At 34.2% G+C, this 115,343-nt stretch carries 97 protein-coding genes and 1 other RNA gene (2 of these 98 only partly in view); 32 read left to right on the top strand and 66 right to left on the bottom strand.

What is annotated here, in order from left to right:
- On the bottom strand, window positions 1-180 hold the start of the coding sequence (locus KORDIASMS9_RS22220) for a DUF6588 family protein (RefSeq protein ID WP_114904959.1). Its footprint begins 867 nt before the window's first position; the window shows 180 of its 1,047 coding nt (coding positions 1-180); the start codon lies at window positions 178-180; the stop codon falls past the left edge of the window.
- 217 nt (window positions 181-397) lie between these two features.
- On the opposite strand from KORDIASMS9_RS22220, the gene KORDIASMS9_RS22225 reads away from it, so the two are divergent.
- Entirely contained in the window at window positions 398-1,135 is a 738-nt protein-coding gene (locus tag KORDIASMS9_RS22225) for a T9SS type A sorting domain-containing protein (RefSeq protein ID WP_114904960.1), read from the top strand.
- Between the two features lie 86 nt (window positions 1,136-1,221).
- On the opposite strand, the gene gyrB is transcribed toward KORDIASMS9_RS22225, so the two are convergent.
- Window positions 1,222-3,159 (bottom strand): DNA topoisomerase (ATP-hydrolyzing) subunit B, encoded by a 1,938-nt coding sequence (gyrB, locus tag KORDIASMS9_RS22230; RefSeq protein WP_114904961.1) that lies wholly within the window; start codon window positions 3,157-3,159, stop codon window positions 1,222-1,224.
- 374 nt (window positions 3,160-3,533) lie between these two features.
- Between gyrB and KORDIASMS9_RS22235 the strand changes: the two genes are divergently transcribed.
- Window positions 3,534-4,550: a T9SS type A sorting domain-containing protein gene (locus KORDIASMS9_RS22235; RefSeq protein ID WP_114904962.1), complete on the top strand. Its 1,017-nt coding sequence runs from the start codon at window positions 3,534-3,536 to the stop codon at window positions 4,548-4,550.
- 69 nt (window positions 4,551-4,619) lie between these two features.
- On the opposite strand, the gene KORDIASMS9_RS22240 is transcribed toward KORDIASMS9_RS22235, so the two are convergent.
- Together KORDIASMS9_RS22240 and KORDIASMS9_RS22245 are read right to left on the bottom strand one after the other, a co-directional pair.
- Window positions 4,620-5,258, bottom strand: a complete 639-nt coding sequence (locus KORDIASMS9_RS22240; protein WP_114904963.1) for a hypothetical protein — start codon at window positions 5,256-5,258, stop codon at window positions 4,620-4,622.
- 167 nt (window positions 5,259-5,425) lie between these two features.
- Window positions 5,426-6,445 carry a dipeptide epimerase gene (locus KORDIASMS9_RS22245; protein WP_114904964.1) on the bottom strand — a complete coding sequence of 340 codons (1,020 nt, stop codon included), beginning with the start codon at window positions 6,443-6,445 and terminating at the stop codon, window positions 5,426-5,428.
- A 43-nt stretch (window positions 6,446-6,488) separates the two neighbouring features.
- On the opposite strand from KORDIASMS9_RS22245, the gene KORDIASMS9_RS22250 reads away from it, so the two are divergent.
- Window positions 6,489-6,695 carry a hypothetical protein gene (locus KORDIASMS9_RS22250; protein WP_114904965.1) on the top strand — a complete coding sequence of 69 codons (207 nt, stop codon included), beginning with the start codon at window positions 6,489-6,491 and terminating at the stop codon, window positions 6,693-6,695.
- 235 nt (window positions 6,696-6,930) lie between these two features.
- On the opposite strand, the gene asnB is transcribed toward KORDIASMS9_RS22250, so the two are convergent.
- Window positions 6,931-8,595, bottom strand: a complete 1,665-nt coding sequence (gene asnB, locus KORDIASMS9_RS22255) for an asparagine synthase B (RefSeq protein ID WP_114904966.1) — start codon at window positions 8,593-8,595, stop codon at window positions 6,931-6,933.
- Window positions 8,596-9,006: 411 nt separating this feature from the next.
- Between asnB and KORDIASMS9_RS22260 the strand changes: the two genes are divergently transcribed.
- Window positions 9,007-10,020 carry a hypothetical protein gene (locus KORDIASMS9_RS22260; protein ID WP_114904967.1) on the top strand — a complete coding sequence of 338 codons (1,014 nt, stop codon included), beginning with the start codon at window positions 9,007-9,009 and terminating at the stop codon, window positions 10,018-10,020.
- Window positions 10,021-10,236: 216 nt separating this feature from the next.
- Entirely contained in the window at window positions 10,237-10,776 is a 540-nt protein-coding gene (locus KORDIASMS9_RS22265; protein WP_114904968.1) for a DUF2911 domain-containing protein, read from the top strand.
- A gap of 236 nt (window positions 10,777-11,012) precedes the next feature.
- Here KORDIASMS9_RS22265 and KORDIASMS9_RS22270 read toward each other — a convergent pair whose 3' ends face one another.
- The 3 genes from KORDIASMS9_RS22270 to KORDIASMS9_RS22280 all read right to left on the bottom strand — a co-directional run bounded on the left by KORDIASMS9_RS22270 (window position 11,013) and on the right by KORDIASMS9_RS22280 (window position 17,688).
- Window positions 11,013-12,638 carry an amidohydrolase gene (locus KORDIASMS9_RS22270; RefSeq protein WP_114904969.1) on the bottom strand — a complete coding sequence of 542 codons (1,626 nt, stop codon included), beginning with the start codon at window positions 12,636-12,638 and terminating at the stop codon, window positions 11,013-11,015.
- Between the two features lie 225 nt (window positions 12,639-12,863).
- The gene (locus KORDIASMS9_RS22275) at window positions 12,864-14,603 is read right to left on the bottom strand and encodes a TonB-dependent receptor (RefSeq protein ID WP_114905331.1); all 1,740 of its coding nucleotides are present in this window, start codon (window positions 14,601-14,603) and stop codon (window positions 12,864-12,866) included.
- 49 nt (window positions 14,604-14,652) lie between these two features.
- Window positions 14,653-17,688 carry a tetratricopeptide repeat protein gene (locus tag KORDIASMS9_RS22280; protein ID WP_114904970.1) on the bottom strand — a complete coding sequence of 1,012 codons (3,036 nt, stop codon included), beginning with the start codon at window positions 17,686-17,688 and terminating at the stop codon, window positions 14,653-14,655.
- Between the two features lie 340 nt (window positions 17,689-18,028).
- Between KORDIASMS9_RS22280 and KORDIASMS9_RS22285 the strand changes: the two genes are divergently transcribed.
- The 6 genes from KORDIASMS9_RS22285 (at window position 18,029) to KORDIASMS9_RS22305 (ending at window position 21,994) form a co-directional block, all read left to right on the top strand.
- The gene (locus tag KORDIASMS9_RS22285; protein WP_114904971.1) at window positions 18,029-18,301 is read left to right on the top strand and encodes a hypothetical protein; all 273 of its coding nucleotides are present in this window, start codon (window positions 18,029-18,031) and stop codon (window positions 18,299-18,301) included.
- Window positions 18,302-18,453: 152 nt separating this feature from the next.
- Window positions 18,454-18,621, top strand: a complete 168-nt coding sequence (locus KORDIASMS9_RS23570; RefSeq protein ID WP_162820117.1) for a hypothetical protein — start codon at window positions 18,454-18,456, stop codon at window positions 18,619-18,621.
- 125 nt (window positions 18,622-18,746) lie between these two features.
- Window positions 18,747-19,427: a cell division ATP-binding protein FtsE gene (locus KORDIASMS9_RS22290; RefSeq protein WP_114904972.1), complete on the top strand. Its 681-nt coding sequence runs from the start codon at window positions 18,747-18,749 to the stop codon at window positions 19,425-19,427.
- A complete protein-coding gene (locus KORDIASMS9_RS22295) occupies window positions 19,384-20,157 on the top strand; it encodes a class I SAM-dependent methyltransferase (RefSeq protein WP_240321102.1) in 774 nt (257 codons plus the stop codon). Before KORDIASMS9_RS22290 ends, KORDIASMS9_RS22295 begins: the two co-directional genes overlap by 44 nt.
- Window positions 20,157-21,053: a glycosyltransferase gene (locus KORDIASMS9_RS22300; protein ID WP_114904974.1), complete on the top strand. Its 897-nt coding sequence runs from the start codon at window positions 20,157-20,159 to the stop codon at window positions 21,051-21,053. Before KORDIASMS9_RS22295 ends, KORDIASMS9_RS22300 begins: the two co-directional genes overlap by 1 nt.
- Window positions 21,053-21,994: a glycosyltransferase family 2 protein gene (locus KORDIASMS9_RS22305; protein ID WP_114904975.1), complete on the top strand. Its 942-nt coding sequence runs from the start codon at window positions 21,053-21,055 to the stop codon at window positions 21,992-21,994. The genes KORDIASMS9_RS22300 and KORDIASMS9_RS22305 overlap by 1 nt, the downstream gene beginning before the upstream one ends.
- A 71-nt stretch (window positions 21,995-22,065) precedes the next feature.
- Here KORDIASMS9_RS22305 and KORDIASMS9_RS22310 read toward each other — a convergent pair whose 3' ends face one another.
- Both KORDIASMS9_RS22310 and KORDIASMS9_RS22315 read right to left on the bottom strand, forming a co-directional pair.
- The gene (locus KORDIASMS9_RS22310; protein WP_114904976.1) at window positions 22,066-22,491 is read right to left on the bottom strand and encodes an FdtA/QdtA family cupin domain-containing protein; all 426 of its coding nucleotides are present in this window, start codon (window positions 22,489-22,491) and stop codon (window positions 22,066-22,068) included.
- A 3-nt stretch (window positions 22,492-22,494) separates the two neighbouring features.
- Window positions 22,495-23,580, bottom strand: a complete 1,086-nt coding sequence (locus KORDIASMS9_RS22315; RefSeq protein WP_114904977.1) for a glycosyltransferase family 4 protein — start codon at window positions 23,578-23,580, stop codon at window positions 22,495-22,497.
- Window positions 23,581-23,618: 38 nt separating this feature from the next.
- Here KORDIASMS9_RS22315 and KORDIASMS9_RS22320 point away from each other — a divergent pair, with 38 nt between their 5' ends.
- Complete coding sequence (locus KORDIASMS9_RS22320) at window positions 23,619-24,779, top strand: glycosyltransferase (RefSeq protein WP_114904978.1); 1,161 nt, start codon at window positions 23,619-23,621, stop codon at window positions 24,777-24,779.
- 113 nt (window positions 24,780-24,892) lie between these two features.
- A complete protein-coding gene (locus KORDIASMS9_RS22325; RefSeq protein WP_114904979.1) occupies window positions 24,893-25,120 on the top strand; it encodes a hypothetical protein in 228 nt (75 codons plus the stop codon).
- A 151-nt stretch (window positions 25,121-25,271) separates the two neighbouring features.
- On the opposite strand, the gene KORDIASMS9_RS22330 is transcribed toward KORDIASMS9_RS22325, so the two are convergent.
- The 3 genes from KORDIASMS9_RS22330 to KORDIASMS9_RS22345 form a co-directional block, all read right to left on the bottom strand.
- Window positions 25,272-25,724 carry a tRNA (cytidine(34)-2'-O)-methyltransferase gene (locus tag KORDIASMS9_RS22330; protein ID WP_114904980.1) on the bottom strand — a complete coding sequence of 151 codons (453 nt, stop codon included), beginning with the start codon at window positions 25,722-25,724 and terminating at the stop codon, window positions 25,272-25,274.
- A gap of 195 nt (window positions 25,725-25,919) precedes the next feature.
- The gene (locus KORDIASMS9_RS22340) at window positions 25,920-26,144 is read right to left on the bottom strand and encodes a hypothetical protein (protein WP_114904982.1); all 225 of its coding nucleotides are present in this window, start codon (window positions 26,142-26,144) and stop codon (window positions 25,920-25,922) included.
- 97 nt (window positions 26,145-26,241) lie between these two features.
- Window positions 26,242-26,784, bottom strand: coding sequence for a CIA30 family protein (locus KORDIASMS9_RS22345; RefSeq protein WP_162820119.1), 543 nt, complete (start codon window positions 26,782-26,784; stop codon window positions 26,242-26,244).
- A 499-nt stretch (window positions 26,785-27,283) separates the two neighbouring features.
- Between KORDIASMS9_RS22345 and KORDIASMS9_RS22350 the strand changes: the two genes are divergently transcribed.
- A complete protein-coding gene (locus tag KORDIASMS9_RS22350) occupies window positions 27,284-27,787 on the top strand; it encodes a Dps family protein (protein ID WP_114904984.1) in 504 nt (167 codons plus the stop codon).
- Window positions 27,788-27,922: 135 nt separating this feature from the next.
- On the top strand, window positions 27,923-28,447 hold the full coding sequence (locus tag KORDIASMS9_RS22355) for a hypothetical protein (protein ID WP_114904985.1): 525 nt from the start codon (window positions 27,923-27,925) through the stop codon (window positions 28,445-28,447).
- 111 nt (window positions 28,448-28,558) lie between these two features.
- On the opposite strand, the gene KORDIASMS9_RS22360 is transcribed toward KORDIASMS9_RS22355, so the two are convergent.
- The 4 genes from KORDIASMS9_RS22360 to KORDIASMS9_RS22375 are packed head-to-tail and all read right to left on the bottom strand — an operon-like array spanning window position 28,559 to window position 32,800.
- Window positions 28,559-29,317, bottom strand: a complete 759-nt coding sequence (locus KORDIASMS9_RS22360) for a transferase (protein WP_240321103.1) — start codon at window positions 29,315-29,317, stop codon at window positions 28,559-28,561.
- Window positions 29,318-29,319: 2 nt separating this feature from the next.
- Entirely contained in the window at window positions 29,320-30,804 is a 1,485-nt protein-coding gene (locus tag KORDIASMS9_RS22365) for an oligosaccharide flippase family protein (protein ID WP_114904986.1), read from the bottom strand.
- A gap of 17 nt (window positions 30,805-30,821) precedes the next feature.
- Window positions 30,822-31,931, bottom strand: coding sequence for a DegT/DnrJ/EryC1/StrS aminotransferase family protein (locus tag KORDIASMS9_RS22370; protein WP_114904987.1), 1,110 nt, complete (start codon window positions 31,929-31,931; stop codon window positions 30,822-30,824).
- Complete coding sequence (locus KORDIASMS9_RS22375) at window positions 31,928-32,800, bottom strand: GNAT family N-acetyltransferase (protein WP_240321104.1); 873 nt, start codon at window positions 32,798-32,800, stop codon at window positions 31,928-31,930. The genes KORDIASMS9_RS22370 and KORDIASMS9_RS22375 overlap by 4 nt, the downstream gene beginning before the upstream one ends.
- A 353-nt stretch (window positions 32,801-33,153) precedes the next feature.
- On the opposite strand from KORDIASMS9_RS22375, the gene KORDIASMS9_RS22380 reads away from it, so the two are divergent.
- Window positions 33,154-33,384, top strand: a complete 231-nt coding sequence (locus tag KORDIASMS9_RS22380; protein ID WP_114904989.1) for a hypothetical protein — start codon at window positions 33,154-33,156, stop codon at window positions 33,382-33,384.
- Between the two features lie 3 nt (window positions 33,385-33,387).
- Here KORDIASMS9_RS22380 and KORDIASMS9_RS22385 read toward each other — a convergent pair whose 3' ends face one another.
- The 7 genes from KORDIASMS9_RS22385 to typA all read right to left on the bottom strand — a co-directional run bounded on the left by KORDIASMS9_RS22385 (window position 33,388) and on the right by typA (window position 39,412).
- On the bottom strand, window positions 33,388-33,687 hold the full coding sequence (locus KORDIASMS9_RS22385) for a type II toxin-antitoxin system RelE/ParE family toxin (RefSeq protein WP_114904990.1): 300 nt from the start codon (window positions 33,685-33,687) through the stop codon (window positions 33,388-33,390).
- Window positions 33,688-33,930 carry a type II toxin-antitoxin system ParD family antitoxin gene (locus KORDIASMS9_RS22390; protein WP_114904991.1) on the bottom strand — a complete coding sequence of 81 codons (243 nt, stop codon included), beginning with the start codon at window positions 33,928-33,930 and terminating at the stop codon, window positions 33,688-33,690.
- Window positions 33,931-34,089: 159 nt separating this feature from the next.
- On the bottom strand, window positions 34,090-35,568 hold the full coding sequence (locus tag KORDIASMS9_RS22395; RefSeq protein ID WP_240321105.1) for a sulfatase-like hydrolase/transferase: 1,479 nt from the start codon (window positions 35,566-35,568) through the stop codon (window positions 34,090-34,092).
- Window position 35,569: 1 nt separating this feature from the next.
- Window positions 35,570-36,949: a class I SAM-dependent methyltransferase gene (locus tag KORDIASMS9_RS22400; protein ID WP_114904992.1), complete on the bottom strand. Its 1,380-nt coding sequence runs from the start codon at window positions 36,947-36,949 to the stop codon at window positions 35,570-35,572.
- Window positions 36,939-37,148, bottom strand: coding sequence for a hypothetical protein (locus KORDIASMS9_RS22405; RefSeq protein WP_114904993.1), 210 nt, complete (start codon window positions 37,146-37,148; stop codon window positions 36,939-36,941). The genes KORDIASMS9_RS22400 and KORDIASMS9_RS22405 overlap by 11 nt, the downstream gene beginning before the upstream one ends.
- Before the next feature lie 84 nt (window positions 37,149-37,232).
- Window positions 37,233-37,475: a uroporphyrinogen decarboxylase gene (locus tag KORDIASMS9_RS22410; protein ID WP_114904994.1), complete on the bottom strand. Its 243-nt coding sequence runs from the start codon at window positions 37,473-37,475 to the stop codon at window positions 37,233-37,235.
- 137 nt (window positions 37,476-37,612) lie between these two features.
- On the bottom strand, window positions 37,613-39,412 hold the full coding sequence (gene typA, locus KORDIASMS9_RS22415) for a translational GTPase TypA (RefSeq protein WP_114904995.1): 1,800 nt from the start codon (window positions 39,410-39,412) through the stop codon (window positions 37,613-37,615).
- A gap of 322 nt (window positions 39,413-39,734) precedes the next feature.
- On the opposite strand from typA, the gene KORDIASMS9_RS22420 reads away from it, so the two are divergent.
- From KORDIASMS9_RS22420 to kdsA, 4 genes are read left to right on the top strand one after another with little or no spacing between them, the layout of a single operon-like run.
- The gene (locus KORDIASMS9_RS22420) at window positions 39,735-41,396 is read left to right on the top strand and encodes a DUF4836 family protein (RefSeq protein WP_114904996.1); all 1,662 of its coding nucleotides are present in this window, start codon (window positions 39,735-39,737) and stop codon (window positions 41,394-41,396) included.
- Window positions 41,397-41,424: 28 nt separating this feature from the next.
- Complete coding sequence (locus KORDIASMS9_RS22425; protein WP_114904997.1) at window positions 41,425-42,057, top strand: ATP-binding cassette domain-containing protein; 633 nt, start codon at window positions 41,425-41,427, stop codon at window positions 42,055-42,057.
- Between the two features lie 8 nt (window positions 42,058-42,065).
- Window positions 42,066-43,247 carry a hypothetical protein gene (locus KORDIASMS9_RS22430; protein ID WP_162820120.1) on the top strand — a complete coding sequence of 394 codons (1,182 nt, stop codon included), beginning with the start codon at window positions 42,066-42,068 and terminating at the stop codon, window positions 43,245-43,247.
- Between the two features lie 28 nt (window positions 43,248-43,275).
- On the top strand, window positions 43,276-44,094 hold the full coding sequence (gene kdsA, locus KORDIASMS9_RS22435; protein ID WP_114904999.1) for a 3-deoxy-8-phosphooctulonate synthase: 819 nt from the start codon (window positions 43,276-43,278) through the stop codon (window positions 44,092-44,094).
- Between the two features lie 55 nt (window positions 44,095-44,149).
- On the opposite strand, the gene KORDIASMS9_RS22440 is transcribed toward kdsA, so the two are convergent.
- The 7 genes from KORDIASMS9_RS22440 to KORDIASMS9_RS22470 form a co-directional block, all read right to left on the bottom strand.
- Window positions 44,150-44,518 (bottom strand): DUF1801 domain-containing protein, encoded by a 369-nt coding sequence (locus KORDIASMS9_RS22440; RefSeq protein WP_240321106.1) that lies wholly within the window; start codon window positions 44,516-44,518, stop codon window positions 44,150-44,152.
- 84 nt (window positions 44,519-44,602) lie between these two features.
- Window positions 44,603-44,899 (bottom strand): hypothetical protein, encoded by a 297-nt coding sequence (locus KORDIASMS9_RS22445; protein ID WP_162820121.1) that lies wholly within the window; start codon window positions 44,897-44,899, stop codon window positions 44,603-44,605.
- Window positions 44,900-45,000: 101 nt separating this feature from the next.
- The gene (locus KORDIASMS9_RS22450) at window positions 45,001-46,641 is read right to left on the bottom strand and encodes a helix-turn-helix domain-containing protein (protein ID WP_162820122.1); all 1,641 of its coding nucleotides are present in this window, start codon (window positions 46,639-46,641) and stop codon (window positions 45,001-45,003) included.
- 432 nt (window positions 46,642-47,073) lie between these two features.
- Complete coding sequence (locus KORDIASMS9_RS22455; protein WP_114905002.1) at window positions 47,074-47,268, bottom strand: hypothetical protein; 195 nt, start codon at window positions 47,266-47,268, stop codon at window positions 47,074-47,076.
- Window positions 47,269-47,377: 109 nt separating this feature from the next.
- The gene (locus KORDIASMS9_RS22460) at window positions 47,378-48,964 is read right to left on the bottom strand and encodes a helix-turn-helix domain-containing protein (RefSeq protein WP_162820123.1); all 1,587 of its coding nucleotides are present in this window, start codon (window positions 48,962-48,964) and stop codon (window positions 47,378-47,380) included.
- Window positions 48,965-49,350: 386 nt separating this feature from the next.
- A complete protein-coding gene (locus tag KORDIASMS9_RS22465) occupies window positions 49,351-50,634 on the bottom strand; it encodes an ATP-binding protein (RefSeq protein ID WP_114905004.1) in 1,284 nt (427 codons plus the stop codon).
- 27 nt (window positions 50,635-50,661) lie between these two features.
- A complete protein-coding gene (locus KORDIASMS9_RS22470; RefSeq protein WP_114905005.1) occupies window positions 50,662-51,957 on the bottom strand; it encodes an ATP-binding protein in 1,296 nt (431 codons plus the stop codon).
- Between the two features lie 249 nt (window positions 51,958-52,206).
- Between KORDIASMS9_RS22470 and KORDIASMS9_RS22475 the strand changes: the two genes are divergently transcribed.
- The 5 genes from KORDIASMS9_RS22475 to KORDIASMS9_RS22495 all read left to right on the top strand — a co-directional run bounded on the left by KORDIASMS9_RS22475 (window position 52,207) and on the right by KORDIASMS9_RS22495 (window position 55,963).
- Entirely contained in the window at window positions 52,207-52,845 is a 639-nt protein-coding gene (locus KORDIASMS9_RS22475) for a hypothetical protein (protein WP_114905006.1), read from the top strand.
- A gap of 2 nt (window positions 52,846-52,847) precedes the next feature.
- A complete protein-coding gene (locus KORDIASMS9_RS22480) occupies window positions 52,848-53,144 on the top strand; it encodes a transcriptional regulator (RefSeq protein WP_114905007.1) in 297 nt (98 codons plus the stop codon).
- A gap of 122 nt (window positions 53,145-53,266) precedes the next feature.
- Window positions 53,267-54,649: a cell envelope integrity protein CreD gene (gene creD, locus KORDIASMS9_RS22485; RefSeq protein ID WP_114905008.1), complete on the top strand. Its 1,383-nt coding sequence runs from the start codon at window positions 53,267-53,269 to the stop codon at window positions 54,647-54,649.
- A 302-nt stretch (window positions 54,650-54,951) separates the two neighbouring features.
- Window positions 54,952-55,263, top strand: coding sequence for a hypothetical protein (locus KORDIASMS9_RS22490; RefSeq protein WP_162820124.1), 312 nt, complete (start codon window positions 54,952-54,954; stop codon window positions 55,261-55,263).
- Between the two features lie 37 nt (window positions 55,264-55,300).
- A complete protein-coding gene (locus tag KORDIASMS9_RS22495) occupies window positions 55,301-55,963 on the top strand; it encodes a DUF1361 domain-containing protein (protein WP_162820125.1) in 663 nt (220 codons plus the stop codon).
- A gap of 96 nt (window positions 55,964-56,059) precedes the next feature.
- Here the strand turns inward: KORDIASMS9_RS22495 and KORDIASMS9_RS22500 are convergent, their stop codons facing one another.
- On the bottom strand, window positions 56,060-59,317 hold the full coding sequence (locus KORDIASMS9_RS22500; protein WP_114905011.1) for a Calx-beta domain-containing protein: 3,258 nt from the start codon (window positions 59,315-59,317) through the stop codon (window positions 56,060-56,062).
- 94 nt (window positions 59,318-59,411) lie between these two features.
- Window positions 59,412-60,617 carry an NAD(P)-dependent oxidoreductase gene (locus KORDIASMS9_RS22505; protein WP_114905012.1) on the bottom strand — a complete coding sequence of 402 codons (1,206 nt, stop codon included), beginning with the start codon at window positions 60,615-60,617 and terminating at the stop codon, window positions 59,412-59,414.
- A 517-nt stretch (window positions 60,618-61,134) separates the two neighbouring features.
- Between KORDIASMS9_RS22505 and ssrA the strand changes: the two genes are divergently transcribed.
- Window positions 61,135-61,531, top strand: a transfer-messenger RNA (tmRNA) gene (gene ssrA, locus KORDIASMS9_RS22510).
- Between the two features lie 99 nt (window positions 61,532-61,630).
- Here ssrA and KORDIASMS9_RS22515 read toward each other — a convergent pair.
- Entirely contained in the window at window positions 61,631-61,870 is a 240-nt protein-coding gene (locus KORDIASMS9_RS22515; RefSeq protein WP_114905013.1) for a hypothetical protein, read from the bottom strand.
- A 130-nt stretch (window positions 61,871-62,000) separates the two neighbouring features.
- On the opposite strand from KORDIASMS9_RS22515, the gene KORDIASMS9_RS22520 reads away from it, so the two are divergent.
- The 5 genes from KORDIASMS9_RS22520 to KORDIASMS9_RS22540 all read left to right on the top strand — a co-directional run bounded on the left by KORDIASMS9_RS22520 (window position 62,001) and on the right by KORDIASMS9_RS22540 (window position 64,305).
- Window positions 62,001-62,285, top strand: coding sequence for a helix-turn-helix domain-containing protein (locus KORDIASMS9_RS22520; protein WP_114905014.1), 285 nt, complete (start codon window positions 62,001-62,003; stop codon window positions 62,283-62,285).
- Between the two features lie 178 nt (window positions 62,286-62,463).
- Window positions 62,464-63,153 (top strand): hypothetical protein, encoded by a 690-nt coding sequence (locus KORDIASMS9_RS22525; protein WP_114905015.1) that lies wholly within the window; start codon window positions 62,464-62,466, stop codon window positions 63,151-63,153.
- Between the two features lie 44 nt (window positions 63,154-63,197).
- Window positions 63,198-63,410, top strand: a complete 213-nt coding sequence (locus KORDIASMS9_RS22530) for a hypothetical protein (protein ID WP_114905016.1) — start codon at window positions 63,198-63,200, stop codon at window positions 63,408-63,410.
- Window positions 63,407-63,922, top strand: a complete 516-nt coding sequence (locus KORDIASMS9_RS22535) for a hypothetical protein (protein WP_114905017.1) — start codon at window positions 63,407-63,409, stop codon at window positions 63,920-63,922. The genes KORDIASMS9_RS22530 and KORDIASMS9_RS22535 overlap by 4 nt, the downstream gene beginning before the upstream one ends.
- Window positions 63,886-64,305: a hypothetical protein gene (locus tag KORDIASMS9_RS22540; protein ID WP_114905018.1), complete on the top strand. Its 420-nt coding sequence runs from the start codon at window positions 63,886-63,888 to the stop codon at window positions 64,303-64,305. The genes KORDIASMS9_RS22535 and KORDIASMS9_RS22540 overlap by 37 nt, the downstream gene beginning before the upstream one ends.
- 9 nt (window positions 64,306-64,314) lie before the next feature.
- Here KORDIASMS9_RS22540 and KORDIASMS9_RS23575 read toward each other — a convergent pair whose 3' ends face one another.
- The 20 genes from KORDIASMS9_RS23575 to KORDIASMS9_RS22640 all read right to left on the bottom strand — a co-directional run bounded on the left by KORDIASMS9_RS23575 (window position 64,315) and on the right by KORDIASMS9_RS22640 (window position 84,677).
- Window positions 64,315-66,354, bottom strand: a complete 2,040-nt coding sequence (locus tag KORDIASMS9_RS23575; RefSeq protein WP_162820126.1) for an IS982 family transposase — start codon at window positions 66,352-66,354, stop codon at window positions 64,315-64,317.
- A gap of 104 nt (window positions 66,355-66,458) precedes the next feature.
- Window positions 66,459-67,295 carry a hypothetical protein gene (locus KORDIASMS9_RS22550; protein WP_114905019.1) on the bottom strand — a complete coding sequence of 279 codons (837 nt, stop codon included), beginning with the start codon at window positions 67,293-67,295 and terminating at the stop codon, window positions 66,459-66,461.
- A 75-nt stretch (window positions 67,296-67,370) separates the two neighbouring features.
- On the bottom strand, window positions 67,371-67,754 hold the full coding sequence (locus tag KORDIASMS9_RS22555; protein WP_114905020.1) for a hypothetical protein: 384 nt from the start codon (window positions 67,752-67,754) through the stop codon (window positions 67,371-67,373).
- Window positions 67,755-67,898: 144 nt separating this feature from the next.
- Window positions 67,899-68,960, bottom strand: a complete 1,062-nt coding sequence (locus tag KORDIASMS9_RS22560; RefSeq protein WP_114905021.1) for a hypothetical protein — start codon at window positions 68,958-68,960, stop codon at window positions 67,899-67,901.
- Window positions 68,961-69,161: 201 nt separating this feature from the next.
- Window positions 69,162-70,106: a hypothetical protein gene (locus KORDIASMS9_RS22565; RefSeq protein WP_162820127.1), complete on the bottom strand. Its 945-nt coding sequence runs from the start codon at window positions 70,104-70,106 to the stop codon at window positions 69,162-69,164.
- A gap of 37 nt (window positions 70,107-70,143) precedes the next feature.
- The gene (locus tag KORDIASMS9_RS22570; protein WP_114905023.1) at window positions 70,144-71,679 is read right to left on the bottom strand and encodes a Mov34/MPN/PAD-1 family protein; all 1,536 of its coding nucleotides are present in this window, start codon (window positions 71,677-71,679) and stop codon (window positions 70,144-70,146) included.
- Between the two features lie 2 nt (window positions 71,680-71,681).
- Entirely contained in the window at window positions 71,682-72,281 is a 600-nt protein-coding gene (locus KORDIASMS9_RS22575; protein ID WP_114905024.1) for a Mov34/MPN/PAD-1 family protein, read from the bottom strand.
- Window positions 72,282-72,293: 12 nt separating this feature from the next.
- Complete coding sequence (locus KORDIASMS9_RS22580) at window positions 72,294-72,839, bottom strand: hypothetical protein (RefSeq protein WP_114905025.1); 546 nt, start codon at window positions 72,837-72,839, stop codon at window positions 72,294-72,296.
- Between the two features lie 20 nt (window positions 72,840-72,859).
- Window positions 72,860-73,309 (bottom strand): hypothetical protein, encoded by a 450-nt coding sequence (locus KORDIASMS9_RS22585; RefSeq protein WP_162820128.1) that lies wholly within the window; start codon window positions 73,307-73,309, stop codon window positions 72,860-72,862.
- A gap of 196 nt (window positions 73,310-73,505) precedes the next feature.
- Window positions 73,506-73,988, bottom strand: a complete 483-nt coding sequence (locus KORDIASMS9_RS22590) for a ubiquitin-conjugating enzyme E2 (RefSeq protein ID WP_162820129.1) — start codon at window positions 73,986-73,988, stop codon at window positions 73,506-73,508.
- 47 nt (window positions 73,989-74,035) lie between these two features.
- Complete coding sequence (locus tag KORDIASMS9_RS22595; protein ID WP_114905028.1) at window positions 74,036-74,314, bottom strand: hypothetical protein; 279 nt, start codon at window positions 74,312-74,314, stop codon at window positions 74,036-74,038.
- 10 nt (window positions 74,315-74,324) lie between these two features.
- Entirely contained in the window at window positions 74,325-75,563 is a 1,239-nt protein-coding gene (locus tag KORDIASMS9_RS22600) for a ThiF family adenylyltransferase (protein WP_114905029.1), read from the bottom strand.
- Window positions 75,564-75,575: 12 nt separating this feature from the next.
- Window positions 75,576-75,845, bottom strand: a complete 270-nt coding sequence (locus KORDIASMS9_RS22605) for a hypothetical protein (RefSeq protein ID WP_114905030.1) — start codon at window positions 75,843-75,845, stop codon at window positions 75,576-75,578.
- Between the two features lie 40 nt (window positions 75,846-75,885).
- Window positions 75,886-76,620 carry a hypothetical protein gene (locus KORDIASMS9_RS22610; RefSeq protein ID WP_114905031.1) on the bottom strand — a complete coding sequence of 245 codons (735 nt, stop codon included), beginning with the start codon at window positions 76,618-76,620 and terminating at the stop codon, window positions 75,886-75,888.
- Window positions 76,621-76,622: 2 nt separating this feature from the next.
- Window positions 76,623-77,723 (bottom strand): toll/interleukin-1 receptor domain-containing protein, encoded by a 1,101-nt coding sequence (locus tag KORDIASMS9_RS22615; protein ID WP_114905032.1) that lies wholly within the window; start codon window positions 77,721-77,723, stop codon window positions 76,623-76,625.
- A gap of 114 nt (window positions 77,724-77,837) precedes the next feature.
- Complete coding sequence (locus KORDIASMS9_RS22620) at window positions 77,838-79,700, bottom strand: hypothetical protein (protein WP_114905033.1); 1,863 nt, start codon at window positions 79,698-79,700, stop codon at window positions 77,838-77,840.
- On the bottom strand, window positions 79,700-82,345 hold the full coding sequence (locus tag KORDIASMS9_RS22625) for a hypothetical protein (protein ID WP_114905034.1): 2,646 nt from the start codon (window positions 82,343-82,345) through the stop codon (window positions 79,700-79,702). Before KORDIASMS9_RS22625 ends, KORDIASMS9_RS22620 begins: the two co-directional genes overlap by 1 nt.
- A 3-nt stretch (window positions 82,346-82,348) precedes the next feature.
- Window positions 82,349-82,912, bottom strand: a complete 564-nt coding sequence (locus KORDIASMS9_RS22630; protein ID WP_114905035.1) for a toll/interleukin-1 receptor domain-containing protein — start codon at window positions 82,910-82,912, stop codon at window positions 82,349-82,351.
- A gap of 2 nt (window positions 82,913-82,914) precedes the next feature.
- Window positions 82,915-83,874 carry a caspase family protein gene (locus tag KORDIASMS9_RS22635; RefSeq protein WP_114905036.1) on the bottom strand — a complete coding sequence of 320 codons (960 nt, stop codon included), beginning with the start codon at window positions 83,872-83,874 and terminating at the stop codon, window positions 82,915-82,917.
- A gap of 20 nt (window positions 83,875-83,894) precedes the next feature.
- On the bottom strand, window positions 83,895-84,677 hold the full coding sequence (locus tag KORDIASMS9_RS22640) for a hypothetical protein (RefSeq protein ID WP_114905037.1): 783 nt from the start codon (window positions 84,675-84,677) through the stop codon (window positions 83,895-83,897).
- A 139-nt stretch (window positions 84,678-84,816) separates the two neighbouring features.
- On the opposite strand from KORDIASMS9_RS22640, the gene KORDIASMS9_RS22645 reads away from it, so the two are divergent.
- Entirely contained in the window at window positions 84,817-85,350 is a 534-nt protein-coding gene (locus tag KORDIASMS9_RS22645) for a TIR domain-containing protein (RefSeq protein ID WP_114905038.1), read from the top strand.
- Window positions 85,351-85,355: 5 nt separating this feature from the next.
- On the opposite strand, the gene KORDIASMS9_RS22650 is transcribed toward KORDIASMS9_RS22645, so the two are convergent.
- The 12 genes from KORDIASMS9_RS22650 to KORDIASMS9_RS22705 all read right to left on the bottom strand — a co-directional run.
- Entirely contained in the window at window positions 85,356-85,982 is a 627-nt protein-coding gene (locus KORDIASMS9_RS22650) for a response regulator transcription factor (RefSeq protein ID WP_114905039.1), read from the bottom strand.
- Between the two features lie 2 nt (window positions 85,983-85,984).
- On the bottom strand, window positions 85,985-88,096 hold the full coding sequence (locus KORDIASMS9_RS22655) for a sensor histidine kinase (protein WP_162820130.1): 2,112 nt from the start codon (window positions 88,094-88,096) through the stop codon (window positions 85,985-85,987).
- Between the two features lie 66 nt (window positions 88,097-88,162).
- Window positions 88,163-88,396, bottom strand: a complete 234-nt coding sequence (locus KORDIASMS9_RS22660) for a hypothetical protein (RefSeq protein WP_114905041.1) — start codon at window positions 88,394-88,396, stop codon at window positions 88,163-88,165.
- 426 nt (window positions 88,397-88,822) lie between these two features.
- A complete protein-coding gene (locus KORDIASMS9_RS22665; RefSeq protein ID WP_114905042.1) occupies window positions 88,823-89,467 on the bottom strand; it encodes a 4'-phosphopantetheinyl transferase superfamily protein in 645 nt (214 codons plus the stop codon).
- A 52-nt stretch (window positions 89,468-89,519) separates the two neighbouring features.
- Window positions 89,520-90,443, bottom strand: a complete 924-nt coding sequence (locus tag KORDIASMS9_RS22670) for an ornithine carbamoyltransferase (RefSeq protein WP_114905335.1) — start codon at window positions 90,441-90,443, stop codon at window positions 89,520-89,522.
- 169 nt (window positions 90,444-90,612) lie between these two features.
- Window positions 90,613-93,063, bottom strand: coding sequence for an outer membrane beta-barrel family protein (locus KORDIASMS9_RS22675; protein WP_114905043.1), 2,451 nt, complete (start codon window positions 93,061-93,063; stop codon window positions 90,613-90,615).
- A gap of 89 nt (window positions 93,064-93,152) precedes the next feature.
- The gene (locus tag KORDIASMS9_RS22680) at window positions 93,153-93,518 is read right to left on the bottom strand and encodes a hypothetical protein (protein ID WP_162820131.1); all 366 of its coding nucleotides are present in this window, start codon (window positions 93,516-93,518) and stop codon (window positions 93,153-93,155) included.
- A 74-nt stretch (window positions 93,519-93,592) separates the two neighbouring features.
- On the bottom strand, window positions 93,593-94,030 hold the full coding sequence (locus tag KORDIASMS9_RS22685) for a hypothetical protein (RefSeq protein ID WP_114905045.1): 438 nt from the start codon (window positions 94,028-94,030) through the stop codon (window positions 93,593-93,595).
- Window positions 94,017-94,577 (bottom strand): RNA polymerase sigma factor, encoded by a 561-nt coding sequence (locus KORDIASMS9_RS22690; RefSeq protein ID WP_114905046.1) that lies wholly within the window; start codon window positions 94,575-94,577, stop codon window positions 94,017-94,019. The genes KORDIASMS9_RS22685 and KORDIASMS9_RS22690 overlap by 14 nt, the downstream gene beginning before the upstream one ends.
- Window positions 94,578-94,934: 357 nt before the next feature.
- On the bottom strand, window positions 94,935-95,669 hold the full coding sequence (locus KORDIASMS9_RS22695) for a thioesterase II family protein (RefSeq protein WP_114905047.1): 735 nt from the start codon (window positions 95,667-95,669) through the stop codon (window positions 94,935-94,937).
- 35 nt (window positions 95,670-95,704) lie between these two features.
- Window positions 95,705-106,003, bottom strand: coding sequence for a non-ribosomal peptide synthetase (locus tag KORDIASMS9_RS22700; protein ID WP_114905048.1), 10,299 nt, complete (start codon window positions 106,001-106,003; stop codon window positions 95,705-95,707).
- On the bottom strand, window positions 106,000-115,343 hold the 3' portion of the coding sequence (locus KORDIASMS9_RS22705) for a non-ribosomal peptide synthetase (RefSeq protein WP_114905049.1). 5,035 nt of this gene lie beyond the right edge of the window; the window shows 9,344 of its 14,379 coding nt (coding positions 5,036-14,379); the start codon falls outside the window, past its right edge — the gene reads right to left on this strand; the stop codon is at window positions 106,000-106,002. The genes KORDIASMS9_RS22700 and KORDIASMS9_RS22705 overlap by 4 nt, the downstream gene beginning before the upstream one ends.

Here is a 115,343-nt window from a genome sequence, read left to right on the forward strand (position 1 = left end):
TGTTTTTGCAGTGGTATACCAACCGCCATTCATACTGAATAAAAGTCCTTCCATTAAGGGACTCATATAGTTTTCCGTAAGTTTATTAGCATCTTCGCCAGCTAATAAAAGACTTTCCAGTTCTTGGGCTTGTAATGCCGAAAAACACAATAATACTACTAAAGTAATTCTTTTTTTCATGATACGTGTAGGTTTTTTATTCCCCTAAAAATAATGAAATCATTGAAAAGTATACACAGGAAATTCACCCTATTTACTACCCTATAAAACAACACGTTCACTATCAGAAAGGTAAAGATGTTTATTTTCTTCAATTTTATAAATTTAAACAAATTTACGGTATATACCTTTCAATCCACGACTTGTTTTTTCGTACATTTATCTCAAAGATTACGACATGAAAAAAACTACACTACTTTTCTGTACCTTGCTATTTTGTACGTTTGGATTTGCGCAACAGGAATTACTCAATAATCAAAATAAGTGGATTTTACATTATATGGTTATTGACGGAAATACCATTAATGTGCCAAATTGGCCAGGTTTGCCTAGCACTAATCCAGGAATTCAATTTTACGGATCACAACCCAGCGACTATAATTTTGGTGCGGACGTAGCTGGTATTAATAGTGCTTTTGATTTAACAGGACCACTTGTCATAACTCCAACTTCATTTACCATTCAGCAACCAAGTGTAACGCTTGGAGGTTGCCTTCCAAATTGCGCTCTTGAAAATCAATATTTATATACAATTATCGTAGGAAACTTTGATCCTCAAAGAACGTTAGATTATGAAATTATTGACGAAGGCAATGGAAATATGAGTTTGATTATTGATACACCAGAAGGAAATAGAGCGGTACATGGGAACTATATTTTATCTGTAACGAAATTTAAGCAGAAAAAGATTGTGATGTATCCGAATCCTGTAAAGAAGAAGTTGCATTTTGATTTTAAAGGATTTTCTGTAGAAAAATTAAATGTACTGTCTTTAGTTGGAGCAACTGTTTTTGAAACAAGAGTTTCACATCAAGAAAGTACGGTGGATTTATCATTTTTAAAACCTGGCATGTATATTATGAAAACTACATTTAAAGACGGAGATTCTACGATTTCTCGTTTTATTAAGGAATGATCATTTTTAAAAATATCATTAACATATAATAAAAAATGCCTCTTCAATTAAAAAGAGGCATTTTTTATTTTTATGAAATGTATTCGTTATGCGTCAATATTAGCATATACTGCATTTTTCTCAATAAATTCTCTACGTGGTGGCACTTCGTCTCCCATAAGCATTGAGAATACACGATCGGCTTCTCCTCCATTATCAATAACAACTTTTCGCAACGTTCTAAATTGAGGATTCATGGTGGTGTCCCAAAGTTGTTCGGCATTCATTTCTCCCAAACCTTTGTATCGTTGAATGTTGGCGCCTTGACCGAATTCTTCTAAGATGACATCACGCTCTTGATCGTCCCAAGCATATCTACGTTTTGCTCCTTTTTTCACCAAATATAATGGTGGTGCAGCAATGTAAATATGTCCGTTTTCAATCAATTCTTTCATGTAACGGAAGAAGAATGTTAAGATTAACGTTGCAATATGCGATCCATCGACATCGGCATCACACATAATTACAACTTTATGATATCTTAGTTTTGAAAGGTTTAATGCTTTGCTATCTTCTTCGGTTCCGATAGTGACACCAAGTGCTGTAAAGATGTTTTTGATTTCTTCGTTTTCAAACACTTTGTGCTGCATCGCTTTTTCTACGTTCAATATTTTACCACGTAATGGCAAGATGGCTTGAAACATACGATCACGACCTTGCTTTGCCGTTCCACCTGCCGAATCTCCCTCGACAAGGAATACTTCACATTTTGCAGGATCTTGCTCGGAGCAATCACTTAGTTTCCCAGGCAAACCTCCAATACTCATCACCGTTTTACGCTGTACCATTTCACGCGCTTTTTGTGCTGCATGACGTGCTTGTGCTGCCAAGACCACTTTTTGCACAATGGTTTTAGCATCATCAGGATGTTCTTCTAAGTAATCCGTAAGCATTTCAGATACTGCTTGACTCACAGAAGCTGATACTTCACGGTTTCCTAGTTTTGTTTTGGTTTGTCCTTCAAATTGCGGCTCTTGAACTTTTACCGATATAATTGCGGTGAGTCCTTCACGGAAATCATCACCCGAAATATCAAACTTCAATTTGTCTAACATTCCTGATCCTTCCGCATATTTTTTCAGCGTATGCGTTAATCCTCTTCTAAATCCTGATAAGTGCGTTCCACCTTCGTGTGTATTGATATTGTTTACATACGAATGTAAGTTTTCAGAATACGACGTATTGTACGTCATTGCTACTTCTACAGGAATTCCATTTTTTTCACCTTCAAAGGCAATTACATCGGCAATAATTTGCTCACGATTTCCATCTAGGTATTTAATAAATTCTTTAAGTCCTTCATCAGAATGAAAAACTTCGCCCACATACTCACCTTTTTCATCTTTGTTACGCTTATCCGTCAAGGTAATTGTAATTCCTTTGTTTAGGTATGACAATTCGCGCATACGATTAGCAAGCGTTTCATAGTTGTACTCTAAGGTTTGTGTAAAAATAGAAGCATCTGGTCTAAACGTTACAATCGTACCATTTTTATCAGAATCACCAACGGCCTTTACAGGATACATTGGTTTTCCGCGTTCGTATTCTTGCTCCCACACTTTTCCTTCTCTAAAAACTGTGGCTTTTAAGTGATCGGATAATGCGTTTACACAACTTACACCAACTCCGTGTAATCCTCCAGAAACTTTATAAGAATCTTTATCGAATTTTCCTCCTGCACCAATTTTAGTCATGACAACTTCTAGTGCAGAAACGCCTTCTTTTTGGTGAATTCCTACTGGAATACCACGACCATTATCTTCCGTAGTGATAGAATTATCTTCATTAATGACAACACTAATCGTATCACAATGACCCGCTAACGCTTCATCAATAGAGTTATCCACTACTTCATATACCAAATGGTGCAAACCTCGTATACCGACATCTCCAATGTACATGGATGGACGCATACGTACGTGCTCCATTCCTTCCAGTGCCTGAATACTATCGGCTGAATATTGGTTTTTTGTTTCTTCGCTCATAAATATTCTCCTTAATTTTTATATTTTTAAACAGTGTTACTTGTTGTTTTTTATTTTGCTTGTAAACAACAAATATAAGATTTCAAAAATTCATTTTTACATACTTTTAAGCAGCTTTTAAAATAGTTATTAACATTTATCACTTTTACCTAAAATTCCTTAAAACGCTTTAAAATAGCCTTACACGCATTTTTACATTATTTTTTTACGTAAGTCTGATTGCTTTTTTACAGAATCGCTTAAAAGCCATCTATTGCCCTTTCATTTTGTGCTAAAAACAACGCGAAACCGCTTTTTCTGCTCGAAAGTCACTTTTACTAGCACTATTTTAGTAGCTTTACACGTATTAATACTATTCTACTAAATATTTATCAATGAAAACAAAATTACTCTTACTTGCATTATTTTTTAGTATTGCAGGATTTTCACAAACTATTGCATCCTTCAATACGGATCCAAATTCTGATTTTACGATTGTCAACCCTTCTATGACTTTTGACCAAACACCCACAGGCGCCAATATTTTTTGGGACTTTAATGGGTCAACTCCTACAGGAAACAACGTTGACACCTATGCAGCACCAACTGCGATGCAACTAACTACATATCCCGGCACTACGGATGTACAAAGTATTACTTTACAAGGTGGAACACCTGTAACTAGCACGTTCTTTTTGAGAGAAGACGGCACAGGAAATTATATTACAGGAGCTTCACAAGGAGATATTGTTTTAAATTATAGTACTACAAATGCCTTTGTAGGATTGTTTCCTTTAAGTTTTGGCGACACCAATTCTGGTACAGCCGCAGGAACATTTTCTTTTATGGGAACCAGCGGAACATTCACAGGAACGTTTACAGCTACCGTAGATGCGTATGGAACGTTAAGTATGGACGCTGTTCTTTGCTGTGGAGGATACACGGGAAATGTAACACGTTTACGCATAGACCAAACATTAAGTTTTAGCATTCCTCCTATTTTTAATAATATTGGAACTTTGACACAAACAACGTATTACTATTATGATAATAATGCTGATAATATTGCTTTTAGATATAACAATGTTGTGGTTGTCTCTGCTTTTCTAGGAGTGAATGAAACCACAGAGACTTTTGAACGTAATACTGAGATAACACTGTCTACCGATACGTTTGATGCTGAGCAGTTTCAGTTGTATCCTAATCCTGCGAAAGATTTTATAACCATTGATGCAACAACGAATCAAGCGATTAAAACCGTTTCTATTGTAGATGTACAAGGAAGAAATGTGTTTACTGCCAACGGAAATACTTCTAGAATTTCGGTAGCAAACTTGCAACAAGGAATGTATTTTGTAACGCTTACAACGGAAACAGGCGCGATTACTACAAAGAAATTTATCAAACAATAGTTTGAACTTACTTATATAATAAAAACGCTCAGAATTGCATTAATTTTGAGCGTTTTTTTAGTTTTCATGTCAAAAGATATAGGCTATTTTGGGCACTAGTGCCAAACCGCCAATATTTTCCCGCACCGCACCTTCTACTTTATAAGGTGCGTAATGCATACTGACACCAACTATAAATTGTGCATCGTCGTTAAAAGAATGTTTATATTCCAATCCAGGCGCAAATAGAATAGCGCCTACGGTTTCATATTTAGTCTCTCCTTCTTGGCCTGAGTAAAATGGATTTCTAGCATCCGTTGTAATCATAGATCCTCCAACACCCAATTTGATATCAAATTGTCCTTTGTCTGAAGTCGCGAGACTCTTTTTAAAGTTGACTAAAATATTAAACATCATGGTACTTTTTACTTGAATCGTATCAATGGTTCGTCTGTAAAGAAAATCATCTTTTTGATTGGGAATTACAAATTGCAACGAAAGTCCAATAGCTCTTTTTCGCCTTAAATTATAATCCACACTAAAATCAAAAAAAGGTGCGGTTCCAAAGTATTGGCTTAAATCTCCAAGTGGCATAAATACGCCGCCACCAAGACTGACATCAACTTTTTCAAGCGGATCATAGCTGTAAGAATCATTTGTGTCATCTTGGGAAAAGATGCATTGGGAACTAAAAAAATAGACGAGAATAAGTAACGTAATTTTTTTCATAAAAATGGTTTTAATGTTAATTCAAAAGTGTTGTAAACGTGCTATTTACTTTTTTTCAATCACAAAAAACATGCCTTTTTACAGGTTTTAAGAAAACGTTATGATTTGATATGCGTTAGTTATTTCTTTAGAAAAGTTCTGTACTGAAAGACCAAAATGACTTGTTTTTACAACAGTATTGCGCCCGATCCATTGCCAGTAGCGTAGCTAATTTCACCATAATTAAAACCAACGCCCGAAGCAATATCATTTTGCAATAACAATGCGCCGTCCGCATCAATATAGTCTAGTAAAGGTGCTAATTGTGTAAGATTGGAGATTCCTATGGAAGATTCGGTCATGCAACCTGCCATGATTTTTAACTGTTTTGCTTTCGCGATTTGTATCATTTGCAACGCTGGCGTCATGCCACCACATTTCATCAGTTTGATATTGATGCCGTGAAACACTTTTGCACAGGTAGAAACATCCGCTAGTTTTTGACAGCTTTCGTCTGCAATAATTGGCAACACACTTTCTTTTTTCAAGATTTCCATGCCTTTCCAATTGTCGGCTTGCAATGGTTGTTCTATGAATTCGACACCGAGTTGTTTGAGAATTTCTGCGTTTTTAAGGGTTTCTTCAACGGTCCAAGCGCAATTGGCATCAACTCTAAACACAGCATCGGTGACTTCACGGAGTTTTTGTATGATTTCCACATCGTTTTTGGTGCCTAATTTTATTTTATAGATAGGCCAAGGTGTTTGCTGAATTTTGGATTGCATGACAGGAATTTCGTCAATTCCAATCGTGTAATTTGTTTTAGGAAGTTTCAAATCGTGTTCGCTCCAAAAACGGCGCAATGGCTTTTGTTGTTGCTTCGCGTACAAATCCCAATAGGCACAATCAATCGCGCACAAGGCAAAATAATTGTCTTTCAATTTCGGTTCAAGTTGTTCCCAAAGTTGTGTTGGATGTGTATGTTCTTCTAAAGCTTCAAGTATCGCTGAGACACTTCTGGCGGAAGCCTGTATACTTTCAACAGTACTATTGTAATACGGATTCACAGTAGCTTCTCCGTAGCCTGTATACATTCCATCTGAAATAGCAACGACCACCGTTTTTTGCACCGTCACTGTATACCGTGAAATTGTAAACGGATCTTTCAACGGAAGTTCAAAATTGTGTATGGTCAGTTGGAGCTTCATATTTTAAAGATACATTTTCTTATCTTACCAAAAATTATTTTGTATGAGTAAAGTTGCTTATAAAAGATTAGCTATTTTTTGTGTAATCATTACCGCTTTTGGCGCAATTCCTGAAATTTCACGAATAATGACTTCAAATGCACCCGATATTGCACCACAAAGAACCTACTTAACTATTATGGTTGTGTCGATAACCTGTGGTATTTTGTATCTAGCATTCTATTTTTGGCGAAAAGGCACTAAAAAATAAAAGCGCCATACAGTTGTATATGACGCTTTTGTAGATATGTAATTGAAAAATGTGTGTCTCAGTTTGATACTTTTTGTCATTCCTACGAAGGCAGGAATCTATTTATTTTCCATAGCACTTCTCGATGCGAAATTTCTAGTAGAATTTCACTCGAAGTGACGTTTGAATTCTTGTTGTATTTTTAGATTTCATTTTTATAGATTCCCGCCTACGCGGGAATGATAAAAAGAACTAATTAATACGCTTCTTCATGCACATTTGCCACCGCTCTTCCAGAAGGATCGTTCATGTTTTTGAAAGATTCATCCCATTCCAAAGCGGTTACCGAACTACAGGCTACTGATGGTACCGAAGGCACTGTTAACGAAGCTGTTTCTGATGGAAAATGCTCCTCAAATATGCTGCGATAGTAATATTCTTCTTTTGCTCTTGGTGTTTGTACTGGGAAACGGAATTTTGCGTTTGCCAATTGCTCGTCCGAAACTTCGCTTTCTACTAATTCTTTTAAGGTATCAATCCAGTCGTAGCCTACGCCATCACTAAATTGTTCTTTTTGTCGCCATGCAACGCTTTCTGGTAAGTAGGATTCAAATGCTTTGCGCAATACCCACTTTTCCATACGTTCGCCGTTGATCATTTTGTCTTTTGGATTGATGCGCATGGCAACATCCATAAATTCTTTGTCTAAGAAAGGCACACGCCCTTCTATTCCCCAAGCTGCCAATGATTTGTTGGCACGTAAACAATCGTATTGGTATAATTTGTCTAGTTTACGAACGGTTTCTTTGTGTAATTCTTCCGCACTTGGCGCTTTGTGGAAGTATAAATAGCCTCCAAAAATTTCGTCAGCACCTTCGCCTGAGAGTACCATTTTGATTCCCATAGATTTGATGACTCTTGCCATTAAGTACATTGGCGTTGAAGCTCTTATCGTAGTAATATCGTAGGTTTCTAAGTGATAAATAACATCTTTTATTGCATCCAACCCTTCTTGAATGGTAAAGGTAATTTCGTGATGCACGGTTCCGATATGATCTGCCACTTTTCTAGCAGCAGCTAAATCTGGCGAACCTTTCAATCCGATAGAGAACGAATGCAATTGTGGCCACCAAGCTTCTGCTGTATCGTCTGATTCGATACGTTTTTGCGCATATTTTTTCGCTACGGCAGAAGTGATCGAAGAATCCAATCCGCCCGAAAGTAACACTCCGTAAGGTACATCAGACATTAATTGTCTGTGAATGGAAGCTTCTAAGGCTTCACGCAGTTCGTCAATGCTTGTTTGGTTTTCTTTGACAGCTTCATAGTCCATCCAATCGCGTTGGTACCATTGTTTTAATTCGCCGATTTTACTATCTAAATAGTATCCTGGAGGAAATACTTCAATTTTACTACATACACCTTCTAAAGCTTTCAATTCAGACGCTACATAGAATGTTCCGTGTTTATCCCAACCAATATATAAAGGAATGATTCCCATATGATCTCTTGCTACTAAATACGCATCTTGTTGTGCATCATACAATGCAAAACCAAAAATTCCGTTCAATTCATCTAAAAACGTACTTCCTTTTTCTTTGTATAAGGCAAGAATGACTTCACAATCGGATTGTGTTTGAAAGTTATACGAACCTTCAAACTGTTTGCGTAATTCTCTATGATTGTATATTTCTCCGTTCGCCGCCAAGATTAATTGTTTATCTTCACTGAACAAAGGTTGTTTTCCTGATACTGGATCGACAATTGCTAAACGTTCATGCGTTAGAATTGCATTTTCAGCACTGTAAATTCCACTCCAATCCGGTCCACGATGACGGATTTTTTTCGACATTTCTAAAAGTTGAGGTCTCAACGCTTCAGATTTTTGTTTAAGCTCAAAGGCACATACAATTCCACACATAATTTTTCTTTTTTTCAATTACAGTACAAATATTAGGTATAACTTTCAATTTAAAAACATAATAATCATTTATACTTACAATTTAAAACTATAAATATTACTTTTATTGTTAATTGAAATTATTTAACGCTAAAAGTACTTCCAAACTTTCAAACTATAAAAAAGGTATAAAAAAAGAAGCTATCTTAAACGGCAAGGTTTCAAAAAGTAAGATATATCTGATAATATATTCAGATAAACCAATCATCCATTGAGAAATACACTTCATAGATTGCTATTTTACGTCCAGCTATTCATGCCCTAGTTTTGTCTTGAAAATTTTACATAGTCTCATCAATATTAAACGAATAGCTATTCTATTTGACTATGAAAAACTTCATCATATACATATTAATTTAATACACATTACACATGGCAATTATTAGCAACTTTGAATTACTTTACAAACCTATAGCACCAGTAACTGGACCTTCTGCAGAAGTTGGAAGAGTCGTTGTACAAGGTTATTTTTTAGAAATCTCTAATCTTGAAAATAGAGATATTAAGCTCATATTAAGAACTCGGACTCCGGTTAGAGTCATTCCATCTAGCCCAAATACTGAATTTACGAACACAAATAATACGGTGGCTTTTGACATTACATCAGACAATGTATTTAGCACTACAATGACAAGCGCTGGTGAACAGATTGCTGGAAAACAATTAGGGCATTATGTGCCTTGTCTTTTTATTCCTGCTGGCCAAACAGCATCAGTGGCTATTTTACCTAATTTGGCAAACTTATTTATGTCTCCTACTGCTGATTTAGCTATTAGAGGATATACTGAGTTACTCCTAAGTTCTAACATAGATTCTTTTAGTCCATTGACATTCTCAGACCCAGAAACGGCTCGCATTTTAGTTTCTGCGGAACATAGAGGTACCTTTTTAGATCCACAGTTTGATCCTAGTTATAGTGGAACACAAACCAATTTAGATTTTGATCAATTGTCATATAGTCTAAATACAGCCAATGGAAAAGCATTGCAAGTGATTAATACACATGCACCGTGTAATGATCCGTTTCAAAACTTACTCACAAGTAATGCCCTAATTACGGGGATGCGATCATTAGCACCAACTACTTCAGAAACATCTTTGAGTACATTAAGTGATACTTTGTTTAAAGGTGCCAACAGCCCTAAAAGAAGTACTGGCGCTATGGTCGGTGCTACACCCGTAAGGTTTAAATACGCTGTTAAAGATGGCAAATATGTTGTAGACGAAGAAAGTGCTTTAACTGCGCTAAATTTAATTATGAAAAGAAAACGATTGACAAAGAAAGAAATAGATGCTGAAACTTTAGTTAAAAATATCAATAAAGCACTTAGCGGCGATAAGCGTGCTGACAAGTATGTTAATGAAATGCTTGATACGTTGATTTAAAATACTAATTAGTTTCCGATTCATATTTTAAAAGCGGGATTTCCTTAACGGATTTCCCGCTGTAGCATGTATTGATTTTTATCAAAAAAATACGGCTTTCCCTTACATATTTGCTTGTGAATCGTTTGTATGCTCTATAATTTTAACATCTTAATTGAAAGTTTAACAAAATCCTAAGAAGAAGTTTTACTACTTTTATCTCGAAATAATTGCACGATGAAAAAGCATTTTTTAGCCACAGGATTTTTAATCATTACTTTATTATTTAGTATAGATGCCACTGCACAAAAGTTCAGTGATGTTGATAAGAGTCCGCATGACATCAGTTATTTTAAAGCCAAACGAAATGCACCACCCATTATTAAAGTGGTGTATGGAAGACCACAAAAGAAAGGTCGTAGTATTTTTGGAAGCTTAGTTCCTTATGGAAAAGTTTGGCGTACTGGCGCTAATGAAGCCACAGAAGTTACTTTTTTTAAAGACGTAACATTAGGAGACCAAGAAATTAAAGCAGGAACGTACAGTTTGTTTACCATTCCCAATAAAAATTCTTGGACAATTATTATAAATTCAGACACCGACATTTGGGGATCTTATTATTACAATAAAGATAATGATGTAGCTCGCCTAGATGTTCCTGTCAATAAAATTGATGCTTTAGAGTATTTTTCTATTGCATTCACAAAGGAAACTGATGGTGCTCGCATGATACTAGCATGGGACAATATTAGTGCTGCGGTACCGTTTAGTTTTTAATTATTCTTTATTTATTGTTATTATTGGTTATTTGAAAACTCAGAATTCTTACGACTTCTGAGTTTTTGTTTTTTAGGATCTCTTGAGAGATCAGTAGTGAGTTATTAGTATTGAGATTAGGAAGTTGCAAGAACCGCTAAAGTTTCAAATTTTCGCGAGATTGCAAATCTCGCTAGAGCGAAACAAGTCTAAGAGGTAAATTTGAAACTTTAGCGGTTCATACGAGTCTGAGAAGCCTATTTCACTTTTTTTCCTGCAACAAACGTTTGCAATACATTGGTATTAAAAATGTCATTTTCTGGAATTTCCATGATGTTTTTATCTAGCACAATAAAATCTGCAAATTTTCCTGTTTCAATGCTCCCTTTTTCGTTTTCTTCAAAATTGCTATACGCTGCCCAAATGGTCATACCTTTGAGTGTTTCTTCGCGAGATAAAGCGTTTTCCATTTGATAACCACCTTCAGGATAGTGCTTTGAGTCTTTTCGCGCCACAGCGGCATAAAACGTCTTGAACGGACTTACATATTCTACTGGAAAGTCAGTTCCTAAGGCAAGTTTCCCAGATAAGTTTAAGAGTCTTTTGTACGCATACGCGCCTTTTTCGCGTGTTTCTCCCAAACGATCGCCAGCCCAGTACATATCACTGGTTGCATGTGTTGGCTGTACCGATGGAAAGATATTATCGTTTTTGAAAATGTCAAAATCAGCTTCATCAATGACTTGTGCATGTTCTATTTTCCAACGACGATTGCGTTGTCCTTCCAATGCTTTTGCATAAGTTTTTAATACTTGATAATTGGCTGAATCGCCAATGGCATGTGTGTTCATTTGGTAGTTGGTTTTCGCAATACGCTCCGCTAATTTTGAAAGTTCTGCGGGACTCGTCACCATGGCACCAAAATGATTTTCTTGATCTGAATAAGATTCTTTTAATGCTGCTCCCCGCGAACCTAACGCGCCATCACCATATACTTTGAACGAAGATACATTCAAGTAATCTGTTTTGTACGGTTCTTTGTCAATATAATATTCCACATTTTCCGGCGTATTGCTAATCATTGCGTACATGCGGATTTTGAGGGTTTCCGCTTTTTGTAAACTGTCAATAAGATTGATGACATCTTTACTTAAACCTGCATCGTTTACCGTTGTTAAACCATACGAGAAACATTCCTTTTGTGCGTCTTTTAATGCTTGAATTTGCTGCGCGCGATTGGGTTGTGGAATAATTTTATCTATTAAATCCATTGGATTGTCTACCAGAATTCCTGTGAGTTTTCCATCTTTGAGTTGTACTTCGCCGCCAGGAATTTTTGTTGCTGCTGTGATTCCTGCCATGTCCAACGCTTTCTGATTCACCAAATATGCATGTCCATCCACACGTGTGAGTGCAATAGGCGTGTCAGGGAATAGTTTGTCTAAACGATCTTTCGTTGGAAATTCTTTAACTTCCCAATCGTTTTGATCCCAACCACGCCCTGTAATGAACGGCACATTTTTTTCTTTTTGAAATTCGAAAATACGTTGAATGACTTCTTCATAACTTTCGGTTCCTACTAAGTCTACGCTTTGTTTGTCGGTTCCTAATCGGTAAAAGTGACAATGCGCATCAATGAATCCTGGAAAAACAGTTTTTCCGTTAACATCAATCGTTTTTTCAGCTTCGTATTTTGTTAAGATATCGCTTGTAGTTCCTACTTCAACAAATTTTCCATCTTTTACGGCAAACGCTTCTGCATCAGAAAAGTTTTTATCAACTGTGTAAACTTTCGCATTGATGACGATGGTATCAACTGTTTGTTTTTGTGAACAGGAAATAGCACAAATAATGAGTGTTAAGAGTAGAAGTTTTTTGGTCATTTGGTCTAATATTTTATCATGTAGTTTTCAAAGTACTTCTCGATACAATTTTCTTCATTTCATTGCGAAAATCACTCGAAGTGACGTTTGAGTCTATCATTTGAGTGATTAAAAATACAATTTTTTAAAATGGTTTTTCTTGTGGAAGAATTCATCTGAAGAAAATTCACAAAAAAAGCGTTTCAAGTGATGAAACGCTTTTCTTTATTTTATAAGTTTTCTTGTTTAGAAATCAAATTTATAAGTGGCTCCTGCCATAATTTGGAATTGCTGTACTGGAAAGTTTACCCAACGCTGATAGTCTTGATTGGCAATATTGTTTGCTTTTGCAAAAACCGATAAACGATCGTTGAAACGATAACCAAGATGCGCATTTACATCAATAAAACTATCTAATGTTACGGTAACTGGTGCTGTTTGTATTGCAAAACCTGTGATATCAAATTGATCTTTTCGTTCACCAATGAAGAAAATATTCGCGCCTGCAAACCAGTTTTCTGTGATTTGATAGTCTGCAAAGATAGACGCTTCAAGCTCTGGTAAGTTCCACGCTTCTTCTTGCTGATCGGTACTGTAATTGAAATATTCCGCCTTAGCGCCAAATTTAAAGTTACTCGTAATATCCACATTGATTTCACCAAATACCGAAAGTGTTGTTACATCGTCGTAGAGAACCGTAAAGGAATTTCCATAGGAATATCCATTGTCTGGTTGTGGATTGAGCGTATTGGCTCTAAAAAGTGGTTTGCCCTTTTCTGAAATATAGGACGCTCTGGCGTTGTAACTTACGTTAGAAGTTAGCTTTCCTTTGATTCCTAAGTATCCGTTGTATTGTTGATCTGTTGGAGCAATTCCCAACGTTGGAGACATGAAAAAGTTTTCTTGCACGAAGTCGTAATATGAATTTTGTTGTAAGTCACCTTCTATTCCCGCGTATGCAATGATATCATCGCCACTGAGACGATATTGCGCTGTAATTCTTGGATAGATAAAGATATCGTTTTCACTGTTTTCCAAATCCATTCCTACATAGATTCCTGCGCCAAAGTTGACCGTTAAATCGTCACGTAGAATGACCAAACTTGGAGAGATTCCTGCTTTTAAGATGCTGTAATCAATACTTCCTGTGCCCGCATAATTATTTTTAAATGTTCCGCCAACATAGTCAATATCAACCATCGCGTTGATGAGTTCGCCTGCGATTTCCACTTCAAATTCTGGTTGCAAGATCAATCGGTTTTCGCCTGAACTTGTAGCGTCAAACATTCTTCTACACATGATGTTTCCGCCGTTAAAGAACGAATCTTCCATATTTACATCCGCTCCCAAGTAGACATTGTGATAGGTTTGTTGTTCATTAATACCGCCAATTTCCGCTGGAGTTAATCCTACGTCTGGCAAACCATACCAATTGTAAATTTGGTGCTGATACCCTGCTTTTGCTTTCCATGATAAGTCTCTACTGCGATTGATATACGCCAAATCCAACTTCGTATCAAAGAAATTATTATCCAATACTACACCTTCAATATCTCCTTGCGACGAGTGATGGCGTAAAGAAATATCAAAAGTTTCATCTCTACTAATTGCCCTGCTTGTGTAAAAATCAAGTGCTGCCGTGTTGTAGTTTCCTAAACCGAGCGACACATACGTATTGTAGAGTTTTTCAGGTTTTGCTTTCTTTAAATTGGCTGCGCGTCCTTTGGCTGGCGTAAACGTAGACGCTACCGGAAAGGAAAAGATAGCATATTTTATTTCTTTCTTTTTTGCCGTTTCTTTATCATTCAACGAAGGTGTTTGTTTTATTTTGAACGCATCTGAAACTGACGGCGTATACGGTTTTACCACATTTACCACTTCCGTTCCGATGTTTTCTTTATCCTTGTCTTTGTCTTGCGCAGTTGCCAAATTTGCTATTAAAAATACCGCCAGAATACAAGTTGATTTTATGATATGATTTCGCATGTTGTGCTTGCTTTGTAAGTTTGTGTTTGATTTCAATATCGCGCTGCTTTTAGTTTCCATCTTCATCTTCTACGGGTGTCACTGACGAATTTCGCTTGGCTTCTGCCTTTTTAATTTTCGCCAATTCTGCTTCTGCTTTCGCGACTTCTTCTGGATATTTCTGGAAGTTTTTAATAACACTTTCCAAAATGTAGGTTGCTTGGAAAGAATCTTCTAACGCATACGAGTTTTTCGCCATCAAAATCAATCCCTTCGCGCCAAATTGTTTGTAACTCGAATAGTTTTTTACCAGTTTTTGAATGACCGCGTTGGAACCTTCATAATCTTTTTCTTTGTTTTTGAAATACGCTTCATAATACAAGGCTTCTGCGGCTAGTTTCCCTTTGGCAATTTTTTGTACTTCCGCATACGCTGCTTTTGCTTTGTCTTCGTCGTTTGTGGCAATGGCAGAGCGTGCAATGAACACATGTGCGTCACTTTTGATACGATCGTCAATTTTATCATTTGCCAATACTTTTGCTGCATAGGCAAAGGTTTCTGAATAGTTATCTTGCTCGTAGTTGATTTTCATTAAGTTCGATTGCGCATACGTCACATTCTGCGGGAAATCAGCACTTTCTTCCAAGCGTTTTAATACTGGAACGGCTTTCGTATAGTTGTCCGTTTCTAGCAATACTTGCGCCAATCGTGCCAAGGCTTGCTCCGTGTATTCGTTGCGTTCGCTTTGCAATACGTATTCGTAATGTGGAATGGTTTTTTGAGTTTCGCCTTTGCTGAAATAGGATTGCGCCAAGTAAAAGTTTGCTTTGACAGCGTTTAATCCGTTTGGAAACTGCTGTACGTATTTTTCAAATCCTTCAATGGCTTTGTCTGTGTTGTTTTGGATGAATTGCTTTTCCGCAGATTCATACGTCGCTTTGTCCAATTCGGCATCGGTTACGTCAACAAAATCGAGATTTTTTACCCAATTCGCATACACTTCTACTTGTCCTAATTCGATATAGATTAATTTCGCCGTCGCCACTGCTTGAATTGCTTCTTCCGTGTTTGGAAATTTTGCAACCACAGATCGGAATTTTGTCAATGCCACTTGGTTTTTTCCCGTGTTGTAGTTGATCAATCCTTGTTTTAACATCGTTTTTGGCACATACGAACTTTTTGGATACGCTTCCACCATTTTTGCATACATATTCAGTCCTTCCGTGGTTTTGTCCGAATTGATATACGTGTTTCCTAATTCATACATTGCATCATCTCGCAACGACGATTTTTTGTATTTCTTGATGAATGTGTCCAACGCACTAATTTTCGTATCTGTTTTTCCTGTAAAGCCATAACTGATTGCTTTTTGGAAATACGCATAGTCTTCGTCAATTCCTTTCATCGCAATGGCTTTGTCGTAGGCTTTGATGGCGTTTGTATAATCACTCGTTACGAAATAGCTATCTCCTAAACGCAAATAACTGTCATTGACGCGCGCTGTGTCGTCCGCATTGTTCGCAATGAAATTTTCAAAACTCGAAATAGCACTTGTGTATTCTTTTTGTTTGAAGTACGTGTACGCCAAGTTGTAATTGATGGTTTTTGCTTCTTCCGTATCCGTAATATTTGCGTTGGCAAACGATTTGAAACCTTCTAAAGCGATATCATAATTGTCTAATAAATAGTTTGTTTCCGCTTTCCAGAAAGTAGCTCTCGCGGTATATTCAGCAGATTCGTTTTCTTTGAGCGATTTGTCAAAAAATGTCAATGCGTCTTGATAATTGCTGTCGTTGAATAATTCAATAGCTCTGTAAAACGCTACTTTTTGATAGGTCGTTTTGTCACTGTATTTTTTGCTGGATTCCAACAGATTTAACGCCGCTTCATAATCTTTCGACGTAATGTATGAACTCACTAAAAGCTCTTCCAATTCTGCTTGGTGTTCGGTGTCAGGATATTTTTTTAGGTAACTTGTCAATACCGAAGGAACACTTTCGTAAGGATTCCCAATTTCATAACTCAATCGTGCATAATTTAGTCCGGCATCTTCTTGGATTTTCTTTTCAAAATCCATTTGTGACGCGTTACGAAACGCGTTCAACGCTTGTTGTTTCTTGTCTGTATTCAAGTAACATTCACCCAAATGGTAATATGCGTTTTGTGCTACAAAGTTGTTTCCATCTACAATTTTATTGAATTGTTTGATAGCGTTTTCGTACTCTTTTTGTTTGTAGTACGCGTAGCCTAATTGGTAGAAATCTGTGTTGTTCCAGCGTCCTTTTTTACCTTTATATGCTTTTAGATACGGAATTGCTTCTTCGTATTCTTTTAGATTGAAATGACTTTCCCCGATGATTTTATTAAGTTCTGAAATTTCTTTGCGATCGGCATTTGGCAATTCTTTCTTAGACAAGTCGATTGCCTTTTGAAAGTTCCCCAATTTAAAGTTCATGTCAGCTTTAAAGTACGACAGCTTTTCGTTGTATTCTTCATCTTGTGAAACACCATCGAAATATTCACTTGCTTCTTTGTAGTTATCTTCTTGGTACGCAATATAACCTGTGTAGTATTTTGCTTGTGAACCGTATTTTGGAGAATCTAATAGTTTTTGAAAGTATTCTTTGGATTTCCCGTACTTTTTAGAGGTAAAATACGCGTATCCTTTTTTAAAGTTGTATTCTTCTCGTTGCGCGTTGGTCAAGCCTTTATCGCCTGATTTGTCGTACCATTTTAAGGCTCGCGCGTATCTTCCATTCTCAAAATAATAATCGGCAACATCAATGTAGGCGGAATTTCTTTTGGTACTTGTCGGATAACTTTTTACAAAATCTTCCATCATCGTATCTGCGCCAAGTTGGTTCAAGCGCACTGCACAATTAGCAATATAGTAGACGCAATTGGCTTCCGTTTCGTAATCGGAAGTACCGCGTTTCACCTTGTCAAAAAGTGTTTGCGAAGCTTGATACTGTTTGCTATTATACAGATGTAAGGCTTCGTTATAGTCTTTTAAATCGTGTGTGTACACTTTGGTTTTTTGTGCGTATGAGAGTTGAAAACATACAAGCACCAAGCATAGAATGAATTGAAGATTTTTTTTGCTCATGAATCTTGTGGTTTTATGAGATTTGCAATGCTTTGCGTCGAATTTCTATTCCTTACAAACATAATGTAAATAAATAGGTTTCGCCAAATTTGAAAGGTTCAAAAATTCTTTTATTTAGTAAAGTAACGTTGCTTTTTTGGTATAAGTATATCATTTGTGTTTAAATAGTAATTTCTACCGCGTATTTAGCAGTTTCTTAACAATTTCATGCAAAATTTTTAAAGCATTATAAATAGATCTTTTTTTATTTACAACAATTCACGGAATTATCGGACAGCCTGTTTTAACGCGACCTAATTATCTATTACCTTTATTTTATGAATCTTAAAATCTAACTATTATGAAAAAACGCAATTTTAAAACCTTACAATTAAACAAAAATTCTATTTCCTTTCTAAACGCAAACGCTCTTAATGGTGGAGCTGTAAGAGGCTCAACGCTTCCTTCAAGCATTGATCAACCATGTCCAATATCTCAACATGATTTTTTTTGTGATTCTACGGGTCCTTTTCCTTCCGATGTAAACACTATGTGTATAGAAGTTTGCGCAGGTAATACACTAGATGATGGTTGTGGCTCTATAGGTGCTTGTCCAGATTCATATTGGTGCTAAATGAATTTTAGTATAAAAAATTGAAAAGTTCTGATTTTCAAGTGCATTTTATTAAATTATTCGTAATTATCACTCATAAGAAATGTGAAATTCATGTATTGTAAGATGGGTTTTGTATATTGATAAGAACTTTAATTAAAACTTAATAAATCATGAAGAAAAAAGGAATTAAACATTTAAAATTTAACAAAACTACGATTTCAACCATTAACAAAATTAAAGGTGGAACTGATTCCAAACCGTTATCAATTTGTCATTGTAAATCGTATGGACATTGTCCTCCAAAAGAGGCACCAGCGGATAACAGTCCAGTAAATTAATAATAATGTACAGCGAACTTCGGTTCGCTTTTTTTATGTCAAAACCGCTTTTATCACAATAAGTTTTCTGTATTGCGGTTTAATTGTTTACTTTGTGTAACCGATTTTAAAATCCCTTAGTATTCATGGAACAAATTCTCAGTCTTAGAAACGTTTCTATTTTTCAACGCGAAAATTTAATCCTTTCCGATGTCAATCTCACGATTCATAAAGGTGATTTTGTGTATTTGATTGGAAAAACAGGATCTGGAAAGAGTAGTTTCATGAAAACCTTGTATGGTGATTTGCCGTTGACAGAAGGTGAAGGAACTGTGGTCGATTTCAATCTAAACACTTTAAAAGAGAAAGATATTCCGTTTTTACGTAGAAAATTAGGCATTGTTTTTCAAGATTTTCAATTACTCCAAGATCGCACAGTTGCCGATAATTTATTGTTTGTACTGAAAGCCACTGGCTGGAAAGATAAAGACAAAATGCAAACAAAGATTGATGAGGTGTTGGATAAAGTTGGTATGAAAACGAAAAACTTCAAATTTCCGCATCAACTCTCTGGTGGAGAACAACAACGCATTGCTATTGCGCGTGCACTTTTGAACGATCCAGAATTGATCATTGCCGATGAACCTACTGGAAATCTCGATCCGCAAACCAGTGTGGAAGTCATGCAAGTATTACAAGAAATTAATCAAAACGGTCGTACCATTTTAATGGCAACGCACGATTATGCTTTGTTGTTAAAATATCCTTCAAAAACGCTCAAATGTGACGAAGGTAAAGTATTTGAAGTCGTTCAGAAAAATGTATAATTCGCTCAAAAAAACACTAAAAAAGCTACTTCCGAAGCGTTTTATTTTTAATAATGAACCTTTTTTTCGGTCTTTACACGGCATTTTGTATTTGGGAAACAAGCACCAATGCGGCGTTTGTAAAAAGAAATTACGAAGGTTTATCGAGTTGCCAAATAAGGATTTATTGTGTCCGTTCTGCGGAAGCTTGGCAAGAAATCGCCGTTTGTGGAACATTTTAACTACTGAAAACTATCTAAAAGGGCGTATCTTGCATTTTTCGCCTTCGCGGAATATCTACCGAAAACTCAAAAAACGGTCTGATATTACGTATGTAACTTCTGATTATGAAGATGAATTTATTGCCGACCATCAATTCGACATCACCCATATTGACCAAGAAAAAGCTACTTTTGATACCATTATTTGCTTTCACGTGTTGGAACACATTCCTGACGATCGTAAAGCAATAAAAGAATTGTACAGAGTTGCCAAACCGAATGCGAATGTACTAATTCAGACACCTTTTAAAGATGGGGAAATTTACGAAAACGATCAAATTATTACTCCTGAAGATCGATTGAAACATTTTGGACAGGAAGACCATGTACGTGTTTATTCTCCAGAAGGATTAAAAACACGCTTAAAACAAGCTGGTTTTACAGTAAAAAGCTTATATTTCACGCCTAAAAGTGATGACGCCTATTTTGGATATGCGTCTCCTGAAATTGTTTTAATTGCTACCAAATAATGTTGTCGATCCTCATTCCAACGTATGATTACGATATTTCTTCTTTAGTGGAAGAAATACACAGTCAAATCACAAAAACTGATTGTGCGTTTGAGATTTTATGCTTGGATGATCATTCGAACGACAAAGAAACCATTCACAACAATGAGCGCATCAATACGTTTTCGAACGCTTCCTACACCGTTTTGCCGGAGAATATTGGTCGCAGTCGCATTCGCAATTTACTCGCACAAAAGGCAACATTTGATTGGTTATTATTTTTAGATGCAGACGTACTTCCTGTCAATTCCAATTTTATTAAAAAGTATATTGAAGCTATTTCTGCTGAAAAAGAAGTGATTTATGGCGGAATTTTATACCAAGAAGAGAAACCAAAGCAAGAAAATGTATTGCGTTGGATTTACGGAAAAGAACGGGAAGCTTTGAGCGTGCAACAACGAGAAGAAGCCTTGTATTTACGGTTTTTAACCTTGAGTTTTTTGATTAAGAAAGATGTATTTCAACGTGTAAAATTTAACGAAGATATTCCGAATGCGCGTCATGAAGATACGCTGTTTGCCAACGATTTGAAACATGCAGAAGTGCATCTGACACATATTGAAAATCCTGTGTATCACTTGGGTTTGGACACGAGCAAGGAATTTATTCGAAAGTCTATGGAATCAGTAGAAGTGCTGATTTTATTTTTGAAAAACGGATTGATCAAACACAATGATATTTTGATCACCAAAGTCTTCGGACGTGTCAAAAAATTTGGAATTCATCATATTTTGTCGCTCTTTTATGGTTGGTTTGGAAATTATTTTGAGAAAAACTTGCTCTCTAATAATCCTTCTATGTTTATTTTTGACTTGTACAGATTAACGTATCTTTGTTATTTAGATAAGCGTCAATAATGCCACTTTTTTCCGTAATTATTCCATTGTACAACAAGCAAGCGTACATTCAGCAAACTGTTGAAAGCGTGTTGCAACAAACGTGTACAGATTTTGAGTTGCTAATTGTGAATGATGCTAGTACGGATGAAAGTGTTTCGGTGGTTTCTCAAATTTCGGATTCCAGAATTCAACTGATTGAAAACTCAGAAAACGTAGGACTTTCTGCGACGCGAAATCACGGGATTTCGAAAGCGAACGGTGAAATTATTGCCTTGTTGGATGCAGATGATGTTTGGCGTCCAAACTTTTTGAAAACCATTGAAAAACTCTACATTACTTTTCCAGAAGCTTCTTTGTATGGAACGGATTATGTGGAAACCTATACGTCGCATGAAGATTTGATTCCGAGAAAAAATATAGATCGTTCTTTGCAAGGAACTTCATTTTTGATTTCCGATTTCTTTAAAGCGAGTATGTTCCAACCTATTTTTTGCCAGAGTAGTTTGGCATTTAAAAAGGAGATTTGCACTGAATATGAAGTATTTGATTCGAACATTACCTTTGCAGAGGATATTGATTTTTATATACAATACAGCTCAAAACATCGTGTTGCGTATCATTTTGAAGCACTTGCCGAAGTCCGTTTTGAAGTGCCCGATCAAATGAGTAAAAACGCCATTATTACAAAGACTTTACCCGATTTGGATCGTTTTGAAATTTTAGCAAAAGATAACAATTCCCTCAAGAAATATTTGGATTTGTATCGCTATATTTTTGCTTCGCTCTACACCTTAGAAAACGCCATTCCACAACGAAACGCCATGTTGAAACATATTGATTATAACAATTTGACTTTTAAACAACGTTTCTTATTGAGAAGTCCACGATTTGTCATGGTATTGGTCAAAAAATTGAAAGGCTTTTTGTTGAAGTTGAATGTTCGGGTGACTTCTTTTTAGGTCTTGGGTCGTAAAAAAACTATTTTTTAATTCAAATTTTGGCAGCTAAGATTCAGCGTTTCACAAAAAACCTACTTTGAAAGTTTCACGTCTTCTTTAGTGATCACGTAATCTTGGTAATCGCGGATGTAGTCGGATTCGTTGAATTCGTCTGAAGCTAAAACTAAGCAAACCGCTCCAGAAGAAAAGTTTTCCAATTCGCGCCAAATTCCGTGTGGAATTAAGCAACCTTGATTGGGTTTGTTGAGTAAAATACGTCTTTTGGAAGTGCCATCTTTAAAAATAACTTCAAAACTTCCACTAAGGGCAATTAAGACTTCGTGTTGCTCTACATGTGCATGTCCACCGCGTTTTGCGCCACTAGGAATGTCGTACAAATAATATACACGTTTGCATTTAAAAGGGATCGTATCGCCTTCAATGACAGAAATATTTCCTCTAAAGTCTTCGATTTTGGGGATCGTTATGAGTTGAATATCAGCAACAGTTGTAGACATATTTTAGACGTTTATAAGTTGAACCCATTGCTGGATTACATTTTCTTCTGTGAATTTTGATATGGAATATACAGCATTTTGTTTACAATTCATATACAATTCCATATTTTCGATTAAAAGTAACATTGCTTCTTTCAAATTCGCAAAGTTTTGATCTTCAACGAGCAAACCGTTGGTTTTGTGTTGAATTATTTCACTTGGTCCCGATTTGCAATCAAAGGAAATGACAGGCGTTTTTTGCTGCAATGCTTCTAATAAAACCATCGGAAAACCTTCTACCCTACTCGACAATATTAAATATGTTGCATTTTGAATGTATTCCGTCACGTTTTCTACAAATCCGAGCAACTTTACATGCGCTTGCAAGTGTAATTTTGAGATTAAGTTTTCTAACGATTCTTTGTCGTTTCCATCGCCGCAAATGTAGAGTTTGATGTTTTTTTCTGCAAGTTTGGAAGCGTGATAGGTTTCAACCAAACGATCAAACTGTTTGATGTCGTTTTGCAAGCGTCCGACAGCAATAATGTAGTCGTCTTTTACTGGCGTTTTTTCATTCTGAGTCGATTCTACAGCAGTGATATAATTAGGAATGTGCAACAGGTTTTCAAAGTCGTACATGTGTCCTAATTTTAACTCAATCGCTTCTGAAACCGCCACAATTGCATGTGTTTTGTTGTAAATTTCTCTGAATAGTTTCCCTTTCGGGATGTGCCATTCAATGTGGTAACTGTGTACCATTAGGATCATTTTTTTGGCTTCAAAGATGAATTTGTGCAGCAAGTATTCCATCACAAATCTACTGCGTGCTCTAAAGTCAATATACATGTCTGCATTGCAGGTTTTGTACGCTTTTTTGAACGCGAAAAATTTCTGAATTTGCTTGATAATTTTTATGGAAGATTCGTTTTTACCCAAATTGTACAAGGTTCCCGCAAAATCATAGGTAATTTGATCTTTTAGAGAAATGATAGATACTTCAAAACCGTACTTTTGAAGCGATTTGGAAAAGTTTGCCGCCTGCTTTTCTGCGCCGCCGCCACTAAGACATTCGACAATTAAACAGATTTTCTTTTTAGAATTTTGCAGCATAAAGTTTTCCTACTATCTTTCACACAAATATACTGTTTATGCGCATATTATTGGTTGGAGAATACAGTAGATTTCACAATTCGCTTAAAGAAGGTCTACAAGAGTTACAGCACGATGTTACATTGATTGGGCGTGCTGATAACTTTAAAAATTATCCTATTGATATTTCGTTGGAAGCTACTTTTTTTCATAAAAAGATTCCGAATGCGTTTCGCCAATTGCTCTTTAAAGTATGTAAGATTGATATTGCTTTTTTAGAAATTACCTATCGTTTTTTTAAACATCGAAAGTCGTTTCAAAATTACGATGCCGTGCAATTAATTAATGAGTTTCCGTTTGCCACGATTCCGTTTGTAGAGCGAAAGTTGCTGAAATACATCTTTAAACATAATAAAAATGTGTATTTGTCTTCTTGTGGCGACGATTTTCATTATGTGAATTTTATTTTGAATGCCAATTTGCCGTATCACATGCTCACTGCATACGAAAACGATAAAAGTACTAAAAAGTGGTTTCAGTATTCGCTGCAATATTTATCGAAAGCGCACGAAAAGTTGCATCATTTTGTAATTGAAAACGTAAAAGGAATTATTCCTGCGAATTTTGATTATGAAATGGCCTACAGAAATCATCCAAAAGTGTTGCCGCTTGTTCCGTTTCCTATTAATGTAGATTTGTTACCGTATGAACCTTTACAATATGATGGAAAGGTGATTATCTTTCACGGTGTGAATCAGGTAAATTATTTGAAGAAAGGAAACAATTTGATTGAAAAAGCCTTACACATTGTGGAAGCAAGATATCCAAATCGTGTAGAAGTGAAAACGGTGTCCAATTTGCCGTATTCAGAATATATTGAAACCTATAACAGCGCGCATATTATTATGGATCAGTTGTATGGTTATGATCAAGGATATAATGCCTTGGAAGCGATGGCAAAAGGAAAAGTAGTGTTTTCTGGTGCTGAAAAAGATTTTTTAGCATATTATAAACTAGAGAAACCTGTATTGATGAATGCGACACCTAATGTAGATGATTTGGTGGAAAAACTAAGTCATTTAATTGAAAATCCTCAAGAAATGATAGCGATTGGTGAAAACGCACGCACTTTTGTAGAGGAGTTTCACGAGTATAAAAATGTTGCTGAACAGTATGTAGAGTGTTGGTTTTCATTGTCCGAGTTAGAAAATCGTGCTTAACTCGCGCTAAATGTTGCTTTTGTTGATGATTTATGAACCATCAACACGGTTTCTTTCAAGTGATCATTCGTATCGGTAGCTTTGTTTCATTATTAATTTAAAAATCAAATATAATGAAAAAGCGAAATTTTAAATTCTTACGATTAAATAAGAAACCTATTTCTAACTTGAATGCCTTAGAGGTTAAAGGAGGAAAAAATTCGTATGACACCACCTGTCCAATTAACGGCTATAATTTAGGATGTAATGAACCTGAGGAAGAAGCGCCAGATCTTTATACAAGTTATCTTCCAACAGAAGAAGGTGGTGGCGTACCAAGTGAATGTGGTAGAGATTATTAATAATGAGAAGGCTGTCTAAAAGATTTTAGATACGTCATTCTGGACTTGATCCAGAATCCCATTAAATTGATTTTCAACTGTTATGGGAAACCGAATCAAGTTCGGTTTGATGAAATCTGTACTTTTTAGAGAGCCTCTTCCTTTTTTTTGATTATTGAAGCCTACGAATGCCTTCATAGACTACAATACTGACTGCATTGGCTAAATTTAAGCTTCTAATGTGTTCGCTAAACATAGGAATGGTGTACAAATCTTCTTTGTGAGCATCCGTGATTGCTGCTGATAAACCAACAGATTCTTTTCCAAAAACTAAAAACAACTCATCTTCAAACGGAATTTCGGTATAGCTTTTTTGACTTTTACTGGTGAGATACACCATTTTTTTGTTTGTATTTTTCGTGTAGAATTCTTCTATATTTTCGTAAATATGAACATCTAAGTGTTGCCAATAATCAAGTCCTGCACGTTTCAGGCGCGCGTCGGTAATTTCAAAACCAAAGGGTTTTACTAAGTGCAAGTTGGAACCAGATGCCAAGCTTAAACGTCCTATATTTCCTGTATTTGTGTGAATTTCGGGTTCAACCAATACGATGTTGTATGCCATTGTATTTGATATGATTATTCTTCCTGTTTACCTATATATGTTACTCCTGTTGCTAATATACTCATACCACTTATGATTCCCATACCAATGGCACTCTCTGAATTCCCTATATACACACAAGAGATTCCAGTTATTAAAGATATCATTAAAAATAAAGCTCTGATTGAATTCATAAATTTTAAATTAGTAATATAATTAGTTTTCTTCTCTTCCAATATATGTGATAGCTATTGCTATAAAACACATTCCGCCTAGTAATCCAAAACCAATAGCGCCGCCATTTGCTCCAGAATGACTTGTAACCTCATGAATATTTATTGAACTATTGTTGTAATCTTTGATTTCTACACTTCCAAATTTAGCTGCTCCAATAACACTAAATATTGCAACAAAAATTAAAAATCCTCTAAAAGTTTTCATAAACTGTAATTATGTGATTGTTTTTGTGATTGGCTAAAATCAAAAATAATTGAGGGAAGTATTCAAATATAAATATTCTTCGTTATGAAGCAATATTTTATTCAAACTTTATATAATCAATTTCTATTTTAAAAGGTCCTGCTTTTTTCTCGTTAGAGATGAATCCGATGCGGAGAATGTTTGCCAATTCGTTTTGTGTAGGTTTCCCATCACGTTTGCGCCCAATATTGTACCGATCAAAATCGGTAAAGATGATTTCTTTGGTTACCCATTTCCAATCTGTTGTTGGCAAATTTACTTTATAATATGGAACGTACCAACGTCTGTCCATTTCTAGCGTAAATCCCATTGCGTATTGTTTGGAACGGTAATGAATGATTATTTTTTTATAGGAAGAAAGATCGCGTTTTTGATAATTACTTCGATACGAGGAAAAACCGCCGTTGTTTTCTAAAGAGATGTTTCCGCTAAACACTACACTGTCATCCGTAATTCGATAATCGCCTTCAGAAAGTCCGCCCATCACACCATCATTTGTAATCTTCCAACGTTCGTTGTCTTTGTATTTTCCAAAATCAACATTATCTTGTTGTGCATAGATGAATTGAGATAGCAGGAGAAAACAGATCGTTTTTAACATGTTCATTTCTTTTTTCCTTAAAGATACAAAGATTTGAAAAACAATCGAATTTCGTATGAAATCCTCCAAACTAATTTGTTAAAATTTGAAATGCAAAAAACACCAAAAGTCATTTTGAACTATGTTTTTAGTTTTTGAATTATTCACTGATTTTTCGTGTTTTTGATGGGTTTCATTCAATAAAATACCTTTTTTCACTTGTTTTTTGAATTATACTCAATAAAATTCGTTTTTCTAGCAAGTTTTAAATGTTAAAATTTTAACATAATTTCATTTTTATTAACATATTTTATGTTAATTTTTTCTTCTCAACGTTAAGTATTGTTAAATGACTTGACATATTTTGTTCAGCCCTTATATTGAAAGTGTGATTATTACAAATCGCAATTACAACACTAAAAAATTACTTCTTGAAAATTTCATTTTGGATCCTCCAAAGTTCAAGCTTTAGTGTTTATTTCAAAGTCAATTATTAATCTTTAAAAAAGAAAAAATTATTATGAATTATTTAAATATGAGTGATGAAAAATTAGTACCTGTAGTCGTAGAATTGAATACATTATTGGCTAATTACCACGTATACTATCAAAAATTAAGAAGTTTTCACTGGAATATTTTAGGAAAAAACTTTTTCGATTTACACGATAAATTTGAAGAACTGTACACAAACGCACAAACAAAAATCGACGAAATTGCAGAACGTGTGTTAACTTTAAAATATCACCCAATTAGTAAAATGAGTGATTATTTGGAAATTTCAGCCGTAAAAGAATCAAGTCCATTATTGACCGATACCGAAATGATTGAAATTTTAATCAACGACCATAAGATGATTTTAGCACAAATGAAAGTCGTGATTGATCATGCAAATGCAGCCGGAGATGAAGGAACACTCGATTTGATTGGAGCCTACATTAGAGAGTTGGAAAAAGCAAGTTGGATGTTAAACGCTTGGTCAAAGAAAACAAGTGCACAGTTGAACAATTCAATGGTAAAAGCCTAATCGCAATTTACTTCGACACAACTATAGACTTTTCTAAATACCAAGTCTTCTAATTACAGGTATTTACAGCTGTTGAAGATGTCATCGCAGCTTAGCAAGAGTATGACGTCATAAATAACAAAAAGAATAAAAGTTATGAAAAATTATATAAAAATTTTAGTACCCACAATAATATTATCAACCTCAATTGCATTTGCGCAAGACACTGTAAAAGCTTCAGAGATTGTACGAGAAAATGTAACCGAATATGAAATCGTAGAAAAAGCGATTGCAAGTGAAACCAGAATTTACGAAGAAACTATTGCAACGTATCCAGTAGCTTTTGACAGCGAAGACAAATACGATTTAAACCAGGAAAGATTGATTGTATCCCCAATTTTAGAGACAACCTTTAAATTAGATACAAATAAAGATTCCAACTTTGAAAGAGAAATTACCATCAATTATACAAAGCCAGACAATTTTAGATACGATTTTATGCTAACGCGCAACGGATTGAATGTATGGTGTACCGAAAAAGGAATGTCCGTAAAAGAGATTCACATGATTGATGCCTATAATAATAAGAAAAAGGTGAATAAATTGACAAAAAAAGGAATGTATAATATTATCATGTCCAACAATGATGTCTATGAAATTGAAGTGATTGACATGAAATAACATACAATCCAATCCCTGAAATAGCCTTTTCGCTATGCAAAAACCGTCTCAGTTTTGAGGTGGTTTTTTTGTGTTTCTATTTTAAAGTGCTATGCTTTGAATTTATTTCGATTAGAAATCAATCATCAGTGCGTTTTCAATCATGGCGCGTTCGCCTTCCCAATCTCTGGAAATATTACTTTTAATAACTTTGGCAGGAATACCTCCAATCATGGTATTTTCTGGTACATCCGAAAAATCTTTTTTCAGAACTGCATGTGAAGCAATTGTAGTAAAATTGGGCGTTTTGGTATCTTTGTAGACCGAAATCCGATTCCCAAAATAATTATAATTCCCTAGATGAATACTGCCTTTCATCTCGCTTTTTTCACCAGTTTCTGTGTTGATCATTGCATGAAAATTGGTATCAATGAGTTGCGATTCTGAACCGATGCGCGCATATTCGCCAAATTTTATTTCTTTAGAACATATAATTTTTCCGCGTGAACCTAACGAAGCCATATTCCCCATTTCGCAATACGCATCGTCCATAATGTTGAGAAAATAATCTTTCCCAAATTGACAATATCCTTTAAATGCCAAATGTCCGTCGAGCGTGATTTCTGCAATACGCATAGAGCGTTTGTTCATTTCATAATTCTGTCCAAAACCAATCATGCCACGTTTGATGGTTGCTGCATCAATTGTGACTTTTCCTTGCAAACTGTTGAATTTTACAGAACCGTAAAAAAACACGGGAAGCTTCCTCGCAATGTGCTTTGGAAACATCTTATAATTGAAATAAATCGTTTTGTACCAATTGACCGTTCGGGCAAACTTGAATCGCCTCCATTGCTTTCGTAACACCTTATATATTTTTTTCAATGGCATACTTATTTTTTTGAAAGCTTGTTTTTTATCAACTGTTTGATATTCATTTTTTGCTGCAATTGCGCGTATGTAAAGATATAAGAAAGTAGCATTATGACAATGATTCCGCCATATTTCAAATAAGTATTCTCTATAAACGTACACACAAACGCCAATCCGCTCAACAAAACACATATAAAAAACAACTTGTAAAATGCAGATTGAAATTGCAAACCGTAAAAGATTTTGGTAATGATCAACATGCTGATAAAGTGAATGATATAGTAAATCAACACACTGATTCCCAAACCTGTCAAACCGTAATAATAATAGCCCGCACAACTCATTCCCAACAGTAACAGATTGAAACAAATCGAAGTTTTGACAAATATTCTAGCGTCACCTTTCGCCAAAATAACATAACCAACTGACCAAGAAACCGCTTTAAACGCCATGCCCAAAACGCCCCAAGAAATCAATCCTAGAATGACTAAAAATTCTTTTGAGTATAATATTTTCACCACTAACGGCGCCGCCAGAAAAAACGTCGTAATAATCGGCGTGATCAATAAAATAGCAATCGTAGCCTGATTTCGAACGGCAATTTGCACTTTGCTATTGTCTGTATGAATGGAAGATAATCGCGGAAAATAATCCGTTCCCATTGCGTTGAAAACCATCCCAACATATCCATTGATGATTAAAAAACCTGCGGTGTAATAGCCAACTTCATCCAATCCGCCCAAATATCTAATGTAAATTTGCAATAAATACGTGGTCGTCAGCGTAATGATTCCCGTAATACTTAGCACCAAACCCAAATGAATCATGTCTTTTCCTCTGCTGTATGCTTCTTTCACACCTAAGGAAATGCGTTGAATATTAAGCGTATTTTCAAAATACCAGAAAAACAGAAAAACCACAACTGCGGTAATGATTATGGTAGGTACAATAGCTTCCAAACCATAAATATAGTATAGCGGAACGGAAACAATCAAACCGACCGTACTTCCTAAAACATTGGCAACTGCAAGTTTTTTGAGCGCTTGTGTTCCTTGCAAAATGGCGATTTTTCCATTGGTCAATTGCATGAAAAAAATCGCGATGGCAATCCAAATAAATTCAAACGTATACGCGGTATTCCCAAAGGTAAGTTTGCTCAATACTGCCGAAAAAATAATTGTAAAAATAGCCCCAATAATTGCTGTAATCATGATGAATTTTTGAAGAATACTCACCGTTTCTATCACCGCTTTTTCATCTTTGGTGTTGTGTACATGTGCCAATTCTTTGACGGCACTTGTGTCCAAACCCAACTTGGCAATTTCACTTACTACTTGAATTGTGCTGTTGAACAATCCGATAATGCCCATTCCGACACCACCTAATAAAATGGCAACAATTTTGACACGAACGATCGAAATCAGAATCTTAAATACCTGAACGCCGCCAAATAGCGAAGTTGCTTTTAAGATGTGCGTGTATGAAAATTGTTGTTTTTCCGTCATATATAGTTTGGAAATTGTCAGTGATTGCTGTACGAATTGAGTAATGAAATGATGGTGTTCACGTCAAATTCATCCATCACAGGACTTATCGGCAAACTCAAACATTCGTTGTGTATTTTCTCCGTGATCGGAAAATGTAAATGATTCCATTCTTTGTACGCTTCTTGTTTGTGTGGCGGAATTTCGTAATGAATCAACGTTCCGACTTCACTTTCTGCCAAATATTTTTGCAATTTAGATCTGTTTTCCGTTCGTATCACAAATTGATGAAATACATGCGAACCATCTCGCGGATGTGTTGGCAATCTAATTTCAGGATTGTCAATGCCCATGCAATAGCGCAATGCGACATCGCTGCGTTCTTCATTGTCCGCATCCAATTGACGTAATTTTATATTGAGAAAAGCGGCTTGAATTTCATCCAACCGATTGTTGACACCTTTGTATTGATTTACATATTTTGAAGATGTTCCATAATTGCGCAATTTTCGGATGATTTCTGCTAATTCCGCATCGTTTGTGGTCACAGCACCAGCTTCGCCCAACGCACCTAAGTTTTTGGTTGGATAGAAACTAAATCCTGCTGCATCACTCAAATTTCCTGCTTTTTTTCCTTCAGAATTTACAGCGCCGTGTGCTTGTGCAGCGTCTTCCATAATGAGCAGATTCTGTTTTTTGGCAATGTCTTGGATTGGACGCATATCTGTGAGTTGTCCATATAAATGCACGACTAAAATAGCGCGTGTTTTCCACGTGATAGCAGCTTCAACCGCAGCAGCATCAATGTTGAAAGTTTCCAGATTTGGTTCTACCAATACAGGTTTTAATCCAGCTTTGGTAATTCCCAGAATACTGGCAATATACGTATTGGCTGGCACAATAATTTCGTCACCTTCTTGCAGTTTTCCTTGAATTTTATACGCTTCTAAGATTAACGTGAGCGCGTCCAAACCATTACTGACACCAATACAATGTTGCGTTCCGCAATAGTTGGCAAACGATTTTTCAAACTGTGTTACATTATTGCCCAACACATAATATCCCGAATCGAGAAATTTCTTGAACGCTGCTCGAAATTCGATTTCAAAGCGCGCATTGATTTTATGTAGATCTAAAAATTTTATCATATAAAAATCGTATCAAGTTTGTGACTTTGTTTCACGTCAATTTCGTAAAAATCTTGCGTGATTGTGCGTGCACCAAAACCTTCTTTCCAATAATTTAGTCCAGTATTGATGTTTTTTCCTTGATTTTCGTTGGAAATACCGAAATCAAAGTACATTTTATCTGCAAAAACTTCATTAAGCAAAAACAGGTGTAAAAAGTCGAGACTTCCCAAATCGTTTTTGTCTTCGTTTCCAGAAATGTATTGTGAATGCGCAACATATTTTGTGTCGAAAATCGTTGTTCCTGCAACAATTGTATCCTCTTTATACACATTAAATTGCCGAATCTGTTTCGGAAAATTTGCTTTTAGTTGTTGAATTTCCACAAGTGAATGTACAGGTTTTGCGGCGTGTTTTTGTGCTAAATTCGGAATGAGTATTTCGTTCCAAAACGCTTCAAACGTATCAACTTCTTTGATGACCAAACCGTGTTTTTTAGCTCTTTTATTTCCTGCGATTCTGTCTCTTGAGATTTTAGGTCTGTGCTGCATGTTCACTACCGAAAGTGCATCTCTACGTGTTAATTTCGCTTCCAAAATAAATAACAAATATTGCAATTCGTTGGTTGGCAACGGACTGTACATAGTTGGCAACAATTTGAGATGTACTTTTTGAAAGTTGTTTTCTTTTGCATGTTCCAACAATATTTTGAAACATTCTGAAACATCGCGGAGTTTTAAGTCTTTGTTGAAAAGCAAACCGCCGTATGTCAAACCCTGATGTGAATGCAATACATTTTCAGCTTCATTTGCAGGAAACACAGCTACTAATTTCTCCTTTTTGTAGAGTAACAGTGAATGATCTTTGAAACGATCTTGATGATAGTCCATAAAATCGCGATAGCACAAAAATGTACTATTCTTTGCTTCCGAGACAAAGTTGTCCCACAGCAATTGGTTTTCACTTGTATATTTGGTTAGTGTATAAATTAGGTTTGGTTTAGAAAAAGTGAATTTACTAATTTTAACGTCAGTTTGGTAGTTGTAGTGTGGAAAAATGAATTTTTATCTTTTTTTGGTTTTTATTTAGATTCCTTTAGCTTTATTCATTCTAACGATAAAAATATATTCAGATCGAAAAAGAAGACACATATACTAGTTTCAGTTCCGCTATAAAATGGTGGGAAAGAAAGCGATTTATCTATAATATCATTACTATTTTAGGAGGATTATTAGTATTCTTCATGAGAAGTGATGTACCCAACGGAATTTCTCCTTATGAAAACTATAGCATCCTATTGTTTTGGTTATTCGGAGCCAATATTTTTTATACTTTTGGCTGGGCGTTAGAAGCTTTACTAAACTATTATTTCAAAGTTCCTTTTTGGAAGAATGACACACGACGTATATTTTTCGTTTTAGGCACGGTTTTTTCTTTCGTTTGGATGTTTTTATTGACAAGTCAAATACGTTAAAATTTAATCATTGATTCTGCGTTCCAAGTCCATGCGTTCGTGTAGAATTCTAACAATTTCAATGGTAGTTTCTGAAACTTGATGATAAAAAATAATGTGTTTCCCTACTTTGAATCCGATTAAATTCGCTTGTATGTTTTGATATGATTTTCCGATATTCGGTTTTTTGGCAATTTCTTTACAAGCCAATCGAATTCCTTGATAATAAATGTCTGCTTGACTTTCTGACCATTTTTGCACGGTATACTTCCAAATAGCGGTTAAATCATCAATAGCTGTTTGTCTAAAAATAATTTCAGCCATTTACTTTTTCTCCGTTTTAAGCTTAGCTAAATGCGCATCGAAGTCAAAATTTTCAACTAATGGACTGTTCATGCCTTCTTGAATTGCATGTCGCAATGCGATGACTTTATTTTCTTCGTTTTCTAACAATCGAAGTCCCGCTCTAATTACTTCGCTTTTATTTTTGTAACGTCCTTCTGAAACTTGCGATTGCACAAACTCATCAAAATAGGTTCCTAACAATATGGATGTATTTTTACTCATGACACATTTTTTATAAATATACCAATAATTGGTATATTTTACAAATTGATATTGATAGTAAGAGTATCCAACTTTTACGTTCAGCTAGTGAAAGTTCTTTGAAGACTGTTTATGAATTTGCTGAACAACAGGAATAAAAGTATATTAAAAATTGGTAAATTACCTCTCAACTTCCTCAAAAACTACCTTTCCGTCCGCGTCAATGTATTTGTACACACTTCCCAAAATTCCGTTGGTGATGATGGAATAACTTGCGTCCTCTTCCTTATTGTCAAGCAATGCTTCGTTGTCGCCCAAATAGGCAAAAACCGTTCGAAACAGATTGACAGGCGTTTTGAGTTGCGCATCATAACTTGGCGCTTGTTTGTTAGGCCATTTAATTGCTAATGCCGCAGAAAATCCTGAGTACACAAGTTTTTCGTCGGTTTGCTTTTGAAAGAATTGTTTGGTATAGTCAAATCCTACGTAACCACCATGATCTGCCGCAATGACAATCAAACTATTGGGATCGTTTTGTATGATAACTTCTGTGATTTCTTTAAGCCATTCGTTGGCTTTTTTCACTTGCGTGAGATAGTTCTCGCGTTCCGTTGCTGCTCCTTTGGAAGCAGATTTGAACGTAGAAATGTGTCCTGGCAAAATCTTTTCTATAAAGTAAAAACTACGCTTTCCTTGTTGCTTTTTGATGGTTTCCGCCAACGGTTGAATCATTTCTTTGCGCATGCCAAACGCGCCAATTCCAAACCACGGAACTTCGTCCATAGAGAAATTACAGTAATCATATTGAATTTCTGGGCGGTTCAATAATACATACGGATTTTCTATGAAGAGAAAGGTTTCGTACTCGTTGTTTTTTAGAGTTTCAATCACAGGGTTTTTCCCTGCAATGACTTCCCGTGCACCAAATAATTGTTCGCCTTTGTAATGCTGTTTCATGGAAAACATAGAACCATTTGACAATATCGTAGATGTGTAATTGCTACGAAAATCTTTGTACAATTTGAATCCGCTGTTTTGTAAATACGCTTCAAATTCACCATTTTGAAAGTTGTACGGATCTTTTCCCAATTCGGTAAAATTTACATAACCATCTGGCTGAATGACATAAATATTAGGAAATTGCGTGAATTTTGTTTGTACGACTTCTTCTGGAAAGCTTCGCCATTCATCAGCATCAAACATCGCTTTGTACAAGGTTGGAATCATTGTGGCAAATGCTACAAATGCCATGATGAATTGCAATACGATGATTTTTTTGTATTGTTTTCTGAGTCCAATCGCGAGCAACGCAGCAATGACGACTGTTAAAAGCATCATTTTTTTGTGTTGAAAGCTGTAAATTCTTCCCACAAAGTAGAATCCAAAAAACATGGCATTTAAAACTGGCAATACGTATTGTTGAAATTTATGGAGGAATTTGAGTCGCTTTGAAACTTCCCAAGAAACGCTAAAAATTACGACTGGAAATACAATATATACACAGAAAACGACTGCCAATTGAAACCATGAATTTACCAACATAAAGTTAGACGCAAATACGTACACAAACGCATATAAACCTGCTGCAATCGCAAAAATGATTGGATAGTCTTTGGTGTTTTCTACAAAGTATTCTATGTTTTTTTTAAGTTTTGACACGCTATTTTTTCTTAAATAGATAAAGTACACGTTCCGAATCTGCAATTTCTTTTTTAGCTACCAATTTGAAATGTTCGGAATAGGTTTTTTCAAAATTTTCTACATTGTAATGTCCAAATTGATCTTTGAATTCTGCTTTCGCATTGAGCAATCGTGTTGCATACGAATCGGCTCGTTTTGGGAATTCAATGATGAGGTTTTTGGAGAATGTTGCAAAGAAAGCAGCGGAGTTTTGAAACGGCACATTTCCTGTCAACGATATGTGATGAATTAATGCCAACGCTAAGGTTGCATCTGGCTGAAATGCTTTTACACGCTCTATAAACGACGAACGTTCTGTATTTTGAAAACCAATTGCCGCCGACGGATTTAGCAAATCAATCGTAAAAGGCAGCATGTTTTGTTCTTTGTTTTTTTTGACTGCATAGTGATTTTGATCTACGGCATTGTTGTCAATATCGCCCACCAACGCCAGCTCAATTTCAGTTTGTATTTCGCGCACAAATGTTCCGTCGTTTCCGCCGACATCAATGACCGTTTTGGCTTGTATTTCCTGCATCCAATCGTTAATAATAGATGATTTCTGCTGAAAAGCGGTATCCGAATAGTTTGTTTTTTGATAGTAATTTCCCCATTCTGATTGCGAGGAGAGCTTTAGTTTTTTGATGTAATTGTACAAACTGTCAATAATGTTGAACAAGCCTTTTTTGGATAACGAAGCTTGTTTCGTTGCTTTTACATCTTCTTCTTGATGCTTGTTTTCAAATTTTGCCAATAAGTGAATATTGGTATATAAAAATGGATTCAATTTTGTCTTTCCTGGCAATAAGGAAGCGATCATTTTTAGGGGAATTCCGTCAATGAAGTTCGACATCGTTTTGAGGAATTCGGCACCGTGATATTTTGCCACAACCAACGGCCCTAAAAAGTGCGTGATGAATTGTTTGTACGCGCGCCACGGTGTATTTTCTTGGTAAAAATCTAGCGAAAGCGTATCAATAAAAATAGCATTCCCTTTGTAAAAAGCGATATTGTACGCTGTTGCATCTTTTAATGAAAAGTTGTGTTGCAGTGCATATTTTTGCAGCTTTAACGTATGCAAAGCCGCTTCTTTATATTGCTGAAAACTCCACTCGTACGGATAGGTGATGAACGGAATTTGTGCAGGTTGAATACAAATATGATTTTCTGTATGTTCTGTTTCTGTATGCGGAATCAACAGTTTGTGCTGAAATGCTTTTTGAAAGAATTCGGAAGTTTGTAACGCTTCGTATTGCGGAAAATAACTTGGGAATATGATTCGTTTGATGCTATCGTTTTCAACATACACATATCCACTAGGATCGCGATACGATGAAGCATGCTGCGCATTAGTTGTCATCTTGCGATGATTTTTTGAGCGTTTCATCATTCACATCAATGTCGTCAAAAACCTCTTCTGAAGTGTCTTTTTGCAAGCCCAAAATAGTTCTGATTTTGTATTTGATACTTTTATAGAACAATAAAACTCCAGCAGCAACAGCAACAGCAGCTTGCGCAATCATGGCACCTAAGCCCGCATCAAAGTAAAGAAATTGCATAGTTTGAGATTTCAGTAAAGATATAAAAATTTACTTTTTGGCAATGATTATCTAACATAAATTCAATATTGGAAAACCTCGTAGCTATTCGACTTTTTTTCTAGTTAAATGATAGATATTGATTCCGAAAATTGCCAAATTGGTAATGATAATTGGCAAACCTACGCGCAATGTGGGCATTAAGTACCCGTATAATACAAAAAGCAAACAACCAATTCCGTTGATCTTTCGCAGGTTTTTTAAGTCTTTCATAGTGAAAGAAACCAATACGGCAAGTGACGCTAAATATCCTATAATTTCTGTTCCTGTGATTCCTAGTATGTCCATTTTTTGTTTTTTGTTGCATTTCGACTGCGCTCAATGTGGCAGGTTTTTGATTAAAAAGCTAAAATCAACAATCATACATCAAAAAAAGGTTTCACTGCGTACCAATGAAACCTTTTGTATGATATGAATTTTATATTTTAGATTGTTTTGTTACGCTTTCTTTCTACTTCCGTTAGGAATACTTTTCGTAAACGTAAGAAGTTTGGCGTTACTTCCACGTATTCGTCTTTTTGAATGTATTCCAATGCTTCTTCTAGTGAAAATTTGATGGCAGGAACAATTTTTGCTTTGTCATCGGCTCCTGATGAACGAACGTTTGATAGCTTTTTCGTTTTCGTAACATTTACTGTCATGTCGTCTCTACGAGAGTTTTCTCCAATTACTTGTCCTTCATAAATTTCTTCTCCTGGATCTACAAAGAATTTTCCTCTGTCTTGTAATTTATCGATAGAATATGGAATCGCCGTTCCTTTTTCCATAGATACTAATGAACCATTTTGACGTTCTGGAATTCCACCACGTAAGGGTTGGTATTCTTTGTATCTGTGTGCCATGATTGCTTCTCCAGCCGTAGCTGTTAATAATTGGTTACGCAATCCGATGATTCCTCTTGACGGAATTAAGAATTCGCATACCATACGATCTCCTTTAGCTTCCATACTGAGCATTTCCCCTTTACGAAGTGTCACCATTTCGATTGCCTTTCCAGATACATGTTCTGGTAAGTCGATGGTTAATTCTTCAATTGGCTCACATTTTACACCGTTTATTTCTTTGATGATTACTTGTGGTTGTCCAATTTGCAATTCGTATCCTTCTCTACGCATCGTTTCAATTAATACTGATAAGTGTAATACACCTCTACCAAATACGATAAATTTATCTGCGCTATCGGTTTCGTTTACACGTAAAGCTAAGTTTTTTTCTAGCTCTTTCATTAAACGATCTTTGATATGGCGTGAGGTTACAAATTTTCCATCTTTTCCAAAGAAAGGAGAATCGTTGATGGTAAACAACATACTCATTGTTGGCTCATCAATCGCAATAGTTTTTAAACCTTCCGGATTTTCCAAATCGGCAATCGTATCTCCAATTTCAAAACCTTCCAAACCGACAATCGCACAGATATCTCCAACTTGAACTTCCTGAGTTTTCTTTCTACCTAAACCTTCAAATGTAAATAATTCTTTGATTCTTGATTTTATAATACTTTTATCACGCTTTACTAAGGATACTTGCATGCCTTCTTTGAGTGTTCCACGTTGCAAACGTCCAATGGCGATTCGTCCTGTAAAAGAAGAATAATCTAACGACGTAATTAACATTTGCGTACTTCCTTCTTCAAATTCTGGTGATGGAATGTGTTCCATAACCATGTCTAATAATGGCTCAATAGAATCGGTTGGTTTTTGCCAATCGTCTGACATCCAGTTTTGTTTTGCAGAACCATATACTACTGGGAAATCTAACTGCCATTCTTCCGCACCTAATTCGAACATTAAGTCGAATACTTTTTCATACACTTCTTCTGGCGTACAGTTTTCCTTGTCTACTTTATTAACAACTACACAAGGTTTTAATCCTAAATCAATAGCTTTTTGCAGTACAAATCGTGTTTGCGGCATTGGACCTTCAAAGGCATCTACTAATAGTAATACACCATCTGCCATGTTTAATACACGCTCTACTTCTCCTCCAAAATCGGCGTGACCAGGCGTATCAATGATATTGATTTTAGTTCCTTTATAGTTGACAGAAACATTTTTAGAAGTAATGGTAATTCCACGTTCACGTTCTAAATCGTTGTTGTCAAGAATGAGATCCCCTGTGTTTTCATTTTCACGAAACAGTTGACAGTGATACATTATTTTATCTACCAAGGTTGTTTTTCCGTGGTCAACGTGCGCAATTATTGCAATATTTTTTATTGAAGCCATGTACTGCTGATTTTTAAGCGTGCAAATGTAGGGTTTATTTACTAGAGAAAAGAATTTTAGTGAGTTTTTAGATTAAATTCCTATGAATAAACATTTTAAGAAGTTTTTAAACGCTACAAATTATCCTATTTTTACAGTGTTTCTTTCAGAATTTACGCGTAAAGTTGTAACATTTTCATGCAGATGTCGTCTTAAATAAGGTAGCTAACGTAATTATCAATATTTTTATCGTTTTTTATTTTTAAAAATGCAGATATTGTTAAATTTGCACTCCTCCACCAAATTAATAACAAATTAGTAAACTTTAAAGACTTCATTCAATATGAAAAAAATTTTATTCCTGTTCGCAATTGCCTTTACGGTTATAAGTTGTGGAAACAAAAATACTGAATCAGCTTATATTCCAAAAGACGCTGTTGGAGTAATGTACATGAACTTAGGTTCATTGTCAGAAAAGAGTAAAGATGTTGATTTTAAAAATTTAAGCATCGTTAAAATGATGGAGGAAAATGCTCCTCAAGATTTTAAAAAGTTCATGGACGAGAACTTAACAAAAGAAAACTTAGAAGCAACGTTCCGCAATGACTTCATTTTAGGCTTCATGAAAATGGGGAACCGCATGTCGGGTTCAGGAGGATTGATTATTCCTATCCAAAGTGCAGCTGCTTTTGAAAAGATGATTGCGCCTGCAGTTGAAAAAATACCAAGTTCTGACAAACAAGAAAATGTTGGAAAAGGAGACGCATTTACCGTTTATGCCAATAAAGAAATGGCATTTGGTTACAATGAACAAACAGCATTGGTCGTTTTTTCATCTAACGGATTTGCAGGTCAAGAGTTGATTGACTTGACAAACCTAGAAGCTTCTGAAAATATTACTGCTACCGATTATTTTAAAGGTTTCTTTGATGCAGATCAAGATATGGGAATGCACATTACGTCTACACCTGTGGCAGATATGGCAAGTCCAATGGTATCTAGCATGTCTGGACTTAAAGTTGATTTAAAAAATAACAACTTTGTGTATCACACGACTTTTGAAGAAGATCGTTTGTATGCAAGTATGAAATTACTATTGAATGACGATTTAAAGTCGCTTATAGGATATGATTCGTGGATGGCTACTGGATACGATGCAAATTTATTGAATATGATGCCTAACAATCCTGCGGTTGCGATGAAAATGTCTATGGATCTTCCTGCGATGTACAAGCATGTTGAAAGCTTACAAGACAATAAAGTTTTACCAGAAATGATCAGAAAGCAATTAAAAATGTCTTTAGAAACTGCTAATAAGCAACTAGAAGGTATGACAGGAATGACTGTCCTTGACATTGCTGGTATTTTTGAAGGCACAATGATGGTTGCCCTTACAGAAGGCAAAACAGTAAAAGATAGCATCCGTACTTACAACTACGACGACGGCCCTGAGTTTAAAGTTTTTGAAAAGAAAATGCCATATATGTATGCAGCAGTTTCTATTAAAGATATGAAAAAATTTGAAGAGCTTGTAGGAATGGCAATGATGATGTCAAGACCACAAACAAAAGGGAAAAATTATTATCAAATGTCCGACGATGCTTTTGTATTGTTAAAAGGCAATGCATTATTTATCACCAATGATGAAAGTAAAGCAGATGAAGTATATAATAATGGAAAATTAGCTTCTAATCTTTCTGGATTTGAGCACAAGTCTAAATTAGACAATTCTATGTACATCTACTCTGCTTCTGGCGCAACAAGTATGTTTTCTGACATGATTACTGGTATGAATCCGTATGCGAGTATGTATGGAAACGACATGGGAGTTGATGACACGTATAAAATGATGTCAGAATATTTTGGAGATAGTCACATGATTATGAATGCTGATGGACTGGAAGCGTATACGTACATGAAAGGCGAAGGAAATTCACTAGAAAATATGATTGCCTATATCAATGCAATGACAGAACAATCTATGAAAATGATGGCACGTTTTTAAATAATAGAATCTTACAAGATTTACAAACGTGATTATAGATATACAATCAATACATCCAACTTACTTTACTCCAGCTTCCTCCGAAGTTTGGAGTAAAGTTTTTTATTTGGAAGCTGGCGGAAAGTACTTGGTAAAAGCAGCTTCAGGTAGTGGAAAGAGTTCTTTTTTTAATTTTTTATACGGTTTAAATAATAAGTTTACCGGAAGTATTCTTTTTGATAAAGAGGATATTTCTAGTTTTCCGGAAACAACATGGACACAGTTACGCCGTGAAAAAGTCTCCATCGTGTTTCAAGGATTGCGCTTGTTTCCTGAACTGACGGCTATGGAAAATGTGCAACTGAAAAATCAATTGACAAATCATAAAACGGAAACTGAAATTTTAGCCTACATGAAACGTTTACACGTAGATGAATTGGCCGATAAGAAAGCAGAAACTTTGTCGTACGGACAACAACAACGCGTTGCCATTGTGCGCGCACTTTGCCAACCGTTTGAATTGTTATTGCTCGATGAACCTTTTAGTCATATTGACGATGCGCAAATTGACAATGCTACAAAATTAATCATTGAAGAAATTACCCAACGAAAGGCAACTTTGCTCATTGCGAGTTTAGGAAATTCATACAATATTGACTACACAAAAACATTGCTCCTGTGATTAAAAACTTGTTACATAAACAAATTCACTTTTCGCAATTGCTGTTTTTTGCGTTGACGTCTAGTCTTGGATTGGGAATTTTACTCGTGGTTTTCCAACTGTTTTTGGATACACAACCACTTTTTAGTTCTTCTAATGATTTAATGGGCAATCAAAATGTAATTATCTCTAAAGCTTTGGGCATTGATAATGCATTTACAGATGAAGAAATCGAGGTTCTAAAACAGCAAAAATTCATTACAAAAGTAGGTGGTTTTACCAACGGAACGTACAGAGTTCGTGGAACGGTCTCTTTTGCAGGAATCAGTGGTATTACGACCGATATGTTTTTGGAAGCAATTCCGAATAGTTTTATTGATATTCAGGATGAGAATTGGAAATGGTCTCCGAGTTCGCGGGAAGTTCCGATCATCATTCCAAAAAATTATATTGATTTGTATAATTACGGTTTCGCGCCAAGCTCAGGATTGCCGCAAATTGATGAAAAGTTGATTCAACAAATTCCTATTGAACTGGATTTGATAGGTTCTGCTGGTAGAAAAAAATACAATGCCTATATTTTAGCGGCTTCTGAAAAGATAAATTCCATTATAGTACCGCAAACTTTTTTACAGCATACCAACCAATTGTTGAGTCCTGACAAGGAAATTAAAATTTCGCGGGCAATTTTGGAAGTAATTAATCCTTCTGATCCTACATTGCTGGAATTTTTAGCAAAAAATAAATACCAATATTTTAAAGCTGAGTTATTAAGTTCTCGCATTAGTTACTTTTTGCAACTCGTATTATCAATTGTATTTGGGATTGGAATTTTGATCACGTTTTTATCTATTACGTTGGTGATTACCAATATCAACTTACTCATTTTAAAGAACAAACAAACCATTTGTCAATTGCACTTTTTGGGCTTCTCTCAAAAACAAATTGCAGCTGTATATCTTACATTATCGTACAAAATTTTAGCAATTTCTATTTGTATTGCAGTAGCACTCACGTTGATTTGCAAGTTTGCTTTCATACCGTTTTTAAAGAATTTAAACGTGGAGTTTTCTGCGTTTTCATTAGTGTATGTGTGCATTGTTGCAATTGTTTTATTTGTTGTGCTTGCAATTTATTACACCAAACACACCAACAAAAAAATCAAGCAAATGACCGCGGTCAATACCAGCTTACTTACTACTGAAATTTAGTGTATCTTTGCACAAAATTTACAAATATATGCAACTTAGTTCTATACCAAAGATCAAACATACGACTTCCAATAATTTCTTTTTATTAGCAGGTCCCTGCGCTATTGAAAGTGAAGATATGGCATTGCGCATTGCGGAAAAAGTAGTCGCAATTACGGACAAATTAGAGATTCCGTATGTGTTTAAAGGAAGCTTTAAGAAAGCCAATCGCAGTCGTATTGATAGTTTTACTGGTATTGGAGATGAAAATGCCTTAGAAATCCTTAAAAAGGTTTCTGAAACCTTTGATGTGCCAACAGTTACTGACATTCACGAAGTTTCGGATGCTGCCAAAGCAGCACAGTATGTAGATGTGTTGCAAATTCCTGCATTTTTGGTGCGCCAAACCGATTTGGTGGTGGCGGCAGCGAAAACTGGAAAAGTAGTGAATTTGAAGAAAGGACAGTTTATGAGTCCTGAAAGTATGCAACACGCCGTAAAGAAAGTACACGATTCGGGAAATGAAAACGCTTGGATTACCGATCGCGGAACGATGTTTGGCTATCAAGACATGATTGTCGATTTTCGTGGCATTCCGACCATGAAACAATTTGCGCCAACTGTTTTGGATGTGACACACTCGTTACAACAACCCAATCAGTCCAGTGGTGTGACAGGTGGACGTCCTGAAATGATTGAAACCATTGCACGTGCTGGCGTAGTTAATAATGTTGATGGTTTGTTTATTGAAACTCATTTTGATCCTGCAAACGCTAAAAGTGATGGTGCTAACATGCTCCATTTAGATCATTTGGAAAATTTGTTGAGCAATTTGGTTAAGATTCGCAGAACGATTCAGGCTTTGTAGACTTCTTAGACTTGCTTAGGTTTTTAGATTTTTTAGATTCTTTTTTGTTGAAACTTCAATACAAACTAGCAGCTTCTTTTATGATATCAAAGAAAATTTTAGTGTTGATGTGTTTCACATCTTTATATCGAAGTGATGCCATTTGCTTTCTGTTTTTTGTCACCAAATGTGAAGGATGCATGGTAAGTTCGCCGCCTTTTACCAAACCAACATCTACAAATTTCTTTTTATGGCTCGCATTTAAGTAACAAAATGGTTTTCCTTTGTAATAGTAAAATGGAATCCTGTATTTGTATTTTAGTTCTGCGGTTGGCAACAAATGTTCAATTAATACTTGCAATTCTAGTAAGATAGATTTGTATGGTTCTGGTTGTTGTACTATGTAGGTTTCTGCGGGATTCACTTTTACTTTTAATGACTTCAAGATAAAACATATTTTACTCTTTCTACAAAAAAAAGAGTCTACAAACTGTAAACTCTCTTTTTATAACATCGTTTTCTTCAAATGTTAATAGCAGCCTCTTGTATCTAAACAATCTCGAAACGTACCGGTTCCGCAATAGTCAGTATTACCATTAGCAGTTGTTGTAGGTCGCGTACATTCGGTATTAGTACAAGATAAACAAGTTTGTTTGTTATCTTGTGTATGACACTCCAATTCAGTTGGACAAGCAATACTGGTTATAGTAATTGGTTCTGTATCTACATTTACAAGCGATCTACCGATGATGTTTTTCATGGCATTAAAGGATACAACAGTTGTTTTTTGAAATTTCAGTTTGGAGATAATTTGTTTTTTCTTCATAATCATTAGGGTTTCATAAGTTATGCTCAAATATAAATCCACAAATGTATTTTTAGTTAAAAAAGCATCTAGAAATTCATAAATCCCGAGTATAATTTTATTTATGTAATATTCTGATTTTCAAGGTTTTTTATATAGTATGAAGGATATAAACCTGTTTTATTTTTAAAAGCTCTTGAAAAGGACTCAGAACGATTAAAACCTATTTCTCTAGCAATAGAATCAATGGTATACGATCTAAATCGCTTATCTTCCTTCAATCTTCTGATCGCATAGTTCACTCGTAAATCGGTAATATAGGCTGTAAACGATTTTCCTTTGTGTGCATTCACTAATTTTGACAAATAGGAAGTGTTCGTCTTTAGTTTTTTAGCCACTTCATTCAAACTACTATTTTTACTTAAAAACTGTTCTTTATCTTCAAAGCTTTGTAATTTCTTGAGTAGTTTTATTTTGGTTTCATCAATAATTTCTACTTCTTTGGAAGCAAGTTCTGTCGAGATTTTCTTTTTAGAAATACTTTCTTTGGGAGCTTCTTTTTTGAATACTTCTTTTTGTACACCTACTTTACTTTTTTGTTTTTCTTCTTCTAAACTTTGTAAAAGTGCTATAAACTTTTGTTGATTGTCTTTTTCACGCTTTTTATAAAAATATATCAAACCAATTACTACAAAAAATCCCAAAAAGGCACTTATATATAATACGGTTCTAGTTTTTTCGGTTTTCTGTTCCGCTTTATTTAATTCTTCTTTTAACGATTGTAAGTCATATTTTTTAATAATGTCTACACTAATACTACCTTGTCGTTCATCATTTTTCTTATAGGCTTCATTCGCTTTTTCATAATATTTTATACTATTTTTTGTATTTCCTATTTCATTATATGATTTTGCCAACAATGCATACGTTTCTTCCAACTTTATAAAATCAAGTTTATTTTGTTGCATTAAAGTACCTGCTTTGAGCAAAATATGTATAGCTTTTTGAAACTTTTTTTCTTTGTAAAACACTTTCCCTTTTTCAAAATAAATAAGTGGAATTTCGGTAGTCACTGTTTTTATTTCTTGTGCAATAATTAAAGATTCATCCAAAAGTTCATGAGCTTTTGAATAATTTTCATAAAATCGCTCAATAGTTCCTAAAAAAGAAAGTCCATAAAACTCATATTCTTTATAGTTATTATCTCGACTAAGTTTGATTGTCTTCTCACAATATATTCTGGCTTTAGGATAATTTTCAACCTTTATGTACCCTTTGATCAAAGCAACATATACTTTTATTTTCAAATTAATTAATTCTCCTACTGTGCCATCATTAATAACAATTAGAATTTTATCAAGTAGTTCAATAGCACCAACATTATCATTCGTTTCAAGTTTTATCAATGCTAAATTCAATAAAATAGCCAACTCTCGCTTTACATTATTACTTGCTTTTGCTAATTCTAGTGCTTCTAGATTAAATTCCATTGATTCTTTATAATTTCCAAACTTGAAATAAAAATTTCCTCTATTGATTAAGGAAGATAGAATCAGATCATTATCCTTTAATTCAACTGCGATCTTGTATAATTTGTCAACATATAATAGTGATTTCTCAAAGTTCAATTGATTGTGATGCCAGTGCGCCAGTGCATAATTTCCCCAAAATTGTGTCAATAAATCTTCAGATTGAAGCATTTCATCTTTAATGTAGCGAAGACATACAGATGCTTTTTTTGGATGTTGTTTATATTTTTGCAAGAATACACCCGTAAACTCTTTAGGCGCTAACTTCCGCAACGAATCTTTAAATACTTCTGCATTAAATTGTGGAACGGTATCTTGAAATGTCGTCTGAGAAAATGAATAGTGTCCAAGACACATACCCATTATAAATAGTAAAAAAGCAATACGTTTTTGGGACAGCATGCGGGGGCGTTGTTTCGGTTTTAAAATGATTTATGGTAGGTAGATGATCAAAAATAGTGGTTTTCTTATAATTAAAATAGTATTTGAAATGCTAATTTTATAAAACAACAGTTATTTGACACAAACAAAAATGAGATCTTTCCCCTTTTGAAACAAATTCTACACTGAGTAGAAAGCTTTTAAACATAAAAAAACTCCCTAATTTTTTTTAGAGAGTTTTCATGAATGTATAGATGCTAAATAGCGAAGATCAGTTGTGTGTTATTAACAATCTCTTTCGCTTTGATTACTATTTCCTAATCCAGTTTTACAACTTATTCCAGGTAGTGTCTGAGGCTCTGTAGTAACTACACATAAAAAGTTAACAGATGGTATTAAATCATCTCCGCCAAGTACATTATTGAGATGAGATACACTTACTTTTTTCATCTCTAATTTGAGTTTTCTTTCTTTTTTCATAATGTTTGATTTTATAGTTTAATGTTGCATCAAATATACTCGAAAATAAAAACGAGCTGTAAAATTGCTAGTCGTTATTTATAAATAACGGGCAATTTAAAAACGCAACTTACTGTTTTTCAAGCTCTTTAATAAAGTATGAAGGATATAACCCTGTTTTTAATTTAAAGGCTTTCGAAAATGATTCAGAACGTTTAAAACCAATTTCTTGTGCAATAGCTCCAATGGTAAATGACCTAAATTTGCGATCAATCGACAATCTTTCAATAGCATATTCTACTCGTAAATCCGTAATGTATGCTGTAAATGATTTTTCTTTATGTGTATTGATAACCTTAGATAAATAGGTGGTGTTGGTTTGTATTTTTTTAGCCACTTCTACTAAAGTACTATCTTGACTTAAAAACAGTTCTTTTTCTTCAAACTCTTCCAAGTTCTTTAAAATCTTTTCCGTTTTTGCATCTATCGCTACCGCTTCTTTTTTATGTTTTTGTGTGTTTTCTGCTACTCTTTTAGGTGTAGCTACTATTTTTTTGTTCATTGCAACCTGTCCTTTTCGCAGTTTTTCCTGCTGACGCTTTTCTTCCAATTGAAGCATGACCGCATTAAAGCGTTTTTTGTTTTTTTGTTGTTGCTTTTTGTAGTAAAATATCAATCCTATAATTACGAAAACTAATACTGTAATACCCGTAATGTACAGAGACGTATTGCGCTTTGACGTTTTTTCTAACTCATCAATTTCTTTTTTTAATTCTTCATGACCAAATTTATTTATGATCTTTGCATTTAGTGCAATTCTTTTCTTATTACTTTCTGCATCTATTTGCCGTCCTTTTTGATAATATTTCATAGCATTTTCACTATTTCTCAACGCTGTATATGCTTGCGCTAGGTAATAGTACATTTCTTGTAAACTGAGAATTTGTAATGTAAAATGTTCCTTGTTTTTTTCCAGCTCAAGAAGTTCGTCCACTACTTTTTGAAACTTTTTTTCATCATAATACGACTTCGCCCTATATAGTTTTAGAAATGCTTCCATACTTTCTTTTCCGTTCACATTTACAATCACTTTTTCCGCTTCATCTAATAATTGATAACTCTTTTCAAATTCTTTATTATATCTGGCTATTTCTGCAAAAGCTGATAATAAATGTGCCTGCGAAATTGGGTCATTGATCGTTTTATTTTGTAAAATTCCTTCATTGCAATATACAGTAGCGGTTTTGTAGTCCTCTTTATGTATATAAGCTACACATAAGTTTACATAAAGATTGAGTTTATTTATACTGTTGGTTAATGTTGGATCTTTTGTTATTTTTTCTAAACTTTCTAACAACAGTTCAATGGCTCCATCTGTATCGTAGGCCTGTATTTTGACTAACGCTATGTTGGTCGATGTATAAACGATTCTTTTAGCATTTTTCTTTGCTTTTGCAATTTCATAAGCTTTGTAATATGCTTCTAATGCCAGTGTATTCTCTGCATGTTCATAATAAAAAACTCCTTCACGCAAATATCCTAAGTATAAAATACTATCATTTTGGATTTCTTTGGCTAGGGTTATTCCTTTCTTTACCAGCGCAATGGCTTCTTCATAATTTCCTTTTTTATTTTCCCAATTTGGAATGGTAATATACGCGCCAGCAGCTTCTTTTAAGTTACTAGAATTTAAATAACCCTTTATATGAGTTACCACTTTTTCTGTTTGAAGAGAATCTGAATCCCGTACTTGGCAATAAAGCTTTATGAGTTGATGAAAAGATTTATTTTGTAATGATTGCTCAAATACGTTGTTGTCTAACTGCTCAGAATCTGTGTTTTGAGAAAACACCAAAGAAGTAAAAAAACAAATGAATACACACAATATACGCATGCTCCAGTAGTTAAAACTAAATTTTAATAGCATATTTTATTCTGATTGTAATTATTGGGAATACTCAAAAATAAAAAAATTAATTGCATTAATTGACGTTTTGCTCTATAAATGTAGAACAAAAAAAATCATAAAACATCCTTAAAAAGACACATTTTTACCTTAAAAACTGCTTTTCAGCTACTTATTGCCATGATTTAGGTTCGAAACTAGTTATTTTTGGGAAGACTGAAAATAAAGGTCGCACCATTTCCTTCAGCGCTTTTTACATAAATTTTACCTTCGTTGCGTTCAACAATTTTTTTAACGAGTGCTAACCCAATTCCAATGGCTTCACCATCCATGTCGGATCGTAGTTTTTGAAACAACTCAAAGATTTTTGTGTGATACTTTTCTCCAATTCCCGGACCATTGTCTTTAATAAAAAACTTATGGCGCACTTTATTCACTTCATAATTGATGGAAATTTCAATCTTCTCCTTGTCATTATGTTTGATGGCATTTTGAAGCAAATTCCAAAATACTTGCTGCATTTGCGACTCGTTACACACAATTCTAGGTAGCTTTTTTTCCATGGTAATGGAGATGTTCTCAGAAGATATATTATTTATAATACGCTTCACCAATGTGTGTAAATTTACCTCTTTCATCGCTTGCTCATTATCTGCTTGAAGCGAATAGTTTAAAATACCTTCTACGAGCAAATCCATTTGCGTAACTTGCGTTTTTATTTGTTGCAAACTCTTCATGGCTGTAGCATTGAGTTGTTCGTCATCATCTTCTGAAAGCCAATCGGTCAAAGTATAAATATTGCGCAATGGACGTTTTAAATCATGAGAAACCACATAGGCAAACTCTTCCAAATCTTTATTTTTATCTAACAATTCTTTCGCACGAATTTCCAAATCTAACGTACGTTTTTTTACGGTATCTTCTAGGGATAAATTCATCACTTCCATCTTTTTACGGTAGCGGATAAATCCATTCATCATCCAAAAAGAACAGACAAAAATTGCCATTGTAGACAGTAAAATAGCACTTTCGGAAACCACATCTAAATCTGAAATAAATACCGCATACGCCAAATGAATTGTTTCTGTGGTACTATACACCAACACTAAAATTCGATTACTTAACAACAACACGGAACCAAAGATAAAAACATAGGTAACCAATAAAATATCTAGCGAAAAGTCATTTAAATACGCAGTATACGTGAGGTAATGTTGAAACGCCATCGTTGACCAAAATACAAACCAACCATAATGTTGTAAGATAAATTTTGATTTTAAGTTTACGGAAACACCAACCAATAAAAAAAGCAGTGCAAAAAATATATTTCCATAAAAAGGTAGTACAATTTCTGGATTGTAATATTTCATCAATTCCAAATAAGCATACGTACTTGGCGCACCCAAACATAGCGTAATACTGCTATTTCTGATTTCAAACGGCTCTAAAGCGCCTAAATTTTTGAATACGTTTTTTATCATGGTAAATGGTACACTACTTATAAAAAATCATGAGGTGATTTGTGATGGGATGGTAAAAATAAACGCGGTTCCTTTGCCTAATTCACTTTGAACCGTAATTGTGCCGCCATTGCGTTCAATAATTTTTTTAACCAAAGCCAAGCCAATTCCGATAGAATCTACTTCCGATTTGACTTCTAATTTTTGAAACAACTCAAAGATTTTCTTGTGATACTTTTCAGCAATTCCAGGACCATTATCTTGTATGGTAAATTGATGTCCCGCGGCTGTTTGTTGGTAGTTGATATGAATTTCCACCAAATCTTTGTCATTGTGTTTGATGGCATTTTGAATCAAATTCTGAAAAACCTGTAGCAATTGCGATTCGTTAAACGTAATTTTTGGTAATTTATTTTTTACAAGAATCTCTACGTTTTCGCTAGCATTTACCGTGATAATTCTGTTGACTAATGATTGCGCATTTACAGTACTTACGTTGCGTTCCTTGTCCATCTGCAAGGAATAATTCAAAATTCCTTCAACCAACAAATCCATTTGTGTGACTTGCTCTTTGATCAATCGTAAGCTTTGATTGGTTTCTTGGTTGAATTGATATTCGGTATCATCGGTAAGCCAATCGGTTAAGGTATAAATATTTCGCAACGGACGTTTTAAATCGTGTGAAACAACATAGGCAAACTCTTCCAAATCCTTATTTTTCCGGAGTAATTCTTTCGCTCTATTTTCCAAATCTTCTGTACGTTGTTCAATACGTGCTTCCAATTCGACATTGATCGCTTCTAGCTTTTTCCGGTAACGAATCAGTCCGTTCATCACCAAAAAAGAAAAGATAAAAATGGTACTCATAGAAATCAAAATAGCACTTTCAGAAACAGCATCTAAATCTGAATAATACACTCGATATGACAAATGCACCAACTGAGAAGCACTAAAAATAATGACCAACAAACGATTGCTCAACAATAAAACAGCTCCAAAAATAAATACATAGGTCACTAGCAGATAATCCAGTGAAAAGTTGTTCAACGCAGTTGTATACGTAAGATAATATTGAAAAATCATCAGACTTACAAACGTAATCCAGCCGTATGCTTCATCTAGGAATTTGTTTTTGAAATACGGAATAATTCCCACCAACACAAACCATACAGAAAATACAATTTCTCCACGATACGGAATTATAAGATCGGGATTGTAATACAGCATCAGCAATACATACATGTAAGTGCTTGGCCCAGCAAGTAGAAAGGTATTACTACTGTTTGTTATTTCAAAACGTTCAAGTCGCCCAATATCTTTGAGATATTTTAAAACTTTTGTCAACTAATTAAATTTAGGTTAAGTTTTTAAAGTTATGCAAATGATTTTAAATAATGATACTTCCACACAAAATATATTGGAATGTCATTTTTTTAAAGAAAAACCAACTATATTATTAAGAAAAATGAAGGTTTCAACTAAGTTGCAAATAAAAAATAGAAACACATTTCACTAAAAAAACGAAAGAAAGCTATTTTTCACTTGTACATTCCACAATTTTTATTTTACTTTGTATTTCAAAGTACTTTTAATATGACATCATCAGACTATCTAGAAGACATTAAAGAAATTAAGCAGCTTATGAATAAATCTTCTCGGTTTATTTCATTGAGTGGACTTTCAGGCATCATGGCAGGAATCTATGCGTTGATTGGTGCTTGGTTTGCACGCGTACAATTAAGAAGCGCCTACGAAATTAAAAGCGTTTCTAAATATGAAGAAATGTCGGTATTTGCAAATGGAATTACCTTCAAGTTAATGACAATTGCTGCCATTGTATTGTTTTTAGCCGTTGTCACGGGAATTTTCTTAACGCAACGAAAAGCACGGAAAAACGGTGAGAAAATTTTTGATAAAACAGCTTTAAAACTTTTGATTAACTTTTTGATTCCATTGGTTACTGGCGGACTTTTCGCATTGGTGTTATTGCAAGAAGGCATTGTGTATCTTGTAGCTCCAGCAACACTTATTTTTTACGGATTGGCTTGTGTCAATGCTAGTAAATATACACTTGGACATATAAAGTATTTAGGATATGCAACGATCATTTTAGGACTCATTGCTACACAATATGTCGGATATGGTTTGTATTTTTGGGCAATTGGTTTTGGCATTTTTCACATCATTTATGGCGGATTAATGTATATTCTAATTGAACGAACAGCAACATAATTGTGAGTATTATAAACAACATAAATAAAGCATTTGATCACCGAATTCGTTTGGGCATTATGTCCATTTTAATGGTGAACGAATACGCCGATTTTAAAATGCTGAAAGAATTGCTTTCTATCACAGACGGAAACTTGGCAAGTCATGCAAAAGCATTGGAAAAAGTGGAATATATTAAGGTGGAAAAACAATTTATCGGGCGAAAGCCAAATACACGATATAGCGCCACAAAGTTAGGAAAAATTGAATTTAAGAAACATATTGAAGCTTTGGAACAACTCATCCGCAAAAGCGAATAATTATAAGATATGAAACAACATATACACATTTCAAAAAATTACATTAGGCTTCACTCCTAATACTTAAAACTATTTTTTTATCTATTTACTTTGAATTTCAAAGTACTTTTAAATCTATTTAAATGAACATACATCAAACAGACACAAAACAAAAAAACGTATGGATTTGGTTTAAAACCTCCATTACTGCGAGACTCATATTGATGAGCGCATTGACGTTATTACTCATGATTCCGCTGACACTGATTCAAGATTTGATCCAAGAACGCAAAATCCGACAGCAAAGCGTAGTCAATGAATTGAATGCTAAATGGGGAAATGAAGTCCTTTTGTACGGTCCCATTTTGAAAGTTCCGTATAAAACGTATGAAGAATCTGTAAAATTCAACGAAATCACGCAGCAAACGGAAAAGTATCGAAAAACGATCATCCAACACGCCTATTTTTTTCCAAAAACGTTAGACATTAACACGGATGTACAAACCATTCCTAAGAAGCGAAATAACTTTGATACCACCGTGTTTACCGCAGCTATGAATACTTCGGGTAGCTTTGATATTCCTGATTTTTCTATGAAAGCAGTGGCGAAAGAAGATATTGTGTGGAACAAAGCAACACTTGTTATTAAAACGACAAATTTAAAAGGATTGAAAAGTGAAGTAAAACTTAATTTGAACGGAAATACCTATAATTTTGAAACGTTGCCAAATACCAAAACAAATCTAAATTCACTTGAAAGTTCTTATATCGCTTTGGACGATTTGCCTTCGGAAGCTTCACGTAGTTTCAATTTTAAGCTTTCCTATAATGGTAGCAGAAGCATTCGTTTTATTCCGATTGGAAAGGTAACCAATGTACAAATGACTTCCGATTGGCAGCATCCGAAACATACAGGAAGTTTTATCACGCAAAGCAAACGCACACTTGATGATGGTGGTTTTGAAGCCAATTGGAAACTATTGCACACCAATCGTTCGTTTTCGCAGCAATATTTTGTAGTCTTGCCCAACTTACTGAATTATGCTTTTGGCACCGATTTTATCATTCCCGTAGACGAATATCAACAAAGTGAACGTGCCGCCAAATATGGTTTTTTAGTCATCGGATTGACATTTTTGATCTTTTTCCTCATTCAAACGTTGAGTAAAATTTCTATTCATCCATTTCAATATTTAATGATCGGAATTGCGCTCGTTATGTTTTACACGTTGCTGATTTCCATTTCAGAACATAGTAGTTTCTTAAAAGCCTATTTAATTGCAGGAATTGCCGTCATCGTTATGATTACGCTGTATTCTAAATCCATCTTAAAAAACTTCAAATTTCCCATCTTTATTGGTGCATCGCTTACTGCTTTGTACAGCTTTATTTATGTGATTATTCAATTGGAAGATTATGCTTTGTTGGTAGGAAGCATTGGTTTGTTCCTCATTTTGGGAGTTGTCATGTATGTTTCTAGAAAAATCGATTGGCAATTTGATATGGAAAAGGCTGTGGTTGTGTAGGTTTTGGGTTTTGGGTTAAGTTCTATTTATACATTTCGTATCAAAACATAAACATTTTAAACTTCAATCTTGTTGTTCAAGTGTTTAACAAACTTCCTAATTCCATTTGTCCTCAGCAATAAGATTGTTGGTTACTATCACAAAACGTTGTCTACAACTGACAACTGACAAAACATAAACTTCAAATAAAACCTAGTTAGTTTGGTGAGAAAACGATTCCTGATTTTTTTGGAGTTGGAGGACTGAAAAGTTCAGGTTTCGTTTTCATAATCAAATTCAAGTTAAAGTTCAAATTCACACCTATGAATATTTCTTTTGTATATCAATTATTGAAAACTGCTAAAATTATGGCGATTCTCAGTTTTTTAGGCGGCACTTTTTTACTCATTGCGTATTTCTATCATGCAGGTTCAATGGCAATTTTACAAGTAGGAATCTATTATGCGTTGCTTGCTGTATTGATCAATTGCATTCTATTTTTCACACTTTTTATCGCACTTATGCATAGCAAAATTCAACGCAAAAAGATTTTGAAATCTTTAATTTTAATGATCATCAATGTTCCCATTGGTCTCTGCTATATTGGCGTCATTGTTTCGTATCATCTTCCATAATTCTATAACAACTATTTTTAAAACACATCATTTTCGTATGCATCTAAACATTTCAAAAACACATCGTTTTTTAGCCATTTTTAGCACATTCTGTATTGCTTTATTACTTGCTCGAATATTGATAAAAGGAAGTATGTTCTATGTGTTCTTAGTGTGGAATTTATTTTTGGCAATCATTCCATACGCTATTTCTTCTTGGTTATTGCACACCCGTTGGATACGCAAACACACATTTCCGTTGTGCATATTTTTGGGAATCTGGCTGTTATTTTTGCCTAATGCACCATATTTGATTACCGATTTGATGCACTTGCGATACGCAAAATCGTCCGTTATTTGGTTTGATGCTTTGCTCCTATTTGCCTTCGCGTTGAACGGATTGCTTTTGGGAATTTTCTCTTTGCAACATGTTTTTCAAGTTTTAATGGAACGATGGAATGTTAAAACGGCAAAACGCATCCTTTTTTGTGTTGTTTTTTTATGTGGATTTGGAATGTATTTGGGAAGATTTTTACGATGGAATTCTTGGGAATTGTTTAGCGATCCAATGCTGTTGGCTCAAGATTGTTTTCGAAGCATTTTGTACCCTGCATACCGAATGAAAACTTGGGGAATTACACTCGGTTTTGGTAGTTTTCTTTGGGTGTTATTGTTAGGCGTACAAACGTTTATTCCCATAAAAAAAGCAACAACTATTTAAAAATATTTTCAAAATTTCAGCTTACAAAGGTAAACTCTTGAATATCATTCTTTTTAAATAGCTGTTGCTATATTCTTGTTTTATATTTCAGTTATATTAACAACCTGAATCTACAATCAAATCAATTGTTCCTGTTGAAAAACAACCTGAGTTGGCGCCTTCTACACGATAAAATATAGTTTCAGAGCCTGAAATCGTATTTGTATAGCTATTGCCATTAATTGCATTCGTACCACTATCAGCATTACTTTGAGTTAAATAGTAAGTGACTATTAAGCCCGTTTGTGCTTGTGTAATGTCTGGTTCAAGTTGACTAGGACTAAATACAGCAAAACCATCTGCATTACCATCACATTCTGTAATAGTTAAATTTCCTGGAGCTATTGGGATATCAAACACGTTGCATTGTAGCGTAGATACTTGGAATGTTCCGCCACTACTTTCAATACGTACAAAGATAGTATCTCCATTCAAAGCTTGATATATGATTGGTAGGGCATTTATACCATTTTGTGCATCAGCAGCCGTTGAGTGATAACTTATAATTACCGAAAAATCTCCAGCAGCATAATAGGTATTCATGCTTGTTAAATCAAAAGTAGCAAAATCACTATTAGGATTCGCACAACCTTCAATAGTTCCTGTTGTTGGATAGTTTGCAGTATCATTGTCCAAAATGGTGACGACTGCTTGCGACTGTTGATTGCTCAGATTGTTTGAAAATGCATTTCCAGTGACGAAGAAAGTTTCGTTGCCTTCCACTTGGGCATCATCAATAATTGCTATTGAAACACTTCCAGAGAGTTGTCCTGCCGGAATCGTCAAGGTTTGTACCGAAGCGGTATAATCCAAACTTTCTGAGGCAGTTCCTCCAGAAGTAGATATGGATATGACGGTATCAACTCCAGATGGATTGTTTAAGGTGACGGGAACATTAGCCGTTCCATTATCTTCTGTAATATTAATGTCTTGTAACGTAAAAATTGTTCCTACATCATCATCGTTAATTGTAACTGTCGCAAAAAGATTTTGTCCAGGCGGATTTAATAAATTTCCTGAAGCGATAGTTCCTACAATATTGAACGATTCAGTTTGCTCTACATCGGAGTCATCCACAATAGGAACCGTGAAACTTGCCGATAGTTGTCCTGCCGGAATGGTCAATGTTTGTGTAGTAGCCGTGTAATCTAAGTTTTCTACAGCAGTTCCTCCTGAGGTAGAAACTCCAACAACAGTATCAACATCACTTGGTACATCGAGTGTTACTGGAATTGTTACACTTCCCGCATTTTCATCTACCGAAACATCATCAATACTTAAAGTGGCAACTGGTTGTAAATTTGGATCATTTGGATCGTTTGGATCACTTGTTCCGTTTGGCACTAAAGCTGTACTTGGATTATCTATTCCTGTAAGTTCTTCACAGTCCGTTAAGCCATCTCCATCAGAATCGACAAAACTCCAATATAAAAATACAGTTCCAATTGCAGTTTGACCAGAATTGTTATTAGTCGCCACTACATATATTTGTTGTGTATTGCTATTTAAATCAGCTATAGAAACTCCAAATGGTGAACTTAGTGGGCCGTTTTCTGCTAATGCATCCGCTTCGGTTAGATAGAAAGCATACGTATGCAAATCATTTCCATTTTCAGCAACGATGGCATCTAAATCAAATTCCACAGGATCGCAACCTACTCCGAGAGCTTCTACCGAAAATACAGCTACATCTTCTGCATCTAAGTAATCGGGAGTTCCATCGCCATCACTGTCTTCATTTGTCGGATCGTTATCGCCGTCGTAATCTTCATCGGCAGTATTTATACCATCTCCATCATCATCGGCATCTTGGTAATTCGGAACTCCGTCGTCATCTGTATCATCATTATCAAGGTCGTTATCACCGTTGACATCTTCAAACGTATCAAAAACGCCATCTCCGTCGGTATCTTCAAATCCTGTACAAGAACTTAGCGTTCCTAGATCGATCGTTTCTGTTCCATCAAGAGTTCCCGTAATGATACTGGTAATTTGATTGCTTGTTACATCCACACCTTTTAAAGAATAGTCAATATCATCACAATAAGAAATCGTGTAGTTGATGGTTCCATCTGTTACAGGAATGATTTCTGAATTTCCATCAATAAATAATTGAATGTATCCATCTGTTACATTATCACCATTACAGTTGACAAATGTTCCTGAGAGTGTTGAGGTATTTTGTCCGCCTGTTACCGTAATGACAACATCCGTGTCTGTGGTAAAAGGTCCAATGGTTGTGGTAAATGGTTCTCCAGGACATAATGGATTTGGAACGGTGATTGTGAGTTCTTCACCTTCTGGCACCAAACCGCATTCTTCACCAGCAGCATTCGTAAATCCGTACGTTCCTGTATTATTTAGTAGTGAAGAATACACATCTAATTCTGTGTATGATAATGGTCTTCCTGCTTCGTCTATGAGTTTTATACATAAATATACGGATGGATACGGATAGTCATAATTCCAAAAAGAAAAGTGACTTACTTCTCCAACATACATATTTCCTTGCAGTGTTGCTTCTCCTTCTTCCACCCAATATCCTAATTCTTCATCAAAATGCCACAACGGAATCGTTGCTGGTGGATTGACAGAGTTTGCAGGTACAGGCATGGTAATTTGTGAAGTACTTCCATCAGAGAGTTGTAACAATTCTCCCGTTGAACTCATAAGCTCTACAGCCAACATTCCATAAGTTTCTAAGGTTACTGCATCGCCACTTCCATCTTGTGCAAATAGCATTCCTGGCATCATTGCTGCCATGTTTTCATCTTCGGGACTTAAATGTTTTAGTACTACATCTACTTGTCCTGTATATGGCGAACCATCTTGGCGAGTGTAGTTTCCATTCAATGCTACTTCCGTACCATTGCTTAGATTGACCATCGCAGTTTCACCAGAAGTAACCGTTGCAATAATGTCTTCATTTAATAGCATGATTTCAATGCGGTTTACTTCCGTGATGGATGGCGCTAAGGCTCTAGAACCTTTCATGTATCCTGCTTTTTCAGCAGTGATGTATGCAAATTTTTCGAATACTTCTGAACTGGATGCTGAAAACATTCCAAATAAGTCGGTCGTGGTAACGGTTGTTCCAATTCGGATAGTGGCACCTTGAATGGGATTGTTTTCTTCGTCAACAATGCGTCCTAAAAAACGTGCGTTTACAGAAGTTCCAAAGTTTTCTTCAAAGTTAATTGGGATTACAGGTTGCTCTTCTTCAGCAACTTGTTGTGGTACTACATTGTCGTCATTTTCACAAGAGAATGTGCATAATAATAACATACAGCATAGGAATACTAGTGATTTTTTCATCGGCTTTTGTTTAGTTAATTCACTAATATAACAATTACCTCACATTTATTCCTACCCTAGGAACTATATTTCTTACTGATTTTGAATGTAATAGTTATTTTCCATCTACATAGTCTTGCAAATACGCATAGCGTTCTGTCAATTTTCCGTCAGCAGTTGTCATTTTAGCTCGAGCTAATACACCATCTTTGTCACCATTGTAGAATGCGGGAATGACATGTTGTAAGAACATCTCTCCAAAACCTTCACTGGCATCTTTTGGCAATTCGCAGGGTAAATTGTCTACTGCCATTACGGTAATAGCATTTTTAGCATTGAAAGCAACTTCTTTTTCGGTTTGCGGATCGTAGCCATAAAAAGGATCGGCAATGGTAGAAGGACGAATAGTGCTTGCTACAGGTCCGTCAATATCGCACGAAATATCGGCTACTAAATTGATGTTGAAATCTGGATGTTTGGCATCTTCTCGTGTGAATAGAAACGGCGCACCATCACCGTAGAAATGTCCTGCAATGAAGAAATCGGACACTTTTGCATACGGCATAAAGTTACTTTTGTAGCCTGTTGGATTTTTGTAAAATGCGAACTTATCGCCTACTTTTCCATCTTCGCGTACGTTGTATTCCATCACATCGATCATACAGTATACGGGCTCCGAAAATTCTGATGTTAAGTAAATAGCGTCTGAAACTTCTTTGATGCCTAAATGATCTAGTATTTCTTTGGCGCCATAAGCAACTTTTCCTGTTCCTGAGAGTAGAATTTTTATGTTGGGAATGGTGATTTTGTCCAATTCTTTTTTTACTTCATCTAAATCGGCAAGTGTTTCTACTTTTGGTAGATGGAACAATTTGTCGCGTAATCCTAACGCACGAAAACCGTTGTAGGCGCCCACTAAACCTGCATAGCGTCCGAAACCGATCAAACGTCCACCATTGTCTTTGGTGATCACTTCATGATCGTACATTTCAATGTTTTTTGCCAACATTGCCTGTAATAATTTACGATTGTACGGTTGTTTTTTAATCGTATGTGAAAAGAAAAAGTATTTTTTGTTGGGAATTAAATGATCGAGTGGCACTTCTTTTACGCCGATCATGACATCGCAATCTGACACATCATCAGTGACTTCAAATCCTTTTTCCGCATACGCGTTATCAGTAAACACACGAATATCAGAGCTTTCTACTTTGAAAGTGGCTTGTGGAAACTGCTCGTTGGCTTCGGCAAGTTTTTCGGGAGAGAATACTACGCGTCTGTCTGGCGGATTTTTACGTTCTTTGATGATGGCAAATTTCATGGGCTATTTTCTCTTTTAAATTTTTTTCGAAGATATTAGATTTTAAAAGTTTTTACAACTGATTTTTCATCTGATTGAAACTTTAGCTATTGTTAGCAGTTAGTATTATTTAAAATAAATTGATTACACACACCTTGAATACTTTAAAAAAGTGTTAACTACGGAAAAACCTTACTTTAAATTTAGATACAATTGGTATTTTTAGGTGTATTAATAAAAAAAAGTTATTATGTTAAAAAATCTTTTACGCTTACCGGAAGTAACACAATTAAAAAAAGAAGAACAACTTCGAATTAATGGTGGTATTGTTTGTAATTATGAATGTTGGGAAACCGTACCTTCGCCACCATGCATCTGTTTTAGATGGGAATAATTACTTTAAATGAGTGTCAGAATGGCATACTATTACTCAAAAAGTGTGTTTTGCATACTTTTTGATATATTGTATGTATGTTTTGAAAAGATTGTGTAATTTCGCAATCCTTTTCTATTTAAAGGAAAAGTTCTTAAACATATTGGGGTCGACTGGTTTTGACAGCGAGTCGAATTGGAGTGTAAGCACGTCGAGCGCTGAGAAATAGCTCGTAAATCTCATATTTCACACTTTTTAAATGGCGAGAATAACTACGCTTTAGCTGCCTAATCTGAATTATAGTAGGATTGGCCTCGTTTCCGTAAGACGGAAAGGCTGAATGTCTCCTGGTAGCCCTTGTTGATGGCGACCAATTTTGAGACACCATAAAAGTCAACATCGAAATTATGTAGCTTCGTCATAATTTTTACAACTAAGAAGATAAGCAAATAGTGGGCGGTTTTTGGTCAGCTATTTGTCGAAAATTAAACAAGAACTAAGCGTGTAGAAAGCATTTTAATTGCTTGTTTGGACGAGAGTTCGATTCTCTCCGACTCCACAAATAACGCTCTAAACATTGATTTTAGGGCGTTTTTTATTTTGGGTGTAAATTTAGGTGTAAGTAGAAGTGTTTTTAATCTTATGAAAACTTGATTTTATTTCATTCTAAGTTTTCAACCAAATAATCTAAAGATTTGATGTGATAATCTTCTTTTTGATAATCATTCGTTTTACAAAACTTCTTCAATAGTTCGTAAAGGTTGTTTGTAAGAATGAAGAAGTATAAACCGTTTTTGATATTCTTTTCGATCTCAAATTCATGTTTGTACTTTTCCAGTTCCGACTTTTTTTGCTTTAATTCTTTTAGTAAAGCTCTGTTTACTTCTTTTTGATTTGTCATATACGATAATTTTAATGTTACAAAACATTACAAATATAGCTAGTTAATATCAAAAGATAAAATAAGATATAACATTTAAACGCTACCTTTGTATTTTTATATAGCCTTGAGATGTTAAATAGTATTTTTTATGTTACGTGTAAAAGAAGTTGCAAAGAGTAAAAATATAAGCTTAGAACAATTAGCCAATATTTTACAAATAAATCGAGTTACGTTAAGTAGAACAATTAACGGCAACCCAACCGTTGAAACATTGACAAAAATAGCCAATGCGCTTGATGTTGAAATTAACGAGTTATTTAGTTCCTCTAAAGGTAATACGAAGCTTCACGGCTATGTAGAGTATAAAAATGAAGTGTATCGCATTAATTCAAAAAAGGATTTGGAAAACTTGCTTGATGTTGTTAATCCATAAAAATTAATAACTAAAAATTTTACCAACAGTTTTTAGCTTATCGATTTTTAGAATATAAAAGTTATGAAGAATATATTTTTTATGTTTTATCGGTCACTTAATGGAGTAAGTATTTTTTAGATACAATTCATAATTTGTGTAATACTATTGATATAATTTTCTACAAAAGTTAGTATTTATGAAAAATAGACTTGAAAGTAAATTTAATTGGAAATATAAATTGATAACTAAGTATAATCTAAATTGGAATAAAATTTCAAAATTAGGAAATAATAAATTCATTAGAAGCTTTTACATCTATTTAATATTAATTCCTATTATAACTAAATTTTTATCAAAAGCTGATGAAACAATCACTCTTTTTGGAATTCCTTTTGACATAGTATTACCCTTTAGTTGGAAAATGTTCTTTTTTTCTGCATTGTTTTTTACGATAGCAAATATTTTGTACTCTTTTTATGCACCAAAAATAATTATTGAAAATAAGTATTTTAGTGATTTTATAACAAAGCATTATACTTTCAATCATTTAGAATCATATTGTCAAAATATTGGTTTGTACATTGTAAGAGTATCCATACCTAAATCTAGTAAAATGAAATTTGCAACTATGTTTCCAAAGGATAAAACAGTTTATGAGGTATATAGTGGTAATGTCTTCTTACATAGTTTGCAAGAAGAGAAACCACTAAAGAAGTTTAAAAATAAAAAAGAATTACTTCCTAATTTGTTCTATTTTATATATGAAATAGCAAATACATACAATTCAAAATATATAATAATAGTTAGTTTTCTGTATTTAATTGGTATTTTAATGTTCTTAATTGTATTTACTTCAAATTTAATTTATGTCATACAGCAAATTTAAATCATTGTAAGTAATTTATTATATTTATACAAACTTTATAAGTTATGGACGAAAAACTAATAGATTCAATCATTGAACAAATTGAAAAACTCGATGGTTCAGAAGAATTAGAAATACATATTGAACCTGGTTCTGCTACTCCTGAACAAATAGGCGAGTTTCTTGCAAAGCTTTCCATCTTTTACAGGATGCTTGGTGGCTCTAGTTTGACTTTCAATAAAGATAATATTAAAGTTCATATTTTACAGGAGTCATGATAGGAGAAAAAGAACAAATGCAAGGTAGAACTACTGTTACTACCAGACCTACAAATCCTGACAAAAATGGAGAAAAATCTAAATGGAAACTTTTTTTGGGTTTTGTTTTGAGTCTTTTTAAAAGAACAACTAAAGGGGTTACTAATCATTTTGAAGGAGAAGCAGAAAGAAGAAGAAATGAAGCTAATAAACTCAAAAAAGAAGAAGAATTATTTGCTCAACGAATAGCAGAATCTGCAACTGAAATAGCTAGCAAAAAGCAAGCTATGCTTGAAAAAGATTTTGAATTAATCGACGCTTTGAAGCTTGAAAAAGATCCAAAAATAATGCGATTAAAATTAAAAATGCTGTTAGAAGAACGCCCACATATAAAAGAATTTATTGAAGAATTAACTACAGATGAAAAGATTTTGAAAGTAAATAACTTCTGTGAAATAAGTTTTTCTTTTAAAAAAATAATACAGATATACGGCTTGTGTCTTTATCAGATAGTTCTAAAACATATTCCATAAAATTACATGCCCAAGAAAATTTAAACTGGGAACTAAGAGACAGAAAAGGAATAAAAAATATTGTCTACGCAGCAAAAGGTAAAACAGAATCACAAAATTTAATCATACTTCATAAGGAATTACCCAAAAAATTAAATGAAGAAATAGTCGCATTGCTATCAATCAAAATAAGCGATAAAAACAAAACATTAAGTGAACAAGCAATAAAATTTTTAAGAAAAAATGAAATTGATACACTTGGAGATTTAATTTCTTATAATCTTGAAGATATTAGAAAACTATCTAATTTTGATGTTGATATACAGTCTGACCTTATTAAATTAGTAGATGATTACAAACTCGAATTTGGATTAGATTTATCAAATATTAATTTCAATATTTAGTTAAGTTTTCTATTGGAATTCTACATCAATACATTCAGAAAGCAGATATTTCAAATCAATCGACATATTGTACCCTGTTAAGCATTCGCCTGTATCGGTGTTTATCCAGTCGGTTGCATTAGACACAAACTCCCAAAGTTTATAATTTTCAACCGTGCGCACATTCGCTTCTTTTTCTTCTTGTTGAGGTAAGTTAAACCCAAAACGGTCAAATATTCGTTTTCCTTTCATTGCTGCGTTTATGTTATCCATAGCACGCGCATATATTTTCATATCCTTTTTAATACGCTTTTTGTCATTTGGGTTGGGTTCTGTAAAAACTTTAGTACCGTATTTAATCGTTTCAATCAAATCACGTTCTAAGTTTTCAACTGCTCTAAAATGCTGTGCTTTTCGTGTGCAATGAAACTTTCCGTTTCTGTTCCATTGTTTGCGCCATTCCTGTACTAAATAAAGTGCGGTTTCTCTGTTCGGCACAATAATATGATAATGCGGATTATATGTGTTTTTACTAGGGTTAAAATTACATTCGAGAGACTTAATACCTATTAACCTCATCTTTGCGCCGCGATGGTGTCGCTGTCTACATCTATCATTTATTTTTCTGAAAGCTTTTTTCATTCCAAAAATCCAACGTTGTAATTTATCTGCCTTTACAGACTTTACGGTTAAGGTAACGAAATACGGGTTTTCCCAATTTTTTAAAACAGGATAGTATGTATGTATTTTATCTGCTTTACGGATGGCATTGCAGATTGTACAGTAACGTGTTTTGCAGTAATTGGTATGAAGCCTTTTATTATGTTCCGTTAGAGTTGTACAGCAGTAGTAAGCATTCCAGTAAGATTTTGCCCGCTCGGCTGCTCCCTTGTCTTTTGCTATGTCAGCTAAGCTAAATAACATTGCGCGGGAAATCGTTTTTCTTTTCGCTCTATTTATGAGTGATTCGTTACCTATCATTTCCGTGCCATCGCCCGCTATTTGTATGTGTTGAGGTTTTTTGCGCTCATTGGCTGTCACGCTTTGTGCTAATGTATAAATCGTATGTAGATTTTTCATAACCTCTGCATTGAAGTTTATCTCATCTTTCAAAAACTTATTCCAAACCTCACTTCTCAATGAATAAATTATTTTGCTGACGTCTTTATCATCCAATAGCTTTTTCTTTAATTTTGGTCTAGTTTCAAATATTTCATCAACTATTTTTTGTGATGATCTTATATAATTTAATCTAGTTTGTTTTATAAACTTATTGAAATAGTTTGCTACGCTTCTGTGTCTGGAGTGTTCTACTTGACAAATATTCTTGAGTTGATCGAAAATAGTTTCAATAATAGCTCTTTTTCTAAGATGATATGCGTCACTCATTGGTGTTAGTAATTTAGTTTTCATATTCTTTCTGAGTTTTGTTACTAAATGGATTCCACTAGTGAACAATTCAGTAAAAAGTGATTTAGAAATATATCCTTTATCGCCAAATAGTTTACCAAAAAGCTTTTTGATGAATGCCTTAAATCGTAAGGGTTTACGATCATCAGTATTACCTTTTGTTATCATAAAGTCAATAATACCACCTTGATCATTAGTAATAATATGTAATTTAAAGCCATAGAACCAACCAAGCGAACATTGTCCACGCATAGCAATATTTTTAAAGACTTTATGTTGGTTAATGCGTCTTTTATCACAAACTCTAAGTGGTGTAGAATCTATAAAACTGATTCCTGTGCAATTGGCTAAACCACAAACTTTAAGGTAAATAGCAAGTGGCATGAAGCTTTCTTTTTTAAGTTCAACCATACGATTGTATGATACCAAAGTAGGAAACTCATTTTTTAAATGCTTACAGACATATCCTAAATAAAATTCTTTAAATGTTTTATAGCCTGATAAGTGAAAAATCACTTGAATAGTCATTACCTCAGCCAAGTTCATTTTAGTGTTACGAATACGTTTTTTACCATTAGAGAGTAAGTTTTTGTGCCAAAAAGGAACAAATTCTTGACAAAAATCATCAATTGAGCAGAAAATTTCAGTAATTTTATCCATAGAGCAGACTGTTTTAGTTTATTGAAAATCAACACTTTAATTTACTAAATTTTCTGCTCTTTTCTATGGAAAATATTCAAGTTCTTACGTCGAACTCACGTTATTTAATGAACTTGAAATTTGGTACTGTGTAGTCTTTTTTCATCTAGCCATAATTCAAAAGTGTAAATTCCTTTCTCATAAGCATTTCCGTTTTTATTTCCCCATCCGTTTAAAAATAGATATTTATAAGACCTTTTATTGGTATTTATTCTTCCTTTATAAATATAAGAATAGCCCATTGGTGATGATGTTCCAAGCATTAAAGTTCCATCAGGTTTAAAAATTTTTATTTTAAATTTGAGTTCTTTTTCATAATAAAGTGGACTCAAATAGGTAATTCGCGGATACACATATTTAACATTTGAATAAATTTTACTTCCGTATGCCTTATTGTCTTGTTGAAATGAAATATTAGACACTATAATAGTCTTATTACTTTCTATTAGATCTTGTAGATCACTATTTTTATCGACAAGATTTTGAATGTAATTTTGAGTTTTTTGATTTTCTTGCTTTAAGCTAAATACTTCTAGATATGCCGTCTCTTTTTGAATATGCTCACTATTATATGTACTATACCAATATATGGTAAGACTGAAAAAAAGAAGTGCTATTAATGTAGAGACTATAAAATGATTAATATAACTTTTGGTGATTACGGTTGGTATTTCTTTTTTACCATATTCAGTATTTGGTATGTAGGCTAATGTTTTTGTTTGTTTACAACATTGTCCTCTTTTCGTATTTTCCCAAACTTCATGTAAATATACAGTTTTACATACAGCGCATACACACACTTCATCACCAACTTTGAGTAACTTTTTTGTTACAGGATCTACACGATGATCTGCAAGTATTGAAGTATGCTTTTTTCTGTTGATGATGATAGTGTTGCTCATTTTTCTAAAATTCTATTTTAAATGGTAAATATTTCAATGTATTTGGATTATACAATATTGATTTGGTTATCTTTTTTATACTTCCAATGACATGAGCTTTTCTACATATTCTTCTGAGACATATATACCAACTTTTTCAAAAATTATAGTATCACCAGATTTTAAATGGTATGTTAATTTCTTTGTCCAAATGCCCGAAGTTTCGATACGAGCAATGTCTTTTAACCAAATTTGATGAAATACTTTATCGATTCCGTTTTTTTGTAATACTCGGTGATTGGTTAAAACAAACCAAGGTTCATTGTCTTCATCCGAAGCATCGTTTACCCAAATGAGGTATTCGTTTGGTAAAGGAGCTTGAAAATTTTTAAAAAAGATTGATATTGAATTTCCATTAGCGGGGCGAAAAAGATCGTAGAAATCATAGAGAGACAGATTAGCAACTACTCTGAAATTCATTCCAATAAAATTTAACTTTCCCTAACTCCATGCTTCATAAGATTGTTCGTAAAATGATTTATATTCTTCTGGAATTTTCCATAGTTTTTCAACTTCATTCGACAAAATTTCTTTGGGTGCTTCTTTTTGTTTTACAGCTTTTACTTAGTTCGGGATCGTCCTGTAGAGTCCCAAAATCCCAAAAAGCAAAGGTATATGCAAAGGTATTACCATATAAAAAGAAAAAAATATAGATAAATCAGATAGAGCAAAAACTAAACAAAGACCAACAAGATAACTAAAGAATATAACGGGAACATATTTTTGCTTGGGTATGCTAGGAGATCTCCAACAAAGACCTATTTGTTCATAGATAGGTTTGAGTGCGTACCTTAGGATGGGTTTAAACGGTTTTGAGGCACTGCTACGATATCCTGCATCGTGGCATATACTAACCTTGGAGCCAAAATTTTCATCAAAATATATAATAGCACTTATACTGGCAATACCAAAGAATACTGTTTTATCTAAATTTGGAAATTCTATATCATGATCTAACTTTAGTCTTTGTTTAAAATTTACATATATATCCTTATTAAATGGAATGAGAAAAAGTAGTTTTTTAGGAGGTACTAATTCCATTGCTTGATCTATTTCCCATTTTAAGTGTTCACCTTCTCCAATTCTGACCAGTACAAAAGCGGAAGTTTTCATCAAGTACTTTATTCTTTCTCTCCATTCTCTGCTTTCGAAATTGATTTGAATGGCTCCTGCATTTGGCAGTTCTGTTTGGGGATTTGCTGCTGATATAAATTTTCCAAATCGATTGAACTCACTAGCTAGAATTTCTTCTTCTGTGGTTAGTTGAGGTAAATCAACACCTCTGATTTGATAAGCAGGTTGGGTTTTGGATGTAATGAAGTCATCCGTAAATGATCGAAGATATAATACCGTATTATCCGCTTCGGATTCTGAGAAAATAGTAGCCTTGTATTTAACAGTTATTTTTTTTTCTCTAAGAATAAGATAGTGTCCAATTTTAATTATAGCTAGACAAAATATGAAAACCAATAAAAGTGATACTGCCCAAAAGAGTAATTCTAGACTAAAGCCAACCCTAGTGACTTTATAACCAGCAGATACTATACCTATAGCTCCTATTCCATATAAAATATATCCTGTTATTTTAAAAAATATTCCTAAAATATATAGTCGCTTTTTTTCCATGTCTTAGTAAAATTTTTAATTAATAAAACGTTGATCTTATAATTATTACAAATATTAAAAACATTTATACTTGTGATTTTTTACCTAGTTGAATTATTTTTTGTGTTTGTGACTATTTCATAAAAAAGGTATGACTAACCTTAATTTAAGGTGATAAAACGAACACAATCTTTAGTTAATTAGATAGATTTTCAACTGTATTTACAACGCTTTAATTTGATACTCCCATTCAAAAAAGTTCATATAGTATATACCTTTATCGTGTGGACCTTGGATAGAAATGGTATTATCTGAAATAGGATACTCATCATAATCACTTATAGATGTTAAGCTAACATTTCCTTGATTCGTCATATAATATTCTCCTTTATTCACCATACAATTAAACTTTAAGGTTCCTAAACCATCTTTTATAGAACCATTATATGCCTCACAAACCAATCTATCATTTTTATCATAGATTAATGCTCTCATAAAACCTTGACCTTCTGCTTCAATTTTAACAGATTTAAAATAGATTGGTCGATGAACTGTAAAACTTATTTTAGTTGGAGTTTTACCAGATTCTAGAGAGTAATTATGAATTTCTTCATATTTAACTCCAGTTATGAATTTTTTAGATGATAAAACAGTATTTGCATTTTTCACTTTAGCAGATAGCCTTTCTGACCTTTGAGAAGATAAATCTAATCTAGTTTGCAATTCTTGTTTCTCTTTGTTAAGTACTGAGATTTCATTTTTTAGGTGTGTTATGGTACTATCTAATTTATTTTTATCATTATGAGTAGAAGCATATTTGTCTTGCTGCTGTTCAAAAATTGAAGTATATTTATTTTGTATTGTCTCATTTTCAGTATATAAATAATAACAACCTGCACAAGCGATAAAAGTAGTTACAAGGAAAAAAACAAATATTCCTTTGTATGATTTTTCAGCTTTTTTTGAAGAATATTTTTCCTTTTTGAAATCAATATTTGTAGCATTTGGAATTTCTTTTAGTGTTAAGTTTTGATCACAACAACTATTTCTTTGGGTATTTATCCAAACATCTTTCAAATAGACTGTCTTGCATTTAGCACAAACGCATACCTCATCTCCAACTTCAAATAGTTTTTTAGTTATTGGATCAGTACGATGATCTGCCAAAAAAGAGAGGTGTTTTGACCTACTGATGATTATTGAATTATTCATTTTTATTCACTAAAGAATCCTTGAGAGTAGAATTTTGTATTAAAATAGGTTGCTTTATACTATCGATAAGTAAAGTATCATTATAGATGATGTTATCTAAATTAGTATCGTGTGTATGTGATTCTTTTATCTCATTTGGAATAGGATCATTTTCTTTAATTACTTCATCTTTTTGAATCACTAGATAAATACTAAATACTATCACCGTCAGTAGAAAGATTGTTGAGCTCAGAATTATCAAGCCTTTTTTTTTAAAGCTATTATTACTCGATTTTTCTTTAGTATCATCAGCGTCTGTATAATTTACATCATCATCTTTCAGTACGTATCCTTTGCATTCTTCAGCCTCTTTACCTACAAAAGCTTTCCAAATTTCCTTATGAGGGTTTAGTATGACAGCATAATGCCAATTTTGATTGAAAAAGCGATATTGAGTATTCATATCTGTACCTGACATATATAGACTCAACTCATTTGGATGTGTGTGATACCAGCCAATTACTTGAATATTATCGTTTTTTTCTTCGGCTATTTCATCTGCATCGTTTAACATTTGTGACCAAGTTTCATGTGACATTTCTAAATACGTAGGATTTCCCTTAGCTGTTTTACCTATCACAATATCCTCCACGATTGCAAACTGCATTTTTCTTTTTTTATCAAAAAATACTTTTCCCAGAAGAATACCTCCTTGTTCGTTTTTATTTATCGAAGTCTTATGATTCCCCCATTCAATGTGATTCCATATTTGTTGTTTTGCTTTTTGAGATATGAACAGCAAACTATCAGATTGAATATTTTTATTTCTGGAGTTGAGATTTTCATCGATTTTAAAATCTTCTTCTGTTAATTCTTTTTCTTCAAGTTCATATTTTTCATTAGCTGTTATATTGAATCTTTTTTTGATTTTAAACTGTGCTTTTTTACTAGAACTTCTCTTGTTTTTATCTGAATCAATATTGAACTTTGGTTTTTTAATTTGTTGATTTGAATCTGAGGGTATTAGTTCTTCTAAAAAAGTATCTGTTGGGGGAATGTTTTTATCTCTGACTATTTGATCTGAATACCACTGATAAGCTTTTTTATTTCCAATATTATCAGGGTTGATGTAATTTTTATGAAATTGTAGGGATAGAATCATTTCTTTCACATAATCTACAACACTATCATGTTTTCTTAAAGAGCCAACCCATAATGCCTTTTTATTAAATAATTCTATTTGAGTATACTTATTTAATAAATCCAAGTATGGAATAGGACTAAGAAGCCTGAAGTTTGGATGATAAGGTACTTCTAATCCTTCCTTAATAAAAATCTTATAAATAACTTTAGAATCATTTTTCTTTTCCAGTACTAGTTGAAATTTAAACCCTTTTCCGATTTCACCTTTTGAAATGTAACTTTTCACTTTCAAAGTAAAATCTACAATGTAAGAGCCTTTTTTAACATCTAAATAATTGATTTTGTTTTCTTGGAAAAAGCTTAATAGTTCTTGTAATTCTCTGTCAATTGATTTTCGTATTTCCATAATTAGCTTTTTAAAATATATCCATTACATTCTTTGGCATCTAATCCACTAAAAGCTCTCCATATCTGCTTTTGAGGATTTAAAACAATGGCAAACTGCCAATCTTTAGAAAACATTGTTCGTTGCGTATGTAAGTCTGTCCCAGACATAAATACAGATAATCTTCCTGGATGTGTATGATACCACCCGATTACTTGTAATTCTTCATTTTTTTCAGAATCGTCATTCATAGCATCAAGATTATCCATCATTAATTTCCATGTATGATGATCAAATTTCAAATATGCCATAGAACCTTTGGCAGTAAGCGCTGGAATTGCATTTTTAGCGTAACCAATGATTCTCTTCTTTTTTTTATCTTCATAAGAATGACCTATTAATAATCCGCCTTGTTCTACCGAATTATTAGCTGTATCCTTATTCCAATCAATATGACCAAAAATAGTTTCCTTTGCTTTTTGAGAAAGAAATATCTCATTTAGTGTTCCTAGTTTTTGGATATCAGAATCGTATTCATCATTCTTTTCTAGCGAAATGTTTTTTTCTAATAGTTTTGGAATATATTCACTAACCGTTTCGTGTATACTAAATTTCTTATTCATATTATTTTAGTTTTAACAACCATCTGTTGCCGGAATTATTCTAATCGTATCATTATCTTGGATAGAATTTTGAGAAAGTGTTCTTGTATTATCTAACTGATGAGCTCCTTTAAGTACAAGATTATACCCATCATCACAAGCAGGCACAAAGTCATTAGCAATCAACTCTGATACTATTTGTTGCCCAGTCATAATATCATCCAAAGTGACTGAAATAACTCTTCCATCAGTTGGGTGCATAAAATTTACATTGATAACCTCAGTCTTAACAGGGCTTATCTCGTTGCTTCTAATAGTATTTTTTTTATTTGTTTTTTCAGGTGATACGTTATTATTACCTAGAAGATTTCCTCCTATAAATGTTAACTCATATCCTTGACTATTTGCAAGTATAAAGTCATTTGCTATCAATTCACTTATAATTTCGCCTCCAGTCATTGTATTATCTATTGTTATACTAATGAACTTACCATTTATAGGATGCATGAAATTTAAGTTAATAGATTTTTGATCGAGAATTTTGAATTTCTTTTTTATTCTATTGTTAAAAGTGTTCATGTTATATTTTTTGAGTTTATTTACTTAAGTACAAATCCTTGACATTCATGAGCTTTTTTACCGTTAAAAGCCTTCCAAATTTGTTTTTTCGGATTTAAAACAATTCCAAATTGCCAAGGCAATGGAAACATTTTCTGCATATCCATATCCTTTTCTGACATATAAACTGAACGGATTCCTTTGTGAGTATGATACCATCCTACAACATATTCTTTATTGGCAACAGTTTTATTTTTATTATAGATATCTAATTTGCTTAGCATGACTTGCCATGAATCGAATCCATACTTTTTTTCATTAATTGAATCCTCTTTAACAACTGCTGGAATAATTGACGTAACTATAGAATAATAGAATCTTTCAGAACTATTCAAATATGGTTTTCCTATTAACAAACCTCCTTCTTCATAAGCATTAGTAGCGATTTTGGCTCCCCAATTTATTTCTTTAAATAATTGTTTTCGTGCCATAGCCGAAATATAAATTCTACTTGAACAACTGTAAGTTGAATTCAAAGAATTAAACCTATCAAGTGTTTCAAAGTTTAATATATCCTGTTCTTTTGGCTCATGAAGAATAGTTTTATTTATGTGAAAAAAATACATATTTCAGTTTTATTGATTGGCTACTTAAAAAAGAAAAATATGTTCTTTATAAGGCTCAGCCTCAATTAATTTTGAATTTTTTCTTTGCTTGAAATTGCATTGTCATTTTCTTCTTTGTAGGATCAGGAAGTATTGTGCTATCGCAAGGAAATATACCGCTACGTTTATGAGACTTGTACCAATTATTTGCACTTGAATTGGCGGGACTATTTTCATTAGTAATGTCTAAATCGTACTGTAATGTACGTATCATTCTTATGATATGATGTCCTAAGCCTTCAGACATTAACCATGTTCCATAACACCATTTTCCAGCTCTATACCAATTTGGGTGGTATACAATGGGTTTTGATATCATTTCAACCTGTGGCGCTGCAATCGGATAATTTGGAGGTAGCTTTACAGTAATAGTATGTGAGTTTCTATACTTAGGACCTTCTCCTACAATACCTCTAATATTAATGGTTACTTCATATTCCTCAACATACGGAGGAGTGCCTTTTGTAGCTTTCCAAGAAATTATACTTCCTTTTATATTGACCATTTCTGTATGGTCATTTTTTAACCGTAAGTTTCTTATTTCTTGTGGTGTCATACGCTCTGATTTGAAGAATTTAATTGTCCCGCATCTGTTGCTGGAATTACTCTAATGGTATCGTTGTCTTTAACAGCATTTTGAAAAAGAGTTCTTGCATTATCCAATTGAGCGCCACCTTTTATTGCCAAATTGTACCCGTCACCACTTGCTGGCACAAAATCGTTTGCAATTAACTCTGCCACAACTTCTTGTCCTGTCATGGTGTCTTCTATTGTTACAGAAATTACTCTTCCGTCTGTTGGGTGCATAAAATTTACGTTTACATCTGCCATAATTTTGATTTTAATTAATTGATTTTAAAATTGTGTTATCTGCTAGTTTATAATATTTATATTCGTTTTGTTGATTTAATACTGCGAGAATTTGCATGTGCGGTACGCCTAATTGATGTAATGTGAAATTAAGGAGTTCTTCATCTGAATTTTCTAGACTAAATTGTTCTTGAGAAATTTTATGTGTTTGAATTTCTTTATCCGTCTTTGAATAATTACTACCTCCATCTTTACACTTTTTACAAATAAATTCTTCTGCGTCAATTCTAAAAGTGGGACGCATTAGTTTAATTTGAGAATCACAAGTTCTACAAGAAACACTTTTGATAAAACTTCTGTCTCCTCTAAAGTCTAACGAAGCACCTTCTCCTGAAAATTCATCTTGTGTTATATGTTCTAAAAAATCCTTTAGTTTAATATGTACGTCTAATGATAGCTCAGTTACATTAGGGTAACTTGCATGTGCTGTACAACTTTCATTTATATTTTTAGAAAATATATCAAAGTCATTGTTCTTCCCTTGGAAGTATATTTTTTTTCCGATGGCAACTTCTTGACCACATAAAAACTTAACAGCTTCTTGTACTTGTATGGCTGACACAATCGCTGAAGTAATTTGAGTTGTAGGCATTTTATCTTCTTCAAACGCTTTTAATTTTGCTTGATCGCAAGAATATCTTTTATTTGAGTTTGCGAGTTGATTAGGTGTTAGGTTACATTCGTAACATGGTAGTTGTGGCGGATGGTAAAATTCTACTCTCAAACCTAATTCATACATGCCGCTATCAATCCATGGTGTTTTTGTGAGCCAGCATTGCCTGTTGATTGACATGCGAGCCTCTACATTATCTAAACAACCTAATACTAGATCCATTTCATCATAGATTCCTGTGCCAAGTTCCCAAACTAAGTCTCCATGAAACCAGTCTATATTTATATCATCATTGAATGCTAGTTCCTTTACTCTTTTTGCAGCTACTTCAGCTTTCTTCTTTCCAACATCATCTTTTCGAAATAGCACAGTTCTACTTAGATTAGATGTATTTATAGTATCAAAATCTACAATAAATATATTTCCGATTCCCAGTAATGCTAAATTTTTCAGGGTTTCATTCCCTATGGCTCCAGCTCCTACAACCATTATTTTTGCATTTTTCAGTTTGTCTTGACTCCACCATGATATTCGTTCTTGCCTATCAGTTGGGTTTTCTTCAAAATTTATACTGTTTTTAATCTCGAATTTTTTCATTATTTATTTTTTTTACCAGATAAAATCACATCCACCTTTTTCAATACTACACTTCCATCGATTATTATGTTTAATAATTGTTCCGGATGAATTACATCTTGGACAACTTCTAGGACGACTGCTATTTATAATATTAAATTTCTCATCTTTTACAGGAACTCTTCTCCGATTGGTGATCTGAAATTTTTTATTTGTTGGGTTGTTGATGTTAAAGGTTTTTTTTTCTGTTTCAGTTATGTCATTATAGATTTGTTCAGTATGTATTTCTTCTTCTGAAAACATATTCTTAATTTTTCGCCATGCTCGTGATAAAAAATTCAATTTATTCTGTTTTTTGATGTTGTTTAATATTATGCACCTCTTTTATGAGCGTCTTGAGCATAAGAGTATTTTGCTTTTTCATACTCCATTCGTTGGGTCGAGGATGCCAATCAAATAGTACATCAAATAAACGAGCACATGCTTTTTCTTTTTGATCTTGATTTACACATATTGCGTTTATTATAGCGGGATAACTTCCCATTATGTGTATGGACTCACATGCTTTGTGATAATGTTTTAATGCATTTCGATATTGGTATATTAGTAATGCTATTATCGCACTGAACGGAAGTAATACCGATGTTCTATATATAATTTGAGTAGATATTGCTGTATCCAACCAATTTTTATAATGTAAAGGAAGAATTAAAAGAAATATTAATGTTATAACAGTTATTATGGTTAAGCTAAAAAACAACCAATATTGAAGCGAATATTTACGTTTATCTCTTTGAAAAGGTTTTTTTTCGGGTTTTAATAAGTCTTTTAAATCTTCAATCCCTTTACTAACAGTATTCGTTGTACCATTAGCTATTTTTAATAGGTTTATTTCTGATTGTTTCTCTTTAATTACATGACGTAATATTTTTAAGATGATTTCAGTTCCTTTTTCTTTATCAGTAGATTTTGTTGAGACATAATCGTTAATTTCTATGACAAACTCTGCAGGATAATTGATTTCTTCAGTTTCAATTTCATCTTGTATTGCCACAATTGTATCTGAAAGTATTCCCATAATTATCCTTTTTTGGTTTGAATGTTATAAATAATTTTTAATAGTAGTTCATAGAATTTTTCAATTAAAAAGCTATTCTTTACATTAATTGGTACTAACAAAAAACCTATCCTATCTTGCAACTCAGAATTTGAACTATATGAAAATATTATTCCTTTTGTATTGACTAAAGATTCTAATACTAACACATAAGTGTTAGTGGTCACTGATAAAAGTTTACAGCTATCTAGGTTTATGAAATTGAAATATATTTCAACACTTAAAAGAATTTTATTTTCAATGTAAAACTCAAGTACTACTTTGTCTTTATCACATAAGACTTTATTAAATAATAATTCTGTATTGACCAAATGCAACTTAAAATGTATTAGAGGAATTATATCACATAACTCTTCAATAATTTTTTCAGTATCCATTTTAAAATCATTTAGCACAGTATTTGGTAATTCTGTTAATGTTTCACTTTGATTACAATGAATATTCAAAAAATGTAATGTCCATATATCTTTTAAAAATACCATCCTACACTTCTTACAAACAACAACTTCATCTCCGACACCAATTAACTCTTTACTGACAGGGTCTTTTCTTTGATCAGCTAAAAATGCTTCGTGCTTGTTCCTATTAATTGTTATAACATTAGGTTCATTTACCAGATTAGAATTATTACTTTCAGGTTTAATTCTATTTTTTTTAATTAATCTTTTATTGATTGTGTTAGCGATAGCTTTAGGATCTGAATTCCACTTTATATATGCTATTTTTTTTATCGTAACTGGAAGTTCTGTATTCTCATACAATATTGGAATGAAATAATTTGCGTCTGTTTTTAATCGCTCCAGTATAACCTTTAATTCAAGCTGCGTGTATTCTCCTAGAAGATATTCTTCTGAAAGAATTGCTAAAGCAATTTTAGCAGAATCTCTAAATAATTTAGTCAGATTATCTCCTAATTCAAACCCTGCATTCTCCTCTTGATTATAAGGATAGTAATAAGTATTAATATTTAATCTTTCTAAAGCTATACATATACCTGCTGCAATATCTTTTTGAGCTTCTGAGAAAGAAATAACAACATCGTATTTGTGATTTAGTATTTGCATCTACTATTAGATAAATTAACAAATCAAAGATCATAGATTGCTCAATATTTACCGTCATGAAATGTATTGATTTACATCTCCTTACTTCTTATGATTTTTTTATCATGGCTAGTTTTACTCTTCTTCATAGTAGTCGATACTTTTAACACCATAATTTGATTGATTTAAAGGCAATTCTAACGAATCTTGCAAAATCATTTGTATACTTTTATTTATCTTTTCAATACTTGAATTCAACTCTCTTTTTCGTTCTTCATCATCGGACACAATAGCTTCCACAAGCAATTCTGTTAATTCTTCTCTCTTTTTAGTCAATGCACCTATCACAGGATTATTCGTATTTCCATTACATACTAATATTCTCGTCAAGTATGGTTCTCCTAAAAGAACTCCATATTCGTTTGTAATTTTACTTTGAGTATTTTCAAATAATCTGGTTATATAAAGATCAATATCTCTAGCATCTTTTTCTTTTAATGAAGTGCTGTCATTATATTTAAATGCTAACTCAATGTTGCTCTTTATATCGCTAGAAATATCCTTATACTCCAATGAAGTATTACCATAGTATTTTATTTGATTTTTATGAAAACTATCCCAATTACTAACATCTATGATGTTAAATTTTATTTCATAACAAGCTACATTATCGTTACTGTAGATGATTATTCTACCTCTTTCGGCTTTTAATAAATCAAACCGCTCTTTTATATCAGTATCTAAAAAGCTTATTGAAATACTAAAATCATTTTCATCAAGTTTAAAGTTTTCAAAAAGTTTTAAGGTAATTTTCTCTTTAATAACACTAAAGACTTTTCTGGAACTACTGTAATAATCAGAAGGAATAACTTTTCTCATTTGTTTGCTAATTATTTCCTTGGTCATTTTTTTTATTGCATCAATAATTGATTTTTTTGGCTTTATATATTTTTTATGAATTCCATTAATTCGTGTTCCTTTACCTTCTACAGTAACACTTAGCCTAATTTTAATACCTGCTTGTGAAGTTTCGAAAGTATCCTCTTCCCCTATTGTAAATGTAAATCCATTAATAAATTCTTCAATCTCTTCACTAGGAATAGAAATGATATGTTCTACTGAATATCCAATTTCTCTTACAGCTTTTTCCAGTTCTGAACTAATATTTTTTTTATATTTTGATTTAAATCCATCTACCACATCTCGAAATGTTTTTTTTATTAATTCATTTTGGATGATAGTATCTACTTTTCGTTTAATCCATTCTTCGGGATTTTCAATTTTTTTCAATGAAAAAATTCTTCTATCCTTTAGATTTAGAACAATTTTATTTTTTACTTCTATAGTACTATCTTTAATTTCACAAGGTGTTGAATGAACAATTGCAATATGTTCAAATAGGGAATCAATATTTGAATCCGCTACTTTAAAAGGATTAGTTATCATATTAACTACAGACAACCCTATATGTTTAGAAATTTTATCTATAATTTCTCTATTTAGTTTATTTTCAAGACTTACAAATTCTGTTAGAAAATCGGGGTGATTATTAACAAAACTACGAACCCAGCTCGTGATTGTATGTTTTAAGATAGTGAGAGCTTCATTTAAATTATTTTTAAAAAACAAGATTACGTTTTCTCCCCTTGATTCAATACAACTTACTTCAAATGACATTTTGAGTTCAATCATCATTCCACTTTTGGGATCACTTATTTCACAGGTTAAATCCTTTACTCTTGAAAAATTAGACCAGTTTACTATGTAATGACTATAGGTTCTTCCCATAAATGAATCTCTCAAGATAGTAAATCCATCTTGCCTTTTTGGCTCTCCTTTTTTATCATCAATAATGACTAGCTCCTCATTATCTGTATCAATATTTATCGCTTTAGGATTAACTTTTCGGATAATATTTTCTAGGATATTTAAATTTATAGAAGAAGGATTTTCTTTTATTATAAATTTTTTAGGATTATCATTAAAATTTGTCATCATCAGTTATTTAATAAATTTATAAATTGAATTAGAGAATCTCGCTCTTTCTTTAATTGTTGTTTTTCGGAAAAATCTTTAATTGCGATAATCTGTTTATTCAAAAAAGAACGATTTCTCTCAAGCCCCGTCTTTATTTTTTTAAGTTGATCTTTTCTTAAAGTGTTCAGTATAATATCTATTAAAAATTGTATTTCTTCTTCAATCGTTGTGTTTGAAATATTCAACTCTTGTATTTTCTTAAGAATTTGATACCAAAAAACAATTAATTCGGTTAACTGATTTTGAATTTTCTTAAAGACATACTCTTTTTCTTCTTCTGATATCAAAAGAATATTTAACATATTACTGACTACTATATTGAGGTATCGTTTACATTTGGAGCGGTCTTGAAAAATCGCTTTGTAAGTATCTGAATTTAATGGAGTATTATTTTTTTCATATCGTTTATCACTTGTCATTTGCTTTGTTAAAACATCAAAAAGAATTATCACCACATTTTTTTCTAATTTTGTGTATTCTTGGAAGGATTTGCCATTTTCTGGAAACCAATCCTTAATTTTAGAAAAGTACATGTAAAAATCAGATGATTGCGCTGATAACAAATCACAAAATGCTGTTATCGCAATTTCGTTCAAATTTTTATTCGAATGTATTAACGATTGTTTGTAATATTCAAATGTGTTGAAAGTTTCGTTTTTAATTTGAAATTTAGTGATTACATCAAGTAGTATAAAATGATGATAAATTAATCTTAAACTTTCGGTAAAGAAATCAGAAATCAGCTCATCAGACTCATCTTTTTCATGAATAGTACTTAATAAATCGACATATAGATATACATTTCTACTCAAATTATTAGACGCTTTATTATGATCATTATTAGTTACATGTAGCTGTTCTAAGAGTGTTTCTTCTAAATCATATAGTCCACTAAGTATTTCTTCAATTGATACACTTTCTGGAATACCTTCTTCTTTATGAAATAGAAATCTCATAAACTGTAATTCGTCTAGTAAGTCATCGTGTTGTTGTCTAAATCGAATTGGAGTGATTTTTCTTAATCGTTTAATTTTATCTTCTTCATCTTTAATATTTTTTAAAAGTCGAAGTTCATTAATCTTATCAATAACGCCTTTTCTATCTGCTTTTATTTTTTTGAACTTTTTCTTAATATAGAGTATTTCTTTCCGTTCATCTTCTAATTGCAATAACCATTTTTTTAACAACTCGTCTCCATAGTAATTTTTAAATTGCATTGCTAATTTTGCAATAATAGGGTGCATTTTATAATGCAATTTTAGAGAAGCTTTAGAAGTAAAAAGATGTTGTTGATCTATTAATAACCTTGCATTTCTTTGAGCAAAAAATGTAAGTTCCTTAAATACAAAAGATTCCCGCTCTGTATTTTCTGCAGAAGACTTGAAATCAATAAAATACTGATTATCTTTTCGATACGTCTCCAAATTACATTCATCAAGAATTAAATCAGAATCTTCTTCCCATAGATTTAATAGTGAAATTTTTTCTCCGTTAATTTTGATTTTTTTTCGTTTTTTCAATAGTATATGTAAGTATTCTATAAACATATCAGGAGAAAGTTCTGGGAATAATGTAGCTATAAAAAGAACATAGCGACTAAGAGGTGCATTTTTGTTTTTTAATGAAGATAAAAAACTAGTTGTGGTTTCTTTTTTTTTATCTCTTATGATTTGATCAAAGTTTGGAGCTTCAATAATTTTGTCTATATCTTTCAAAAATTCTTTATCATCTTTACTCCAAATATTCTCAACTCTTTTACTTTCCAAAATATAGATTTGATCTTCTGTAATCTTATGAGTTGCTGCATAAATCTGAAAAGTATCAATGGTATGAAAATCAAAACAAGAACCTTTAAGATAATTTTTATGTTCATGATACGTAATGTAAATTATACATATTGTATTATCTAGTTTGGTAAGAATGTCTTTTTTACCATTTCCGTTTTCTTTTTTCAGAGACCGTAATAATTTGGGAGGATTGGTATCTTTAGTATTATAGATAAATAGAAGTAGTTTTTTATTCTCTTTTTGTAATATTATCTTTTTACAATCTTCAATTAAATCTTTAATATCTGATCGGTCGTACTCATCAAAAGAAACTTCGTATTTCAGATATTGTTTAAAGTTATCATCTTGTGCAATGGTTTGTTTTAAACTATTTGTTATTCCATCATGCGCACAGTTAATGATTAAAAGGTTTTCTTTAAGTAGAAGGTCCACATATTTTGCACTTGCCTCTTCAACATTGAATTTAATTTTTTCTTTGTCAATTAAATCAAAAAGTACTGGCAATCCATACCTATTCTTTTCCTCTCCATAAGATATATTTACTGTATCTGCTTTTTCTATCTTAGGACTTTTTTTATAGTGATAAGAATTCTTGGTATCTAATTGTTTATCTTCTTTTGTGCTGGTTGTATCTTCTTGTATAGAAGTTTCCTCTTCTATCTTTTCTTCTGTTGCGGTTGCAAGATTTCTTTTAACTTCTTTATCATTGGACTGAATCCCCATTTTAGGATTTTCCAATTCAGTTTCCACAATACTTTCGCTATCTTTTTTAAATACCTCTCCATTTTCTTCTATAAAATTTTCGTTATCTTCTTCCATGACTTAATAATTAATATTAATTGTTCCTCCATCAGTTATGATAGGACTTTTATCAAATGAAGAATTATTAATAACTACCTTCTCTGACTGTTCTTTGTTTTTTTCTAAAAGTTCCTTATCTATTTTTTCTTCCCAACTCCCTACTAACTCTTGAATTAAAATTGCTAATTCTTCGGGATTGTAATTCCATTTAAACGTAGTAATACCTTCTAATTCTTCGTGTACTTCTTCAGTTGCAGTTCCGTCTACAATAATTGGTATGAGATACACGGATTTCTCCATCAGATATCTAGGCATAAATGCATTAATTTCAGTTTGAACTAATGCGTTATTTTTATTTACATAGTCTTTAGAAACTATTAATATGACATATTTAGATTTGTGTCTGTAAATTTCCTTCAATTCACCTTTAAGATTTCTACCAATCATTTCAGCTTGTTTATTTGGATAGTAATAAGCTTTAGACTCAGGCATTCTTAACTTTAATGCCAAGTATATACATAATGCTATGTTTCTATCTGCTCTAGCAAAAGAAATTGCGACGTCGTGTTTGTAGTTTTCTTCCATAATTAAATAGTATTTTTCGCCACCAAATTCCAGTAGTGCTGCCCCAATACGGTAAGCTTACACGATTTTGATTCCATTGCTGCATCATACATATGCGCAGCATTAACAGGAATGACTAAGTTGACTCGGTTATAGCGTTGTAATACATGAAATTTTTCTGAGCGCTCAGGGATTCTATCTTCGGAGGTATGCTCATAGGTAGAATCTAACTCAAATTCAAAAGTCTTTTCTTCAAAAAGCTCTGTAATTCTTTTCAAGTCTTCTAAAGAAATTGCTGGATTGACCGACTTTAAGCTAATAAAAGATTTTACATTTGTTTTAAATATAGGGCGCTGTTCCCATTCACCTAAAGATTGATCAATGTGTGCATAAACACTTCCTGGTGTTATTTGACCTAATAAATTTGCAGCCCCACCATTTAGTGCATCTACCAACAGTGTTGTAAATACACCTTTTCCATCTACTTCAACAGAAAATTGTTTTTCTGTTGAAGCAGTTAAAATCGTTATTCCCTCCGCTAAAATTGATTTATTTCCCAAATCTATGGATGAACCTGCATTTCCCGAATGACAGCAATCCAGAATGATAATTTTATTTTTTGCTGGTGAGGAATTTGCTAGTTTTAGTATTTCATCTAGTGAAATCCCGTCATTTCCATGTTTACAATTTGATGTAAGAATAAAAGATCCTAAAGTATCTAAATGACCGTGACCTGCAAAGTAAAAAAGTACAGTATGATGATTCTCATCTCTAAAAAGAGCTTCTACTTGACTTCGTAATTCTTCTCTAGCTACAGAAGTATCTTCTCCTGAAGAGGTTATTAGTTTTATCCCAAAATTGCGTGTTCCGTCGCCATTTCGTTCTAAAGCAGATTTTACTTCATAAGCGTCATTTACAGCGCCATTTAAATTTTTATACTCCTGATAATAATCAATTCCTACAACTAGTGCTTTTTTTGGCATGATATTTATTTTTTGGTTGGTTAATCTTCTAAAACTTCTTCTATAGTTACTTTTTTAATATGTATTTTAAATCCTTCTTTTTTGGAAGCATTACGATATGATTCAACTCCAAACACTTCCTTTTCAAACTTTACAACATCCATAAAAACTGTCACATCATCAGACCAATTTTTCATAAAAACATCTCCTTTCTGATTTTTTAAATTAACAGTTGCATTGTTCGTTATATTTACATTTCCTGAATTAATTCCTTGAATATCACCTTCAATAACAATTCCTGAAGATTTGGATCGAGATTGAAGTATGAGTGCTTTTTTTGCTATAGTTACAGAAGTCACCAAATAGGTGTCATACCACAACATTTTTTTCCCTCTTACGTTGATCTCTTTTTCTAATGCTAATAAGTCATTGAGTTCTTTTTTGTCACAATCGATCGCTAAAAAATAGATTGCTCCTTCAGATGAAAACTCTATACTTAGTGCGCTTTTAGCATTTGGAAGATTACCTGTTCCCAAACTCAAATTTGTTTCAATATCACTTTTAAACTCAATTGCATTTTTACTTGTAAAACGGTATGTATCAGGAGAATTGGAAAACTGAGGCTCATCATATTGTATTCCTATTTTTTTAAGGGAAGTGATTTTTTGGAAAGTTCCTAATGGTTTCGACTTTCCAAATAGCGACTTTCCAAATGGAAATCTTATAATATCTCCGACTTCTATATGTTCCCCTGGAAAGTAAACAGCTATTTTCCCTAGTTCTTTTGCTATTTCCTTGGAGTATTGTATTTGTAGTTTTGACATTTTCTAATTTTTAGTATTACTACAAATATTTAATTCTATACGACCAATTACTACAATATTTATAGTGATAATCATATCATAAGAAATAGGGATAATTACTTATGAACGTTTTTGCACTTTTGTATAAAAATTAAACATAATGAGACACAAAGTATTTATTAGTTATCATCACGAAAATGATGTTAAGTATCGAAAAAAATATGAGAATTTTTTTAATGATAAATTTGACATTCTCGATTCACTCTCCGTAAAACCCGATGAATTTTCCAATATAAGTACAGAAGAATTTAGAAAACAAATTAGAGAGCAACACTTGAAAGAATCTACTGTGACAGTTGTTTTAATAGGTATTGACACCTGGCGAAGAAAACATGTAGATTATGAAATATACAATTCATTAAAGAAGACCAAAAATAGTGACAGATCTGGTGTATTAGGTATTATTTTACCTTCATACGATACGTATAGTAAAAACTCTTATAATGAAAAAACGATCCCAAAACGCTTGGCGCAAAATATTGCTAATGGATATGCAAACATTCACTTTTGGCATGGAAATCCACAAATAAATCAAGAATGGATTCACGAAGCTTTTAAAAAACGTAAAACAATAATTCCTAATAACGCTATGAAACTAATGAAAAACAATTGGAAAGGGAATCAATGGCAATGATGATATCAATAATAACCGTTGTCTCTGGCATAAATAATGAGTTCCTTCGAGTTTTTAACACCTGTTTTTTCAATAAGATTTTTACGATGTGAGTTAATCGTAGATTCCGCTCTACTTACTTTTTTCGCAATTTCGGGAGTTGACAAACCACTTGCAATGTATTTTAAAATTTCTTTTTCACGCTTCGTCAAGCTTACTTCTCCTTGAATATTAGTTGACCTCATACTAGTAATCAAAGCATTTTTAATATCTTCACCTATATATTCGCCTGTTTCATATACTGAATGAATGGCGGTAACAAGTTCTTCTTTTCCCTTGTTTTTTAGAATATATCCGTGTGCGCCAACTTCTAAAACTCTTCTTATAAATTTCACATCTTTATACATAGTTAGTATTAGTACTTTTACATCTGAAAAATGACTACGAATGTATCTTGTCAATTCAATTCCGTCCATTTCAGGCATATTGATGTCTAATACCGCTACGTCTATTTTATTATTTTGAAGTAGTGGAATCACATCTTTTCCGTTATTAGCTTCCCCAACTACTGTTATTCCTTCGTTTTCTTTTATAAGCGATATTAGCCCTTCTACGACGATTTCATGATCGTCTACAATTATTATTTTTATCATATCTATATTTCTTTTATCGGAATATCTATGGAGATACTTGTTCCTTTATCAATCATAGAATCTATTTGTAACTCACCACCTAATGCATCAACTCTAGAAGTAACATTTGTTAATCCTATTCCCCAGTTTTTCTTATCATTAATGTCAAAACCAATACCATCATCCTCTACAGAAACATTCAAATTATTTTCGTTACTAATCAATTGAATGGTTATGCTTGTTGCTTTCGCATACTTTAATATATTACTAATTAGCTCTTGAATAATTCTGTATATAGCAATCTCAATAGTATTGTCTAATCTATCATAGAGTCCATGCGAGATGAACTCAACTTCGATACGATTGCTTTCTTCTAGGGTTTCTTTTAAATCTTCAATTGCAGCTACTAGTCCAAATTTTATAAGCACGCCTGAAGCCATGTCATGAGATATTTTCCGAACCTCATCACAAGCATTGTCTAATAATTCATTGGCTTTATCGTATTGTTTTTTGTTAGATACTTTTAGTTCTTCAATATTTTCTTCTACAGACATGAAATGAACTTTAACCATCGATAAAATACTGCCCAATCTATCGTGTAAATCTCTTGCAATACGTTGTCGTTCTCCTTCCTGACCTTCAATCATTGCATTGATTGATTTTAATTCTTGATTTTTTAGAAGTTTTTCTACCTTTTGTTGCTCTATTATAGCTAAATCGGCTTTTCTTTTTTGTTTATTTCCTCTTACAAAAGCTATTAGTAATAATGCGAATAAAAAAAGTCCTAGTAATAACCCATAGTTTTTTAAATTAGCAGTGTGTAAATCTTTAACAGCAATCAATTTATCTTTTGCTAATATGCGTAAATCCATTTGCTCTTCTTCAAAATTTGCATTAGTAACTATTGCTTGCTTTGATGCCAAATACAGACTATCTTTTACATCTATATATTGATTTTTGTAATACAAAGCACTATCTAGTAGTTTTAGTTGTAAGTAACTAAACGATAAATTATTATATAACTCAACGACATTTTCTCTTCTATTAGAAGACTTAGCGTACTTTAAAGCTCTAATATAATATCGAATTGCTTCTTGATAGCGTCCTTGTTTAAATTTTACATTTCCAATATTGCAATAAATCTCTGTATTATATCTTGTTGTATTTGTATTTTTGGAGAGGGACAAGCTCTTCTTGTAATAATCAAGTGTTTTGTCCAACGAATCTTTTTTATAATAGATGGAGCCTATATTACTGTATATATCAATATTTTTATATTCTAAATTTAACTTTTGATTAATTGCAATTGCTTTTTCATAATAATTAAGTGCTATAGAATCTTTATGGATTCTAAAATTTGCCGTTCCGATATTGGTATATACATCTGATAATTCATAAATATCATTAAACTTTTCTAGTACCTCTCTACTTTTATTTAAATACTCTATTGCGCTCAAAGGTTCTTCAATTTCTACAAACAAGGCTCCAAGATTAGAGTATAAATATGCTACCTGCCTTTCGTCACCAAGTTCTTCCCGTATCTTTAGTGCAGTTAGATAATAATTAACAGCACTATCATAGCTGCCCATTTTTTTATACAAAACACCTATATTATTACTAATCTTGGCAATCTGTTTATTTTTATTTAGAGCTTTAAAAGCTTTCAGCGCTTTATTATAGTATTTAATTGCTTCATTCAATTTCCCTTGTGATGAATATACTCTTCCTAACTGATTACTAGCTCTGCCAATTCCATATTCATGTTCTGCCTTTTCCTCTAGTATCAACGCATCTTCAAAAGCTATTTTTGCTGCTTCTAACTCGTTCAGTTGTATATATGCAGTTCCTATCCGCACTAAACTTACTGGTAAGCTATCTTTAAAGGCTATGGTTTTAATTAACTTCTCTGCTTCTTTGGCATAGTCTAATGCGCGCTGTGCATCAATTTTAGTAAATTCCCAAGCTAAGTCGTTTAACAAATTAATTTTTAAAGTATCGTTTTTGATATTTTGTAAATCTGTTAATAAATTATTTATTACTTTATTTTGTCCTACACTTATTTTGACAAATAAAACAACAAACATAAAGAAGAAATTTGTTTTTTTCAACATAGTTAATTCAAGTAAGTATTTCACAAATAATGCTTTACACCTTGTAAAGATAGTAAAGCATTAAGTTATTATTTATTTTTAAAGTAAGAATTAACTTTTTTTCTTTAAATTTTTTTCTTTCTCAAAACCAGGACGCACATCGCCTTCTTTATCTTTGGTTGTTGTAATAGGATTTGGATTAGTAGTATCTCCTTCAGCATTTGCTATTTCAGATTTGGGAGTAGGTTTAATTAATTGATCTCTAGCACTTTCAGTTTCATCTTGTTTAATCTTTGTAGTTTCTGTACTTTTTGCCTCCAAAGAAGTTTTTTTTGGATTTGTCATAATTAGGGTTTATTTAGATTTATGTGCACAAATATGAAGCTATTTGAAAGTCAAAAAATCAGCACTAATTATGATTCTATGTAGTAACTTATTGGTATTTTTATCTAAAAACAAATGAAAAGTATAACAAAATTAAACTCCTTTACTGTAATAGAAAGCTTGTTCTTATAAAACTAACGAACTCCAAAATCACTATTCTTTAAAATCAAATTAATCAACTCCAAATCCTCCTCCAAAAAGTTCGAAATCTTTCTCTTCGACTCCACAAATAACGCTCTAAAGCATTGTTTTTAGGGCGTTTGTTTTTTGATATTGGATCAAAAAAAAATCTTAGCGGTATGGCTAAGATTTTTTAATACATTCTGTTACTTCTACTGGTAATTTTTGACATTGTACACTACATAGATTATATATTTATGCTAATTTTTAATGTATACACTGTATCGGCTGTTGGTAAAAACATTGTATGTCCTTTTCAAGACTTATGGAAGTCGCCATGTAAATGATGTAGTTTTCATCTATGTCAACTGGGTATAAATTGTATTTTTTATTTTCTAACATTACAGATAAACTCAAAGTGTTTATGGTATTGAGCGGTATGTACAATCCTCTACCATCTGCTTTGACAATGGCTTCTTTGCGAGTCCAAAAAGTATAAAAATTATCGTATGTTTTAATCTGTTTTTTTTCTTCTATAGAAAAGACTTTTTTAAAACCTTCCATTATTAATGGTTTGATTTCTTCAATGTCAATGCCTAAATTTTGTTTTTCGTCAGTACTTATGGCACACACAATATATTCCCCTGAGTGAGAAATGTTAAACCCAAAATCACTATTTACAAAATACGGTTTTCCATATTTGTTTTTTTGTAAACATTCCAGAGACTCATTATAGCCAAATTGAGAAATGGCCTCTTTAAGCAATAGCTTTCCATATAAAAATGAATGGGCGTCTTGCCATCGTGTATACTTTCGCAATCTTTCCTGCATTTTTTTTGGTAAGAGAGACACTCCTTTTTCAAAAGAATGGCTAGGCAACTGCTCACACTTGGTATAATATACTGCTGTCATGATTTTATTTTTTTAAATTTGATAACTGCATTTTGCATTGGATACACGACGATTACCGCATGCACCACTCCAAAACTGCTTTTGCACTGTGTGCCTTGTTTTCTGCTTGGTCGAAAACAATACTTTTTACACCATCAATGACAGAAGCTTCCACTTCGTCGCCTCGATGCGCTGGTAAATCGTGCATAAAAATTGCATTCGGAAATTGATGCATCAGTTCTTGCGTTACTGTAAATGGTTCAAAAAGTTCTCGCCAATTAGCATCTGGTTTTGTGGTACCTGTAGTTTGCCAACGTGTGGTATATACAATATCTGCGCGTTTCGGAAGATTGCTTAAATCGTGAAATTCTTCTATAACCGTATTTCTTTTGGCAGCTTCTTCTTTGGCGTAGTTGAGTAACATTGGATCTATGTTGTAATTTTGAGGCGTGAAAAAGCTGATTTTCATATTTGGAAATTTAGCAATACCCAATGCCAAGGCCGTTGTAGTATTGTTTCCTTCTCCTAAGTACACAATTTCTAATCCTGATAATTTTCCGAAATGTTGTTTTATCGTGGTCAAATCTGCCAGTGCTTGTGTAGGATGTTCATCTTCGGTCATGGCATTGACGATGGACATTCTTTCTTGGTTGGCAAATGCTCTGAGTATGGCTGGACTTTCTGCAGTTCGCAGTACCAAACCATCTAACATTCGAGAAAGTACGGCTAAGGTATCGTCCATGGTTTCTCCAGTATTTACTTGTAAGTCATTGGGACCGTAAGCAATCACCTGCGCACCTAATCGTAGTGCAGCGGTTGTAAAAGCCGTTCTTGTCCTTGTAGAAGTCTTTTTAAAATAAATACCGATTACTTTTCCTTTGAGTTGTTCTCCCTGAACTACATTTCCTTCTGAGTACTCAATACCTCTGTTGATGATATCGAGTGTTTCTTGAGGAGACAAATCTTTTAAAGAAATTACATGTTTTCTTTTTTTCATTGCTACTGAATTCATTTTATTTTTAGGTTTTTGATTAGTATTACGAGCCACACTTTTCGCGGTGTGGTGTTTATATTTTTTTGAATAAAAAAGGGCATTGTAAGATGAAATACAAATTATCTCAACAATGGTAAAGCATGCTACTTTTCTATTTTGATGGATCGAATTTTTAGTTCAATCTATTTTTTTCCTCTTGTGCACCACCTCTTTTGTTGGTCGATTTTAGTTTTACATTTCCAAACTTATAGGTTAAACTTAATCGGATGACACGACTGTCAAAGGTTCTAACCACATCAAAATTACTGCCTGCTTGGTCACTAAAAACACCTCTATCGCCCCAAGTATTCAGAATATCGCTGATGGATAATTGAACATTCATGTTATTGTCTAGAAATTTTCTATTCACACCTAAATCTATACCATAAAAAGGTTCAAGATTTAATACGCCATATACATTAGATGAGATGTAGTTTGCTCTAAATTCAGCAGACGATCTATCATCAATGGTAAAGGTATGATTGCTACTTGCTTGCCATGCCAATTGTTCTAACTGCACGGGCGCGCCTTCTATATTGTTAGAATCATATTGGTTGTAAAACATGGTAAAGTTATTGTAACTTCTCCACCAATTTGCAATTTTAATTGGCGCATTTACATTTAAACTATACGATTGAAATCCGTTCAGATTTGCATCTGTTTGCGAGATTGAATTCGTCACAGGATCTGTCAGTATGATATTTGCAATAACATCCTCTGTGTTGCTGTAATTGAAATCAAATTTATATTTATTTTTTAAGGTATAACTCAACGTATACGAATCTGTATATTGTGGATTTAAGAACGGATTTCCAAATCGGAATGTATATTCGTCAATGTAATACACAAAAGGATTTAAAGAGGCGTAGTTTGGTCGGTCAATTCTTCTTCCATAACTCGCACTTATCGAATTGTTTTCGTCTATTTTTTTCTGTAATGAAAGTGTTGGAAACAGATTAGTATACGTTCTACTGACTTCATTGCCATCTGTTATAGAGTTTCCGTTTGATTGTGTTCTTTCTGCACGCAATCCAGCTTGCAAAGCGTACGAACCAAATTGCGTATTAAAGTTTACATACGCCGCAGTAATTTCTTCTTTGTAGACGAATTGATTGCTTCGAGTTGCATCATTTACATAGTTTCCATTCATTTCTAGCACATCAAACTGAAGTATGTTATCCGTTTCTACCGAACTGAATTTTAGTCCAGTTTCTAATTTCGATTTTTCATTCAACGGAAGTGACAAATCTGCCTTTCCTACATGAATCGTTGCATCTTGTGGCGTTAAGTTTCTAAAATTATTAGGATCACGAAATTCAGTGCCACTTGCATCTAAGAAACGGTTTCCAAACTCAAAACTTTCATCTTTATTGGAAAGTGTGTAATCGTAACTCATGTTTAGATTGGAACCAATGGTATCAAGTTTTACGTCGTAATTCACATTAAATGTTAAATATTCGTTTGGATACCTTCCAATTGTTGAACCGATCACCGTTGAATCTACTTGTTGTAATTGTGATCCAATATCGTTTCTAGCTCTAATTTTAGAGTTTCCTGTGACATAATTTCCACTAACAATAAAACCTAGTGTGCTTTTTGGAGATATGTTGATATCTGTGCCTATTTTAAAATTGTGTATTTTAAATCTATATCTTTCAAAAGATGACGACGTAAAGAAGAGCGATTCTCCTGATAATTCTGTGAATCTATCAATATCAATAGTACCAAAATTTACATTGTCTGAGTAATCGTAACTCGCAAAAACATTGACGGTTTTGTTTCTATGGTTCATTGCGATTCCTCCATTTGTTTTTCTGTATACTCCTTGTCCGTAGCTCAAATTTAGATTGATATTGGTTCCTTCATTTTCACTTTTTTTCATGATGATATTAATGATTCCAGCATTTCCTGCCGCATCGTATTTTGCAGGAGGATTGGTCATAATTTCAATAGATTTGATATTGCTTGACTGCGTAGATTCTAACAGCGTCGTCAATTGTTCCGGTGAAAGATAGGTTTGCTTTCCATTGATTAAAATTAATACATTGGTTTTTCCTACCAAACTCAGCACTCCGTTAGTATTGCTCACTCCAGGTGATTTATTTAAGATGTCCAATGCTGTATTTCCAGTAGCTAATATGCTATTTTCAATATTTAATACAACTCTATCAGCTTTATTCTGAATGAGTGCTTTTTTTCCAGTGACAGTTACAGCATTTAAGGCAATATTTTCTTCTTCTAGCTGTATGGTACCAAAATTTTTCTTTTCATTTGGCGCAAGCATAAAAGGTTCCGATTGGTAGGTTTTAAATCCTATAACACTTATAGAAACGTAGTAGTTTCCGGTAGCTATATTTTCCATGACAAACACACCTTCTTCGTCAGTGATGGCTCCTTTTGCCATGCTTGCATCAGACGTATTGAATAAGATTACATTTGCATAAGGCAAGGTTTCATTTTTGACAGTTGTTATTTTTCCTTCCATCTTTGTACCTGCGGTAGATTGTGCTGCTACTTGAATCGTTTGCAGCAATAGAAAGCAAAAAATTATATTTGATAAGATTAATTTTTTAGGTGTTTTCATAGTTAAATTTTTAAAAAGAGTTCCTAGCCCTAAAAGCTTTTTTGGGGTGTAATTAAAATATTAGTAAATACGTGTGTGTGATAAAGAAGCTAGTTCTTACCTTGATTTTTAGGAAAATAATAGGCTATTAAATAGTATGCTAATAAACCTGTAGATAAGAATATACATAATACGCCGTATGGCAATATGGATTCGTCCATGCTGTATGGTAAAAATTCTTGAACTATAAGACCAAATCCGCCAAAGAGTCCTAGAAAAATCCATTTTAATACATTTCTTTTTTTATCATCAGGATCGGTGTTTGATTCAAGAATTGCATTAATTAATTTTTGATCATTTAGATTGGTTTCTACCATTCTTCTTTTGAGTCTGTATTTCATCAAATTGATAATTACGGACACTATCAACCAAGTGGTTGCTATAATCATTACAAAGGGTGCGATTTTTACAAGCATAATATATGGGTTTTAGTAAGTAGACAACTACCTTTTGGTTTCGGTTGCAACAAACGCATATTTTTTTTATTTTTTTATGATTTGATAGCGTTTTGTAGCGAACTACGACTTTTTAGAAGCCTTTGGTCCATAATAATACTGATCAATATGGCAACAATGATGATGATGATAAATCCTTTAAATTTATCTATCATTCCAAAAAATGGTGTGAGTGTATCTCTTAACATGTAAAACATGGTGGCAATGAAACTTATTCCAACAAGAGAAAATATTCCTAAAATCCAATAAAATGTAGTGTCGTCAGCTTGTTTCTTTTCAAGTTCTAAACGTCTGATGGTTGATGATTTAAATGCATACGAAAGTCCTTGTGCTGGCTTTTCTTGTAAAGAATCATACAACAAAGCATAGGCCTCAAAATCTGCATCATCTGCCATTTGAGGTAATGAATTTTCTGCATCTTGTCCTTTGTTGTCGAGAAATTGTTGAATGTTATGATCTTTATTTTCCTCCATAATCGTCTATTAAATATGCTTTAATTTTATCCTTTAGCAGCTTACGCGCTCTAAACAAATGACTTTTTATAGTTCCTTTTGCGATTCCTGTGGTTTGGTGAATTTCTTCAATTGAAAATTCTTCCAAATGATACAACGTAAGCAATACACAATACTTTTCTGGCAACTGTGCTATGAGTTTGTGAACGTATTCAGTCGTATTTTTTTTGATCAATACTTCATCTGGCCCGTCCATATCAGCTTCCACCGAGAAACTATTTTCTAAATCATCATGCGTATCGTTCTTTTTATTTTTTTTCAAATAATTGAGTGCTGTAAAATACGCAATTTTAGCAATCCATGTAGACAGTTTTGACTCCTGTTTGAAACTGCCAACGCCTTTGTAAATTTTTACAAACACTTCTTGGCAAACGTCTTCAGCATCCATTTGCTTGGGCAAAATCCTTCTGACAACATTAAAAATCAAATTTTGATAGTTGTCTACTAACAAAGAAAAAGCTTTGGTATCCCCTTTTTTTAGTAAGTCTATGAGTTCTTTTTCTTCCATCTTGATTGTACCAAGTAGACAGTATACATTTACATTCGGTTGCAAAAAAACGAAGATAATTGAACTTTTTTCTGCTCATGATCGTATGTAAGGGGTTTTACGACACATTGTTGCAATTTCAATTTTTCGTATTTTTTTGAAATTTTATTTAGAAACATTCCTTTTCAAACAAAGCAATAGTTAGTTATTTTCAAATTTGCCTTGTCTTCAAGTTTTAAGTTACGCACAAATAACCAAAAATAAACCTTAAAAAACAATTTGAATCTACTTACAAAAAAATTATACCCGCGTTACAAACGTATAATTTGTGCAAAAAGCGTTATCTAAAAATCGTTAGATCAAGCAGTTTTACTGTTGCTAATATTTTACAGCAAACTTTTCAATACATAAATTATCGTTGATAATATCAATAACGGCTTGCGGATTATCTAACAAAAAGAAATGTCCGCCTTCCATATAATGTACGGCACACTGTTCTGTGGTATGAAATTTCCATTGCGCGCCTTCTTCTTTCGTAATTTCTTCATCTTGTCCTATGAGCGCTGTAATATTACAGGATAATGGAAGGATTTCTGGTCTGTCAACAAAGGTTTCCGCAATCGTGAAATCACTTAGTAATAATGGACCAAAAATTGCCTTTAATTCTGGATTTTTAAAAATTTCAGGAGGTGTCACGCCCAAAGATAAAACTGCTTCTTGAAATTCCAACGCAGTCATATCTCTGTAAAAATTTTCTGTTTTTGGGATGTGTACAGGTTTTCTTCCAGAAAAAAACACATGCACAGGAGCGTTTCTCCCATGTTTTCGTATTTTCTGAACCAATTCGTACGCCAACAAAGCGCCCATACTATGTCCAAAAATAGCATAGTCAGATTCGGAAAGATCATCTTTTACGATGTCAAATATATCATTTACAGCTTCCTCTAAATTTGAATAAGGTTTCTCTGTAAAACGGTTTCCCCTTCCCGCCAAATGAATTGGACATACTTCTATGTGCTTCGCTAATTTTGTATTCCATTGATCGTACATATTTGCAGCTCCTCCAGCAAATGGCAAACAAAATAGTTTTATTTTATTTTCAATTTGTTTCATGAAATGATATTTTTTTATTGTGATGTGATAGTATACTAAACAAATTTTTTCTCTAATTGATTATTCACCACCTGAGAAAGCGATACAACATTGCTATTTTTCATTACTGAGAAATGATTTCCAGAAACTTCTTGTATTTCAAAGTTTCTAAAGAAGTTTCCTAATTTTTCTTTGTTGTAGATAGCGCTTGATTCCGTTGGCCAAATATACACTGTTTTCGCCTGAATTGCCTCTTGAATACAATGTCCATCGGATGCGTTCAATAAGAGTCGTATTTTATTGACTGCGGCAAAAAGTTCTTTTTTGTTCAGGTGTAAAAAGTCAGGAATCAGTTGTTGTATTTCATCAGATACCAAACTGCGAATTCTTTCAATAGATTCTTTTTTGAACGTTTCAGAATTGAAAAACGCTGACCACAATTCAGGCAAAGAATTCATACTTTTTGAAGTTGCCATATCGTAATTGAAATTGGATTCCAGAAAACGCGTTTCCGAAGCCATATCAAACGTAGAAGTTTCCAAAGGTTTGTCAAATTGCAACGAAGAATCTATCATAATAAGTTGTTCTACTTGTTCGCCTGCGTTTTCCAATTGCGTCGTCATTTCCGTCGCAATTTCACCGCCTAAACTCCAACCTAATAGATGATATGGTCCAACTTTTTGCACTTTCTTCATTTCTTTGATAAATGCGGAAGCGATGGACGTAATTTTTGGAGCTTCCGTGATGTTGTCAAATAATTCAAATCTGATTCCATAACAAGAATAGGTTTCAATGTTTCTAGAAAGTTCAAGATATCCATCAATTTCGCCACTTCCGTCGTGTATCATGAATAGTTTTTCTTTTCCTTCAATAGCATTGATTGGTACTACAAGTTCATCTTTTTGTGTGTTGCTTTCCCAGTTCCTAATTTTTTCCGCTAATGAACTAATTTTTGGTGCTAGGAAAATTTCAGAAATCGGCAACTCTATTCCAAAGTCTTGCTTGATCAAGTGTCTTAATTTAATCGCCAATAAAGAATGTCCGCCAAGAGTGAAAAAGTTAGACGTAATGCTGATTTTTTCTGCGGAAATATTCAATACTTTTGACCAAATAGCGACGAGTTTTGTATGCATATCGTTTTGAGGCGGCACGTATGTTTCTCCTTCGGTAAAATCTGGACTTGGAAGTGCTTTTTTGTCTATTTTTCCATTCGCGTTCAAAGCAAACGTGTCCATCCATATACATGCAGAAGGTATCATATACTCCGGTACTTTTGAGGATAAAATTGATTTCACTTTGGCATCGTCTATTGGTGCATTTCCACATACATACGCAATCAATTTTTTATGATCTCCAACTCCTGAAACCAAGACTACTGCACGATCAATCAAATCACTTTCTTCCAAATAAAACTCGATTTCTCCCAATTCAATACGATATCCACGAAGCTTTACCTGATCGTCATTTCGTCCTAAATATTCGATAGTTCCGTCAGAAAGCCATCTTGCCTGATCGCCCGTTTTGTAAATTTTACCATCTCCAAATGGATTGGCAATAAAACTTTTGGCGGTTAAATCTTCTCGTTTTAAATATCCTTTTGCGAGTCCTTTTCCTCCTATGTACAGTTCGCCTGCAACACCTTCTGGCAGTAACTCCAAGTCATCCGAAAGTATGTATAATGCTGTATTTGCGAGCGGACGCCCGATAGAAACTTTGTCTTTTGTAACATCGGTAGCATCAGTCACTTGATACACGGTACTCGTCACGGTAGTTTCCGTTGGACCGTATTCATTGTAAAATAAATGCTGTGCAGCTATTCTTTTTGCCAATGTTGGTTTGCATACTTCTCCACCAGAAATTACTCTTTTCAAATTTGGTAAATGATCAAAATTTACCGCTTCTAAAAAAGAAGGTGTTCCGTGGAAATGTGTCACTTTTTGGTCTCTTAACATGGTCGTAAAAGCTCCAACATCTAGCAGCATTTTTTCCTCAAAAACAACGGTTGCAGATCCGCTTGACAACGCTAACCAAATTTGTTCCACTGATGGATCAAAATAGTACGGTGCAAACTGAAGAATGCGCTCATCGTTCTGAATGTCAAAGTATTGTTTTTGACACTGAATTAGATTTGAAACCGATGCATGCTGAATTAACACACCTTTTGGTTGTCCCGTAGAACCCGAAGTGTAAATGACGTACGCCAAATCGGCTGCGGTTATGTATGGTAATTTTGTGTGATTATTTTCAGCGTTATCTAAAATGTTGGTATTAATTACATGGTAGCTTGCTGTGTTTTCCATTGCTGAAGACACATTGCTTAGGATCATATTCACCTCACAATCGGCTAGCATATATTCCGTGCGCGCTGTTGGCTGATTTGGATTGATTGGCAAGTAGGCAGCTCCTGCTTTCATGACCGCAATAATTCCCACGATCATTTCTACAGAACGTGTCATCATCAATCCGACAATGGTGTTCGGTTGTACGCCAGAATCTAGCAAATATGCTGCCCATTGGTCAGAACGTGTGTTGAGTTCTTGGTAAGTCCATTGTTCTTCTCCAAATAAAATAGCTTTTGCATCTGGTGTTGATTGTGCATGCTTCATAAACATATCCAATACGGTCTGATCTAAATCGTACGCCGCTTCGGTATCGTTAAAGGCTACTAACAATCTGTCTTTTTCTTCTTTGGAAAGAATATCGATATCGTTGATAGATACCGCTGTGTTTTGTGTAATTTTTGTGATGATTTGAACCAAGTAACTCATAAAACGTTTGATCAGCGCTGCATCAAATAGTTCCGTTCGATACGTAAACGATAGCGTGATTTCTTCGGAAGCTACTACATCTAAACTCAAATCAAATTTTGCAATGTTTGAAGCTACTTTGTAGTCTGTAATTTGGATTGGTGCTTCTGGAACATCGGAAGCTTCTACGCCTTGATTGTATGAAAAGAAAACATCAAATAAAGGATTGCTTCCTGCATCTCGTGAAATTTGTAAAGCATCTACCAATTCCTCATACTGAAACGATTGATGATCAAACGCAGCTAACGTTGTTTCTTGAACAGCTTCGAGCAATTCGTCAAACTTCATCGTGGCATCAACCGTGTTTCGAAGTGCCAATGTGTTGACAAACATACCCACAATTCCTTCAAGATCTGAATGATTTCGTCCTGCGGTAACGGTGCCAACAATGATGTCTTTTTGGTTGGACAACTTGCTTAATAGCACATTGTATATGGATAAAAATAAGGTAGACATGGTTACGCCTTCTTGCTGTGCCATTGCTTTTAATGCTTGGCTTGTATTTTTATCAATGCGTACGGTATGATTGTCTCCTTGATTGCTTCTGTATCTTGTTTTGGAACGATTTGTTGGAAGTTCGAGTGTGGTAATCTCTTCCGAGAAAACGTCCATCCAATAGTTTTTATGATTTGCAACTAATGCTTGCTGTGCATCGCTTTGTTGCCAAACGGCGTAATCTACATATTGAACGTTGAGATCATGTAAGGGTGCTTCTTGATACAACATCCACAATTCACGCATTAGTATTTCAAAAGAAACACCATCGTTAATGATGTGATGCATGTCCATCATGAGCAAATGTTCTTCCGTTGAAATTTCTAGTAAGGATACTCGAAATGGAAATTCTGCTGATAGGTTAAATGGACGAATGAATGCTGCTATTGTCGCATCAATACGATCGGAATTGCCTTTTTGGTGATTCACACAAAAGTCATCAGTCGCTAAAATGCGTTGCATTGGTACATCGTCTACAATATTGAATGTCGTACGAAGACTTTGATGACGTCTTACCAAATTTTGGAATGCTGTTTCCAAACGCGCTACATCCAAAGTTCCTTTTAGTGTAAAGAATGAAGGCATGTTGTATACCGTTCCTTCTTTGTCAAATTCATATAAAAAGTACATTCGTTGCTGTGCAGAAGATAACGGATAGTATTCAGAATCTACAGCTTTTGGAATCGTTAAGAATGTTACTTGCTCCATCGTTGCGATGTGAAGTGACAATTCTGCAATGCTACGATGTACAAAGAAATCTCGTATCGCAATATCTACATTATATACTTTGCTTATTTTATTGATCAGCGTAATCGCCAATAAAGAATGACCGCCAAGTTTAAAAAAGTCGGACGTAATGCTGATTTTTTCTGCGGCAATATCTAACACTTCTGACCAAATAGCCACCAGTTTTTTATGATCTTCGTTTTGTGGAGCAACGTAGGTTTCTCCTTGGGTAAGATCCAAACTCGGAAGTACTTTTTTGTCCACTTTACCATTTGCGTTCAACGTAAAAGAGTCTATCCAAATGAATGCCACAGGAATCATATAATTAGGAACTTTAGCAGCCAATAAAGATCTTAGGTTGGCGTCGTCTACTTGTGCATTTCCACATACATACGCAACCAATTGTTGGTGATCTCCTGTACCTGAAACCATGACCAATGCTTGATCGATGAAATCACTATTTTCTAAATGATACGCAATTTCTCCTAATTCGATGCGATATCCACGAAGCTTCACCTGATCGTCATTTCGTCCTAAATATTCGATAGTGCCATCTGGAAGCCATCTTGCCTGATCGCCCGTTTTGTAAATTTTACCATCTCCAAATGGATTGGCAATAAAACTTCTTTCTGTTAAGTCTTGACGATTTAAGTATCCGTGCGCCAATCCTTTTCCTCCAAGATACAGCTCGCCTGCTACGCCTTGCGGCAATAGTTGCAAGTCATCCGAAAGAATATACGTTTGTGTATTTGCTATTGGACGACCAATGGGTACAATACCATTTTTTAGAGTTGCTGCGCTTAACTTTTGTGAAATTGATATGACCGTTGCTTCTGTAGGACCGTATTCGTTGTAAAAATCATACGTTTCAGCATAGCGTTTTGCCAAGGCTAATTTACATGCTTCCCCTGATACTAAAATCCGTTTAAGATTTGTGAGTTTTGGCAATGCTAATTTTTCTAAGAATGAAGGAGTTACATTTAAATGCGTGACACCTTGTGTTTCTAAATACGCATAAAATTCATTGTCGTCCGTTAAGGTTTCTTGGGCTACTAAAACCAAACTAGCGCCTGTACAGAATGCAGACCAAATTTGTTCTACGGAAACATCAAAATAATACGGCGAAAATTGCAGGATATGATCTGAACTTTCCAATCCTAAAAATTCACGTTCATGTTGAATTAGATTTGAAACGGATGCATGCTGAATTAACACACCTTTTGGTTGTCCCGTAGAACCCGAAGTGTAAATGACGTACGCCAAATCGGCTGCGGTTACATATGGTAATTTTGTGTGCTTATTTTCAGCGTTATCTAAAATGTTGGTGTTAATTACATGGTAGCTTGCTGTGTTTTCCATTGCTGAAGACACATTGCTTAGGATGATATTCACCTCACAATCTTCTAACATATATTCCGTGCGCGCTGTTGGCTGATTTGGATTGATTGGCAAGTAGGCAGCTCCTGCTTTCATTACGGAAATAATTCCCACGATCATTTCTACAGAACGTGTCATCATCAATCCGACAATGGTGTTCGATTGTACGCCAGAATCTAGCAAATATCCTGCCCATTGATCGGAACGTGTGTTGAGTTCTTGATAAGTCCATTGTTCTTCTCCAAATAAAATCGCTGTTGCATCTGGTGTTGATTGTGCATGCTTTATAAACATATCCAATACGGTCTGATCTAAATCGTACGCAGTTTCGGTATCGTTAAAATCTACTAACAATCTGTGTTTTTCTTCTTTGGAAAGAATGTCGATATCGTTGATAGACACCGCTGTGTTTTGTGTAATTTCTGTGATGATTTGAAGCAAGTAACTCATAAAACGTTTGATCAGCGCTGCATCAAATAGTTCCGTTCGATACGTAAAGGATAGCGTGATTTCTTCGGAAGCTACGACGTCTAAACTCAAATCAAATTTTGCAATGTTTGAAGCTACTTTGTAGTCTGTAATTTGGATTGGTGCTTCTGGGACATCGGAAGCTTCTACACCTTGATTGTATGAAAAGAAAACATCAAATAAAGGATTGCTTCCTGCATCTCGTGAAATTTGTAAAGCGTCTACCAATTCCTCATATTGAAACGATTGATGATCAAACGCAGCTAAGGTTGTTTCTTGAACAGCTTCGAGCAATTCATCAAATTTCATCGTCGCATCAACCGTGTTGCGAAGTGCCAATGTGTTGACAAACATACCAACAATTCCTTCAAGATCAGAATGATTTCGTCCTGCAGTAACGGTGCCAACAATGATGTCTTTTTGGTTGGATAACTTGCTTAATAGTACATTGTATATGGATAAAAATAAGGTAGACATGGTTACGCCTTCTTGCTGTGCCATTGCTTTTAATGCTTGGCTTGTATTTTTATCAATGCGTACGGTATGATTGTCTCCTTGATTGCTTCTGTATCTTGTTTTGGAACGATTTGTTGGAAGTTCGAGTGTGGTAATCTCTTCCGAGAAAACGTCCATCCAATAGTTTTTATGATTTGCAACTAATGCTTGCTGTGCATCGCTTTGTTGCCAAACGGCGTAATCTACATATTGAACGTTGAGATCATGTAAGGGTGCTTCTTGATACAACATCCACAATTCACGCATTAGTATTTCGAAAGAAACACCATCGTTAATGATGTGATGCATGTCCATCATGAGCAAATGTTCTTCCGTTGAAATTTCTAGTAAGGATACTCGAAATGGAAATTCTGCTGATAGGTTAAATGGACGAATGAATGCTGCTATTGACGCATCAATATGATCGGAATTGCCTTTTTGGTGATTCACACAAAAGTCATCAGCCGCTAAAATGCGTTGCATTGGTACATCGTCCACAATGTTAAATGTAGTACGAAGACTTTGATGACGTGCTACTAAATTTTGGAATGCTGTTTCCAAACGCGCTACATCTAAAGTTCCTTTCAGTGTAAAGAATGAAGGCATGTTGTATACCGTTCCTTCTTTGTCAAATTCATATAAAAAGTACATTCGTTGCTGTGCAGAAGATAACGGATAGTATTCAGAATCTACAGCTTTTGGAATCGTTAAGAATGTTACTTGCTCCATCGTTGCGATATGGAGTGATAATTCTGCAATGCTACGGTGTACGAAGAAATCGCGTATCGCAATATCTACTTGGTATACTTTGCTTATTTTATTGATCAGTGTAATCGCCAATAAAGAATGACCGCCAAGTTTAAAAAAGTCGGACGTAATGCTGATTTTTTCTGCGGCAATATCCAATACTTCTGACCAAATAGCCACTAGTTTTTTATGATCTTCGTTTTGTGGAGCAACGTAGGTTTCAGCGTTTACAAAATCGGGAATTGGCAACGCTTTCCGATCTGTTTTTCCATTGGCATTTACAGGAAAACTGTCTAATTTTACATAATGCGCTGGCAACATATACGCTGGTAACTTGTCTGACAAAAGCGCATGAATTTCTTCCGTATCTTTTTCTTCATTTACGCATAAGTACGCTACTAATTGTTTACTTTCTTTGCCTCCATGCGCCATCACTAACGCTTGATTTACTTCTGAAATTAATTCCAGTTCTGCTTCTATTTCTCCAAGTTCGATGCGATGTCCTCTTATTTTTACTTGGTTGTCATTTCTGCCCAAATATTCTAACGTACCATCTTTCAACCATTTTACCAAGTCGCCAGTTTTGTAAATTTTACCGTCTCCAAACGGATTTTCTACAAAACGTTCTTTTGTCAATACTTCATTGTTGATGTATCCGTTGGTTACACCCAATCCGCCAATGTAGAGTTCTCCGACAACACCTTCTGGCAACAGCGTCATGTTTTTCCCTAAAACATACGCTTGTGTATTGGCTATGGGACGTCCAATAGATATTTTACCGGTTTCGATATCTGCTTGCTCAATTTTTTTAAACGTAGAAGTTACCGTAGTTTCTGTAGGTCCGTATTCGTTGTATAAATTGTATAGCTTTGAAAGTTTTCCAGCCAATGCCAATTTACAAGCTTCGCCTCCTACAATGATTCTTTTGATGTGTAATGTTTCCCCTAATTCGATCGCTTCTAGAAAAGAAGGTGTACAATCTAGGTGTGTAATGTTGTATTTTTTTAGGCTTGCATTGAATCTGTGGATGTCTAAGATGTCTTCATCTTTAAAAATAACCAATCGTGCGCCCGTGGTGAGTGCTAACCAAATTTGCAATACAGACGCATCAAAATAGTAGGGAGAAAATAATAATACATTTTCATCCTGTTGCATGCGGAAGAGTTCTATTTCGTGTTGCAACAAATTGGAAACACCTTGATGTTTTACCATGACGCCTTTTGGTCGTCCTGTAGAACCCGAAGTGTAGATAATGTATGCTAGATCTTCCCCATTAAGTGTAGGTAACGTTTTGTTACTGTTTGATTTTTTTTCGTCTAAAGTTTTTGGTGTAATGCACGTGTACGCTTCTAAGAAGTTCGCAGCTATATTTTCAACATTACTTACAATGAATGCTACTTCACATTCTTCCAACATGTCTAGTGTTCGGGCAGTTGGTTGCTCAGTATTGATTGGCAAGTAGGCGCCACCAGCTTTTAAGATGGCTAATATTCCTGTGATCATATCTAAAGAGCGAGACATTAGTAAGCCCACGATTTCTCCTTTGCCAATGTTGTCTATAATGTGATGCGCCCACACATCAGAGCGTGTGTCTAATTCTTTGTAGGTAAGCGCTACCTCATCTAAAATCAACGCTTGGGAGTTTGGTGTTTCTTGTACGCGCATTTTAAACATATCCAACACTGTTGTATCTATATGATACGCAGCGTTGGTATTGTTGAAATCTATCAGCAATCTGTTTTTTTCTTCTTTGGAAAGAATGTCTATTTCTTTGATAGATACCGCTTTGTTTTGTGTAATTTCTGTGATGATTTGAAGCAAATAACCTGAAAATCGTGCAATGCTTGAAGCGGCAAATAAATCTTTTCTGTATACGAAACACAGGTTGATTTCTTCTTTGTCTAAGACTTCAAATTCTAAATCGAATTTTGCAATTGTATACGGAACTTCATGATTTTTTATCGTAATTCCTGTATCAGTACTTCCGTTTGTATCTGTGCCCGCTTGCATGTATGCGAAGAAGACATCAAATAAAGGATTGCGTCCTGCATCTCGCGAAAAATCTAACGCATCTACCAATTCATCATACGGATATAATTGATGGTCAAATGCCGTCAATGTATTTTCTTGTACATTGGCTAGAAAATCCTTGAAACTCAAATTGGAAGCTACTTGATTGCGCAATGCTAACGTATTGACAAACATGCCAACTACGCCTTCAACATCTGCATGATGGCGACCTGCTGTCGGCGTACCTACTACAATGTCAGCCTGATCGGACAGTTTGCTAAGCAATACATTGAAAATTGATAAGAACAACGTGTACATTGTAATTCCTTCCGAACCTGCCAAAGCACGTAATTGATCGCTTTGCGTTTTGGATAAAGTTACGATATGCACTTCGCCTTCATCACTTGGATGCATCGGTCTTGAGTGATCTAGCGGCAATTCTAAGGTGGTCAAGTCATCATTATAACTTTCTAACCAATATTTTCTATGTCTTGACACTACGTCTTGATAGGCGTCGCTTTGTTGCCATTCCGCATAATCGGTATATTGAATATCAAGCGCAGGCAATGTATTTCCATCATACAACGACCAAAGATCATGCATTAAAATGTCATTAGAAACTCCGTCATTGATAATGTGATGCGAATCTGTCATTAACAAATAGTCTTCACCAATGACATCGACCAACGTTACGCGGTACGGAAATTCCTGTGCTAAGTTGAATGGACGCACAAATGTTGATACTAGGGCATCAATATCTTTGGGATGTATTTGTTTGTACTCAATTTCAAATGCAGCGGCGTCTAACACACGCTGCATTGGATGATCGTTTTGAATACTAAATACCGTACGCAAGCTTTGATGACGTGCCACCAAGGATTTGATGGCGTTGTCAAACTTGGCAATGTCTAAAGACCTGCCAAGCCGATAAAAACCAGGCATGTTATAACTTACTCCATTTTTGTCAAACTCATATAGAAAATACATGCGCTTTTGTACAGACGATAGCGCGTAGTATTCTTTTTTAGGAGTTTTGGCAATGGTTGTGGAAGATTCTTTCCGCTTTAGCGATTTGAAAAAAGCTATAATTTCTTGTTTATTAGCTTTTAATTCTTCTACAATTTCGTGCGTTAACACTTCATTCGGATCGTGAACTGCTAATTGCTCTTCACGAACCGTAACAATGATGTTGTTATTCCTCAGATTCGTAATGTATTCCGCGATGCTCATATGATTAGTTTTGCATTGTCAAGGTTGTTGTGCGACTCATCAGCCAATTGCTTCACTGTGAGGATATAATCTGCAATTCCTTTGATGTCTTGTATAGAGAATAGTTCTTTTAGAGACATTTCAACGGCAAATGCTTTGTTTATTCTATTGATTAACGCCATGGCTTTTAGTGAGTTTCCTCCGATGTTGAAGAAATTTTCATCTGTACTTAGCGACGTTACTTCTATGTTTAATAGCTCGGACCAAATGTCAACTAATTGCGTTTCCACTTCGTTTGAAGGTGCAATGAATTGTTTCTTTAAGGTGATGCTTGGCGATGGCAATGCTTTTTTATTCAGTTTACCATTCGCATTGAGCGGAAACTCAGCTACATTCATAAAGAACGAAGGCACCATATATTCTGGCAATCGCTTTTTGAGATAGTCTTGAATTTCTTCTATTGATATTTCTGATGCATCATTCATGTAATACGCCACTAATACAGGATCTTGATCTAAGTTTCTGTAGTCTACAACCGCATTTTTGATGTGTGGATGGTTTGATAGTACATGTTCTATTTCACCCAGTTCAATTCGGTATCCTCTAAGTTTCACTTGATGATCGTTTCGTCCGATGATTTCAATGTTTCCATCAGGCAACCATCTGGCTAAATCTCCCGTTTTGTATAATTTATAAGCATCTTCCGCATTGAATGGATTGTTGATGAATTTTTCTGCGGTAAGTGCTGGTCTGTTTACATAGCCTTTTGCTACTTGCACACCTCCAATTAACAGTTCTCCCACAACATTGGTTGGTACCAACTCATTTTGAGCATTGACAATGTAGATTTGCGTGTTGGCAATCGGTTTTCCAATACTATTTTTATCGCCTTTATAATTTGTCATGTCTACAGAAGTCACATCAATCGTAGCTTCCGTTGGACCGTATAGGTTGTAAATTTTAGCATTCGGTAGTTTCTTTTGGAAATTTTTCAACGTTTTGTTCGCTAATGATTCTCCACTACAGATCACCGTAGGTTTTAGCATTTCTAATTCTGTATCCTCAAATCCATTTAAGAACGTGTCTAACATAGAAGGAACAAAGTGTAGTAACGTAATTTGTTCTTTTTCAACGATGTTCTTCAAATATGCTAAGTCTGTATGTTTGTGAGGCTGTGCCAACACCATTTTGCAATTTGTCATCAACGGCGTTAGTAATTCCCAAACAGATACATCAAAAGTATACGGTGTTTTTTGTAGGATGACATCGTTTTCATCAATATTGAAATGCTCACATTTCCATAGCAGTCTATTTGCTAAACCTGCATGTTGAATGAGTACACCTTTCGGTTTTCCTGTAGATCCGGAAGTGTATATGACATACGCAAGATCTTCTGGAGTTACCATTACTTCAAGTTCGTTTGTAGGATAGCTAAGCACTTCGTCAGCTTCCATGTTGATAAACGATACTTCTTCCGAAAGTAGTTGTGCTAAATTGTCGTCGATTAAGTTCGTCGTACTCAATAAAAACTTCGTATTACAGTCGTTCAGAATGAAGTCAATACGTTCTTTCGGATATCCTGCATCAATTGGCACATACGCGCCTCCTAGTTTCATGATGGCTAAGATTCCAACAACCATTTCAAAAGAGCGTTCGACACAGATAGGAATGAGATCGCCTTTTTGGAAGCCTTTTTCTTTAAGAAGCCACGCCAATTGATTTGATTTTTCTTCTAAGACTTCATTGGTCATTTGCGCTTCTCCAAAGACAAGTGTGGTTGCTTTTGGATTGCTTGCAAGTTGTTCTTTATACAAGTCTATGACCGTTTTGTCAGTTGGGTATTTTTTCTCAGTATCATTATTGTCGACTAACATCTGTTGTTTTTCCTCGTTACTCATGTATGAGAGATCGGAAATTTGGTTCGATTCAATTAATGAGTTCAACGTTTCTTCAAAATGCGATAGTATCATTTCAACAGTTGGCGTTAAAATAAGTGTATCGTTGTATTTTAGGTTTACTGAAATTCCTATGACATCAATAGATACATAGAGTGACAATGCATAGTTGTTTTCTTCTTTTCCTGCAAAGTTTCTGATGTTTAGGATGCCTTCTTCACTAGCGGTATTGGCAACTTCTTGTGAATAATTGTCAAAAATTATTAGTGAGTCAAACAATTCCCCTTGAAGCGTACTCGTTTTTTGAATTTCGGCAATGGAGAAATGTCCGTAGGATTCTCTTGATATACTGTGTTCTTTTTGAATGTCCGTTAACCAATTGGAGATCGGTTTTTCATCCGTAACCGTTGTACAAACCGGAATTGTTTTTATGTATAAACCAATTCCAGATTCTACATCTTTCAACATTCCGTTTCTCCCTGAAATGATGGTACCAAATGCTACCGTACTGTTTCCTGTATATTTAGAAAGTAGGTACGCCCAAGTTCCTTGAATTAAGGTATTCACCGTTACATGACGTTCTTTTGCAAATTGTTCTAGTTTTGCGGCAAAGTCAGCTTTCATGATACGACTGATATTGTTATTGCTGAAAACTTTGTTTCGCTTTTTGGTATCTGTCAAAAATGGAAGGTAACTGTGTGTGGAAAGCGAAGAAAGATAGTTTCTCCAATATTCCTGTCCGTCAAACTCGTTTTTGAGTGCTACTTGTTTGATATTGTTGATGTAGTTATCCTCACGTTGTACAGCAGGAATGGCTTTATCTTGCAATAGCTCTTTGTAGATACTTACTACTTTGTTTAACAAGATTGATACCGACCAACCATCTAACAGAATGTGATGATGTGTGAAAATTATTTTAGATTCCCCTTGTGGCAATTTCAATATTGAAAGACGATACGGAGCCGTTTTTAAATCAAAAGGTGTTTTGAAATCTTTTTTGATAAATGCTTCTAACGCTGCTGCTGATTTTTGTTCGTAATCAAACATTGCGAGTGGCAACTCTTTATCTTCATACACACATTGTACTGGAATGTTGAAGAAATCATTGTGAAACGTAGTTCGCAATATGCTGTGTTTGTCTGCCAATACTTTCCACGATTTTTTAAATAAGTCAACATCAAGGTTTGGTATGTCAAAGCTCATCTGAACTATGTAATTCGGGTTTTCATCATACAAACTGTGGAATAGTAAACCTTCTTGCAGTGATGTAAGTTTGTAAATATCTTTTATGCCTTGATTTTCTTCTAGTTGTAAGAATTCCGTTAATTCAGCATGACTGACATCTGCATGAATTCCATAATCAAAAGGTGTTTTTGTAGACAATTTGGTTTGTGTACAATGGTCAATGATCATTTTTAGGTTTTCATTGAACATGTTTGCAAGTTTAGAAACGGTTTCATCTGAAAAGAGACTGCTATCATAATTCCAATTGAACTGCATTTTCCCTTCTATGACAAGTCCGCTAATACTCAACTGCGTATTGTTATGGTTTTTTACACTGATGTTTTCGCCGGTTGCTTCCGAAGCTGTGTTGAAAAGTCCATTCGTGTGATCTTCCGTGTCAAATTCGCCTAAGTAGTTAAAAACAATTTGCTGGAAGTCTTTTGTGAGTTGCAAACGTACATTTTCATCGGTATGTAAGTAACGTAAAATACCATATCCGATGCCTTTGTTTGGCATTTGACGCAATCGTTCCTTGGTTTCAATAATTGTGGAAGCCACATCGTTTTCAGTATGTGCTAAGGCAATTGGGAAGAGCGAAGTAAACCATCCAACAGTTCTACTGATGTCTGTATCTTCAAATAAATCTTCTCGTCCGTGTCCTTCTAAACCTATTACAAATTCTGAAGCATCGAGCCATGAACCTAAAGTTACTGCCAAAGATGATAAGAGTATATCATTGATTTCAGTATTGTAGGTTTTGTGACATTTTTTGAGTAACGCTTGCGTTTCTTTTTTGGTTAGTTTTAATTGATAACGTTTTACTTCTTCAAAAGTACTTACAGCTTCGTTGCTTGAAAAATCTTGTGGAAGTGCGACTCCTTTTGAGAGTTGTTTTTTCCAATAGGTAAATTCTTCCGATGCGTAGGAACTGTTTCCGTAGTAACTCAATTTTTCTTGCCATTGACGATACGAAGTGCTTTTCTTTGGAGAAACAATCTGCTTTCCACTGATGGCACTGTCTAAAAAGCTAGATACATCATCTAATATGATATGCCATGATACGACATCAATCACCATGTGATGCGCTACCATAAATAAACGGTTGTGCAATTCAGTTTCTGGCGTATTGATCCATACAAAACATACTGTGTTTTCAGTGATGGAAAGTTTTCTTTGATACGCATCGCAAATTTCTGTAATACGCTCACTTACTTCCTCAGTACTATCAATAGTTTCCATCAATAATGTTGGTGCTGCTGATGCGTACACACCATAATAGGTGTCGTCTTCTTTTTTAAATGTAGCGCTCAACATATCATGCTGAAGCACCAATTTTGAAAGCACTTCTTCTATGACATTCGTTTCTATTTCTTTAGAGATGTCTAGTAAAATAGATTGATTGTAATGATTCGATTCTTCATATGAAGATGCTATAAAGTCATGCTGAATAGGAAGTAATTCAAATTTTCCTTGTAACGTTCCTACTTCTGATAATGTCGTATCGTTTTCTCGTAAATTTTTAGCTAATTCCTGAATGGTTTGATAGGTGAAAATATCTCCAACTCGTACGTGAATGTCTTGCTTTTTGGCTTGACTTACCACTTGAATTGCCGTGATAGAGTTTCCTCCCAAAGAGAAGAAATTATCGTTCATTCCAATTTTCTCAACTTTTAACAGTTTTTGCCATATTTCAACCAAGGTCATTTCTGTTGGTGTACTTGGCGCTACATATTCACTAAAGTTTGAGTCAGAACTTTTTGGTTGTGGAAGCGACTTTTTGTCTATTTTTCCATTGGTTGTCAACGGAAATGCTTCCAATTCTATAAAAATTTCTGGAATCATGTATGAAGGAACTACTTTGTTTAGTTCACTTCTAATCAGTTTTTTATCAAAGTCTTCTTTGACCGTCATATATGCGATAAGCTGTGCATTTTCGTTACTTCCATTGGCTGCAACAATGCTATGCTTTATGCCTTCTATTTGATTTAAATGGTATTCTATTTCACCCAATTCAATACGATGTCCTCTAATTTTCACCTGACCGTCATTACGCCCAAGAAATTCTATCGTTCCTTTGGAAGTCCATCGGGCAAGATCGCCTGTTTTGTATAATTTATGTGGATCATTTTCATCAAATGGATTCGCAATAAATTTTGTTGCGGTCAATTCAGGTTTGTTCAAATATCCGCGAGATACTTGAATTCCGCCAATAACTAACTCGCCAACAACACCCATAGGTTGTTGAATATTATTTGCGTCTACAACATAAATTTGCGTGTTTGCCACAGGTTTTCCAATAGGAATGATGTCGCCTTTGTATTCTGTTAATTCAATGGCAGTCACATCAATAGCTGCTTCTGTTGGTCCGTACAGGTTGAAAATTTGTGTATGTGGACACTTTTTCTGAAATTTTTGCAAGGTTGAATAGGATAATGCTTCTCCACTACAAACTACTTTTCGCAGTGAGTTTGTGTACTTCATATTCGCATCCAATTCGCTGATAAAAACATCTAACATCGTAGGCACAAAGTGCATGATATTTATGTGTTCTTTTGCGATGAGTTGATGTAAGTATACAGGATCTTTTTCGCCACCTGGAACTGCAAATACTAGCTTTGCTCCTGTCATTAATGGCAATAATAATTCCCATACCGAAACATCAAAACAGAACGTCGTTTTTTGCAATATGGTATCAGCTTCCGTCACATCAAGATAATCGCGCATCCACACCAATCGGTTGTAAATTCCATCATGTTGATTCATCACACCTTTTGGATTTCCTGTAGTTCCTGAAGTGTAAATAACGTACGCCAACGAGGTTTCTGGTATGTTCACATTTGGAGACGACACTGGCGATGCATTGTATACAGCGGCATCGTCAAGATTTAGGTATTCTATATCATTAAAGAGCGTTTGATAGCTGCTTTCTGTCAATACGATGGTTGGTTGTACATCGTCCAAAATATAGTTGACGCGGTGTTGCGGATATCTTGGATCAATTGGCACATACGCGCCGCCTGCTTTTAAGATTCCTACAATTCCGATGATCATTTCCAAGGAACGATCTACGCAAATTGGCACTAATGTATCGGTTGTAACACCTTTGTTTCGCAATACATGTGCTAATTGATTTGAAACCTCATCAAGTTCTTTGTAAGTGAGTTGTTTGTCTTCAAATTGCACCGCTACTTCTGCTGGATTCGATTGCACTTGCGCGTTGAACATGTCTAATACCGTCTGCTCTTTTTCATAGTTTTCAGTCGTATTATTGAACGCTTTTAATTGCTCTCGATCTTCCTTATCTGCTTCAGATAATATGGTTTCTTTATCTACCAACGCATTTTCACTGTATAAAAACTGATCTAATGTCAATTTGAAATAGGTAGCCAATCTTTTTACTTGTTCTTTGCTGAAAGTTGCTGTTGAATATCGCAATAAGAGTCGGAAACTTTTGTTGTAAACACCACCGTGTTCTTGTCTAAGGTCGTGTGCTTCTATGTGGAATCCGAAAGGAAAATGTTCATTCAAGTAAAATTCAGATAGCGAATCTTCTTCTTCCAAATCAATGGAAGCATCATACGCTTCCCATTCTTTGAAAATTTGGAAATCTAAATAGTTAAACGCAACATCAAAAATTGGATTGTGATCGCCTGCGGGTTCTTTCGTAAATTCTAGTATTTTGTGGAAAGGAACACGCTCATGATATTTTAGCGTTCGTAGTTTGTCTTCTATGTAATTGATATAATCGCCCCAAGTAATGTTTTCAGGCAACTTGATTCGCACAGGAATTGTGTTTAAGAAGCAACCCAATAGTTTGCCGCCATCTGGTGTTAACGGTCGGTTGTTGGTAACGATTCCTAGCGTTAAATCATTTTCATAATTCAACATGTTCATCGTGTAAATGTAAGATGCAAAACACAGGTGTTTGAAACTTGTATTGTATTTTACGGCGAGTGTTTCTAATTCTTCTCTAAATTCAATTGGCAACTCAAACACGTCACTTATAAATACATGTTCGTCGTCTGTAGATGGCAATTCAAAGCGTGAATATCCTTCTAGTTCTTCTTGCCAATATTCAATGGAAGCTTGGTTTTTCCCTGCTGCCAATTCTCCTATGATTTGATCTTCATACGTACTTTGCAAACGTTCTGGAACATAGTCGCCATTTTTGGTTAAAATGGTATACATGTTTAGCAATTCTGTTAAGAACGAAGAGAGACTCCAACCATCAAATAACGAATGGTGAAAATCGAATAGTAAGTATTGATAATCGTCTCGTACTTTGATGATATTGATACGCCATGTTAGTGAAAATGACAGGTCTGATTTTCTTCTTTTTTCTTCTAGTAATTTATTTTTGACAAAGGTTTTCTGACCTTCTTTATCTAAATGACGAATGTCTATAAAGTTAACTTCAGGCGTTATTTTTTTCATGACGATGTGCGCAAAGTATTCCAAATCGTATACTTTACGAAGCGCCGTGTGCTTGTCAATCATTAAGTTTAGTGCATGTTCAAACAGTGCAAAATCGAAGTTTTTTACTGGGTAATCATACATGTTTTGCTCATGGTAAATGATTTCATGAATATCGTCTGATCTGCTTTTTAGAAATTCGAAAACCATTCCTTTTTCAACGCCGTTCATCGGATATACCGCTTCGTAGGTGTCTAAAAATTTTCCATCTGCTCGGTATGTTTCTGCAAATGCACGCAGTTCTTCTTTTACTTCTTCCAAGATGCGTTGGTTTTCCTCATCTTGTTGTGAATCTGACATATTCGCCGCCAATTCTGCAATGGTTTGGTACGAATATAAATCTGCAATGGTAAATGATGTATCTAGTTTGTTGTTGATACTGGAGATTAAGCCAATTGCTTTTAAAGAATCGCCTCCTAAACTAAAGTAATTGTCTTTGATGCCAACTTTTGATACTTTTAGTGCTTCTTCCCAAACGACTGCCATCTGCGATTCTACCTCAGTTTCAGGTGCGGTATACGTTCCGCCTAATGCTCCTTTGTCTGGCGATGGTAAGTTTTTAACCGCAATTTTATTGTTGGATGTGGATGGGAATTCATCCATCTTCACAAAATACGATGGAATCATGTAGTTTGGAAGATTTTCGCCTAAGTGTGCTCTTAATTCAGAGACTTCTAGCGCTTCTTCGCCAATGTAATACGCACATAAATACGGATGTCCTTCATCAGATTTTCGCATGATTACGACCGTATCACTGATGGTTGCATGCTGCAATAAATGATGTTCTATTTCTTTGAGTTCTATTCTAAACCCTTTTAGTTGTACTTGATTGTCGATGCGACCTATGTATTCCAATTCGCCATTGGCTAACAATCTTCCCAAATCGCCTGAACGGTATAAACGCGTTCCTTTTTGGTACGGATTGTCTAAGAATCTGGAATTGGTCAGTTCTTCTTTGTTTAAATATCCTCGTGTGATTCCTGCGCCACTAATGTAAATTTCTCCAGCGACACCTTGTGGAACAAGTTCTTGATTTTCATCTAAAATGTACATGGAAGTCGTTGGAATTGGCTTCCCTAAGTTGCTTACATTTTCTTCAATTTCTTTGATACCTATTTCTTTGTACGTAGCATGTACCGTTACTTCTGTAATTCCGTACATGTTCACCAATTTTACATGCGGATATTGCGCTTTCCACGATTTTAGTTTGAAAGGCACTAAGGCTTCTCCACCAAAAATAACATAGCGCAAATTGTTGAGTTCTATGTCTTTTCGATCGCATTCTTCCATGAGATTGTTGAATGCTGTTGGCGTTTGGTTTAATACAGTTACTTCATGGCGTTTGAGTACTTGTAAGTATCGTGATGGATCTCGTGCTACAAATGGCGGAATGATAACTAGTTTTCCTCCATATAACAACGCTCCGTACATTTCCCACACACTAAAGTCAAAACAGTGACTGTGAAACATGGTCCAAACATCGTTTTCTCCAAAGTTGAATTGAAATGCATCATTGTACATTAAACGTACTACATTGCGATGCTCTACCATGACACCTTTTGGATTTCCTGTAGTTCCCGAAGTGTAAATGATGTAGCAGATATCTTCTGGACTATTTATATGTTCGATATTGGCAACTTCTCGTGTTGTGTCGATCATGTTTTCCAGTAATATCGTTTTCACAGCAGCATTTGCGACGAGTTCTTGATGTTCGTCGCTGGTAATGAGAAGCTCCGTTTTACTGTCTTCCAACATGTAGTTTAAGCGTC

Origin of the sequence: Kordia sp. SMS9 (genome assembly GCF_003352465.1) — a bacterium.
Lineage (GTDB): Bacteria > Bacteroidota > Bacteroidia > Flavobacteriales > Flavobacteriaceae > Kordia.

Coding starts and splice junctions, on each gene's coding strand:
- KORDIASMS9_RS22370 (WP_114904987.1), bottom strand. CDS start 31,931: ATGATAAAATTTTTAGATCTACATAAAATCAATGCGCGCTTTGAAATC.
- KORDIASMS9_RS22445 (WP_162820121.1), bottom strand. CDS start 44,899: ATGAAGAAAAAACAAATTATCTCCAAACTGAAATTTCAAAAAACAACT.
- KORDIASMS9_RS22390 (WP_114904991.1), bottom strand. CDS start 33,930: ATGAGTAAAAATACATCCATATTGTTAGGAACCTATTTTGATGAGTTT.
- KORDIASMS9_RS22245 (WP_114904964.1), bottom strand. CDS start 6,445: ATGAAGCTCCAACTGACCATACACAATTTTGAACTTCCGTTGAAAGAT.
- KORDIASMS9_RS22455 (WP_114905002.1), bottom strand. CDS start 47,268: ATGAAAAAAGAAAGAAAACTCAAATTAGAGATGAAAAAAGTAAGTGTA.
- typA (WP_114904995.1), bottom strand. CDS start 39,412: ATGGCTTCAATAAAAAATATTGCAATAATTGCGCACGTTGACCACGGA.
- KORDIASMS9_RS22235 (WP_114904962.1), top strand. CDS start 3,534: ATGAAAACAAAATTACTCTTACTTGCATTATTTTTTAGTATTGCAGGA.
- gyrB (WP_114904961.1), bottom strand. CDS start 3,159: ATGAGCGAAGAAACAAAAAACCAATATTCAGCCGATAGTATTCAGGCA.
- KORDIASMS9_RS22555 (WP_114905020.1), bottom strand. CDS start 67,754: ATGAATTTCAGAGTAGTTGCTAATCTGTCTCTCTATGATTTCTACGAT.
- KORDIASMS9_RS22570 (WP_114905023.1), bottom strand. CDS start 71,679: ATGGAAATACGAAAATCAATTGACAGAGAATTACAAGAACTATTAAGC.
- KORDIASMS9_RS22690 (WP_114905046.1), bottom strand. CDS start 94,577: ATGGAAGAAAAAGAACTCATAGACTTACTAAAAAAAGGGGATACCAAA.
- KORDIASMS9_RS22300 (WP_114904974.1), top strand. CDS start 20,157: ATGTTGTCGATCCTCATTCCAACGTATGATTACGATATTTCTTCTTTA.
- KORDIASMS9_RS22270 (WP_114904969.1), bottom strand. CDS start 12,638: ATGACCAAAAAACTTCTACTCTTAACACTCATTATTTGTGCTATTTCC.
- KORDIASMS9_RS22285 (WP_114904971.1), top strand. CDS start 18,029: ATGAAAAAACGCAATTTTAAAACCTTACAATTAAACAAAAATTCTATT.
- KORDIASMS9_RS22320 (WP_114904978.1), top strand. CDS start 23,619: ATGCGCATATTATTGGTTGGAGAATACAGTAGATTTCACAATTCGCTT.
- KORDIASMS9_RS22635 (WP_114905036.1), bottom strand. CDS start 83,874: ATGCCAAAAAAAGCACTAGTTGTAGGAATTGATTATTATCAGGAGTAT.
- KORDIASMS9_RS22410 (WP_114904994.1), bottom strand. CDS start 37,475: ATGGACATACTAGGAATCACAGGAACAGAAATTATAGGATATTTAGCG.
- creD (WP_114905008.1), top strand. CDS start 53,267: ATGAACATACATCAAACAGACACAAAACAAAAAAACGTATGGATTTGG.
- KORDIASMS9_RS22675 (WP_114905043.1), bottom strand. CDS start 93,063: ATGAAAACACCTAAAAAATTAATCTTATCAAATATAATTTTTTGCTTT.
- KORDIASMS9_RS22380 (WP_114904989.1), top strand. CDS start 33,154: ATGAGAAGTGATGTACCCAACGGAATTTCTCCTTATGAAAACTATAGC.
- asnB (WP_114904966.1), bottom strand. CDS start 8,595: ATGTGTGGAATTGTATGTGCCTTTGAGCTTAAACAAAAATCTGAAGCG.
- KORDIASMS9_RS22345 (WP_162820119.1), bottom strand. CDS start 26,784: ATGTTAAAAACGATCTGTTTTCTCCTGCTATCTCAATTCATCTATGCA.
- KORDIASMS9_RS22625 (WP_114905034.1), bottom strand. CDS start 82,345: ATGGAAGAAGATAACGAAAATTTTATAGAAGAAAATGGAGAGGTATTT.
- KORDIASMS9_RS22355 (WP_114904985.1), top strand. CDS start 27,923: ATGAAAAATTATATAAAAATTTTAGTACCCACAATAATATTATCAACC.
- KORDIASMS9_RS22585 (WP_162820128.1), bottom strand. CDS start 73,309: ATGGCACGAAAACAATTATTTAAAGAAATAAATTGGGGAGCCAAAATC.
- KORDIASMS9_RS22350 (WP_114904984.1), top strand. CDS start 27,284: ATGAATTATTTAAATATGAGTGATGAAAAATTAGTACCTGTAGTCGTA.
- KORDIASMS9_RS22240 (WP_114904963.1), bottom strand. CDS start 5,258: ATGAAAAAAATTACGTTACTTATTCTCGTCTATTTTTTTAGTTCCCAA.
- KORDIASMS9_RS22405 (WP_114904993.1), bottom strand. CDS start 37,148: ATGCAATTTCTTTACTTTGATGCGGGCTTAGGTGCCATGATTGCGCAA.
- KORDIASMS9_RS22225 (WP_114904960.1), top strand. CDS start 398: ATGAAAAAAACTACACTACTTTTCTGTACCTTGCTATTTTGTACGTTT.
- KORDIASMS9_RS22660 (WP_114905041.1), bottom strand. CDS start 88,396: ATGACAAATCCAAAAAAAACTTCTTTGGAGGCAAAAAGTACAGAAACT.
- KORDIASMS9_RS22620 (WP_114905033.1), bottom strand. CDS start 79,700: ATGATGACAAATTTTAATGATAATCCTAAAAAATTTATAATAAAAGAA.
- KORDIASMS9_RS22315 (WP_114904977.1), bottom strand. CDS start 23,580: ATGCTGCAAAATTCTAAAAAGAAAATCTGTTTAATTGTCGAATGTCTT.
- KORDIASMS9_RS22325 (WP_114904979.1), top strand. CDS start 24,893: ATGAAAAAGCGAAATTTTAAATTCTTACGATTAAATAAGAAACCTATT.
- KORDIASMS9_RS22365 (WP_114904986.1), bottom strand. CDS start 30,804: ATGACGGAAAAACAACAATTTTCATACACGCACATCTTAAAAGCAACT.
- KORDIASMS9_RS22500 (WP_114905011.1), bottom strand. CDS start 59,317: ATGAAAAAATCACTAGTATTCCTATGCTGTATGTTATTATTATGCACA.
- KORDIASMS9_RS22525 (WP_114905015.1), top strand. CDS start 62,464: ATGAAAAATAGACTTGAAAGTAAATTTAATTGGAAATATAAATTGATA.
- KORDIASMS9_RS22695 (WP_114905047.1), bottom strand. CDS start 95,669: ATGAAACAAATTGAAAATAAAATAAAACTATTTTGTTTGCCATTTGCT.
- KORDIASMS9_RS22280 (WP_114904970.1), bottom strand. CDS start 17,688: ATGAGCAAAAAAAATCTTCAATTCATTCTATGCTTGGTGCTTGTATGT.
- KORDIASMS9_RS22665 (WP_114905042.1), bottom strand. CDS start 89,467: ATGACAGCAGTATATTATACCAAGTGTGAGCAGTTGCCTAGCCATTCT.
- KORDIASMS9_RS22560 (WP_114905021.1), bottom strand. CDS start 68,960: ATGGAAAAAAAGCGACTATATATTTTAGGAATATTTTTTAAAATAACA.
- KORDIASMS9_RS22650 (WP_114905039.1), bottom strand. CDS start 85,982: ATGATAAAAATAATAATTGTAGACGATCATGAAATCGTCGTAGAAGGG.
- KORDIASMS9_RS22465 (WP_114905004.1), bottom strand. CDS start 50,634: ATGATAAAAAACGTATTCAAAAATTTAGGCGCTTTAGAGCCGTTTGAA.
- KORDIASMS9_RS22680 (WP_162820131.1), bottom strand. CDS start 93,518: ATGCTTGTAAAAATCGCACCCTTTGTAATGATTATAGCAACCACTTGG.
- KORDIASMS9_RS23575 (WP_162820126.1), bottom strand. CDS start 66,354: ATGGATAAAATTACTGAAATTTTCTGCTCAATTGATGATTTTTGTCAA.
- KORDIASMS9_RS22310 (WP_114904976.1), bottom strand. CDS start 22,491: ATGTCTACAACTGTTGCTGATATTCAACTCATAACGATCCCCAAAATC.
- KORDIASMS9_RS22645 (WP_114905038.1), top strand. CDS start 84,817: ATGAGACACAAAGTATTTATTAGTTATCATCACGAAAATGATGTTAAG.
- KORDIASMS9_RS22340 (WP_114904982.1), bottom strand. CDS start 26,144: ATGAAAACTTTTAGAGGATTTTTAATTTTTGTTGCAATATTTAGTGTT.
- KORDIASMS9_RS22615 (WP_114905032.1), bottom strand. CDS start 77,723: ATGCAAATACTAAATCACAAATACGATGTTGTTATTTCTTTCTCAGAA.
- KORDIASMS9_RS22290 (WP_114904972.1), top strand. CDS start 18,747: ATGGAACAAATTCTCAGTCTTAGAAACGTTTCTATTTTTCAACGCGAA.
- KORDIASMS9_RS22590 (WP_162820129.1), bottom strand. CDS start 73,988: ATGGTCAATATAAAAGGAAGTATAATTTCTTGGAAAGCTACAAAAGGC.
- KORDIASMS9_RS22495 (WP_162820125.1), top strand. CDS start 55,301: ATGCATCTAAACATTTCAAAAACACATCGTTTTTTAGCCATTTTTAGC.
- KORDIASMS9_RS22530 (WP_114905016.1), top strand. CDS start 63,198: ATGGACGAAAAACTAATAGATTCAATCATTGAACAAATTGAAAAACTC.
- kdsA (WP_114904999.1), top strand. CDS start 43,276: ATGCAACTTAGTTCTATACCAAAGATCAAACATACGACTTCCAATAAT.
- KORDIASMS9_RS22630 (WP_114905035.1), bottom strand. CDS start 82,912: ATGGAAGAAAACTACAAACACGACGTCGCAATTTCTTTTGCTAGAGCA.
- KORDIASMS9_RS22670 (WP_114905335.1), bottom strand. CDS start 90,443: ATGAAAAAAAGAAAACATGTAATTTCTTTAAAAGATTTGTCTCCTCAA.
- KORDIASMS9_RS22490 (WP_162820124.1), top strand. CDS start 54,952: ATGAATATTTCTTTTGTATATCAATTATTGAAAACTGCTAAAATTATG.
- KORDIASMS9_RS22685 (WP_114905045.1), bottom strand. CDS start 94,030: ATGGAGGAAAATAAAGATCATAACATTCAACAATTTCTCGACAACAAA.
- KORDIASMS9_RS22535 (WP_114905017.1), top strand. CDS start 63,407: ATGATAGGAGAAAAAGAACAAATGCAAGGTAGAACTACTGTTACTACC.
- KORDIASMS9_RS22610 (WP_114905031.1), bottom strand. CDS start 76,620: ATGGGAATACTTTCAGATACAATTGTGGCAATACAAGATGAAATTGAA.
- KORDIASMS9_RS22305 (WP_114904975.1), top strand. CDS start 21,053: ATGCCACTTTTTTCCGTAATTATTCCATTGTACAACAAGCAAGCGTAC.
- KORDIASMS9_RS22550 (WP_114905019.1), bottom strand. CDS start 67,295: ATGAGCAACACTATCATCATCAACAGAAAAAAGCATACTTCAATACTT.
- KORDIASMS9_RS22595 (WP_114905028.1), bottom strand. CDS start 74,314: ATGGCAGATGTAAACGTAAATTTTATGCACCCAACAGACGGAAGAGTA.
- KORDIASMS9_RS22360 (WP_240321103.1), bottom strand. CDS start 29,317: ATGCCATTGAAAAAAATATATAAGGTGTTACGAAAGCAATGGAGGCGA.
- KORDIASMS9_RS22375 (WP_240321104.1), bottom strand. CDS start 32,800: ATGGACTATCATCAAGATCGTTTCAAAGATCATTCACTGTTACTCTAC.
- KORDIASMS9_RS22265 (WP_114904968.1), top strand. CDS start 10,237: ATGAAAAAGCATTTTTTAGCCACAGGATTTTTAATCATTACTTTATTA.
- KORDIASMS9_RS22575 (WP_114905024.1), bottom strand. CDS start 72,281: ATGAATAAGAAATTTAGTATACACGAAACGGTTAGTGAATATATTCCA.
- KORDIASMS9_RS22505 (WP_114905012.1), bottom strand. CDS start 60,617: ATGAAATTTGCCATCATCAAAGAACGTAAAAATCCGCCAGACAGACGC.
- KORDIASMS9_RS22475 (WP_114905006.1), top strand. CDS start 52,207: ATGACATCATCAGACTATCTAGAAGACATTAAAGAAATTAAGCAGCTT.
- KORDIASMS9_RS22605 (WP_114905030.1), bottom strand. CDS start 75,845: ATGTTTTCAGAAGAAGAAATACATACTGAACAAATCTATAATGACATA.
- KORDIASMS9_RS23570 (WP_162820117.1), top strand. CDS start 18,454: ATGAAGAAAAAAGGAATTAAACATTTAAAATTTAACAAAACTACGATT.
- KORDIASMS9_RS22580 (WP_114905025.1), bottom strand. CDS start 72,839: ATGAACACTTTTAACAATAGAATAAAAAAGAAATTCAAAATTCTCGAT.
- KORDIASMS9_RS22260 (WP_114904967.1), top strand. CDS start 9,007: ATGGCAATTATTAGCAACTTTGAATTACTTTACAAACCTATAGCACCA.
- KORDIASMS9_RS22400 (WP_114904992.1), bottom strand. CDS start 36,949: ATGACAACTAATGCGCAGCATGCTTCATCGTATCGCGATCCTAGTGGA.
- KORDIASMS9_RS22275 (WP_114905331.1), bottom strand. CDS start 14,603: ATGCGAAATCATATCATAAAATCAACTTGTATTCTGGCGGTATTTTTA.
- KORDIASMS9_RS22515 (WP_114905013.1), bottom strand. CDS start 61,870: ATGACAAATCAAAAAGAAGTAAACAGAGCTTTACTAAAAGAATTAAAG.
- KORDIASMS9_RS22600 (WP_114905029.1), bottom strand. CDS start 75,563: ATGAAAAAATTCGAGATTAAAAACAGTATAAATTTTGAAGAAAACCCA.
- KORDIASMS9_RS22700 (WP_114905048.1), bottom strand. CDS start 106,003: ATGAGCATCGCGGAATACATTACGAATCTGAGGAATAACAACATCATT.
- KORDIASMS9_RS22640 (WP_114905037.1), bottom strand. CDS start 84,677: ATGTCAAAACTACAAATACAATACTCCAAGGAAATAGCAAAAGAACTA.
- KORDIASMS9_RS22330 (WP_114904980.1), bottom strand. CDS start 25,724: ATGGCATACAACATCGTATTGGTTGAACCCGAAATTCACACAAATACA.
- KORDIASMS9_RS22420 (WP_114904996.1), top strand. CDS start 39,735: ATGAAAAAAATTTTATTCCTGTTCGCAATTGCCTTTACGGTTATAAGT.
- KORDIASMS9_RS22520 (WP_114905014.1), top strand. CDS start 62,001: ATGTTACGTGTAAAAGAAGTTGCAAAGAGTAAAAATATAAGCTTAGAA.
- KORDIASMS9_RS22250 (WP_114904965.1), top strand. CDS start 6,489: ATGAGTAAAGTTGCTTATAAAAGATTAGCTATTTTTTGTGTAATCATT.
- KORDIASMS9_RS22385 (WP_114904990.1), bottom strand. CDS start 33,687: ATGGCTGAAATTATTTTTAGACAAACAGCTATTGATGATTTAACCGCT.